General features: G+C 38.2%; 108 protein-coding genes, 1 tRNA gene and 1 pseudogene (1 of these 110 running past the window's edge). 64 read left to right on the top strand and 46 right to left on the bottom strand.

The window, feature by feature from the left end; genetic code table 11:
* The 4 genes from LC419_RS18665 to LC419_RS18650 all read left to right on the top strand — a co-directional run.
* A protein-coding gene (locus LC419_RS18665; protein ID WP_223608775.1) for a carboxypeptidase-like regulatory domain-containing protein crosses the window boundary here: on the top strand, positions 1 to 27 show its final stretch. Its footprint begins 720 nt before the window's first position; only the last 27 of its 747 coding nucleotides appear in the window; the start codon falls outside the window, past its left edge; its stop codon occupies positions 25 to 27.
* 6 nt (positions 28 to 33) lie between these two features.
* A complete protein-coding gene (locus tag LC419_RS18660; protein ID WP_223608774.1) occupies positions 34 to 840 on the top strand; it encodes a hypothetical protein in 807 nt (268 codons plus the stop codon).
* Positions 841 to 849: 9 nt separating this feature from the next.
* Positions 850 to 1,671, top strand: a complete 822-nt coding sequence (locus tag LC419_RS18655; protein ID WP_223608773.1) for a carboxypeptidase-like regulatory domain-containing protein — start codon at positions 850 to 852, stop codon at positions 1,669 to 1,671.
* Positions 1,672 to 1,743: 72 nt separating this feature from the next.
* Positions 1,744 to 2,478 carry an SIMPL domain-containing protein gene (locus tag LC419_RS18650; RefSeq protein WP_223608772.1) on the top strand — a complete coding sequence of 245 codons (735 nt, stop codon included), beginning with the start codon at positions 1,744 to 1,746 and terminating at the stop codon, positions 2,476 to 2,478.
* A 99-nt stretch (positions 2,479 to 2,577) separates the two neighbouring features.
* Here LC419_RS18650 and LC419_RS18645 read toward each other — a convergent pair whose 3' ends face one another.
* The 5 genes from LC419_RS18645 to LC419_RS18625 all read right to left on the bottom strand — a co-directional run bounded on the left by LC419_RS18645 (position 2,578) and on the right by LC419_RS18625 (position 7,709).
* The gene (locus tag LC419_RS18645) at positions 2,578 to 3,090 is read right to left on the bottom strand and encodes a GNAT family N-acetyltransferase (protein WP_223608771.1); all 513 of its coding nucleotides are present in this window, start codon (positions 3,088 to 3,090) and stop codon (positions 2,578 to 2,580) included.
* A 2-nt stretch (positions 3,091 to 3,092) separates the two neighbouring features.
* Complete coding sequence (locus LC419_RS18640; protein WP_034725857.1) at positions 3,093 to 3,314, bottom strand: PspC family transcriptional regulator; 222 nt, start codon at positions 3,312 to 3,314, stop codon at positions 3,093 to 3,095.
* The gene (locus LC419_RS18635) at positions 3,307 to 4,578 is read right to left on the bottom strand and encodes a DUF2851 family protein (RefSeq protein WP_223608770.1); all 1,272 of its coding nucleotides are present in this window, start codon (positions 4,576 to 4,578) and stop codon (positions 3,307 to 3,309) included. Before LC419_RS18635 ends, LC419_RS18640 begins: the two co-directional genes overlap by 8 nt.
* A 244-nt stretch (positions 4,579 to 4,822) precedes the next feature.
* Entirely contained in the window at positions 4,823 to 5,971 is a 1,149-nt protein-coding gene (bshA, locus tag LC419_RS18630) for an N-acetyl-alpha-D-glucosaminyl L-malate synthase BshA (protein WP_223608769.1), read from the bottom strand.
* Positions 5,972 to 5,975: 4 nt separating this feature from the next.
* Positions 5,976 to 7,709 (bottom strand): glycoside hydrolase family 3 protein, encoded by a 1,734-nt coding sequence (locus tag LC419_RS18625; protein WP_223608768.1) that lies wholly within the window; start codon positions 7,707 to 7,709, stop codon positions 5,976 to 5,978.
* A gap of 115 nt (positions 7,710 to 7,824) precedes the next feature.
* Here LC419_RS18625 and LC419_RS18620 point away from each other — a divergent pair, with 115 nt between their 5' ends.
* Together LC419_RS18620 and LC419_RS18615 are read left to right on the top strand one after the other, a co-directional pair.
* Positions 7,825 to 8,346 carry a hypothetical protein gene (locus tag LC419_RS18620; RefSeq protein WP_223608767.1) on the top strand — a complete coding sequence of 174 codons (522 nt, stop codon included), beginning with the start codon at positions 7,825 to 7,827 and terminating at the stop codon, positions 8,344 to 8,346.
* Between the two features lie 141 nt (positions 8,347 to 8,487).
* Entirely contained in the window at positions 8,488 to 8,877 is a 390-nt protein-coding gene (locus tag LC419_RS18615; RefSeq protein ID WP_223608766.1) for a hypothetical protein, read from the top strand.
* A gap of 61 nt (positions 8,878 to 8,938) precedes the next feature.
* On the opposite strand, the gene ribA is transcribed toward LC419_RS18615, so the two are convergent.
* The 8 genes from ribA to LC419_RS18575 all read right to left on the bottom strand — a co-directional run bounded on the left by ribA (position 8,939) and on the right by LC419_RS18575 (position 16,025).
* Complete coding sequence (gene ribA, locus LC419_RS18610) at positions 8,939 to 9,535, bottom strand: GTP cyclohydrolase II (protein ID WP_223608765.1); 597 nt, start codon at positions 9,533 to 9,535, stop codon at positions 8,939 to 8,941.
* A 16-nt stretch (positions 9,536 to 9,551) separates the two neighbouring features.
* On the bottom strand, positions 9,552 to 10,010 hold the full coding sequence (locus tag LC419_RS18605) for a hypothetical protein (protein ID WP_223608764.1): 459 nt from the start codon (positions 10,008 to 10,010) through the stop codon (positions 9,552 to 9,554).
* Complete coding sequence (locus LC419_RS18600; protein ID WP_223608763.1) at positions 10,007 to 10,621, bottom strand: DUF4254 domain-containing protein; 615 nt, start codon at positions 10,619 to 10,621, stop codon at positions 10,007 to 10,009. The genes LC419_RS18605 and LC419_RS18600 overlap by 4 nt, the downstream gene beginning before the upstream one ends.
* Before the next feature lie 15 nt (positions 10,622 to 10,636).
* Positions 10,637 to 10,852 carry a twin-arginine translocase TatA/TatE family subunit gene (locus tag LC419_RS18595; protein ID WP_034725845.1) on the bottom strand — a complete coding sequence of 72 codons (216 nt, stop codon included), beginning with the start codon at positions 10,850 to 10,852 and terminating at the stop codon, positions 10,637 to 10,639.
* 32 nt (positions 10,853 to 10,884) lie between these two features.
* Positions 10,885 to 12,447, bottom strand: coding sequence for a peptidoglycan DD-metalloendopeptidase family protein (locus tag LC419_RS18590; RefSeq protein ID WP_223608762.1), 1,563 nt, complete (start codon positions 12,445 to 12,447; stop codon positions 10,885 to 10,887).
* The gene (locus tag LC419_RS18585) at positions 12,444 to 13,289 is read right to left on the bottom strand and encodes a DUF4292 domain-containing protein (RefSeq protein WP_223608761.1); all 846 of its coding nucleotides are present in this window, start codon (positions 13,287 to 13,289) and stop codon (positions 12,444 to 12,446) included. The genes LC419_RS18590 and LC419_RS18585 overlap by 4 nt, the downstream gene beginning before the upstream one ends.
* 108 nt (positions 13,290 to 13,397) lie before the next feature.
* Positions 13,398 to 14,414 (bottom strand): sugar phosphate nucleotidyltransferase, encoded by a 1,017-nt coding sequence (locus LC419_RS18580; RefSeq protein ID WP_223608760.1) that lies wholly within the window; start codon positions 14,412 to 14,414, stop codon positions 13,398 to 13,400.
* A gap of 156 nt (positions 14,415 to 14,570) precedes the next feature.
* The gene (locus LC419_RS18575) at positions 14,571 to 16,025 is read right to left on the bottom strand and encodes a lipopolysaccharide biosynthesis protein (RefSeq protein WP_223608759.1); all 1,455 of its coding nucleotides are present in this window, start codon (positions 16,023 to 16,025) and stop codon (positions 14,571 to 14,573) included.
* Positions 16,026 to 16,236: 211 nt separating this feature from the next.
* On the opposite strand from LC419_RS18575, the gene LC419_RS18570 reads away from it, so the two are divergent.
* The gene (locus tag LC419_RS18570; RefSeq protein WP_223608758.1) at positions 16,237 to 17,574 is read left to right on the top strand and encodes a dihydroorotase; all 1,338 of its coding nucleotides are present in this window, start codon (positions 16,237 to 16,239) and stop codon (positions 17,572 to 17,574) included.
* Positions 17,575 to 17,781: 207 nt separating this feature from the next.
* Here the strand turns inward: LC419_RS18570 and LC419_RS18565 are convergent, their stop codons facing one another.
* From LC419_RS18565 to LC419_RS18555, 3 genes are all read right to left on the bottom strand, one after another.
* Complete coding sequence (locus tag LC419_RS18565; RefSeq protein ID WP_223608757.1) at positions 17,782 to 20,079, bottom strand: GH92 family glycosyl hydrolase; 2,298 nt, start codon at positions 20,077 to 20,079, stop codon at positions 17,782 to 17,784.
* A 558-nt stretch (positions 20,080 to 20,637) separates the two neighbouring features.
* Complete coding sequence (locus LC419_RS18560) at positions 20,638 to 21,321, bottom strand: response regulator transcription factor (RefSeq protein WP_223608756.1); 684 nt, start codon at positions 21,319 to 21,321, stop codon at positions 20,638 to 20,640.
* Between the two features lie 18 nt (positions 21,322 to 21,339).
* Positions 21,340 to 22,587, bottom strand: a complete 1,248-nt coding sequence (locus LC419_RS18555; protein ID WP_223608755.1) for a sensor histidine kinase KdpD — start codon at positions 22,585 to 22,587, stop codon at positions 21,340 to 21,342.
* Positions 22,588 to 22,759: 172 nt separating this feature from the next.
* On the opposite strand from LC419_RS18555, the gene LC419_RS18550 reads away from it, so the two are divergent.
* The 4 genes from LC419_RS18550 to LC419_RS18535 all read left to right on the top strand — a co-directional run bounded on the left by LC419_RS18550 (position 22,760) and on the right by LC419_RS18535 (position 28,047).
* On the top strand, positions 22,760 to 23,170 hold the full coding sequence (locus tag LC419_RS18550; protein ID WP_223608754.1) for a DUF1573 domain-containing protein: 411 nt from the start codon (positions 22,760 to 22,762) through the stop codon (positions 23,168 to 23,170).
* Between the two features lie 420 nt (positions 23,171 to 23,590).
* Positions 23,591 to 24,472 carry an SDR family oxidoreductase gene (locus LC419_RS18545; RefSeq protein WP_223608753.1) on the top strand — a complete coding sequence of 294 codons (882 nt, stop codon included), beginning with the start codon at positions 23,591 to 23,593 and terminating at the stop codon, positions 24,470 to 24,472.
* 306 nt (positions 24,473 to 24,778) lie between these two features.
* Positions 24,779 to 26,977: a M1 family metallopeptidase gene (locus LC419_RS18540; protein WP_223608752.1), complete on the top strand. Its 2,199-nt coding sequence runs from the start codon at positions 24,779 to 24,781 to the stop codon at positions 26,975 to 26,977.
* 242 nt (positions 26,978 to 27,219) lie between these two features.
* Positions 27,220 to 28,047 (top strand): endonuclease/exonuclease/phosphatase family protein, encoded by an 828-nt coding sequence (locus tag LC419_RS18535; protein ID WP_223608751.1) that lies wholly within the window; start codon positions 27,220 to 27,222, stop codon positions 28,045 to 28,047.
* 197 nt (positions 28,048 to 28,244) lie between these two features.
* Here LC419_RS18535 and LC419_RS18530 read toward each other — a convergent pair whose 3' ends face one another.
* From LC419_RS18530 to LC419_RS18510, 5 genes are all read right to left on the bottom strand, one after another.
* Complete coding sequence (locus LC419_RS18530; protein WP_072924944.1) at positions 28,245 to 28,457, bottom strand: hypothetical protein; 213 nt, start codon at positions 28,455 to 28,457, stop codon at positions 28,245 to 28,247.
* Positions 28,458 to 28,767: 310 nt separating this feature from the next.
* Positions 28,768 to 28,905, bottom strand: a complete 138-nt coding sequence (locus LC419_RS18525; protein WP_072924947.1) for a multidrug transporter — start codon at positions 28,903 to 28,905, stop codon at positions 28,768 to 28,770.
* A gap of 283 nt (positions 28,906 to 29,188) precedes the next feature.
* Positions 29,189 to 29,533, bottom strand: a complete 345-nt coding sequence (locus LC419_RS18520; protein ID WP_090025283.1) for a hypothetical protein — start codon at positions 29,531 to 29,533, stop codon at positions 29,189 to 29,191.
* A gap of 112 nt (positions 29,534 to 29,645) precedes the next feature.
* Complete coding sequence (locus LC419_RS18515) at positions 29,646 to 30,329, bottom strand: response regulator transcription factor (RefSeq protein WP_223608750.1); 684 nt, start codon at positions 30,327 to 30,329, stop codon at positions 29,646 to 29,648.
* Positions 30,319 to 31,635 (bottom strand): sensor histidine kinase KdpD, encoded by a 1,317-nt coding sequence (locus LC419_RS18510; protein WP_223608749.1) that lies wholly within the window; start codon positions 31,633 to 31,635, stop codon positions 30,319 to 30,321. The genes LC419_RS18515 and LC419_RS18510 overlap by 11 nt, the downstream gene beginning before the upstream one ends.
* A gap of 138 nt (positions 31,636 to 31,773) precedes the next feature.
* Between LC419_RS18510 and LC419_RS18505 the strand changes: the two genes are divergently transcribed.
* Entirely contained in the window at positions 31,774 to 34,146 is a 2,373-nt protein-coding gene (locus LC419_RS18505; protein WP_223608748.1) for an outer membrane beta-barrel family protein, read from the top strand.
* A 292-nt stretch (positions 34,147 to 34,438) separates the two neighbouring features.
* A complete protein-coding gene (locus LC419_RS18500; RefSeq protein ID WP_223608747.1) occupies positions 34,439 to 36,304 on the top strand; it encodes a M1 family metallopeptidase in 1,866 nt (621 codons plus the stop codon).
* A 114-nt stretch (positions 36,305 to 36,418) separates the two neighbouring features.
* Here LC419_RS18500 and LC419_RS18495 read toward each other — a convergent pair whose 3' ends face one another.
* The 8 genes from LC419_RS18495 to clpB form a co-directional block, all read right to left on the bottom strand.
* Positions 36,419 to 37,435 carry a zinc metalloprotease gene (locus tag LC419_RS18495; protein WP_223608746.1) on the bottom strand — a complete coding sequence of 339 codons (1,017 nt, stop codon included), beginning with the start codon at positions 37,433 to 37,435 and terminating at the stop codon, positions 36,419 to 36,421.
* Positions 37,436 to 37,696: 261 nt separating this feature from the next.
* Positions 37,697 to 38,338: a response regulator transcription factor gene (locus LC419_RS18490; RefSeq protein ID WP_223608745.1), complete on the bottom strand. Its 642-nt coding sequence runs from the start codon at positions 38,336 to 38,338 to the stop codon at positions 37,697 to 37,699.
* A complete protein-coding gene (locus tag LC419_RS18485) occupies positions 38,335 to 39,120 on the bottom strand; it encodes a sensor histidine kinase (protein WP_223608744.1) in 786 nt (261 codons plus the stop codon). Before LC419_RS18485 ends, LC419_RS18490 begins: the two co-directional genes overlap by 4 nt.
* Positions 39,099 to 39,749 (bottom strand): hypothetical protein, encoded by a 651-nt coding sequence (locus LC419_RS18480; RefSeq protein WP_223608743.1) that lies wholly within the window; start codon positions 39,747 to 39,749, stop codon positions 39,099 to 39,101. The genes LC419_RS18485 and LC419_RS18480 overlap by 22 nt, the downstream gene beginning before the upstream one ends.
* 27 nt (positions 39,750 to 39,776) lie before the next feature.
* Positions 39,777 to 40,331, bottom strand: a complete 555-nt coding sequence (locus LC419_RS18475; RefSeq protein WP_223608742.1) for a hypothetical protein — start codon at positions 40,329 to 40,331, stop codon at positions 39,777 to 39,779.
* 178 nt (positions 40,332 to 40,509) lie between these two features.
* Positions 40,510 to 41,511, bottom strand: a complete 1,002-nt coding sequence (locus LC419_RS18470; RefSeq protein ID WP_223608741.1) for a zinc metalloprotease — start codon at positions 41,509 to 41,511, stop codon at positions 40,510 to 40,512.
* A 268-nt stretch (positions 41,512 to 41,779) separates the two neighbouring features.
* Positions 41,780 to 41,932 carry a hypothetical protein gene (locus tag LC419_RS18465; RefSeq protein WP_223608740.1) on the bottom strand — a complete coding sequence of 51 codons (153 nt, stop codon included), beginning with the start codon at positions 41,930 to 41,932 and terminating at the stop codon, positions 41,780 to 41,782.
* Positions 41,933 to 42,277: 345 nt separating this feature from the next.
* Positions 42,278 to 44,872, bottom strand: coding sequence for an ATP-dependent chaperone ClpB (clpB, locus tag LC419_RS18460; RefSeq protein WP_223608739.1), 2,595 nt, complete (start codon positions 44,870 to 44,872; stop codon positions 42,278 to 42,280).
* Between the two features lie 470 nt (positions 44,873 to 45,342).
* Here clpB and LC419_RS18455 point away from each other — a divergent pair, with 470 nt between their 5' ends.
* The 22 genes and pseudogenes from LC419_RS18455 (at position 45,343) to LC419_RS18350 (ending at position 65,400) form a co-directional block, all read left to right on the top strand.
* Positions 45,343 to 45,921, top strand: a complete 579-nt coding sequence (locus tag LC419_RS18455; RefSeq protein WP_223608738.1) for a TetR/AcrR family transcriptional regulator — start codon at positions 45,343 to 45,345, stop codon at positions 45,919 to 45,921.
* A gap of 373 nt (positions 45,922 to 46,294) precedes the next feature.
* Positions 46,295 to 47,611, top strand: coding sequence for a phenylacetate--CoA ligase family protein (locus LC419_RS18450; protein WP_223608737.1), 1,317 nt, complete (start codon positions 46,295 to 46,297; stop codon positions 47,609 to 47,611).
* Positions 47,611 to 48,696 (top strand): 2Fe-2S iron-sulfur cluster-binding protein, encoded by a 1,086-nt coding sequence (locus LC419_RS18445; protein ID WP_223608736.1) that lies wholly within the window; start codon positions 47,611 to 47,613, stop codon positions 48,694 to 48,696. Before LC419_RS18450 ends, LC419_RS18445 begins: the two co-directional genes overlap by 1 nt.
* An 83-nt stretch (positions 48,697 to 48,779) precedes the next feature.
* Positions 48,780 to 49,715: a 1,2-phenylacetyl-CoA epoxidase subunit PaaA gene (gene paaA / locus LC419_RS18440; RefSeq protein ID WP_223608735.1), complete on the top strand. Its 936-nt coding sequence runs from the start codon at positions 48,780 to 48,782 to the stop codon at positions 49,713 to 49,715.
* Positions 49,716 to 50,297: 582 nt separating this feature from the next.
* On the top strand, positions 50,298 to 50,579 hold the full coding sequence (paaB, locus tag LC419_RS18435; protein WP_034725794.1) for a 1,2-phenylacetyl-CoA epoxidase subunit PaaB: 282 nt from the start codon (positions 50,298 to 50,300) through the stop codon (positions 50,577 to 50,579).
* Between the two features lie 79 nt (positions 50,580 to 50,658).
* Positions 50,659 to 51,408, top strand: coding sequence for a 1,2-phenylacetyl-CoA epoxidase subunit PaaC (gene paaC / locus LC419_RS18430; protein WP_223608734.1), 750 nt, complete (start codon positions 50,659 to 50,661; stop codon positions 51,406 to 51,408).
* Between the two features lie 3 nt (positions 51,409 to 51,411).
* Complete coding sequence (locus LC419_RS18425; RefSeq protein ID WP_223608733.1) at positions 51,412 to 52,221, top strand: alpha/beta hydrolase; 810 nt, start codon at positions 51,412 to 51,414, stop codon at positions 52,219 to 52,221.
* A 3-nt stretch (positions 52,222 to 52,224) separates the two neighbouring features.
* On the top strand, positions 52,225 to 52,689 hold the full coding sequence (paaD, locus tag LC419_RS18420) for a 1,2-phenylacetyl-CoA epoxidase subunit PaaD (protein ID WP_223608732.1): 465 nt from the start codon (positions 52,225 to 52,227) through the stop codon (positions 52,687 to 52,689).
* A gap of 288 nt (positions 52,690 to 52,977) precedes the next feature.
* A complete protein-coding gene (locus LC419_RS18415) occupies positions 52,978 to 53,778 on the top strand; it encodes an enoyl-CoA hydratase/isomerase family protein (RefSeq protein WP_223608731.1) in 801 nt (266 codons plus the stop codon).
* Between the two features lie 35 nt (positions 53,779 to 53,813).
* Positions 53,814 to 54,168 (top strand): annotated as a pseudogene (locus LC419_RS18410) (four helix bundle protein).
* A 57-nt stretch (positions 54,169 to 54,225) separates the two neighbouring features.
* Positions 54,226 to 55,356: a 3-hydroxyacyl-CoA dehydrogenase NAD-binding domain-containing protein gene (locus LC419_RS18405; protein ID WP_223608730.1), complete on the top strand. Its 1,131-nt coding sequence runs from the start codon at positions 54,226 to 54,228 to the stop codon at positions 55,354 to 55,356.
* 122 nt (positions 55,357 to 55,478) lie between these two features.
* The gene (locus LC419_RS18400) at positions 55,479 to 55,892 is read left to right on the top strand and encodes a PaaI family thioesterase (RefSeq protein ID WP_223608729.1); all 414 of its coding nucleotides are present in this window, start codon (positions 55,479 to 55,481) and stop codon (positions 55,890 to 55,892) included.
* Positions 55,893 to 55,970: 78 nt separating this feature from the next.
* Positions 55,971 to 57,176, top strand: a complete 1,206-nt coding sequence (pcaF, locus tag LC419_RS18395) for a 3-oxoadipyl-CoA thiolase (RefSeq protein WP_223608728.1) — start codon at positions 55,971 to 55,973, stop codon at positions 57,174 to 57,176.
* A gap of 88 nt (positions 57,177 to 57,264) precedes the next feature.
* The gene (locus LC419_RS18390; protein WP_034725774.1) at positions 57,265 to 57,858 is read left to right on the top strand and encodes a transferase hexapeptide repeat family protein; all 594 of its coding nucleotides are present in this window, start codon (positions 57,265 to 57,267) and stop codon (positions 57,856 to 57,858) included.
* A gap of 47 nt (positions 57,859 to 57,905) precedes the next feature.
* Positions 57,906 to 58,742: an alpha/beta hydrolase gene (locus tag LC419_RS18385; RefSeq protein WP_223608727.1), complete on the top strand. Its 837-nt coding sequence runs from the start codon at positions 57,906 to 57,908 to the stop codon at positions 58,740 to 58,742.
* A gap of 18 nt (positions 58,743 to 58,760) precedes the next feature.
* Positions 58,761 to 60,086, top strand: a complete 1,326-nt coding sequence (locus tag LC419_RS18380; protein WP_223608726.1) for a DUF6624 domain-containing protein — start codon at positions 58,761 to 58,763, stop codon at positions 60,084 to 60,086.
* Positions 60,087 to 60,356: a hypothetical protein gene (locus LC419_RS18375; RefSeq protein ID WP_223608725.1), complete on the top strand. Its 270-nt coding sequence runs from the start codon at positions 60,087 to 60,089 to the stop codon at positions 60,354 to 60,356.
* Positions 60,357 to 60,382: 26 nt separating this feature from the next.
* Positions 60,383 to 62,878 carry a phenylacetic acid degradation bifunctional protein PaaZ gene (paaZ, locus tag LC419_RS18370; protein ID WP_223608724.1) on the top strand — a complete coding sequence of 832 codons (2,496 nt, stop codon included), beginning with the start codon at positions 60,383 to 60,385 and terminating at the stop codon, positions 62,876 to 62,878.
* 181 nt (positions 62,879 to 63,059) lie between these two features.
* The gene (locus tag LC419_RS18365) at positions 63,060 to 63,221 is read left to right on the top strand and encodes a hypothetical protein (RefSeq protein ID WP_223608723.1); all 162 of its coding nucleotides are present in this window, start codon (positions 63,060 to 63,062) and stop codon (positions 63,219 to 63,221) included.
* A 176-nt stretch (positions 63,222 to 63,397) separates the two neighbouring features.
* Positions 63,398 to 63,934, top strand: coding sequence for an SMI1/KNR4 family protein (locus LC419_RS18360; protein ID WP_223608722.1), 537 nt, complete (start codon positions 63,398 to 63,400; stop codon positions 63,932 to 63,934).
* A 49-nt stretch (positions 63,935 to 63,983) separates the two neighbouring features.
* Positions 63,984 to 64,721, top strand: a complete 738-nt coding sequence (locus LC419_RS18355) for a DUF4241 domain-containing protein (protein ID WP_223608721.1) — start codon at positions 63,984 to 63,986, stop codon at positions 64,719 to 64,721.
* Positions 64,714 to 65,400 (top strand): SMUG2 DNA glycosylase family protein, encoded by a 687-nt coding sequence (locus LC419_RS18350; protein WP_223608973.1) that lies wholly within the window; start codon positions 64,714 to 64,716, stop codon positions 65,398 to 65,400. Before LC419_RS18355 ends, LC419_RS18350 begins: the two co-directional genes overlap by 8 nt.
* A 114-nt stretch (positions 65,401 to 65,514) precedes the next feature.
* On the opposite strand, the gene LC419_RS18345 is transcribed toward LC419_RS18350, so the two are convergent.
* Positions 65,515 to 66,336: a T9SS type A sorting domain-containing protein gene (locus LC419_RS18345; RefSeq protein WP_223608720.1), complete on the bottom strand. Its 822-nt coding sequence runs from the start codon at positions 66,334 to 66,336 to the stop codon at positions 65,515 to 65,517.
* A 29-nt stretch (positions 66,337 to 66,365) separates the two neighbouring features.
* Complete coding sequence (locus tag LC419_RS18340; RefSeq protein WP_223608719.1) at positions 66,366 to 66,914, bottom strand: phage tail protein; 549 nt, start codon at positions 66,912 to 66,914, stop codon at positions 66,366 to 66,368.
* A gap of 306 nt (positions 66,915 to 67,220) precedes the next feature.
* Between LC419_RS18340 and LC419_RS18335 the strand changes: the two genes are divergently transcribed.
* Positions 67,221 to 67,985 (top strand): enoyl-CoA hydratase/isomerase family protein, encoded by a 765-nt coding sequence (locus tag LC419_RS18335; protein WP_223608718.1) that lies wholly within the window; start codon positions 67,221 to 67,223, stop codon positions 67,983 to 67,985.
* Between the two features lie 64 nt (positions 67,986 to 68,049).
* On the opposite strand, the gene LC419_RS18330 is transcribed toward LC419_RS18335, so the two are convergent.
* On the bottom strand, positions 68,050 to 68,568 hold the full coding sequence (locus LC419_RS18330) for a hypothetical protein (RefSeq protein ID WP_223608717.1): 519 nt from the start codon (positions 68,566 to 68,568) through the stop codon (positions 68,050 to 68,052).
* A gap of 139 nt (positions 68,569 to 68,707) precedes the next feature.
* On the opposite strand from LC419_RS18330, the gene LC419_RS18325 reads away from it, so the two are divergent.
* The 10 genes from LC419_RS18325 to LC419_RS18280 all read left to right on the top strand — a co-directional run bounded on the left by LC419_RS18325 (position 68,708) and on the right by LC419_RS18280 (position 74,666).
* Complete coding sequence (locus tag LC419_RS18325; protein WP_223608716.1) at positions 68,708 to 69,325, top strand: hypothetical protein; 618 nt, start codon at positions 68,708 to 68,710, stop codon at positions 69,323 to 69,325.
* 61 nt (positions 69,326 to 69,386) lie between these two features.
* Positions 69,387 to 69,677 carry a transcriptional regulator gene (locus LC419_RS18320; protein WP_034725742.1) on the top strand — a complete coding sequence of 97 codons (291 nt, stop codon included), beginning with the start codon at positions 69,387 to 69,389 and terminating at the stop codon, positions 69,675 to 69,677.
* Positions 69,678 to 69,733: 56 nt separating this feature from the next.
* On the top strand, positions 69,734 to 70,024 hold the full coding sequence (locus LC419_RS18315; protein ID WP_223608715.1) for a hypothetical protein: 291 nt from the start codon (positions 69,734 to 69,736) through the stop codon (positions 70,022 to 70,024).
* 14 nt (positions 70,025 to 70,038) lie between these two features.
* Positions 70,039 to 70,878, top strand: coding sequence for a metallophosphoesterase (locus LC419_RS18310; RefSeq protein ID WP_223608714.1), 840 nt, complete (start codon positions 70,039 to 70,041; stop codon positions 70,876 to 70,878).
* 12 nt (positions 70,879 to 70,890) lie between these two features.
* Positions 70,891 to 71,184: a hypothetical protein gene (locus LC419_RS18305; RefSeq protein WP_223608713.1), complete on the top strand. Its 294-nt coding sequence runs from the start codon at positions 70,891 to 70,893 to the stop codon at positions 71,182 to 71,184.
* Between the two features lie 13 nt (positions 71,185 to 71,197).
* Positions 71,198 to 71,683 (top strand): Coq4 family protein, encoded by a 486-nt coding sequence (locus LC419_RS18300; RefSeq protein ID WP_072924993.1) that lies wholly within the window; start codon positions 71,198 to 71,200, stop codon positions 71,681 to 71,683.
* A 9-nt stretch (positions 71,684 to 71,692) separates the two neighbouring features.
* Positions 71,693 to 71,989 carry a hypothetical protein gene (locus LC419_RS18295; RefSeq protein ID WP_223608712.1) on the top strand — a complete coding sequence of 99 codons (297 nt, stop codon included), beginning with the start codon at positions 71,693 to 71,695 and terminating at the stop codon, positions 71,987 to 71,989.
* Between the two features lie 192 nt (positions 71,990 to 72,181).
* The gene (locus LC419_RS18290; RefSeq protein WP_223608711.1) at positions 72,182 to 73,555 is read left to right on the top strand and encodes a DUF4153 domain-containing protein; all 1,374 of its coding nucleotides are present in this window, start codon (positions 72,182 to 72,184) and stop codon (positions 73,553 to 73,555) included.
* 5 nt (positions 73,556 to 73,560) lie between these two features.
* Positions 73,561 to 74,100, top strand: a complete 540-nt coding sequence (locus LC419_RS18285; protein ID WP_223608710.1) for a hypothetical protein — start codon at positions 73,561 to 73,563, stop codon at positions 74,098 to 74,100.
* Between the two features lie 53 nt (positions 74,101 to 74,153).
* Positions 74,154 to 74,666: a hypothetical protein gene (locus LC419_RS18280; protein WP_223608709.1), complete on the top strand. Its 513-nt coding sequence runs from the start codon at positions 74,154 to 74,156 to the stop codon at positions 74,664 to 74,666.
* A gap of 63 nt (positions 74,667 to 74,729) precedes the next feature.
* On the opposite strand, the gene LC419_RS18275 is transcribed toward LC419_RS18280, so the two are convergent.
* From LC419_RS18275 to LC419_RS18255, 5 genes are all read right to left on the bottom strand, one after another.
* On the bottom strand, positions 74,730 to 75,122 hold the full coding sequence (locus tag LC419_RS18275) for an ACT domain-containing protein (protein ID WP_223608708.1): 393 nt from the start codon (positions 75,120 to 75,122) through the stop codon (positions 74,730 to 74,732).
* Positions 75,123 to 75,307: 185 nt separating this feature from the next.
* On the bottom strand, positions 75,308 to 76,960 hold the full coding sequence (locus LC419_RS18270) for a S8 family peptidase (protein ID WP_223608707.1): 1,653 nt from the start codon (positions 76,958 to 76,960) through the stop codon (positions 75,308 to 75,310).
* Positions 76,961 to 77,182: 222 nt separating this feature from the next.
* Positions 77,183 to 78,310: a serine hydrolase gene (locus LC419_RS18265; RefSeq protein ID WP_223608706.1), complete on the bottom strand. Its 1,128-nt coding sequence runs from the start codon at positions 78,308 to 78,310 to the stop codon at positions 77,183 to 77,185.
* 59 nt (positions 78,311 to 78,369) lie between these two features.
* Positions 78,370 to 78,819, bottom strand: a complete 450-nt coding sequence (dtd, locus tag LC419_RS18260) for a D-aminoacyl-tRNA deacylase (RefSeq protein ID WP_223608705.1) — start codon at positions 78,817 to 78,819, stop codon at positions 78,370 to 78,372.
* Position 78,820: 1 nt separating this feature from the next.
* Complete coding sequence (locus LC419_RS18255; RefSeq protein WP_223608704.1) at positions 78,821 to 79,276, bottom strand: hypothetical protein; 456 nt, start codon at positions 79,274 to 79,276, stop codon at positions 78,821 to 78,823.
* Between the two features lie 109 nt (positions 79,277 to 79,385).
* On the opposite strand from LC419_RS18255, the gene greA reads away from it, so the two are divergent.
* From greA to LC419_RS18200, 11 genes are all read left to right on the top strand, one after another.
* A complete protein-coding gene (gene greA, locus LC419_RS18250) occupies positions 79,386 to 79,856 on the top strand; it encodes a transcription elongation factor GreA (RefSeq protein ID WP_223608703.1) in 471 nt (156 codons plus the stop codon).
* Between the two features lie 57 nt (positions 79,857 to 79,913).
* Complete coding sequence (locus tag LC419_RS18245) at positions 79,914 to 80,300, top strand: HIT family protein (protein WP_223608702.1); 387 nt, start codon at positions 79,914 to 79,916, stop codon at positions 80,298 to 80,300.
* A gap of 58 nt (positions 80,301 to 80,358) precedes the next feature.
* Positions 80,359 to 81,546: an ATP-dependent Clp protease ATP-binding subunit ClpX gene (clpX, locus tag LC419_RS18240; RefSeq protein WP_223608701.1), complete on the top strand. Its 1,188-nt coding sequence runs from the start codon at positions 80,359 to 80,361 to the stop codon at positions 81,544 to 81,546.
* Positions 81,547 to 81,621: 75 nt separating this feature from the next.
* The gene (locus tag LC419_RS18235) at positions 81,622 to 83,553 is read left to right on the top strand and encodes a T9SS type A sorting domain-containing protein (protein ID WP_223608700.1); all 1,932 of its coding nucleotides are present in this window, start codon (positions 81,622 to 81,624) and stop codon (positions 83,551 to 83,553) included.
* 5 nt (positions 83,554 to 83,558) lie between these two features.
* Positions 83,559 to 83,777 (top strand): signal peptidase, encoded by a 219-nt coding sequence (locus tag LC419_RS18230; protein WP_223608699.1) that lies wholly within the window; start codon positions 83,559 to 83,561, stop codon positions 83,775 to 83,777.
* A 61-nt stretch (positions 83,778 to 83,838) separates the two neighbouring features.
* The gene (locus LC419_RS18225) at positions 83,839 to 85,131 is read left to right on the top strand and encodes a peroxiredoxin (RefSeq protein ID WP_223608698.1); all 1,293 of its coding nucleotides are present in this window, start codon (positions 83,839 to 83,841) and stop codon (positions 85,129 to 85,131) included.
* A gap of 44 nt (positions 85,132 to 85,175) precedes the next feature.
* Positions 85,176 to 85,249: transfer RNA gene (locus LC419_RS18220), tRNA-Met, on the top strand.
* A gap of 342 nt (positions 85,250 to 85,591) precedes the next feature.
* The gene (locus LC419_RS18215) at positions 85,592 to 87,109 is read left to right on the top strand and encodes a tyrosinase family protein (protein WP_223608697.1); all 1,518 of its coding nucleotides are present in this window, start codon (positions 85,592 to 85,594) and stop codon (positions 87,107 to 87,109) included.
* A complete protein-coding gene (locus LC419_RS18210; protein WP_223608696.1) occupies positions 87,106 to 87,873 on the top strand; it encodes a DUF2182 domain-containing protein in 768 nt (255 codons plus the stop codon). The genes LC419_RS18215 and LC419_RS18210 overlap by 4 nt, the downstream gene beginning before the upstream one ends.
* A 401-nt stretch (positions 87,874 to 88,274) precedes the next feature.
* Entirely contained in the window at positions 88,275 to 90,008 is a 1,734-nt protein-coding gene (locus tag LC419_RS18205) for a hypothetical protein (protein ID WP_223608695.1), read from the top strand.
* A complete protein-coding gene (locus tag LC419_RS18200; RefSeq protein ID WP_223608694.1) occupies positions 90,005 to 91,384 on the top strand; it encodes a hypothetical protein in 1,380 nt (459 codons plus the stop codon). Before LC419_RS18205 ends, LC419_RS18200 begins: the two co-directional genes overlap by 4 nt.
* 91 nt (positions 91,385 to 91,475) lie before the next feature.
* Here the strand turns inward: LC419_RS18200 and LC419_RS18195 are convergent, their stop codons facing one another.
* The 9 genes from LC419_RS18195 to LC419_RS18155 all read right to left on the bottom strand — a co-directional run bounded on the left by LC419_RS18195 (position 91,476) and on the right by LC419_RS18155 (position 102,187).
* A complete protein-coding gene (locus LC419_RS18195; RefSeq protein WP_223608693.1) occupies positions 91,476 to 92,774 on the bottom strand; it encodes an HlyD family secretion protein in 1,299 nt (432 codons plus the stop codon).
* Positions 92,775 to 92,818: 44 nt separating this feature from the next.
* Complete coding sequence (locus LC419_RS18190) at positions 92,819 to 93,013, bottom strand: hypothetical protein (RefSeq protein WP_223608692.1); 195 nt, start codon at positions 93,011 to 93,013, stop codon at positions 92,819 to 92,821.
* Positions 93,014 to 93,079: 66 nt separating this feature from the next.
* Entirely contained in the window at positions 93,080 to 95,272 is a 2,193-nt protein-coding gene (locus LC419_RS18185; RefSeq protein ID WP_223608691.1) for a peptidase domain-containing ABC transporter, read from the bottom strand.
* A gap of 183 nt (positions 95,273 to 95,455) precedes the next feature.
* Complete coding sequence (locus LC419_RS18180; RefSeq protein ID WP_223608690.1) at positions 95,456 to 95,650, bottom strand: hypothetical protein; 195 nt, start codon at positions 95,648 to 95,650, stop codon at positions 95,456 to 95,458.
* 103 nt (positions 95,651 to 95,753) lie between these two features.
* Positions 95,754 to 97,262 carry a thioredoxin domain-containing protein gene (locus LC419_RS18175; RefSeq protein ID WP_223608689.1) on the bottom strand — a complete coding sequence of 503 codons (1,509 nt, stop codon included), beginning with the start codon at positions 97,260 to 97,262 and terminating at the stop codon, positions 95,754 to 95,756.
* Between the two features lie 877 nt (positions 97,263 to 98,139).
* The gene (locus LC419_RS18170; protein WP_223608688.1) at positions 98,140 to 99,096 is read right to left on the bottom strand and encodes a DUF3810 domain-containing protein; all 957 of its coding nucleotides are present in this window, start codon (positions 99,094 to 99,096) and stop codon (positions 98,140 to 98,142) included.
* A gap of 91 nt (positions 99,097 to 99,187) precedes the next feature.
* Positions 99,188 to 100,957, bottom strand: a complete 1,770-nt coding sequence (locus tag LC419_RS18165) for an MFS transporter (protein WP_223608687.1) — start codon at positions 100,955 to 100,957, stop codon at positions 99,188 to 99,190.
* A gap of 39 nt (positions 100,958 to 100,996) precedes the next feature.
* The gene (locus LC419_RS18160; protein ID WP_223608686.1) at positions 100,997 to 101,725 is read right to left on the bottom strand and encodes a lysophospholipid acyltransferase family protein; all 729 of its coding nucleotides are present in this window, start codon (positions 101,723 to 101,725) and stop codon (positions 100,997 to 100,999) included.
* A 3-nt stretch (positions 101,726 to 101,728) separates the two neighbouring features.
* Entirely contained in the window at positions 101,729 to 102,187 is a 459-nt protein-coding gene (locus LC419_RS18155; RefSeq protein WP_223608685.1) for a GtrA family protein, read from the bottom strand.
* Positions 102,188 to 102,704: 517 nt separating this feature from the next.
* Between LC419_RS18155 and LC419_RS18150 the strand changes: the two genes are divergently transcribed.
* From LC419_RS18150 to LC419_RS18120, 7 genes are all read left to right on the top strand, one after another.
* Positions 102,705 to 102,968, top strand: coding sequence for a hypothetical protein (locus LC419_RS18150; protein WP_073335575.1), 264 nt, complete (start codon positions 102,705 to 102,707; stop codon positions 102,966 to 102,968).
* A 75-nt stretch (positions 102,969 to 103,043) separates the two neighbouring features.
* On the top strand, positions 103,044 to 103,895 hold the full coding sequence (locus tag LC419_RS18145) for a BadF/BadG/BcrA/BcrD ATPase family protein (RefSeq protein WP_223608684.1): 852 nt from the start codon (positions 103,044 to 103,046) through the stop codon (positions 103,893 to 103,895).
* Between the two features lie 16 nt (positions 103,896 to 103,911).
* On the top strand, positions 103,912 to 106,218 hold the full coding sequence (locus tag LC419_RS18140) for an NADP-dependent malic enzyme (RefSeq protein WP_223608683.1): 2,307 nt from the start codon (positions 103,912 to 103,914) through the stop codon (positions 106,216 to 106,218).
* A 196-nt stretch (positions 106,219 to 106,414) separates the two neighbouring features.
* Positions 106,415 to 106,999, top strand: a complete 585-nt coding sequence (ruvA, locus tag LC419_RS18135) for a Holliday junction branch migration protein RuvA (RefSeq protein WP_034725702.1) — start codon at positions 106,415 to 106,417, stop codon at positions 106,997 to 106,999.
* A 57-nt stretch (positions 107,000 to 107,056) separates the two neighbouring features.
* A complete protein-coding gene (sprA, locus tag LC419_RS18130; RefSeq protein WP_223608972.1) occupies positions 107,057 to 114,025 on the top strand; it encodes a cell surface protein SprA in 6,969 nt (2,322 codons plus the stop codon).
* Positions 114,026 to 114,134: 109 nt separating this feature from the next.
* Positions 114,135 to 114,512 carry a glycine cleavage system protein GcvH gene (gene gcvH / locus LC419_RS18125; protein ID WP_202092545.1) on the top strand — a complete coding sequence of 126 codons (378 nt, stop codon included), beginning with the start codon at positions 114,135 to 114,137 and terminating at the stop codon, positions 114,510 to 114,512.
* 25 nt (positions 114,513 to 114,537) lie between these two features.
* Entirely contained in the window at positions 114,538 to 114,864 is a 327-nt protein-coding gene (locus tag LC419_RS18120) for a VanZ family protein (RefSeq protein ID WP_262901731.1), read from the top strand.
* Positions 114,865 to 115,343 lie beyond the last annotated feature (479 nt).

The following is a 115,343-nucleotide window of genomic DNA, read 5'->3' as shown; positions in this document are numbered from 1 at the left end:
TACCGTGCCCCACAGACTCAAAGATAAACACAGATGAGAACGTATATTAAACAAAGTCTTTACGCAGTTCCGCTTTTTGTGTCTGCTGAATTTTTTTCCCAACAGCAGGTAAACGGAGTTGTAACAGATAACAGCAAAACCAATATTAATCCGGTTTTAATTATTAATATTTCCAGCCAAAAAAGCACTCTGAGTGATACTTCAGGAAAATTTAGCATAGAAGTATCGGAAAATGATGAATTGCGTTTTGTGAAGGAAGGTTATTACCGTTTCGATAAAAAAATGGGTAAGGAAGATTTCAGTTCTCCTTTAATGATCAACCTTGAAAGAGCAGAAATAGAAATCCCGGAAGTGAAGATCACCTATAAGCCCACAGGTAATCTGGAAAGAGATAACAAGCATCTTAATGAATCGCGGAAAGTGGTTTCGTTAAGATCGGAACTGGATGAATATATGAAGAGTCCGATGAACGAAGCGGTACCGGATAATGCAATTTCGAAAACCTTCAAACCGGATTATAATGCCGGTCAGGTAAGTATTTTAGGGGTTCTGGATGCAGCTGTAGGTTTGTTCAAAAAAGCTACGGAACTTAAAATTACGAAAGCCAATTATAAGGAAACCCGGGATTTTATCCAAAGAATAAAAAATGAAATAGATTTACAGTTTCTGAAAAAATACGGCATGGATGAAGAACAGATCGATGAATTCCTGATTTATGCTAATGATACAAGAATGATGGCGAAAAAATTCAGAAAAAACTTTAAAGCAGATGTCGTGGAATATGAATTGAGAGCTGCGTTTGCTGAATACCGGAAAACCCGCAAGGTGAGTAATATTTAGTTTAAAAACATGAAGATGAATGTTGGATGCAGAAATACCACTATTGCCGGCTGGAAGAAAGCTTTCTTTCTTCTTATTTTTGTGTTTAATAGTTTCATAGCGCAGCAGACAGTCAGCGGACGGATCACAGATGATGACGGGGCATATTTAAGTTCAGTTCTTGTTATCAATATGTCTACCGATCAGAAAACCTCTTCCGATGCTACGGGAATATTCTCTATTGAAGCTTCTCCGAATGACGAACTGAGATTTGTAAAAGCAGATTTCAACAGAGTGTCCACAAGAGTTCTTATAAACGGTAACAATCCTCAGCTGCTGGTTACCATGATTCCGATACCGAGAGATGTCGGAGAAGTGAAAATCGTTAAAAAACCAACCGGTGATCTTGAGACCGATTCCCGGATGGTTGCAAAAGTAGATAAAGGAGAGATTGTACAACAGGCGGTAGGCTTACCACAACCTGTCGGGAAGATGCGTGAAAAACCTGCAGAAGTGAAACAGGTTCTTCTTCCGATCCTTTTAGGAAGTCTGGATGTACAGGGCGCCTACGATCTGATCAGTGGAAAAGCAAGACGTCAGAAACGACAGTACAGGTATGATGACCTGCAGGAACACATCATGTGGGTGAGAAACCGGGTAGATAATGAGTACTTTACCAATGCCGGAATTCCGGAAGAACGGATTTCAGAATTCATTCAGTATTCCTTTGAGGTCAAACCTCAGGTAAGAACCTATGTGAAGGCAAAGAACCTTTCAGGTGTGTTACTAAGAATGGAGGAAACCATGCCGGCTTATCTGGAAAGATTAACGCAAAGGAAAAACAAAGAATAATGTTAAAGAATTCTTAAAAAGCGGAATAGAAATTGATGTACTGCTACACAGAATCAATCAATCACAAGTTTTATGAATAAAAATATTATTGCGGTAGCAGTAGGAGCACTGGGATTTGTCCTTGGGCTCGGATTTTTAGGGAATGCTATTAAAAACAGAAATAAATCTGAAAATACCATTTCCGTAACCGGATTGGGAACTAAACAGTTTACGTCCGACCTGATCACCTGGTCCGGAAGTTTTTCTAAAAATAATTCCGATTTAAAAGCGGCTTATGATGAGCTGGCCATAGATAGAAAGGTCATCAATGATTATCTTGTTTCAAAAGGGATTAAGCAGAATGAAATTGTATTTTCTTCCGTAGATATTCAGAAGCAGTTCAGAAGTTACAATGACTCCAATGGAAATTACGTACAGGGTGAATTTTCCGGATACAACCTTACCCAAAAAGTTTCTATTGAAAGTAAGGAGGTCGTTAAAATTGAAAACCTTTCAAGAAATATTACAGAGATCATCAATCGTGGTATTGAATTCACTTCATCATCGCCATCCTATTTTTACACCAAATTAGCCACGGTAAAGCAGGAAATGATTGCCAGTGCAACGAAAGATGCTAAAGAAAGGGCAGAGAAGATAGCTGAAAATTCAGGAAGCAGTCTGGGAAATCTTAAAAAAGCGACCATGGGTGTAATCCAGATTACAGAGCCCAATTCCAATGAAGATTATTCCTACGGCGGAACATTCAATACTTCCTCCAAAGAAAAAGAAGCGAACATCACCATAAAGCTGGAATATCAAGTCAACTAATACACATCATCTCTGAAATCAGTGGTTATGAAAAGATTAAAGATTTTACAAGATGCTATAAAAACAAACCGCCGGAAATCTTCCGGCGGTTTTTATATTTTAATGATATACAACATCATAAATTTCGTCTTTCACACTTTTCAGATGTTCAGGCGTATAATTGGCCAGCAGCCAAAGGTCCAGGGGCTTTTTCCCTTCGCCATAACTAGGCTGTACATACATTTCGTCAATCAGGGTAAATCCGTTTTTCTGATAGAAAGAATAGCGTCTTTTCGCATCTTCTCCCAAGTGATCAGGCTCTATTTCCAAAATAATTCTAGGATAATTTTTAAACAGATATCCTGTAATATGCGATCCCAGTTTCTGACTTCTGAAGGCTTCAAAAACTTCAAAATGCTCGACGAAAACATAAGAACTCAGCTCCCAGATGATCAGATATCCTATTGCCTGAGATTCATGAAGCACAGATATTACCTTCACATTAGGGTTTGAAAATAAAGCGGTAAATTGGTTCCAGTCCCTTTGCTCGTCTGCGGGGAATGTGCTGGAATAAGACGCATAGATGTCCTGAACTCTATAGTCTTCTGCAGAATTAATCGGTAAAAATTCCATAATTATAAATCAAAAACGCTCGGCCTTCTTGTGATAAATATATCTTTGATCCAAAGCGTAAATGCCAGTCCCAGATAAATCAGAAAGAAAAAGCCGGCAGTGGCAAAAGTAGAATAGATAAAGAAGATCCTTAATTTAGATACAGGGATCCCCAGTTTGGCTCCCGTTCTCGTAAGAACACCGAACCATTCTCTTTCCATTTTGTGGCGGATATTATCAAACATTTGAAGATTCTTTTAAAAGTTTAAATCCAATACCGCAATTTAAGCAATTTTTTTCTTCGCACGAGGTTTTATAGTGATAAATCAGACTCTGGCTTTCCAATGCATTATTCATCTTTAACCCAAGTTTTTTCCAACCTGCAGTTACTGAATTCTTTTCTGCAGCACTGCTTTTGTACAGTTCTACGAGTTCATCTGCAATTTCTTCACGATGGTATTTATGATAGGCATATTTTAATGGAAGTACCGTATTGAGGATAATTAATTCAATGAAATCCCGGCTTAAAGTTTTAGGCTGAAACTTTGATAGGGTTCCGAAGTTAAAATGGAAATCCCAGTATTCTGATGCTTTTACAGGCTCAAAAACTTCGTACAGCTGATCGGTATTGCTCATCCGTATAATTTTTGAAAATAAATTCTGATGCCTGTGATAAAGATCTGCCAGTTGAGAAAGGCGGATCGTGGGGAAATTAGGTGGGCGTAATCTCAGAAACTTGGGATGAAAGGTCAGATTGGGAATACTGAATTTTTTTCGGATGAATTCAAATTCTCTTTTCCAGATCATCATTTGTCCATCCTTCGGATGATCCAGCCATCCCGAAATGCCGAACAGGAGGGCTTCCAACTGTAATTCATTCTGCCGGAGTTTATTGATAACACTGAAATCTATAGATTCTGCGATCTGTTTGAAAATATGAGCATTTACTTTTAATCCGAAAGAGTAGGCGAGGCTGTGAAAAAGTACGGCTTCAAAATTATTTTTATACTGTTCCAGGTTTTTCTCCAGCTCCATAGATTTTTCATCCAGCTTTTTAAGGACATTGCCTTCGTGAAAATGAATGGGAATTTTATTGGGATCAAAAATATTTTCGCAGGGAATAAATTGAGTTCCGTTGATCAGTTTTTCATATTTCCACAGCATATCCGGGTCGATATGATCCTTAAGCTCCAGAGTCGGAACATTTTTCCGGATGAGGTCATCGATCTCGGTATCGTTTTGATAGACTACATGAAGAATGATATTCTGGTAATTGGGATCCTGGGAATGATTGTGGAAAATCCAGTCAGAGGTGCGGATGTGGAGTTCTATATGTCCGGCGATGGTCAGTCCTTTGGTTTTAATTTTTGCATTAAGAAAATCTGGTCCCGCATCGGTATTCCATTTTCCAAAATGGATGATTTCAACGGGATTCCCTTCAAGATCCTTGAAGTCATAATTTTTGAAAACTTTATAGTTCCAGAGATATTGAAGCAGTTTTTCCGTCATAAGTGTGAAGATAAATATAATGGAAATCCTGTATTTGTATTAACACCCTCTTTAAATTTTCTGTCTCTGTACTGAAAAAAATGCTAAAGATAGAAACACGGTTTTTAAAATAAAGATTTTTGTGCTGTTCATTCTTTTTTAGCGTTGTTCTCATTAAAAATATAATGCCTTCCATATAATTTTGGAAGGCATTGTGTTGGTATGGGTTTATTATAATAGTTTGAACCTTTTTCAATGAGTATGACTAAGCTTTTGTCAGTTCCTTCTTGAAATTTTCTATAGTCGTTCTGTACATTTCTTCGTAGATAGGAAGGATGTTTTTCAGGTCAAATTTGATAGCCTGGTCTTTAGCATTCTGCTTCATGGTAGCTAAAAGTTCATCATTGCTCAAAAGTTTGATTGTATAATTGCTCATCGCTTCTACATTTCCGATCTCGGCTAAGAATCCTGTTTCTCCCTGGATATTTACCTCAGGAATTCCTCCTGCATTGGAGCTGATTACCGGAGTGTAAGCCGCCATAGCTTCCAGGGCTGCCAGACCGAAACTTTCCTGTTCCGAAGGAAGCAGAAATACATCGGAAAGCTGTAAGATTTTATAAAGATCGTTTACTTTTCCTAACAGACGGATTTTTGAAATAAGCTCAGGATTTTCTTCCAGAAACTGGTTTACTTTTTCCATATCCGGCCCTTCACCGATGATGATCAGTTTGGACTTCACTTTTTTCTCAACGCTCTTGAAAATCTGCAGAACTTCATCTACACGTTTTACGGGACGAAGGTTAGAGACATGGATCAGAATTTTCTCATCCGGATTGGCAAACTGTGTTCTCTGGCATTCCGTTAAGTCGTCAAATTCAGAATTATCTATAAAATTGGTAATCACCTGTATCTGTTTCTTGATGTTGAAAAACTGCAGCGTATCTTTTTTCAGGCTTTCAGAAACCGATGTAATGGCATCTGACTGGTTGATTGAAAATTCCACCGCATGTTTATAGCTCGGATGCTGTCCCACAAGGGTAATATCTGTTCCGTGAAGCGTTGTTACCAATGGAATATCATTATTATCTTCCTTCAGCATCTGTTTTGCCGTAAATGCAGCATATGCGTATGGAATGGCATAATGGGCGTGTAACAGATCCAGTTTGTAAAGATTCACGACACGGTAAATCATCGAGCTTAATGCAATATCATAAGGCTGATACTGGAAAAGCGGATAAGTCTGCACATTCACTCTGTGAAAGAAAATGTTCGGGTTGGTAATGTCCAGTCTCGCAGGGAGCGCAGAACTTATAAAGTGAACCTCATAGCCTTTGTTGGCAAGAGACATTCCCAGTTCTGTTGCCACGATTCCGCTTCCTCCGTAGGTCGGATAGCAAAGTATGCCTATTTTCATTAGATTATTGTTGTTTTGGTGTTGTAAAAACTGTTGTATTCACATTCGAAGCAGAAGATGGAGCTTTTTCGATTCCCATTCCTGCTTTCAGCTGGTCATTCACCAGTACAGGCAGTTTGCCCCATATTTTTGTTGTTCCGTTCAGCGCAGCGGCTGCAGCGGTCATAGAGTCGTCATTGTTTTCGTAAGAGACCAATACAGTAGATACTTTTGAAATATCGATATCTTTTAAAGCGTATGCACTTCCGAATACATTTAAAATAACATTCTGATTTTTGGTGAGATCAGCAAGAACTTTCTTCGATTCTGCTGATATTTTATAAGGTTTATAAGCTGTTGAATTATCCTTGTGAAATCCTACGATTACGGTAGAACCTGCGGGAATACTACCAATTTCGTTGGCTTTCTTAGTGATCACATGAGATCCTAATCGATTGGCGAAAGTCTGATAAGGTGCTTCTTCCAAAGGAACATAATATGTCTGTTTCCCAGTGATCGGAAGCAGTTTCTGATCATCTTTTAACAGTGTCAAAGCGTTGGCGTATAGATTTTGCACCAACGTTTTGTGAGAGTCGTTATTCAGATCGCTATTGATATTTTCAGGATTTTTCGGGGTGTATTGAGTAAGGCCCAGGAAATATTTCGTCAGTAAAATCTTTTTTACACTTTCCTCGACTCTCGATTGAGAAATTTCACCTTTTTCAATTCCTTTCTGAATTAATTTTTTTCCTTCTGAAACGCCCTGAGAGAAAAGCATGATATCATTTCCGGCTTTAAATGCAAGGGCATCCAGTTCGCCCGGCTTATATTTATTGGCTACAGCGCCCATATTTAGGGCATCTGTGATAATTAAACCTTTATATCCCAACTGATCTTTTAATATCCCTGTAATGATGTTTTTAGAAACCGAAGCAGGAATACCTTTTCCGGATTCAAGGCTTGGTACATATAAGTGAGCCACCATCACACCACCGATTCCTTTATCCATCAAAGCTTTAAAAGGAGCCAGTTCCACCGTATTCAATCTTTCCAGACTATGTGAAACTACCGGCAGATCCAGGTGCGAGTCTGTACTCGTATCACCGTGTCCCGGAAAATGTTTGATCGCAGCAAGGATCGTATTATCCTGAAGTCCGTTGGAATAGGATAAAGCTGAACTGATCACATTATCCACTTCTGAACCGAAACTTCTGTTTCCGATAATAGGATTGTTAGGGTTGGTATTCACATCAACTACCGGTGCAAAATCCCAGTTGATTCCCATTCGGTGGCAGTCTTCCGCTATTTTGGCGGACATTTGGTAAATAAGGCTTTTATCCTGTATCGCGCCAAGGGTCATTGCCCATGGAAATTTGTGAGCCGTAGCAATTCTCTGGAAAATTCCCCATTCTGCATCCATCCCGATCATCATCGGAATTTTTGATTTCTGCTGGAATTCATTCACCAGATTGATTTCTCTGGCTGCATCGTCCTGCATCAGAATCAGTCCTCCGATTTTATCAGTAACCACAATGTTTCTGATCTGGTTAATATAGTCTTCCCCTTTGTTCGTATAAAGGGCTACAATAAACAGCTGACCTAGTTTTTCGTCCTGTGAAAGTGACCGGTAGGTTTTGTCTACCCAGTGATGAGCCTTTTTCAGGTCTTCTTTGGAAATGTTTTTAGGTTGGTATTGAGCTTTGGCTGTAAAGCTTATTAATGAAAAAATAAAGAGGGAAGTATATAACAATTTCTTCATGATCTTTTGAATAAGAACAAAAATACAATTAAAAAAATGATGAAAACAAAGTTTTTGCAACTTTTGGTATATGATTTGAATACGCTTTATAAATAATAACTAAACTTTTCTAAAAATGAAAAAAATTCTTCCTTTTCTATTCCTGGCATTTGTATCATTATTTATATTCAGCTGTGATAACAAAGATGATTCAGATAGCGACACATATTCAAGAATGAGAGATATCACAGGATCATTCACCAATGGAAACGGATATGCGTTTACACAGGGAATTGATATTAACCAGACAGATGTGGTTTTAGTGTATAGAGCGGCAGGTAATGCATGGCAGCAGATTCCAAAATCTGTTTATTTACCAAATTCAGGAACTTTACCAACAAACAGAGTATTTGATTATAATTTCGTTTTTGATTCTCAGAATGTACAGATCAGAATCGATGATCAGAATTTTGATCTTGGAACACAAATGACACCCGCTGAGACAGCAAGTTATTTAAACAATCAAAGATTCAGATTAGTACTTGTTCCTGCACAAGCAAGCAAAAATGCAAGTAGTGTAGATTACAGTGATTATAACGCTGTGGTAAAGTACTATAACCTTGATGAAACTAAGGTAAAGAATACCAAGGTTAACTAATTAAGAAATATCTTTTCAGTTTTTTATAATTATTATGAGCTTCGGGAGCAATTCCGGAGCTTTTTTTTATTCCATTCTTTACAATTTTCTTTGTGTAGAAATAAAAAAGATTAATTTTATCTTCAAACTATGAATCAAATTATGATTAAGAACTGTTATTTTAAATTTTTACTTATTGTTCCTTTACTCATGTTATCTTCATGCAGGGAGACTGAGGATCATAATGCAGATGAAAACTATGTTTCTCCTCATATGGGAAAATGGGTGGGAACCTATTCAGGAGATTTGAATGGAACTTTGATTATGAATGTCTCAAAAAGTGGAAGTATAGAGGTAACAAGAACTGTAAATAATAAGGTGGAAGAGGTCTATTCCACAAGCCTTCAGCCCAATGGAAGCGGTGCTATAAGCTCGTCTGTTTCTCCAAAAGGTTTTGTTCTGACCGGAAGTTTACAAACCAAATCCGGGATATGGAAACAGTATCATTTTAGGGGAAACTGGTCAGTGAAATATTTCCCTACTCCTTTATAACCGAATGTTGATAATCAAAATAAAAAGCTCCAGAATTTCTTCCGGAGCTTTTATGTTTTATCTAATTGTCATTATCATCTAATAAATGACCGAAGAAATCTTTTTTTGTCTGCAGATAGCCTTTGCTCATCTCATTGGCAGGAATCTGTAAAGGGATCCTTGAATTAAGATGAATGTTGCTTTCCACTACATATTTTACCTTTTCCGGATTATTGGTTAAAAGATTAATATCTTTTACATCCAACAGATTCAGGATATCGATAGCAACACCGAAGTTTCTGTCATCAGCCGGAAGTCCCAGTTCGAGATTGGCCTGTACAGTATCGCGCCCTTTTTCCTGGAGTGAATAAGCCTTTAGCTTGTTGATAATCCCGATATTCCTTCCTTCCTGACGAAGGTAAACAATAATGCCTCCGTGCTCATGGGTATATTTCATTGCGGCATCCAGTTGCTGCCCGCATTCACATTTTTTTGAATGGAAAACTTCTCCTGTAATGCATTCTGAGTGGAAACGTACGTTCACCGGTTTTGAAAAATCTGTATTTTCTGCTACGATGGCCATGTGTGGCATCCAGTCGTTTTCGTTTTCGGAGAAAGCGATCATTCGGAAAGAGCCGTGTTCTGTAGGAACATTAGCTTCTGCCTGAATTTTAATCATTAATAGTGGTTCGTTTTTAATTTCCTTTTAAAGAATCTTCTATGACAGAAATATTGGTTTTTAGACGTACGAGATATCTGTTGAGAACTTCATCATCATCTTTATCAAGCTGCTGTCTGAGTTTTTGAATTTTCTTGTATGATTTTTCGAAGCTTTTAACTGCTCTGTTTTTTCCGTTAGAGTTGTTGGCATCTATGGCATATAAATAATTCTGCAGGCTATATTTCAAGCTTGTAACTTCATCATTTAACCCGTTATTCTTGAACTTTGGAAAAGTAGAAATCAGATTTGAAATTTCAGAAGCATTTACATTTTCTTTGATATTGATATCAAAACCTTTCTTTACCCCTCTGTCGGAATCAGAACCTTTAGTTTCGCTGTAAAAATTATTAGACAACGGAGAAAGATTAAGCTTCTCCGTTGCGCAGGAAGTTATAATTAATAGTAGTACTCCAAAAAAAAATAGTTTTCTCATTTCTGTTGCCCCTTTTGATAAAGGATCGGATTAAGACTATCATCGTTATACATTTTCATTTGTTTGTATACTTTCATCTTAATATTACCGTATTCAATATCAGTAAGCAACTGATTTATAGAAGTTGATAGATCTTCTTTCTGAGTAAGCAGTACATCCAGTTTAGCCTGGCAGTTAGCACGGTGCTCTTCAGAAGCGGATTCTCTATTGGCCTCTAACGACATATGATAAACCTTTAACGCAAGAATTGATAGTCTGTCTACTGCCCAAGCGGGCGTTTCAGTATTGATTTTTGCATCAGGTCTAGGAGTTATATTTTCAAACTTTGTAAGGAACCAGCTGTCGATAAATTCTACCAGATCTGTTCTCTTCTGGTTAGAAGCATCTATCGTTCTCTTCAGTTGAAGAGCTTCAGCGGGATCAATATTTTCATCTCTAATAATATCTTCTAAATGCCATTGAACGGTATCAATCCAGTTCTTTGCATACAAAATCCGTTCCAAACTGTCTTTTTCGAACGGGTTATTAATTAGAGAGTTAACGTCATCGGACACGTGATAGTCTTCAATAGATTGATTGAAGACTTTCCATGCAGTCTCGGTAAAATTCATTAATTCTGAGGAATTTTAGTTGCTGGGAGTATTATTATTGTTGTTGGTAGAAGAGGTTTTATCAGAACCTGGTTTGTCCTCTTCCTTCACCGCATCTTTAAATTCTTTGATACCTGAACCAACTCCTCTCATTAATTCCGGAATTTTCTTTCCTCCAAAAAGCAATACCAAAAGTATCGCTACGATAAGGATGTGCTGCCAAGATAAGGCAAGTATTGTTAGTGTATTCATCTCTTAAGATTTTTGCAAAGTTAAAGCTTTTTTTAATACGAAATCCAACCTAATGGGTCAACTGGTGTATTTCCGTTCCATACTTGGAAATCAAGGGTATAAGAACCATCGAAATCCTGAGCTACCGTACCTACCGGAGTACCGGAAGAAACCTGCTGTCCTTTGGAGACACTTACGTTTCCTAGGTTAGAATAAATCGTGAAATAGCTTCCGTGCTTTACCATAACGGTTTTTGTTCCGTCGCTGTTTGCCAATACAGAAGAGACTGTTCCCGGATATACAGATTTTGCACGAGTTCCTGAAGGGACGGCGATTTTGATTCCTGTATTATCTTCAACAATATTTTTGAAAACCGGGTGCGGCTGTCTTCCAAATCGGTGGGTTACCTGTCCGGCTCTGTCCGCAGGATATCCTAATTTCCCTCTGCTGTCTGCAAAACTGCTGCCGGTAGAAGTAGTTACTCCGTAGCTGGTCATTGCTTTTGTTTCAGCGGCTTTTTTCTCTTCTTCTTTTTTCTTGTTCAGTGCAGCTTCTGCGGCTCTTGCAGCAACAAGTTTATCTGTAGCTTCTTTTGCTCTTGCATTCGCTTCATCAGATGCTTTTTTCGCGGCTACTCTTCTGGCTTCGTCTTTTGCACTGGATTCAGCTCTTGCAGCCTCTTCATTACGTTTTCTCTCCTCTTCAGCTCTTTTTGCAGCAAGATCAGCTGCTTTTTTAGCTTCAATTTCTGCCAGCTTTCTTTCTCTTTCCAGGGCTTCTGCTCTGGCTTTAGCTTCCGCTTCAATTCTGGCTTTTTCTCTTTCTGCAATCAGTTTAGCCATACGGATTTTTTCGGCTTCGGCTTTTCTTCTGGCTTCTTCTTCAGCTTTTGCTATTCTGATTTCCTCCGCGATGATAGCTCTGATCTGTCCTTCCAGAGTTTTAGACTGAACCTGCTTTTGCTTAAGTTCTACCGTAAGTTTGGCTTCATTTTTCTTGAAATCCGCCAACAGTTGCTCCTTCTGTGCTCTTTCTGCATTGATGGTAGCCAGATCTTTCTGCTGGTTCACCAGAAGATTATCTTTTTCTCTTGCGGAGCTCTGTTTCTGTGCGATTGATTTTTTGATCTGGGCAGCTGCGTTGCTGATCTCTGCAGCTTTTTTATCCTGATAGTCAGCGTACTGTTTAAGGTATTGAACCCTTCTTATGGCTTCACCCAGATTTTTGGATGAAAGAATGAAGGTTACTTTATTCTGTACTCCTTTGTTTTTGTAAGCATTGACCAAAACCTGAGCATAATTCTTTCTGAGAACTTCCAATTCTTTATTCTGGCGGTTGATTTCCAGCTGACGCAGATAGATTTCGTCCTCAATAAATCTTTTTTCTTTCTGAGTATTGGTATACACTTTTTCTCTCAAAGTCAGTTTCTTATTGACGTTGGTAAGATAGGCTACGGAAAGTTTAGATTCGTTTCTGGTTTTAGCCAGATCTGTATTTATCTGTACAATTTGTTTTTTAAGATCGGCATTCTGTTTCTGAAGCTGTTCCTTGTTCTGCTGTCCCTGATGCAGGCCGAACAGTAGAATACCTATTAAAAAGCTAAATTTTTTAATCATTTAATCTCAATTTTCTTATAACTGGATGGTACAGAATAAGGTGTTTCCATCCTCGAAAAGTCAAATTTCGTGTTTTCCAGTAAAATCTGACTAGATTTTGAACCTTTTATAATTATTTTAACATTTTTCGGAAGACGAATTCCATTGTATTCATTCCAGTTACTATAAGAGATTTCCAGTTCGTCGGTAGATAAAACATCTTTTAAATTTACGCTTAGCAGATCATAATTCGTATCATAGTTAAGCTCAATTTTATACTCTCTGGTTTTCTCATCCGTCGTAATTTTTTGATTAGCGTTGGAAACCATTTTAAAGCCCTGTGCGTTTTGGGTCAGGGTAAACTGAGAATCGCTGATCTTGACAAAAGTCCTGCCCATCAGTATTTTTTCAAGTGATTTGTAATCGATGAAATTGACATTAAGCAGTTTATTCAGGTAATCAAAATCGGAATCGATATAGGTTTTGCTAGTCTTATCCTGACCTTTAATTCCTTCAGGTGTCGCGATACCTTTGGCTACATTGAAAAACAGGGCCTGAAGGTTCATCCATACCTTTTTATCGTTTTCAATATAGATGACGGCATCAAGGGTTGGAATAAAGCTGCCGGTTTCCACATTCACTTTACTGTTGATCTTGATCTGATCAAATTTCAAAGGAACCACAACATGCTCGTAGAACGAAAATTTATCTCTTACCGGCTCGTTGGCATCTTTGGGATTACGGTTGTCGTCTGTGATAACAACAGTGCTGTCCTGCGCTTTGCCGTTGTTTTTGGCAGCATTTCTCGTTTTACAGGATGAAAGGGTAAGAAATAGTAAAAGTATCGGGATCCAGTTTTTCATGTATTTATCTTTCAATTAAAGAAAAAACGCTGCAATATTAAAGCCAAACCACACAAAAAATGTTGTGTGGTCTGGATGTATCTTATTTTATATTAATTATTTCTGATCTTATTTAGATAAAAAATCTAAAACAGAGTAGTCACCTAATGAGATTTCTCTGGCCACTCCGAAGTATTGTGCAGAGTTGCCAATCATAGAGTTGGAAAGATTTCCGTGGTTAATTCTTGTGTTTTCCTGGATCAGAGAGTTTTCGATATTGGAATTCACAATGATCGTATTATTTCCTAATGAAACACCCGGACCTACTTTTGAATTAGAGATCTTCACATTTTCTCCGATGAAGCACGGCTGGATAATCAATGAATTTTCGATCACTGCTGATGCCGGATAATTATTCATTTCTTCTATCTCGTAGGCAAGAATTTTACTGTTGGTTTCTACGGTAGCATTTTTATTTCCGCAGTCCATCCAGTCGTTTACTTTTCCCAGAGTGAATTTTGCTCCTTTTGCTCTAAGGTTCTCCAAGGCAGTTGTCAGCTGATATTCGCCACCGTTTTTTATATTATTGTCCATAATATAATTGATCTCTTCCATCAGTTTTTCAGCACTGTTGAAATAATAAATTCCGATGATGGCAAGGTCCGATACAAAGGTTTGTGGTTTTTCCACGAAGTCTGTAATGAAACCGTAGTTGTCTAATTTTACCACTCCGAAAGCAGACGGATCTTCTACACTTTTCACCCAGATTACTCCATCCGAATTTTTATCCAGCTGGAAATCTGCACGGAAAAGGGTATCTGCAAAAGCAATCACCACATCTCCCTGCATGGAGTCTTCAGCACATTTGATAGCGTGTGCGGTACCCAGCGGATCGTTCTGGTAATATATACTGCCTTTTGCTCCCAGTTTCTCGGCTATCTGAAGAAGAGACTTTTCAATCTCCGGTCCGAAATCCCCAATGATAAATGCTACTTCTTCAATTTTTTCACCTGCTACTTTAGCAATATCTTCTACCAGTCTCTGTACGATAGGTTTTCCTGCAATCGGAATAAGAGGTTTTGGAACGGTCAGAGTATGTGGACGTAATCTGGAACCGCGTCCAGCCATAGGAACAATTATTTTCATAGACTATATGACAATGTTTTTATTTGTTAGTTTTTATTTTGGTACGGCTAAAGGTAATAATTTAAATCATTGCTGATCGTAATATTTATCATCTTTGCCAACTGCTGTTTAATTTTTTTTAAAAGAACTCAATAGTATCAAATTAGAGGCCATATCCTAAGACTTTTTTAGTATTTTGGATACGATAGCCTTCTCTTTATAGGCTACGAGGCCAATAAAAAGGAGTAAAAATAAATTTCCTACATAGTAATTGGTTCTGAAAAAATAGAAAGATACCAGAGAACATGTAATGGTAAAGACTAAATAGAGTGCAATCTTTCCGGTATTGTAATGAATCGGGTACTGTTTTTGTCCCCAGACATATGAAATAACCATCATAGACATAAAGGTGATCAGCGCAGCCATAGCACTTGCCCAGTACCCATATTCCGGGATAAAGAAGAAGTTAATGAAAACGGTAATACATGCCCCAATCACTGAAATATATAGACCGACTCTGGTTTGATCTGATAATTTATACCAGATGGAAAGATTAAGATAAATCCCCAGAAATAGGGCGCCCAACATCACAAACGGGATGATTTCAATCCCTTCATAATAAAGCGGGTTGCTCAGATATTTTTCCGAAATCCACTGAAGATTTACCATCAGACCCATATAAATAATACAGCTGCAGATGACAAAAACATCCATCAGTACTGCGTAGGTTTTATGTGAATCCTTATTTTTAAAACTTGAGAAGAAATACGGTTCTATACCCAGCTGATAGGCCTGTCGGAAAACTGTAATAAAAGTAGCGATTTTATAAACGGCTCCGTAGACTCCGATCTGATGGCGCGCTTCATCCGGAGGAAGGAGATATTTCAAAAACTGTCTGTCAAGCGTCTGGTTGACGATTCCTGCCAGTCCTGCAATCATTACCGGCCATGAATAATTCATGATTCTTTTCCATAATTTAAAATCAAATTTGGAAAGACTGAAGCTGAAGAATTCCTTTCCTACGATCAGTAATGTGATGATACTCTGCACTAAATTGGCAATGAATACATAACCTACTCCCAACTGAGGATCATATTTTAAACCGAAAATTCCTTCCGGATGTTTTGGAAGCCATCTGATGAAAAATATAACCAGTAAAAAGTAAACAACAGATCCGGCCACCTTGGAAAACATATACTTGAAAGCTTTCCCCTGCAGCCTTAATATAGCTGAAGGAATGGTAGAAAATGCATCCAGAGAAAGGATAAATAAAAAGATAACAAGGTAGTTGACCTGATCAGGGGTTTCAAATGCTATGGCAAGTTCGTTCCTGAAAACGTAGCCTAAGCCAAGGTAAATCAGAGCAATGCTGATAATACTTACGGAACATGTTGAAATCAATGTTTTCTTATCAATGCTTTCTTCCTGTGCAAAACGGAAAAAAGAGGTTTCCATACCGTGGGTAAGGAGAACCGTAATCACTCCTGCGATGGAATACCAGTCTACAAAGGGAGATGAAGCCGCGGGCCCGAAAGCCTTTGTCACAATAGGTGCAATGATGAACGGGAAAATACGGACTAATACTGAACTAAGCCCATATACGGCGGTCTGACCGAATAACTTCTTATACAAACTCGAAAATTTTATGCAAATGTAAATATTTAGAAATTGATTTATATTCGGCGACATTAAAATTCATTCATAAACCTTAATTTTGCTTTTTAACAGAAGTTAGAAACTAGATGTTAGAAGTTAGTGAGAGCATTCTTATGGATCACTCATGATTTTTGATACATAGCTATTCCTGGCTTCTGATTTCTAACATCTAATTTCTAAAGTAAAAATGAAGACTCTAATCAAAAATGTAAAAATCGTGAACGAAGGTAAGATCTTCGAAAGTGATGTCTTAATAGAAAATGACCTGATCTCGAAAATAGATTCCTCAATTTCAGAAGAGGCAGATCATATCATTGACGGTTCCGGAAAATATCTTCTGCCTGGTGTCATAGACGATCAGGTGCATTTCAGAGACCCGGGACTAACGCATAAAGGAGATATCGAAACAGAATCGAGAGCTGCCATCGCTGGTGGAATTACAAGTTTCATTGATCAGCCGAATACAGTTCCCAATGCGGTCACTCAAGAATTACTGGCGGATAAATACGAGATCGGTTCTCAAAAAGCATATGCCAACTATGGTTTTATGATGGGCGGAACCAATGATAATCTTGAAGAAGTTTTAAAGACCAATCCGAGAAATGTTCCGGGAATTAAATTATTCTTAGGCTCTTCTACGGGAAATATGCTTGTTGACAATCCTGAAACGCTGGAGAATATTTTCAGCAGCACAAAAATGCTGATTGCTGTTCACTGTGAAGATGAAGCTACGATCAGAGCCAATACGCAGACGTATCTGGATGAATACGGAGAGGATATTCCTGTGAAATTTCACCACCTGATCAGAAGTGAAGAAGCTTGCTATAAATCATCTTCGAAGGCAATTGAATTAGCAGAAAAAACAGGAGCAAGACTTCACGTTTTTCACCTTTCAACGGCTAAAGAAATGAAACTTTTCAGAAATGATATTCCATTAAAAGATAAAAAAATTACCGCTGAAGTATGTGTTCATCACTTGACATTTACCAATGAAGATTATGAGACCAAAGGTTCACTGATCAAATGGAATCCGGCTGTAAAAACTCAGAAAGACAAAGATGCGCTGTGGGAAGCCCTTCTGGATGACAGGATTGATGTCATAGCAACAGATCATGCGCCTCATACGGCTGAAGAAAAACAGAATGTATATACAAAATGTCCTTCCGGTGCTCCTTTGGTACAGCATTCATTACCTGTGATGCTTGAAAATTATCATCAAGGAAAAATTTCTTTGGAAAAAATCGTTGAAAAGATGTGTCACAATCCGGCTATACTTTTCAGAGTTGAGAAAAGAGGTTTTGTGAGAGAAGGCTACAAGGCAGATCTTGTTTTGGTTGATGTAAATGCAGACTGGACGGTAGCTAAAGATAATCTTCTGTACAAATGTGGCTGGAGTCCTCTGGAAGGAATGAATTTACATTCTAAAATAACCCAGACTTTTGTCAATGGACACCTTGTTTATAACAACGGAAATATTACTGAAGAAAAATTCGGGGAAAGACTTCTTTTTGAAGTAAGAGATTAGTGCTAAGACAAACATCAAAATAATAAAAGGGCAAATACAACTATTTGCTCTTTTATTTTCTATTAATTCCGGATGCGAAAGTAGAATCTTTATCTGAGAAAATTTTGAGTTATATTTTTTTTGACCACAAATTTCTCAGATGTACACAGATATTTGTGAACATTTGTGTCAATCATTTGTGGTATTTATGTTTGAACTATAAAAAAACTATTTCTTTGCCTTTGCACTCATATAAAAAGTAAGTTTTCCACCCGCTGTAATCTCAGAATGTTTTAGGGTGAAATTTTTAATCTCCTTTCCATTCAGAAGAATCTTTTCCACATATACATTCTTCGGATGTTGATTGATGGCTTCAATTTCAAAAGTCTTTCCGTTTTCAAGATTCAGAACCGCATGATCCACTGCCGGACTTCCAATCGAATAATCTTCAGAACCGGGAGCTACAGGATAAAATCCAAGCGAGCTTAAAATATACCATGCACTCATTTGTCCTACATCGTCATTTCCTCCGAGACCGTCCGGTGTCGCTTTGTACTGCATTTCTAAAATACGGCGAATCTGAGCCTGGGTTTTCCATGGCTGTCCTGCCCAATTGTAAAAATAGGCAACATGGTGAGCGGGTTCGTTTCCGTGAACATAGCCACCGATAATTCCTTCGCGGGTAATATCTTCTGTATCGGCGAAAAATTCATCGGGAAGATGCATGGTGAAAAGTTCATCCAATTTAGCTGCAAATTTTTTCTTTCCTCCCATCATCTGCATTAAACCATCAGGGTTTTGAGGAACAAAAAAGCTGTAGTTCCAGGAATTTCCTTCAATGAAACCCTGTCCGTGGGTGCTTAGAACATCAAAATCTTTTTTGAAACTTCCGTCTGCTAATCTGGGACGCATAAATCCGACTTTCAGGTCAAAATTATTTTTCCAGTTTTCAGAACGTTTGATAAACTGACTGTAGATTTCTGTTTCGCCTAAATGTTTGGCCAGTTGAGCAATCGCCCAGTCATCGTACGCATATTCCAAGGTATTGGAAACTGAAGTTCCGTTTTTCTCGGCTGGGATATACCCCATATCTATATAATATCCGATGCCTTCATAATCTCTTTTATTGGCGGTTGCGATGCAGGCTTTCAATACTTCTTTAGGATCACCGGTGTAATTTCCTTTGATCACGGCATCGGCAGCTACACTTACGCTGTGATACCCGCTCATGCACCAGTTGTCGTTGGCATAATGCGACCATATCGGAAGCATTTTCATGGAGAACTGATCATAATGGGCCATCATCGATTTGACCATATCATTGTTGCGTTTTGGCTGGATGATATTAAAGAAAGGGTGTAGGGCACGGTATGTATCCCATATGGAGAACGTGGTATAATTTGTAAAACCTTCTGCTTTGTGATTATTCTGATCCAAACCTTTGTATTCCCCGTTGATGTCCATATAAGTGGTAGGGCTGATGAAAGTATGATACATCGCAGTATAAAAGTTCGTCTTTTCTGTCTCGGAACCTTTAATAACGATTTTATTCAGTTCTTTATTCCAGTTTTCCTGGGCTTTTGCTTTGATCTGATCAAAAGATAAATTTCCGGTTTCTTTTTCAAGATTTTCCAAAGCATTGGCCTGACTTACCGGAGAAATGGCCAGTTTCACTTCAACCGCTTCATCTTCCCGGGTGTCAAAATCAAAATACATTTTCAGGTTTTTCCCGGCTATTTCCGGGAAATTTTTACTCTGGTCAAATTTTCTCCAGAATCCTTTGTATACCTGAGGGCCGTCAAAATTTTTCTGTCCGTATGATTTAAAAGGTTTTGAAAATTTCATCGCGAAATAAACCGTTCTGGTTCTGGCCCAGCCATTGGTCTGGCGATAACCGGTCACTGTACCGTCATTTTCTACGCGTACATAAGTCCATACATTTTTACCTTCATAATTATAAATTCCTGCGGTGAGATCTAAAATAATATGTGCCTGATCAGATTTTGGAAACGTATACCGGTGAACTCCGGTTCTTGTGGAGGCTGTCAGTTCTGCAAGAATATTGTGATCATCAAGCTTGACTTTATAATATCCGGCTTCTGCTTTTTCATTTTCATGGGAAAATCTGCTCCTGTAGCCGCTTTCAGGATTGGATGCAGTTCCTGGATTCAGCTGTAGTTTACCAACAGTGGGCATTATCAGAAAATCTCCCAGGTCAGAATGTCCTGTTCCGCTGAAATGGGTTGAGCTGAAGCCTACAATTGTTTTGTCTTCATAACGGTATCCTGCACAATATTTATATACCTCGCCGTTGTATTTGCCATTGAGTTCATATGAGATGGTATCTGTTTCCGGACTAAGCTGTACAGCTCCGAAAGGAACGGTGGCTCCGGGATATGTATGTCCCATTTTTTCGGTTCCGATGAATGGATTGACGTATTGTATTAATCTTTCAAATTTTTGAGCTTTAAGAGGTAAACCAAAAAATAAAAGGAATAGAAAAACAGTTGTTGCGTGATTTTTCATTAAGAATTCATTTTCAAAGTTTAAAATTAATTAAAAATCAAAGAATAATCTGTTATCGTTGTAATTTAAAAACAATTGGATCTGTATTTAACCTGAATTCGGGATAAGACATTTGTTTTAGATTTCAGACATCAGACTTTTTTATGAATCTTAGTACTTAACGTTTCGGAATGTGGGTTTCGTGGTTCAAACCAGAAACTACTTTTTATTTCCATATACTGGATCAATTTTAAAACCTGGGGAAGAGATAAGTTTTTTACGCAAAGTTCTATTCTAATACCGTACAGTAAAAGGAGAGCAAAGAGAGGAATCAATTTCATTGATTCGATTAAGCGGATGTTTTATACCGAGAGCTTAATCAGTGACGCAGTCACAGTCTTTGCTTTCCTCAAAACTCAACATTAACAAGATGAAACTTTGCGTAAAAAAAAACTTATCTCTTCCAAGTTTTGCAGGCGATCCCATACTTTCAAATCCTCAATTCCGTACCTTTTATCCTGAAACTCATTACTCATAATTCAAAACTCATAGCTTTCTAAAGACCTGTACCGCGTAACTTTATTTTTTTTCAGAAAAACGAAAGCCTATTCCGTGCAGATTTTCAATTAAAATATTCTGCTCATCCGCCAGAACTTTTCGCAGCCGGGAAATAAATACATCCAGGCTTCGTCCCATAAAATAGTCGTCATCTCCCCAGATCGCTTTCAGGATATCCTGTCTTTTAACAACAAGATTTTTGTGGCGGATAAAGTACAAAAGCAGTTCAGATTCTCTTTGGGTAAGACTGATGCTGTTTTCCGGATCCTGTAATGTATAATTCTTGGGATCAAAATCATACCTGCCGACTTTGTATTTTACCGGGGAAGTATCGGTTTTTTTAGTGCGTTTCAGGAAAACCTCAATTTTAAGGATCAGTTCTTCGATGCTGAAAGGTTTGACCAGATAATCATCGGCCCCGATTTTCAGGCCTTTGATTCTGTCTTCTTTTAAGGTTTTTGCAGAAATGAAAATAATGGGAATGTCTGAATTTTTATTACGAATATGCTCCGCGAGTTCAAACCCGTTGAGTCCCGGCATCATAATATCTAGCAGGCAGATGTCAAAACTCTGGCTGTTGAATGCATCAAGTGCGGATCTTCCATCCGGATAGCAGTTGATGTCATAATAGCTCTCCAGACTGTCCTGGATCAAAAAAGCTATGGTTTTGTCATCTTCTGCATATAAAATTTTAGATTTCTCCATACGTACACATGATTAAATTTAAGACGGGAAAAAGAGCGTCGTGGTAATTCCTTTATCGGCATTATTTTCAACTGAAATTTTCCAGTTGTGCTGCTGAACGATTTTTTTTACGTAAAACAATCCCAATCCAAATCCATTGACCTCCTCACTCTTTCTGGTGCTTACCCTGTAAAACTTGTCAAAAATATGAGGAATATTTTTAGCAGGAATACCCATTCCGTTGTCTTTAAACTTTAAATATAAACCTTTTGAATCTTTATACGTTGAAATAACAATCTGAGGCTCGGTTTCACAATATTTTATGGAATTATCCAAAATGTTGTAAATGATGTTTGTAAAGTGAAACTCATCTGCCATTACGGAAAAACTGTTTTCGATGTTGAGATCGATCGTCATATTTTCATTATTCTGCCGGATGGTGTCAGCGATTTCCTGAATAAACGGAAGCAGGATAATTTTCTGCGGTTTCAATGACAGTCCGGAAGTGTCATTTTTAGCGATATTCAGTATTTTTTCGATATGATTATTGAGCTTGTAGCTTTGATTGATAATGATGGATGTGTAAGTCTGTAGTTTGGGATTTTCCTGCACGATACTCTGCTTGTTGAGAGACTCTGATGCTAAAAGGATTGAAGATAAAGGAGTTTTAAACTCGTGGGTCATATTATTGATAAAGTCCCGTTGCAGTTCCGAGAATTTTTTTTGCTGGATAATCGTGTAGATAGAATAAACATAGACCAGAAGAATGATAATAAGGGCAAAGGTAAGTACATACCAAAACCGTAGTGAACTGATCAGGTAAGTGGTTTTGTCGGGAAAACGGATGGAAAAATAATAGATGAGATTTTTATGCTTTGGAAAATTAATCACCTTATCACTCGGGCTTTCCTGATTTTTCGACATGTATTTCCCATAGATCATTTTATCACTGTGACAGTTGTACAGGGCGTACACATAATCTGTATTCACCTGAAAACGGGTGAATTCTGTTTTCAGATAGTGTTCCAGCACTACAGGATGAAATTCATTATTGGTATTAACCACGTAATAATCATTGGCAATGATCTGTACCGGGTTTTCAGTAAAAGAAGTTTTTCCCCCGGATAATTTTTCCGCCACTTCCATTAACGCGATATTGACTTTCTGATTGAATTTTTTATCCTCAAGATTATAAGCCTGCCGGGCCCACAGAAGCTGAGCTATTAAAATCCCGATAATAGCAATGAACCCCAGCGTTATAATGATATTGAGTTTTTTTATTTTCATTTCCTGAAGCAATATTATCTAAAAATATCTATTTATCTTTGATCATTAACAACTCGTTAACAAATGTTTGATAGTGATTAACAAGTTGTATGAATCATCCGTTCTATATTTGCTATATCAAACGATAATAACCGGTTCCTTTGATTTTTATTAACTATTAAAATTTATACTCATGAAAAAATTACAAATCTCAGCTCTTTTAGCAGTGCTTGCTTTTTCACCGTTTTATGCCAACGTATTTCCTGGTGAAACAGTTTCTATCGTAAGAACAATTGCAGATGCCATTAAGTGGAAATCAGAATCTATAGACGTAGGAAACATTCCTCAGGGGAAAGCGAAAATTATCAGATTCGAATTTACGAATACCTCTTCAAAACCAATCGTTATTGAAAATGTAGCTCCATCTTGTGGATGTACAACAGCAGACTACACTAAAACTCCGATTCTTCCTGGAAAAAAAGGATTTGTAGAAGCGAGCTATAATGCAGCAGCGGCAGGTGCATTCATGAAAACAGTGAATGTAACGACCAGCGAAAGCAAAACACCTAAAACTCTTTCATTCAAAGGAGTGGTGGTTTCATAATCCGTTTTTTTTAGCAGACATTCATAACAAATACAGCAACCTTGTAATCCGTTACAGGGTTGTTTTTTTTATTTCCTTTAGAATTTGCTTTTGGAATCTGTATCAAGGTTTTAAATCTTGACACGGATTAAACGTTCGCTTAGTCGAATAGATCAGAGATCGATTCCCTCTTTTTAATCCTTAGAATATGGATAATTAATGTAAAACTTTTAGTTTAAAAAAATAGACATACTATTTTACCAGTCTTTGCACCTGTTCACTTTCCCCAGTCTGAAGTTCATTTTTATCTCAATTTTTATAAACCTGCTATTGTTCTTGTAGCTGGAAAAGAGAATCACTATTTATAACATTATGATTTATCCCATTATTTTAAAGGGCATGAATTCAATATTTAGTATTTTTAGGAAAAAATAAGATCATATGAATTTATATACACAGCCAATGTTGCGCGAAGGTGCATTACAGGATAAAGTTGCTATTGTAACAGGAGGCGGAAGCGGCCTGGGAAAAGCAATGACCAAATATTTTCTGGAACTGGGGGCAAAAGTGGTGATCACTTCCCGTAATCTGGAAAAACTGCAGGGTACTGCAAAAGAACTGGAAGAGGAAACCGGAGGAAAAGTTCTGTGTGTGGCATGTGACGTGAGAAACTGGGATGAGGTGGAAGCTATGAAAGAAGCTGCGTTAAAAGAATTCGGAAGAATTGATATTCTGTTAAACAATGCGGCCGGAAACTTCATTTCACCGACAGAGAGACTGACGCATTCAGCTTTTGATTCTATTTTGGATATTGTTTTAAAAGGAACAAAAAACTGTACCCTTTCCATCGGAAAACACTGGATCGATTCTAAAAGTCCGGGAACCGTTTTAAATATTGTAACCACTTACGCCTGGACAGGATCTGCTTATGTAGTTCCTTCAGCCTGTGCAAAAGCAGGGGTTCTGGCAATGACCAGATCTTTGGCGGTAGAGTGGGCAAAATATGGCATCCGTTTCAATGCGATCGCGCCGGGGCCTTTCCCTACAAAAGGAGCCTGGGACAGATTGCTTCCGGGAGATCTTCAGGAAAAATTTGACATGCGGAAAAAAGTTCCATTAAGAAGAGTGGGAGAGCATCAGGAGCTTGCGAATCTTGCGGCTTATCTGGTGTCAGATTATTCTGCTTATATGAATGGGGAAGTAGTGACTATAGACGGTGGCGAGTGGCTTCAGGGAGCAGGAGAATTCAATATGCTGGAAGATATTCCAACAGAAATGTGGGATGCGCTGGAGGCGATGATTAAAGCGAAAAAAACAAACTAAAACATTTTTAGTTGAAGAAGGTAGCAAGCCTGAAGCTGGAGGAGGGAAGATATTGAGACTTCAAAGAGAAACGTTAATAGTCATTTTGCTTCGTAAGTGATTGGTAAATGTGAGGTTGTAGACAAGAGACACGACTCAAATATGCATTTCGAAACTCTCAAACACTCAAATCCTCTGACTCTCAAACCCACATTGAGGTTGCTTATAGAACTTCAATTTATTAAAATTTTTATAAAAACACCCCGGAGTTGTAACGATTCCGGGTTTTTTTATAACTTATCACAGAAATAGTATAAATTACCCCCAATGAATTATAAACTTCCAGGCCTTGTGGCAGCAGCGGCCCTATTCCTTTTTTCAGGATCTGCTTTAGCACAGGAAACACCGAAATACAGTTATGTAGAGGCATTTAAGCCCTTCTTTTATCCTCAGACCGGAACAGAAACCCGTTCTGCAAGTGGGCAACCGGGACATGCGTATTGGCAGAATTCAGCAGATTATGATCTGAATGTAAGCCTTAACGAAGCGAAAAATGAGATCACCGGAACCGCTGATATTACTTACACGAATAACAGTCCTGACCAATTGGGCTTCCTGTGGCTGCAGCTTGATCAGAATTTATTTGCAAAAGATTCCCGCGGTAATGCGGTTGTTCCTCCATCAGGAAGTAGAAACGGAGCTCACGGTGAAGAACTGGAAGGCGGTTATAAAATTAAATCAGTAAAACTGGACGGTAAAGACGTAAAATATACCATTACCGATACCAGAATGCAGATCGATCTTCCGAAAGAATTGAAATCTAAAGGCGGTGTTGCCAAAATTAAAATCGAATACTCCTTTATTTCTCCTGAATATGGATCCGACAGAATGGGAGTTCATAAGACGAAAAACGGAAAGATATTTACGATAGCCCAATGGTATCCGAGAATGTGTGTATATGATGATGTGATGGGCTGGAATACCCTTCCTTACGTTGGAGCATCAGAGTTTTATCTGGAGTATGGGCATATTTCTGCTAATATTACAGTTCCTAGCAACCATTATGTGGTCGCATCCGGAGAACTTCTGAATTCTAAAGAAGTCTACAGCAAAGAAGAAAACAACCGTTGGGAGCAGGCTCGAAACAGTGATAAAACAGTGATGATCCGTCCGGAATCTGAAATCGGAAAAAACCAGGCTTCAGGGACCAAAACATGGAAATTTAAAATAGACCAGACGCGTGATTTTGCATGGGCTTCATCACCGGCATTTATTCTGGATGCTGCAAAAATAAACCTTCCAAGCGGTAAAAAATCTGTGGCCATATCAGCTTATCCGGCAGAAAGTGCTGGCGAAAAAGCGTGGGGAAGATCTACAGAATATACAAAGGCAGCTATCGAACATTATTCTCAAAAATGGTACGAATACACCTATCCGGCAGCCACCAATGTAGCCGGAAACGAAGGAGGAATGGAGTATCCCGGAATTGTATTCTGTCATATGGATTCTGCGGGGGAAGATCTTTGGGGAGTTACGGATCATGAGTTCGGGCACAACTGGTTCCCAATGATCGTAGGTTCCAATGAAAGACTTTTTGCATGGATGGATGAAGGCTTCAATACCTTTATCAACGAGTTATCCACAAAGGCTTTTAACAACGGAGAATACTACACCAAGAAAAATATTGCGAGAGCCGGAGGTTTTATGATGGGGGACAATCTTGAACCGATTATGGTAGGTCCTGATAATATGAAAGAAAGAAGCATCGGAGCTTTGGCTTACTTTAAGCCGGGAATGGGACTGCAGATTTTAAGAGAAACCATTTTAGGTCCTGAAAAATTCGACAAAGCTTTTAAAACGTATATCGACAGATGGGCTTTCAAACATCCTACACCATGGGATTTTTTCCATACGATGGAAAATGTTTCAGGAGAAGAACTGAACTGGTTCTGGAGAGGATGGTTTATCAATAAATGGAAAATCGATCAGTCTGTAAAAGATGTAAAATATGTGAATGGTGACTTTAAGAACGGAGCTCAGATCATTGTTGAAAACCTTGGTCAGCTGCCGATGCCAACGACGGTTCAGGTGAAATTCAAAGACGGGACCAAACAGATCATGAAAATCCCGGTTGAGGTTTGGAAACGTAACACGGAATGGTTGCTTAAAGTGAATTCAACTAAAGAAATTGATGAGGTGATGCTGGATCCGGATTCTATGATTCCTGATGTGAATGCAAAAAACAACGTATGGAGTTCAGCACAGGCAAAACCTGTTGAAAAGATCAATGTAAAAGATTTTACAGGAACTTATTCTATGAAAGGAACATCGGTTAAGTTGGTTTTGTCAGATAAAAACGGACAGATTTATACTAAAATTGGTGAACAGCAGGAATTTCCAATTGATTATACAGGAAATAATCAGTTTACTTTTGAAGAAGGTGAAATAACACTTGTTTTCAGTAAGGATAAAAAAGACGTTGCCTTTAAGCAGGGCGGAAGAGAATATAAATTTACTAAAGACTAAAAACATAGCTTATTCCTATTGAGAAGCCTGAACTTCATTTGAAGTTCAGGCTTTTTTATGAATAAGGAAGAGAAACAGACGTGAATGGTCAATTTTGCTTCGCATGTGAAATATGAAATTCTCCAACTCCGTGATCTGCCTCACAAAACTCAAAACTCATCACTTCCCAAAAATTAACACAAACCTCCATCAACTCTCAGAAAGATGTTATATTTTTGTTATTGTAATTTAAAAATAGGACTATGAATTTCAGATTTTCAATCTTATCCCTGTTGTTTTTTGCATTGGGATTTTCGCAGGATCTTAAAGTGATGAGTTTCAATATCAGGCTGCAGGTGACCTCAGATAAAGAAAATGCATGGACGGAAAGAAAACAGGATGCTGTAGATTTATTAAATTATTATCACCCGGATTATTTCGGTGTTCAGGAAGCACTTCCCGAGCAGATGAAAGATATTAAAGCAGGCCTTAAGAATTACGAATATGTAGGAGTAGGAAGAGATGATGGAAAAGAAAAAGGAGAATTCTCAGCCATTTTTTATGACACGAACAGACTTCAGGTCGTAAAGTCTGGAACATTCTGGCTTTCAGAAACACCGGAAACGCCTTCCAGAGGATGGGATGCTGCGCTTAACCGAATCTGTACCTATGCGTTTTTTAAAGATAAAAAATCAAAAAAAGAATTTCTGGCGATGAACCTTCATTTTGATCATATCGGAAATGTGGCAAGAGTGAAATCTTCCGAACTTATTCTGAAAAAAATCAAAGAGATGAATCCTAAAAATCTTCCGGTCACTTTAACCGGAGACTTTAATTTAACAGAAGATTCAGAGCCCATAAAAATCCTTTCGAAGAATCTGGATGACAGCTTTTATCATTCCGAAACTAAACCTTACGGACCCAAAGGAACGTTCACCGGTTTCAATGTCAATGAGGTTCCAAAAGACAGAATTGATTATATTTTCGTGAAAGGTTTTAAAATAAAGTCCCAGAGACATATCAATGACAGAAGAGAAAACCTGCTGTATCCATCGGATCATTTTCCGGTATTGGCAGAGCTTTCCTATTAATTAGCAGAGGTCGTTAGGAATAGATAATAAGGTTAAGTTTGGAAGAGGGAGGATGGAAAGTTGATATTGGAAAGTTATTTTTATCAGTTACCTTAAAAGATATGGCAAGTGTACCAACAATACACCAAACTAAATTAACAAAAATAAAAGAGAACTTGGATTGAGTTCTCTTTTTTATTAATTCATTAATTAGGAAATCACATTTTGTTCATTGATCTTAATATTTCAAGAACTTCTTCTGTGTTCATTTTGTTTTCTAATTTTTTTGTTATTTCAGCAATTTGTTCATTTATGCTATCTTGATAGATAACTTTTTGTTCATCTGTCAAACTGGCTATTAATGCATTTAGCTTAATAGCCATAATCATTGAACTCTGATAAGAATCCATAGCAATTGTTTGTAAATCCATAGTTAAAGAGTTTATAATTATACTTTAAAATATTTAAAAATTATATTATGATAATAAAAAAAATATTCACCTACATACATTGAGTGTGAAGATGTATATTCTATTCCTGATGAATTGCATACAGAAGAAATGAACGGAATATTTGCTGATGAAAGTTTTACAGTTTTACAAGCTGAATTTATTATAAAAGAAACAGATTCATTTATAGTATTAGCAAACCAATTGAATTAACTTAACTAACTTATCAACAGGTAAATATTTAGGACTCCATAGAATACCAATAGGTTGTGTTTACGTAAAAGAATTGAAATTACTTCTTTTTTGGAGTCTTAGGTGGAGATTTTTTAGGTGCCGACTTGTCAGTTTCCTTAACAGTTGTTTTAGGATGTTTCTTACCATATTCTTCTGTTACATACTTACCTGTTCCTGCGTCTCTGATCTTTGCCATAGTTTTATGATTTTAGTTTAGATAAAAATACAAATATTAATCATATAACTTAATAAAATAACAACAAAAATAAATAATTAAAGCTCTAATTAAGGAGCATTATTAATGCCCATATATTATCAATATTAAAGATTCATAATAAGATGATTTCTTAAAAGGAATCGTAAAGATAGTTGAAAGGTTAAACCTTGTAATAGGATGTAAGGGTTTAGGCAAATATTTACAATTTTATATACTTCATCAAATGAATATATTGAAGCCTTAACTAAATTAATAGAAAAGTCTAATAAATAAATTTCTTTGTCTCATTGTCAAACCATTCAAGTATTACTTTGTTTGTCGAATGAATAGACATAATTGTTAGTAAATCGATTAACTTAACTTGCAAATCTTTTATGAAAGGATGCGTGATTTCTATATCTAAATCAAAATTTATTTCTTCAGCAATTTTATAAAGATTAGAGTTAAAATCACCTTGTAGACTATACTTTGAATCAATTATAAGTTTTTCCAATTCTTCTTTAGTTAACTGTGATTTAGATTTTATCATCTCCATGTAATTATTAAAAGAAACCAAATTAGCTCGATGATACTTGGTTAAAAATTGAGATATTAATTCTACTGACATATTGTTAATATTATTTTTTAAATATAAAGATAAATAAAGCCGCGCGTAATTCTACCTTCTTACCTCGATAACTTCCAGCTTCAAACTTCAAACTTCCTGACTTGATTTCAGATCAATTTAACGGAAAATCAACTTCAAATCCAATTCCTCTCAGGGATTGGATTTTTATTTGAGGATCATTCATGAAATATTTCCGCAGACGGCTGATAAATACATCAAGGCTTCTTCCCGTGAAATAATCGTTCGTTTCCCAAAGGCTGTCCAGAATATCATCCCTTTTGATCATGGTACCGTTGTATTTCAGAAGGTACAGAAGAAGTTCCCGTTCCCTGATCGTAAGGCGTACATTGCCCTCAGGATGGGAGAGCAGCAGCTTTTCTGTATCGAAAGAATAATCTCCGACTTTGATCTGCACTGGGGTGGTTGGCTGAGTTCTTTTAAGGATATTTTTAATCCTCAACACCAGCTCTTCCGGATCGCAGGGTTTGGCAATATAATCGTCTGCTCCGATCTTCAGGCCCGTCAGACGGTCTATTTTCTGATTCTTGGCAGTAAGGAAAAGCAGCGGAAAATTATTTTTCTCCTTTAAGATTATTTTGGCTAATGAAAAACCGTCAATGGAAGGCATCATAATGTCCAGAATACCTATGTGAAAAGGAAAATCTGTACTTAAAAGGTTTACAATATCTTCCGGATTCTGAAACCAGGTAACTTCAAAATCCTCCAGCTCAAGATACTGTTTCAGGATCATCCCGAAATCCGGGTCATCTTCTGCTAAAAGAATCTTAGTTTTCATAAGGAAAAGATATTTTAAAGGTAGTTTCGGTTCTAGGAAGGCTTGAAACCTCTATGCTTCCACCGTATTTCGTGACAATCTTTTTGACAAAATAAAGGCCCAGTCCCAATCCTTTGGTGTTGTGGATATTATTAGACTGGATTCTGTAAAATTTTTCAAAAATGTGATCAAGTTCTTTTTTCTCAATGCCGCAGCCGTTGTCGGTGATCTCTATTTTGAGAGTTTGAGGAGAATTATTGATATTGATTTTCACATCGGAAGCTCCGTATTTTACACTGTTTTCACAAAGATTTTTGATGGCGGTTTCCATAAGATGCTGATCAAAAGGAAGCTCTTCTATGATTTTATTGGACAAATCAAAATTGATTTCAGGATAAGTGAAGGCCAGATCCTGCACAAAAAAACTCCAGTCTTCCGGTTGTATGGAAAGGGTTTCCTCAGAAGTTTCGTCTTTGTGAAGCTGAATCATCAGGTTTTCCAGACGGTTGATCTGCCGGTCGATGAGGGGCAGTGTTTGAGGATTCCATTCCTTTTTTAAAGTTTTTGAGGCTATTTTTAAAGTCGCGATCGGCGTTTTAAATTCATGGGAAATATTATCCACAACGGTGTGGAGAACTTCTACCTGTTTCTGCTGGCGGGCTAGATTTTTAACGGTGAAGATGTAAAGTAAGAGCACACTTGCAAGGATGGCAGCACAGCATATGGTGAGCAGGGCAAGCTCTTTAAATATGATGGTTTTGATATTTAAAATCTCGAAACCGGTATTACTTTTCAGAAGAAAAGAGTCGTTTCTGCCGGGAGTGTCATCGTTAGTCGTGGATCTTGATGTGGTTTCCCATTTTCCTGTATTGGAAATTTTAGGATTGGAAACTTTGTTTCGGGTTTCGTACAGGGTGATCGGCTGATCAATCAGGCGGGTACTGTCGGGGATATAAATGATGGAAATGTATTCTGTTTTGGTGGCAATTTTATAACCTTCTTTTTTAAAACTTGCATCTACGTAGTCGCTGAGATGCTTTTCATTTTGCTTTTTGTTCTTTTTAAAGTACTCCAAAAAATCTTTTTTACTGATCTTTTTATCATGATATCGGATTAAGATCTTCTGAATGGTGTCATCTGCTCTGCTTTTGATACCACCTAGATCTTCCAATCTGTCGGTAAAGTTGGTAAGTTTTGCATGAACATCTCTGTATATTTCGCGTTCTTTTACCTGATACGTCTTGTACATGAAATAGGCCTGTATCCCAAGCAGAAGCAGGAACAGGGCAGCGAAAAGAGCAATAAGGTTTTTGCTTTTGGTGATCATTGAAACAAAGATAAAACTTTAGGCTTTCCCTTGCTGGCATTAACCCATCATTAACCTTCCATTAACCGAAATTCTCTCTGTAAATACTGAATTTTGAACCCGGAAGCAGAGTCACATCCATGCTTTTCAGAATCAATTATGTATAAAATTCTTTTTTTCTTGCTGTTTCCAATGCTGATGTCTGCCCAAACGCAGGTCATTAAAGGTTCAGTAAACGATACCGAAGGTGGTAAAATAGCTTTTGCGGATATCACAGTTTATAATTTAAAAAATGAACGGATCAAAATCTTGACGACAGATGAAAGCGGTCATTTCATTTTAGAAGGAATTTCAGGGGATTCCATTAAAATAACTATCAAAAAAACGGATTATGTCCCGTTTGAAAAAATAGTGGATTTGCAAAATGAGAAAGAGCTTCTAAAAGTCATCCTTAAGAAAGAAGCCCATGAAATAGAAGCCGTTGTGATGACCAAGCAGAAACCTGTAGTCACCAGAAAAGTAGACCGTCTGGAATTCAATGTGGAAAACAGCAATGTTTCTTCGCTCAATGCGTGGGAGATCTTAAAGAAAACGCCCAATGTAACGATAAACAATGATGTTATTGCGATCAAAGGAGGTATGGGAATTCTGGTAACGATTAATGACAAAAAAGTAATGCTGACCGGGGATGAACTTAAAAACTTTCTTGAAAATACCCAGGGAGACGAAATTAAATCCGTTGAAGTGATCACCAATCCGCCTGCAAAATACGAAGCATCCGGCAGCGCAGTGCTGAATATTGTCATGAAGAAAAATAAAATTGAAGGCTATCGCGGAATTGTTTCATCAAAATATGTTCAGACCCAGTATGCAAAAGGAGTGGCAGGCATATCCCAATATTATAAAAAGGATAAACTTTCATTAATGGGAAGCTATTATAGAGGTTTCGGAACTTATTACCGTGAGGGAACTGATTTCGTTAATTATCAGGAAAGCCAGACCCGATGGGTGAGTACGATGAATAGGAAGGATAAGAACAAAGCACAGAATACCCTTAACTTCAATGCGGAATATGAAATTGACAGCCTAACGAATCTGAGTCTGAATTATTCAGGATATTTCAGTCCGAAATCTTTTGGAACCTACGTAGTGCCGACACTGATTTACAACAGCCAGAATATGGCTGAATCCAACTATACCACCATTAATGATCATCAGTCCAGAACGATCAATAATTCACTGAGCTTTCAGATAGACCGCAAACTGAACAAGAAGAGCAGCCTTTCATGGATCAGTTATTTTACAGGAAACAATGTGGATAAATATCAGAATGTGCTTACCCATCTAAATTTTGCCGGTGAAACCTCGAGGGATGATAACTTCCTTACCCAAAATAAAGCCGATGTCAAATTGTATTCTACACAGGCAGATTATCAGTGGAAAGATAAAAAACTGGAGGTGGAATCCGGAGTGAAATACAGTTTTGTGAAGACAATGAGCGGACTGGACTTTTCAGACAACGAAAACGGAATTCTGCAATTACGCCCGGAGAAAAGCAGTCTGTTTGATTACAAAGAACATAATTTCGCAGTCTATTCTTCACTGGCTTATAATCTTGGAAAGTGGAATTTTAAAGGTGGTCTTCGTGCTGAAATGACAGATCTGGAAGGTGTGGTTTCCGAACCTTATGAGCGGAATAAAAATAAGTACTGGAATATTTTTCCTACTTTTTATGCGCAGTATACTACCGAAAGTAAGCATGAATTCGGGTTTTCTTACGGGAAGAGGATCAGCAGACCGTCTTATTCATGGCTGAATCCGGCAAAGTCGTACTATAATTTATTTTCTTATTATCAGGGAGATCCGAAACTGAAAGCTACTATCATTCATAATTTGAATCTTACCTATTCGTGGAAAGGCTGGAATCTGGATCTGTACTACCGGAAAGAGATGTATCCGTCTATGGAAATTTCATATCAGGAACCAAGCACGAATAATCTCATCTATTATTTCACCAATATTGAAAAAGGACAGGCATTTGGAGCAAGTCTTTACAAAAGTTTCCAGATCAAACCATGGTGGACACTCATCCTTTCTGAAAATCTGGAACACAACGAAAATTATTTCAAAGGAATGGATGATCTCCTGTATAAAAATAAAGTGTGGAACTGGGTATCGAATGTTTCAACAGCTATTACTTTAGATAAAAGCAATGACTGGAAAATGGAAGTGGGGCACAAATACTATTCACCGGGGATACAGGGAACTTTCACGATTTCCAGCGCATGGTCTGCTTATTTCGTAATGAACCGTAAATTCTTTGATAAAAAACTGGAAGCCTCATTTATTGTCAATGATATTTTCAGAACCATGGGGCAGAAGGTGAGTACGAAATATGCCAATCAGGACAATTATTTCCTGGATTACGGGGATACGCAGGGATTTACTCTTTCCCTGAAATTCAATTTTGGAAACCAGGCGGTGAAGAATGCCAAAACAATTAAGAAGACTGATGAACAGGATAGATTGTAATCGGATTTCGTTTTACGGGGTGGGAGCGTCGGAGTGTTTTAGGGTTTGGGAGTGTTTTTGAGTTATAAATGATGAGTTATAAGTTTGTTTCACATTTCAATTGCGTAGCAAAATTGACGATTGATGTTTCTCAATCATTGAACCTAGCGACCAATAGTACATCCATCTTCCGGCACCCACCTTCCTTTCCAATAGATAAAAACTGATACTCATAAAACATTATTATAAAAGAAATGGCTGCCCGGTGTTACATTTTCGCTAATTTTGATACTTATTTTTAAAAATTAGAGATATGAAACGATTTCTTTATGCTCTGGCAGTTACTGTTTCGATGCAGCAGATTTCTGCACAGGAGCTTTATATGCCAAGGAATATTAAAAAAGCCTATGAAAAAGGAACCCGGGATCTTTCCGGTGCGCCGGGCAAAAACTATTGGCAGAATAAAGGAATTTATAATGTTGAGGTAAAAGTGGATGCCGGAACGAAGACCGTTTCAGGAAAAGAAACCATCACGTATACAAACAACAGTCCGGACGAGCTTCCTGAGCTGGCCATCAGATTTGTGAATAATCTTCACAAACCACAGTCACCGAGATCAGGAACGGTTTCCAAAGATTTCCTGTCTTCAGGTCTTCATATCAAATCTTTCATCGTAAACGGTGAAAAATATACGGTAAACAGCGATGACTGGGGAACCGTTGAAAAAGTAAAACTGAATAAATCCCTTAAAGCCGGATCTAAAACGGAAATCAAAATAGAATGGGAATACCCGCTTTCCATTCAGAGTGGAAGGGAAGGACAGATAGATCCTGAAACTTTTTATGTAGCTTATTCTTTCCCAAGAATTTCGGTGTACGATGATTACAATGGTTGGGATATGCTTCCTCATTCGGACAGACAGGAGTTTTATAACGACTTTAATGATTATAGTTTTACCATTTCTGCTCCGAAAAATTTTGTGGTTTGGGCCACCGGAGATTTTCTGAACCCGGATGCTGTACTTCAGCCGGAATATTTAAAAAGATACAAAGCTTCCCTTAAAAGCGATAAAGTGATCCATATTGCTTCCGAGCAGGAGATGAGGTCCGGAAAAGTAACCAAGCCTAATAAATGGAATGTCTGGAAATTCAAAGCGAATCATATCACAGATTTCTGTTTTGCATTAAGCAGTCACTATGTTTGGGATGCAGCAAGTGTTCAGTTAAAAACAAAAAGAGCAAGTGTTCAGTCAGCGTACAAAACAGGAGCAAAAGATTTTGAACAGTATGTGGAATGGATGCGCTATAATCTGGACTGGTTTTCAAAGAAATGGCCGGGTGTGGAATATCCTTATAATGTGATGACCGCTATTCAGGGATATGCTGATATGGAATATCCTATGATGATCAACGATACCAGTATTCCTGACGATCTTCGCGATGCAAGGCTTACCGCAGATCATGAGATTGCCCATACTTATTTCCCTTTTTATATGGGAATTAATGAAACCCGCTATGCTTTTATGGATGAAGGCTGGGCTACTACCTTTGAATACCTGATCGGAATTGATGAAAACGGAGAAGCTGCAGCGAAAGAATTCTATAAAAACTTCCGTGTCAAAAGATGGATCAAAGACCCTTCCGCTGAGCAGGATCAGCCTGTTATTACGATGAGTACCCAGGTGAGCGGTGCCGGATATGGAAACAATTCTTATGTAAAAGCATCGTTGTCTTATCTTGCCCTTAAAGATTATTTAGGAGACGAGCTGTTTAAAAAAGCGCTTCTGCATTATATGGACAATTGGAATGGGAAGCATCCTGTGCCGTGGGATTATTTTAATTCCATGAATACAGGTTCCGGGAAAAATCTGAACTGGTTCTTTCAAAACTGGTTCTACACAAACAATTATATTGATTTAAAAGTTGCCGGTGCTTCACAGCTTAACGACCTTCTTACTGTGAATGTAGATAATGTAGGAGGATTCGCCATTCCTTTTGATGCGGTTCTTAATTACGAAGACGGAACTGTAGAAAAGCTTCACTTCTCACCCGGAATCTGGGAGAAAAATCAGAAACAGACAGATCTTACCGTTCCTATTAAAAAGAAAGTGAAATCTGTGACTTTGGACGGAGATATCTTTATGGATTATACGCCCGATAATAACACAAGAGCATTATAAAAATAAAAAGATTACCTCGTTAAATATTTCTAACTATTTGATCTGTAAAATAAGAAAAGAGCCTGAATATAAAATTCAGGCTCTTTTTATGTAGAGTTAATTTGGTGTGTATTCTTATCTTAATCCTGCTCTTGGACCAGCCGCAGCTACTACAGCCTGCATTCTTGTTTTTTGGTTCGCAGAGAACATAAACATTGCTTTGTCATCTACATAATCCATATAATTCATAAACATCTGAGAACGGCTTACTCCTCCACAAGTTCTGTTTAAAGGATATGATGGCGTTCCGTAGTTAGGGCCAGGAGACGTTGGTGTGTCATTAGAATAATCTGTCTGGCAACCTGTATCAGATGATCCCCAAAGGTGAGGTAAGTTTAAATAGTGACCTACTTCGTGCGTAACTGTTCTTCCTAAGTTGAACGGAGCAGAAGCACCTGTTTTTCCTATGTATTGGTAACCTATTACAAGGCCGTCATACCACAATCCTGCAGATTCCGGATAGTAGGCGTATCCTAATATTCCAGGCTGATTGTTTTCATCAAGAATAGAATTCACTACCCAGATATTCATATTTTTTGTTGCGTCAGTTGGATTGATACCGCCGGTAGTTGATTTTTTCATTTCGTTCAAGTCAGATCTCCAGGCTGTTTTGGAACTTTGCTTACGGTTGGTAGCCACCAGCTTGAAACTGATTTTTACGTTGCCGGCAGCAGAAGGCTGGAATGCCGCAGGTATTTTATTGATGTCAGAATTGGTAGCACCGTAATCTGCATTCAGTACTGCGATTTGTTCTGCGATTCTGGCATCAGAAATATTTTGGGAAGAAGTATTGTAGATTACGTTGAAAACAACAGGGATTTCAACGGTTCCGTCTGCAAGTACTTTACCCATAGAAAGGTCTCTTAAAAAGTTTTCAGATTGTAATTCGTTAGCTTCGAATCTGGCTCTTAATGCAGGATCGCTTTTAAGGGCTTTTTCTCTTATAAGGTCGGAAGGGCAGGCTCTTTTTGAGGCAGCCATACCGGAAGAAGTAGAAACATCCTGTGATGCTTCGTCCTGATTGGAGAGATTATCACTGTTACAGGCTGACATGAAGCTCAGGATAAGAGCTCCAAATAATAGCTTTTTCATATATAAATTGTTAATGGTTTGGTATCCAAATTTATATTATAAAAAATTAATAAACAAGATAATTTGAAAAATATTTAAATATTTTTCATTTAATATGGTGTGTTGTTGAATATTATGTATGTTTTTGGTGATTTAGTTGAATTTTAATCATATCACCTATGTGTGTCTAATTATTTTATCCCTTAATTTGTTTTTACTGAAAATAATCCTTCAAATCGTTTAAAATGATTTATATTTTTAAGTATAAATTTCGCTTTTTAATCAACCTGCAAAACCGTTTTTAATCGCAAATACAGCCAGTCCTACACGCGTTTTCAGGTCCAGTTTATCACAAAGCTGGTCACGGTAGCTTTCCACGGTTCTCGGGCTGCAGCACATCCTGTCTGCAATTTCCTTATAGCTCAGTTCAGTTACGGTATATTTCAGGAATTCTCTTTCACGATCTGAGATTCGTATGGCGTTTTCCGTTTCTTTGTCCTTGTTCAGGTTGGAGAAGATGATTTTTGAAGCCCATTCAGGATAGAAAAACCCATCTGAATTCAATTTTGTTAAGGCTGTTTCCAGATCTTTGGGATGGGTGTTTTTCAGCAGGTATCCTTTTGCTCCGTTTTTGATCATCTTGATTACACTGTTGTCGTCACCCTGCATGCTCAGTGCCATTACTTTGATATCCGGATGATTTTGGGTAAGCCATGCAGCCGTTTCAAAACCGTCCATGATAGGCATACTGATATCCAGCAGAATGATGTCCGGAATTTTACCGTTATCTTCAAACTTCTGGATCAGATCCTTCCCGTTTTCACATACATAGATTACTTCGAAATCACTGAAATTTCCAATGATTCCTTCTAATGCTTTAGCGATAAGAACGTGGTCGTCTACAATCACTATTGTTTTTTTCATGGTTGTTTTTTTAAAATAATATTGAGGGTAGTTCCGGTGTTTTCCTTGCTTTCCAGGCTGAAGTCGGCACCTATGATCGCCGCTCTGTTTTTCATATTGGTCAGGCCGATGCCGTTGGATTTTATTTTTGTACTGTCGAATCCTGTGCCATCATCCCGGAGATTTAGTTCCCAAAGTATGTTGTCAGAAGTATTCAGTTTAATAAAGATATTTTTACAGTGTGCATGTTTGATACTGTTCTGAATAAACTCCTGGGTGATCCTGAGCAGGACATTTTTATGGACAAATCCAAGGTCAAGCTGCTTGAAATTATGTTCAAAGGTGACATGGCATCTTTTAAAAGTATTTGTATTGTCTACCTCTTCCTGGATCAAAGTTACGATTTCCTTTTGATTGATGTTGTCATCTGTCAGTGTTTTTGAAAGGCTTCTGAGGTCCTGCAGAGACTGGTTGATGATTTGGGAAACCTGATCAATTCTTTCGCTTACCTCGGGAACCCTGTTTTCGTACAGGAGCTGTTGGGTATAGAGGCTTACCAGCGTCAGTTTCTGGCCGATATTATCATGAAGTTCACGCCCGATCTGCTGCATCGTTGCCTGCTGAATTTCAAGCTGGGTAGCCAGAAGTTCACGCTTGTGAATTTCGTTTTTTACTTCAATTTCATTCATATATTCTCTCTTCCTCTGCTTGTACTTTCTGATGTATACCATGACGGCAGCTACAAACAGCACAAAGAAGATGTTGAATAGAATAATGGTGATTATGAGCTCCGTTTTCCCCATATGAATGAAATTGAGAATAAAAGATACATTGTAATTCCGGATACCAGAAAATAATTAAAATACATATCCCACAGTTCTTTATACTTGGCCAGAAGACTGAAAAATGTCCAGAATGGCAAAGTTCCAATGTAAAATAAAGTTACCCCTAAATTAATATAAAACATTTTATTCTTGCTGAAGTTTAAAATTTCAGTAGAATTAATCTGTTTGTAGTATTCCATGATCACTAATATCATTAACATAAGACATCCAAATGTATAGTTGAAGGAGAAAATGATTTTCTTAGTGGTAAAGAATATTTCGCTGGGTAGAAATGACAACAAATACAGTCCTGATAAGGTGTAGAAAAGTTTAGGCCTTTCCAATGATTTTGCGGCATACAGCCAATAAAAGAAAAGGAATTCAACCGGAATGACAAAATAATTAAAGAATTTTGGTTTGTCATATTCTATCACGAGATGTCCCCATTTTCCCATTACCTCACATAAAAACATAAGAATAAGATAAAAAGAAAAATACTTCCAATATCTGTCCGTATTACCACGGTTATAGTAAATAATGGATATTAGGGCAGCAAGTCCTTCTACCCAGATTAGGGATTCCTGAAGTATCTTCTGAAAATCAGTCATGTTTCGTATCGGGTGAAAAATATATTATTAATTAGGAAACTGTTCAACTTTTGTATTGTGTGGCGGAGATAATGTGCCGTGATTTTCTGCAAGAGTTTCAGGCGGAAATGTCTCGCCGTCACCATCACCGTCACCTTTTGAAGCCATGGCTAAAGTTGATCCCCCAATTAAAGGACAGAAATCATAGTCCAGCATTTCACCGTTTTCATCTGCTTTCTTTAAAGTAGGAACCATCACCAGGGTGTGTCTCTCTGCATATTCTCTTTCTACCGGATGGTTTTCCATAATGCCCCAGTCTTCTGCTTTAGGATAGGCAGCATAATAGAATCTGATACCCAGATCAGCTTCAGAAACTTCAGGGTTCACTTTTGCCGCTTCATTTTCTATACACGCAATAAAATTTTTCAACTTAGGAAGGTCAAACCATATGGCATGGGAGTCGGTAATTCCCAATTCTTTATTTACGGCCTGCATCTGGTTGTCCCTGTAGTTGGAAATCAACTTCTGAACAAGCTCTGAGGCAATGGTGTTTATCCCGGAAACGGCTTCAAGGGTTCCGTCTAAAGTAGGTTTTGTTTTCATAACGTTAGTTTTATAAAAGAATGTTAGTTAGTAGTGCAAATTTCGGAATTTTTTATGTTAAGTGGCATGTGTTTTTTCCCCTTAATTTTCCGTGTTTTTACGGATTGCAAATTAGGCTATAAAACAATAAAGTCCCCAAATAATTTGAGGACCCTATGGTTTGTTTGGGTGGTTATCTTTATAGTAATCTCAATCCGGCTCTTGGACCATTAGCCGAGATGGCAGCCTGCATTCTGTCGTTCTGTTTTTTTGTAAACATGAATAAGGTCGTTTCATCAGAATAATCCATATAATTCATGAACATAGTAGAACGGGATACGCCGCCGCATGTTTCCATTTTCGGATAGGAAGGAACACCTCTGTGGTTAGTGATCTGCTGTGGAGTATCATCTACGAAGTCATTTCCGCAGTTAGCATCACCCCAGATGTGTCTTAGGTTAAGATAATGCCCTACTTCGTGTACCGTTACTCTTCCTTTATTGTGAGTGGCTACTGGTCCTCCTTCACCTACATATTCATCCATCATGACAACGCCGTCATTCCAAAGACCTGCAGATTCAGGGAAAGTAGCATATCCAAGTACGTATCCGGTTTGGTATGGCATATAGTTGACTACCCATATGTTCAGGTATTTGGTAGGGTCTGTAGCGTTAATTCCTCCTGTTGAGGTTTTTTTCATATTATCATTAGGAGCCCAGTTGGAGGTTGTCGTAGATTTTCTGTTGATCTGAGCCAGTCTGAATTTAATCTTCGTATCTCCGGCATTCACAGGTTGAAATGCAGAAGGAATGTTGGATACATTAGCATGAGTGGAAGCGAAAGCTTTGTTCAGTACATCGATCTGTGAGTTAATTCTTGTATCAGATACATTATTCGTTGAATTGGTGTAAAGGACATTGAAAATAACCGGGATTTCTACACTGCCGTCAGGAAGCACTTTGCCCATTTTCTTTTGCTCAATGTAATCTGCGGTGTTGTTTTCGATCTGAAGCATACGTTGTGCTGCGTCAGGATTCTCTGAAAGGAATTTTTGTCTCACTAAATCCGAGCCGCAGATGGCTGTTGATTTATCTGCCATGGCAGACTGATCCTGAGCCTTGTTTTCATTGGTGAGATTTTCGGATTCGTTGTTACACGACACGAAAAGAGTAATCAATACTCCTAATACTGCTTTTTTCATAATATAAATGGTTTGTGGTTTGAATGTGTCACAAATGTATGAAAAATATGTATTGATTGATTATTATGTGGTGTTTTAACATTATTTATTGTTAAATCGATATTTTAATGAAGTTTAAATTATTCGTTAAATTATTTATTTTATTGAAATATTTTAACCATTCTATTAATATATAAAATTGATAGACTATATCTTTTAAATTCCTCGAAAAATAATAATTTACGTTAAAAGCAAAAAAAAACCGGAGAAAAAATCTCCGGCCTGTGTTTTATATGCAAGGATATTTTTTACGGTCCCTGCAGATATTTCCTGTTGAGCAGCAAAGCCCGGTCGGGCAGTTCATGTCAATGTCACATTCTGTAATGACAGCTGTTCCGCTACCGCTGATTTGCTTTAAATCATTTCTTTTTAACTTTTTCATACGATGATTTTATGGGTTAATCAATAAGGCCGGGACGACATTCAAGTTGTCCGCAATTAATGTTGATCTGTGAGCAGTGTTCCGTTGCACAAGTTCCGCTGGTGGAGCCATCAGGGTAAATAAATATGTTGCATCGGCAGTCAATTTTTCCTCCTAAAATGGTTTTTAGTGAGCTTCTTTTTAGCTTTTTCATGTTGATTTTGTTTTAGTTATAATTTGTTTGGTTGTCTAAATGTACAAATATTTCACCATATTTAGATAAATGCAGATTGAATAAAAAATAAGTGATGCAGATTGGGGCTGCACCACTTACTTACAAAAATAATATATATGAAAAAAACTACTTTATTGATCTGCCGGTCTGAATACCAAACCGGTTTCTTCGAAATAATCTAAAGTGATTCTGTCACCTTCATTCACCGTTCCTGCAAGAATCTCTCTGGATAATTTATTTAAAACTTCCTGCTGGATCACTCTTTTCAGTGGTCTCGCTCCGAAAGAAGGATCATATCCTTTATTCATCAGATAATCTACCGCGTCCTGAGTGGCTGTCATGATAATGTTTCGTTTCGCAAGCATATCATTATAACCTCTCAACTGATACTGAACAATTTTTCCGATCTCTTTTTTGTTTAAAGGCTGGAATAATACCACTTCATCAATTCTGTTCAGGAATTCCGGACGTAGCGTCTGTTTCAGAAGATCAAAAACTTCATCCTTGGTTTTGCTGACAATCTGATCTTGATTCTCCTCAGTGATCTCTTCAAAATTCTCCTGGATCAGATGTGAACCTAAATTGGACGTCATAATAATGATTGAATTCTTAAAATTCACCACACGTCCTTTATTATCCGTCAGACGTCCGTCATCCAATACCTGAAGTAAGGTGTTGAAAACATCCGGATGCGCTTTTTCAATTTCATCCAGAAGAACCACAGAATATGGCCTTCTTCTTACTGCTTCCGTCAGCTGTCCGCCTTCATCATAACCTACATATCCCGGAGGAGCCCCTACCAGTCTGGAAACGCTGTGTCTTTCCTGGTATTCACTCATATCGATTCGGGTCATATTATTCTCATCATCGAATAGATATTCAGCCAAAGCTTTAGCAAGCTCAGTTTTACCGACACCCGTTGTTCCTAAGAATAAGAAAGATCCGATGGGTTTTTTATCATCACTTAATCCGGCTCTGTTTCTTCTGATGGCATCCGCAACCGCTCCAATGGCTTCATTCTGTCCTACAACACGGTGGTGAAGTTCAGCTTCAAGATTCAACAACTTCTCTCTTTCGGACTGGATAAGCTTGGTAACAGGGATTCCCGTCCATTTTGCAATCACTTCAGAGATATTTTCAGAAGTTACTTCCTCTTTAATTAATTCATTCTGATGGTTCTGCATCTCAAGTTCCAGTTTCTGCAGAGCATCTTCTTTTTCTTTTATTTTTCCGTACTGAATTTCTGCAACTTTCGCATAGTCACCTGCTCTTGAGGCTTTTTCTGCTTCCAGTTTTAAAGATTCAATATCTTTCTTAATCTGTGTTAAATCCTCAGATTTTTGTTTTTCCTTCAGCCACTTGGCATTGATCTCATTTCTTTCCTCAGAAATTTTTGAGATATCTTCTTTCAGGTGATCGATTTTGGTCTGGTTGCCTTCTCTTGAAATAGCGGCCAGCTCAATTTCCAGTTGCATCAGTTTTCTGTCCAGTACATCCAGTTCCTCCGGTTTTGAATTGATCTCCATTCTCAACTTCGCTGAAGCTTCATCAATAAGATCAATCGCTTTATCCGGTAAAAACCGGTCTGAAATATATCGTTGAGACATTTCCACCGCAGCAATGATCGCTTCGTCTTTAATCCTTACTTTGTGGTGAGCCTCATATTTATCTTTAATTCCACGAAGAATCGAAATCGCAGACTCTGTATCCGGTTCTTCCACCATTACTTTTTGGAAACGTCTTTCCAGTGCCTTATCTTTTTCAAAATACTTTTGATATTCATTTAAAGTCGTAGCACCGATCGCTCTTAATTCTCCTCTTGCTAAAGCAGGTTTCAGAATATTGGCCGCATCCATCGCTCCTTCACCGCCTCCGGCTCCTACCAGAGTATGGATCTCATCGATAAAAAGAATAATTTGTCCTTCAGACTTGATGACCTCATTCACCACAGATTTCAAACGCTCCTCAAATTCACCTTTGTATTTGGCTCCGGCAATCAATGCACCCATGTCAAGTGAGTACAACGTTTTGTCCATCAGGTTTTCAGGAATATCTCCCGAAATAATTCGGTGGGCGATACCTTCGGCAATGGCTGTTTTACCTACACCCGGTTCCCCGATAAGGATCGGATTGTTTTTTGTTCTTCTCGAAAGGATCTGAAGCACTCTTCTGATTTCTTCATCACGCCCGATTACAGGGTCCAGTTTTCCTTCCGCGGCTAATTCATTGAAGTTTTTAGCATATTTATTTAAGGACTGGTAAGTCTCTTCCGAACTCGCAGAAGTAGCTTTGCTTCCTTTTCTTAATTCTTTAATAGCACCTTCCAAAAGACTTTTGGTGACACCCATATCCTTAAGCATTTTAGATACTTCAGAACTGGTTTCCAGTAACGTAAGCCATAAATGCTCAATCGTTACATATTCGTCGCCCATTTTCTTGGCAATGTTCGGGGCATCCAGCAATACTTTGTTCGCTGACTGGGAAAGATAAATATTTCCTCCCTGAACTTTTGGAAGCTTTTCAATATTCTCACGGTTGCGCTCTCTTACCAAAGCAGCATCTGCTTCAGATTTTTTTAATAAGAAAGGCGATATATTTTCATCTACCTGAAAGATCCCTTCAAGTATATGTTGTGGCTCTATACTCTGATTGCCAAATTCCAGAGCAGTTTGCTGTGCCGCCTGGATGGCTTCCTGTGATTTTACAGTATATTGGTTTAAGTTCATATTTTTTATGTTTTTTGTAATAATTTGTTGTTGGTTGTGCGTTAAAAAGACATCAAGAAACTGAATTTTGAGGCCCGGTTTCTTAATGCCATCAGTTATTTAATCATTTAATCGATTACCTTACCGCAAAAACTGTTCAATTATTAAATTTACAAAAAAAATGGACAAAATTTCCGGATTGTTTATTTTTAACGTTAAATTAACTTGACAAAATTTCCGATTCTTTTACATTTGCTTTGAAATAATGGAAAAACCGTCATAACCAGAGAAAACATAAAATGGAAAGAAGTAGAAACTTCTGGATTTAACGGCTACTGTATATAAAATTAACCTGAAATTCCTCTCCGCCGGAGGGGTGACAAATTGAAGACTTGACGTGGTGGTTTAGCAAAACTCCCGCTTCAGTGTTTAAAATCATAGTGTTAAATTAATTTTTTTAACCTTAGAATAATTACTTTTGCATTTTACAGATGGAACTTAAAGAAAAACAAAGGAAAATTTTAGACGTAGCCGTAGAACTTTTCAAAGAGAAAGGGTATATGGGCAGCTCGGTAAGAGATCTTGCCACAAAACTTAATATCAAAGCTGCGTCGCTGTATGCCCATATCCGCTCAAAGGAAGAAATTTTGGAATGGATCTGCTTTGGTATTGCACAGGATTTTTTTGATGAACTCCAGGAAGTGAAAAATACCGACATTGCTCCAAAAGATAAACTCAATTTATTTTTAGACAAACATTTATCGGTCGTTCTCCAAAACCGGGATGTTACCCATATTTATTCCAATGAATGGAGACACCTTGAAGAAAGACTTCCCGAATTCATAGCACTGAGAAAGAACTATCAGGATGAGGTAGAACAGTTGATTTCTGAGATCTACGAAGCTGAAAAATGGGAATTGAAATCACCGACTTTTACGACAAGATTTATTCTTCATACCCTTAATAATTCCTATTTCTGGTTCAAAAGAAATACAGAATCCACTTCTGAAATTACCGATGAAATAAGGGCTAAGCTTCTATACGGGCTGTTGGGCAATCAGAAACAATAATTTTTTTACCGCAAAGGGCACAAAAGTTTTTAAAATGTTTTAATTATTTTTAAAACTGAATACATTACGCGTATAAAGTATATTTAAGCTTTTATTGAAATCTTTGATATGGCACAAAATTACGGGATTGACAATTAAAAAATATCTTTGATAGTTACTTAATTTTCGTTCACTCCTTAAAAAATCTTAATGGTTCAGATAAAGAAATCATTCCATGTGACCTAAATATTTGATACTGTTTACGGGCGAAATAACTCATCGCCTCACTATTCAATTATTTAGAATCATTCAAAATATGACGAAAATCATAAAAATTTTGTCAGCATTGAAATTCTTTTTAAATTTACACCTAACAAATGTTAGTTAGTAGGATATGGATTTTGCAGTTGAATATTTAAAACTCGACCAGTTGAGACAGCTTCAGTCTGACCGGTTGACAGATTTGATCGGCTATCTTGGAGAGAGATCAGAATTTTATAGAGGGAAATTGAATGAATCAGGAATATCTCCACAGGATATAAGGACCATTGAAGATATCACGAAACTTCCGATTACTTACAAACAGGACCTGAGGGATCATTATCCATTCGGACTTTTTACCGTTCCGAAGAATGAGCTGCAGAGAATTCACTGTTCCAGCGGAACTACAGGAAAGCCTACAGTAGTGGGCTACACAAAAGAAGATGTGGATCTTTTCAGTGAAGTCGTTGCCAGATCATTATATGCAGCAGGAGCAAGACCGGGAATGCAGCTGCACAATGCTTACGGATACGGAATTTTTACCGGAGGATTAGGACTTCATTACGGCGCTGAAAAATTAGGAATGAGCGTTCTTCCGATTTCTGGAGGAATGACTGCCAGACAGGTTGATCTGATTTTAGATTTTAAACCTGAAGTAATTTGCTGCTCGCCGTCTTATGCATTAACGATTGCTGATGAATTTACGAAAAGAGGTGTTTCTGCAGACGAAATCAGTCTGAAATATGCTGTTTTAGGCTCGGAGCCATGGACGGAAATTATCAGAAGCCACATTGAAGAAAGACTGGGTCTCCATGCCACCAATATTTATGGATTAAGCGAGATCATCGGTCCCGGAGTATCCATGGAGGATTTTGAAGAGAAAGGAGGCTCTTATATTTGGGAAGACCATTTTTATCCTGAAATATTAGATCCGGTGACGAAACAACCGGTTCCGTTCGGAGAAGAAGGAGTATTGGTGATTACCACTTTAACGAAAAAAGCAATGCCGCTTTTGCGTTACTGGACGAATGATATCACAAGTCTTTACTACGATGAGAATGCAAAGAGAACGATGGTGAAAATGAGACCCATCAAAGGTAGAGCAGACGATATGCTGATCGTAAGAGGGGTTAATGTATATCCAAGCCAGATCGAAGAAGCATTTTCACATGTAAAAGGAGTGGTTCCGAACTATTATCTTACACCAGTTGAGAAAGAACAAATGTGTGTAGCACTGGATATCGACGTAGAAATTGATGATGAATTGGTGAAAGCTCAAAAAATAGATGCTGATACCGATGATTATTTTAATTTTGTCGGCAACTTTGGAAAAAACATAGAAAACGAAATAAAAAAGCGGGTAGGAATTACCACGAAAGTAAAAATTCATGCCCAGGACAGCCTGCCGAAGTGCGAAGGCGGAAAAATTAATAGAATACTTAAAAAATAATGAATTCATTTTATAAACTTAAAACGGTAAGGGTTCAGAAAGATACTCCTGATGCGGTCAACGTGGCAGTAGAAGTTCCTGAGGAGCTGAAGGATAAATTCAGGTTCAAGCAGGGACAGTATCTTAATTTCCGTATGATGATCAACGGGAACGAAGAAAGACGTTCTTATTCTATCTGCAACGCCCCGAGCGAGAAAAGCAATACACTGGAAGTTCTGGTAAAGCTTTTGGAAGGCGGAAAGGTTTCAGGATATTTCAATGAGCATCTTCATATGGATGAGCTGCTGGAAGTAATGCCTCCGATGGGTGGTTTCAATACGTCTTATCACCCTACCAATGTGAAAACCTATGTAGGTTTGGCTGCGGGAAGCGGGATCAGCCCGGTTTTATCGAATATTAAGGAAAGTCTTTACCAGGAGCCGAACAGCTGCGCTTATCTTTTCTACAGCAACAGAAGCATGAATCATGTGATGAAAAGAGCTGAGATTGATAAATTGGTAGAGCACTTCAACGGAAGACTGAAAGTCATTTATCTGGTAAGCCGTGAAAAACATGAAGATCCGGTATTTGAAGGAAGAATTTCTGCTGAAAAACTGGAGCAGCTGTTTGAAAGATATGCAGATATTGATGTAAAAGAAGCGACTTATTTTATCTGTGGACCTGCAGAAATGATCAAGGGGATCGCAGATTATTTAAAGAAAGAAAAGAAAGTGCCTGCTATTCAGGTTTTATTTGAATATTTCACAGCTCCGGACGAAGAGAATTCTGAGGAAATGAGTGACGAATTCAAGGCTATTGCTAATTTGGAAAGTATGGTAACAGTAATCATTGATGATGATGAATATTCTTTCCACCTGAATTCTAAAAAAGAGAGTATCTTAGATAAAGCATTAAAAGACAATCTTCCGGTGCCTTTCGCATGTAAAGGAGGAGTTTGCTGTACGTGTAAAGCGCAGGTTTTGGAAGGAGAAGTTTTCATGGAGAAAAATTTCGCGCTTACCGAAGATGAAGTAGCCAGAGGCTATGTTCTGACGTGTCAATGTCACCCGACAACGAATGTGGTGATGCTTAATTATGATGTGTAAAAATTAATGTAACAATCTAATAGTTTACCAATGTAACAATCATTGGTATATTGTTAAACTGATACATTGCTAAATTGAAAATTATGGATTTAGAAAAATTTGTTCAATACGTTCACGACGAGAATAAAGTAGAGCCAAAAGATGTAATGCCCGATGATTACAGAAAATTATTGGTTCGTCAGATTTCACAGCACGCCCATTCTGAGATTGTGGGAATGCTGCCGGAAGCCAACTGGGTTTCAAGAGCGCCTTCACTGAGAAGAAAAATGGCTCTTTTAGCTAAAGTTCAGGATGAAGCGGGCCACGGTTTATACCTGTATTCTGCAACCGAAACTTTAGGAAACGGAACCATCAGAGCGGACAGAGATGCCACTTACGAAGATATGTTGGAAGGGAAAGCGAAATACTCAAGTATTTTCAACTATCCTACGCTGAGCTGGGCAGATATCGGTGCTATTGGCTGGTTGGTAGATGGTGCAGCTATTATGAATCAGGTAATGCTAATGGGGAATTCTTACGGTCCCTATTCAAGAGCGATGGTGAAAATCTGTAAAGAAGAATCTTTCCACCAAAGGCAGGGCTACGAAATTTTGATGGCACTTTGCCGTGGAACGAAACAGCAGAAAGAAATGGCTCAGGCTTCGTTAAATCGTTTCTGGTGGCCGGCTTTAATGATGTTTGGTCCGAATGATGACAGCTCGCCTAACTCTAAAATCTCAATGAATTACAGAGTTAAAAGAGAAAGTAACGACAGTCTTCGTCAGAGATTTATCGACGTTACCGTTTCTCAGGCTGAATTTTTAGGATTAACCGTTCCGGATAAAGATCTGAAGTGGAATGAGGAGAGACAGCATTACGATTTCGGAGAACTTCCATGGGATGAATTCATGGAAATCCTAAAAGGAAACGGACCTTGTAATAAGAAAAGATTACAGACCAAAGTAAAAGCGCAACAGGAAAACCTTTGGGTAAAAGAAGCGGCAATAGCTTTTGCAGCTAAAACTGTAAACGTAGAATAAAATGTCAATATCAGATAAATGAGATTTCTCCTTCAACTATTTTTAGTTTTCATTTTAATTCATTGTCAATCAAATGAAAAAAATGATTTTAATGCTAAAATTTCAGGGAAATGGATTTTTGCTGATGAATATTTTATCACAACTTATTCTACCGACGGGACTGAAGAGCCGCCCAGCCCACCGAGAGAAAATTTTGGATTTAATTTTTTTTCAAAGGACAGTTGTGAATCCAATTATCAGTATTTTAAAAAAAAGGATTCTACAAAACTGAAGGGCAAAATTGGAGTAAGTCACGATAACATAAAGAACGTAGGACGTAAAACGATTTATAGAATAGACAAAGATTCTTTAAAAGTTTTTGATAGAGGACTAAACAAATGGCAGGCATTCAGGATTATGAAACTTGACAATAATAATTTTATAATAAATGAAAATGACGCCATCATTAAAAAGTTTGTCCGGGTTCTTAAAAAATGATAATTAATAATCGTCAAACCTATATTTTTTAACCTTATGGTGATCAATAAATGGTTTAACATCATTCAAAATCTAAAATTTAGAATTTAAAATTAAAATTTGACTATGGCAAATTTAGATATGTGGGAAGTGTTTATTCAGACTAAACCGGGATTATCTCACAAACACGCAGGAATAGTACAGGCGCCAACAGCAGAAATGGCTTTGCAGAACGCAAGAGACGTTTACACCAGAAGAAAAGAAGGAACTTCTGTTTGGGTAGTTCCAAGTAAATATATTGTGACTTCAGAAGGAGTAGACAAGGAAGCTTTCTTTGATCCGGCAGATGACAAACTATACCGTCATCCGACGTTCTACGATATTCCTAATGATGTAAAAAACATGTAAAACAGCTGATGGCTGTTAGCTGCTTGGAATTTGCTTTAAATTACAAAAGCTAGACGCCAAAAGCCAAAAGCTTAAAACAATGAATTCATTATATAATTATTTATTAAAGTTTGCTGATGACAGCTTCATCATGGGACAAAGACTGTCTGCATGGTGTGGGGAAGGTCCTTATTTAGAGGAAGATATTGCATTGACGAACATTGCATTGGACGAACTTGGCCAGGCCAATAACTTTTATGTGTATGCATCAAGAGTTGCGGATAACGGGAAAAGTGAAGACGATTTAGCTTTCTTAAGATATGAGCACGAATATGTCAACGCACATTGGGTTGAACTTCCTAATGAAGATTATGCGCAGACTATTCTTAAAGTCTATGTATTCTCCGTATATCAGAAACTGATGTATGAGGCATTGTCGAATTCTGTGGATGAAGAACTTTCTGCATTGGCTCAGAAATCTTTAAAAGAAGTGAAATATCACTATACTCACGCTTCTTCCTGGATGAAAATTTTCGCTCAGGGAACAGAAGAAAGCCGTGAACGTTTGGTAAAAGCTCTTGATAATATTTGGGAATATTCAAAAGGTTTATTCGCGAAAGTGGAAGGGGAGGACGATTTAATTGCTTTAAATATCGCCCCGGACGGAGATGAATTATACAAAGAATTCTTAGCCATCACACAAAAAGATTTTGCAGAATATGGATTGGAATATCCGGCAAATCCTTTCATGCAGCCTAAATCAAGAACAGGATACCATACAGAATATTTCGGATTTATTCTTTGTGAGCTTCAGTATATGCAGAGAGCTTATCCGGGCTGTACGTGGTAAGAAATGAGAAAAATGCTTCTTGGTATACTTGCTTTTTTTCTTGTTGCCTATGCGATGCTATGTACAGGAGTATATTTCTATCAGGAAAAAATAATTTTTTATCCTGAAAAGTTAGCTAAAAATTACGTGTTTAATTTTAATGATGACTTCGAAGAAATAACCATTAGGACAAAGGATGAGAAGAACTTAAACGCTGTTTTGTTTAAATCTCAAAATCCAAAAGGAATTATCTTTTACCTTCATGGAAACGCAGGATCAATAAAAGGATGGGGAGAAGTAGCCCAGTTTTATAATAGTATGAATTATGATGTATTTATACTTGATTACAGAGGGTATGGGAAAAGTGAAGGAGATATCGTTAGTAAAGAGCAGTTGTTTTCAGATATTGAACTAGCTTACGATGAAGTAATTAAAAGATATTCAGAAAATAGAATTATTATTTTAGGATACTCTGTAGGAACTGGTTTAGCAGCAAAATTAGCCTCGCAAAAAAATGCAAAGCTATTGATTTTGCAGGCACCTTATTACAGTATAGCAGATGAAATGAGTCAGAAATTCTCATTTCTTCCGAAGTTTTTACTGAAATATAGTTTTGAAACCCATGAATATTTAAAAACCGTTAAGTCACCTGTGATTATCTTTCATGGGGAGAAAGATGAAGTCATAAATTATAAGTCATCTTTAAAACTAAAAGAAAATTTTAAAAAAGGAGACAGTCTGATTATTTTGAAGAATCAGTCCCATAACGGAATAACAGATAATTTAGATTATCAAAACTCAATGAAGAAGATTCTGGAGTTTGATAAAAAATAAAGTATGAACAAGCTTTTAGATTTATTAAAAACAGTTCCGGACCCGGAAATTCCAGTTATTGATATTGTGGAATTAGGTATTGTGAGAGAAGCACATGTCACAGGTGATCACACTTGTGAAATTACCATTACACCTACCTATTCCGCGTGTCCAGCCATGTTTACCATTGAAGAGGATATTATTAAAATGATGAAGGAAAACGGCTGGGATGCGAAAGTGCTAACCAAAATGTTTCCGATATGGACGACAGACTGGTTAACGGATGAAGCGAGAGAAAAACTTCGTGTTTATGGAATTACACCTCCTGAAAAAGGAGCAGACGAACATCACATCGGGAAACCGAAAAAATGTCCGCGCTGTGGTTCTATGAACTCAAAACAGATCAGTAGGTTTGGATCTACCCTGTGTAAAGCCTCTTATCAATGCTTAGACTGTCTGGAGCCGTTTGATTATTTTAAATGTCATTAATTAATTAATTAATTAATGTAACAATGTATCAATGTACCAGTCTAGCAATAATTATTACACTGATACATTGTTAGATTTTTCAATTAATATACCAACGAATCAATGTACCAGTTTAACAATAGCAAAATAATTGCTACACTGTTAAACTGATACATTGCTAGATTTATTTGCAGCATTGTTAATCTGTTAGATTGTTACACTACAGGGATTGCCACATTATTTTATATTGTTAAATTAGAGCAGTGTAATTTTTTAATTCTTTAATCATTTAATTTTAAATTTAAAACCATGTATACACAACTTGATATTGAAACGCATTTTGACGGAAAACTGAAAATTGCTTACCTCAATCAGCCTGAAACGATGAATGCGCTTACAAAACCATCTTTATCAGATCTGAAAGATTTTGTTAAAGAATGTAGTGAAGACCCTACCGTAAGATGTGTGGCGATTTCGGGAAGAGGAAGAGCTTTCTGTTCCGGTCAGAATCTGGATGATGCTTTCGTACAGGGTAACGAACACCATGATAACGATATCATCAGAAAAATTGTAGTGGATTACTACAATCCTCTGGTAACAGAGATCACGCGTTGTAAAAAACCTGTTGTGGCATTGGTAAACGGGCCTGCAGTAGGAGCAGGCGCGATGTTAGCATTGATCTGTGACTTTGTTTTGGCAGTAGATAAATCTTATTTTTCTCAGGCTTTTTCAAATATCGGATTGATTCCTGATACGGGTGGAACTTATTTCCTTCCGAAATTATTGGGAAGACAGTTAGCTAATTATTTAGCATTTACAGGGAAAAGACTGTCAGCGGAAGAATCTAAATCTTACGGTTTAGTGGCTGAAGTGTTTACTGAGGAAGAATTTGCTCCTAAATCTATGGAGATCCTTGAGAAAATGTCAAATATGCCGACTGCAGCGATTAAATTAACTAAAAAAGCCTTTGCTCAATCTTATACCAACACATTAAAAGAGCAATTGGAACTGGAAGGCGATCTACAGCAGGAAGCTGCCGAAACAGAAGATTTCATCGAAGGTGTAAATGCCTTTTTACAGAAAAGAAAACCTAACTACAAAGGAAAATAATTAGTTTGAAAATGAATTAATTTGAAAATTTGAAAATGAGAAGTGACAAAGAAAATATTATTGTAAATAAGAACTTTTGGGTTTGCACTACACATTATTGAGTTTTCGGAAATATTATATAAGAATCATAGATTTTCACTTGCCAATCAAATTTTTAGATCGGGAACTTCAATTGGTGCGAATGTGAGGGAGGCTCAAAATGCCGAAAGTAAAGCAGATTTTATTCATAAAATAAAGATAGCAGCTAAAGAAGCAGATGAGACTGAATATTGGCTTTTATTATGCTCACAGTCTCCACATTTAGATTCTCCCGATGAAAAATTATTTTTTGAGATAAAAGAAATTTTATTAATTCTTTCAAAGATTCTTTCAACTTCAAAAATTAAATAATTGTCTTCATTAATAAATTTTCAAATTAGCTCATTTTCAAATTTTCAAATTTAAAGTATGAATATAGGAATTATTGGGGCAGGAACCATGGGCGTAGGAATTGCTCAGGTGGCTGCAACAGCGGGATGCAAAGTCGTTTTATTCGATGCAAATGCTCCGCAGATTGATAAAGCATTATCAGGCTTAGAGAAAACACTTCAGAAATTAGTGGATAAAGCTAAAATTTCTCAGGAAAAAGCCACAGAAATCAGAACAAATATCGTTAAAGGTGAAGCTTTACAGGATCTGAAAGACTCAGATCTTGTCATAGAGGCCATCATCGAAAACAAAGACATAAAAACCAAAGTATTTACAGAACTGGAAACCTATGTTTCAGAGGATTGTATCATCGGTTCCAACACATCATCCATTTCTATCACCTCTCTGGGTGCAGAATTAAAGAAGCCGGAACGCTTCATCGGAATTCACTTTTTCAACCCGGCGCCATTGATGCCTTTGGTTGAGGTGATTCCTTCTCTATTAACAGAAAAATCATTGCCGGAAAAAATCTATAAACTCATGAAAGAATGGGGTAAAATTTCTGTGATTGCTAAAGATATTCCCGGATTTATCGTCAACAGAATCGCCCGTCCTTACTATGGCGAAGGATTGAGAATTGTTGAAGAAAATATGGCAACTCCTGAACAGGTGGATGATGCAATGAGAACATTAGGAAACTTTAAAATGGGACCATTTGAATTAATGGATCTTATTGGTGTGGATGTCAATTTTGCCGTAACAACAACCGTTTACAAAGACTATTTCTACGATCCGAAATACAAACCGTCTCTGCTTCAGCAAAGAATGGCTGAGGCCAAACTTCACGGCAGAAAAACCGGAAAAGGTTTCTATGATTATGCAGAAGGTGCAGAAAAGCCGGTGGCTGAAAAAAATGATGCATTGTATCAGCAGATCTTTTTAAGGATTATTTCAATGTTGATCAACGAAGCCGTAGAAGCCAAAAGATTAGGAATTGCCAACGATGAAGATATTGAGCTGGCCATGCAGAAAGGAGTCAATTATCCAAAAGGCTTACTAGGCTGGGGAAAAGAAATCGGGTATTCAAAAATCTCCGAAACCCTGCAAAATCTTTACGGAGAATACCAGGAAGAAAGATACAGACAGAGCCCATTACTTCGCAAAATGTAACAATATAAAATGTACCTGTTATCAATATCTAAATAATGAGTCCCAAAGGGACGATTGACCATAGAATCGGATAAAATCCGATTTATATAAAAAAACAGGGTTACGTTGATAAATTAAAAATTATGACGCCGAGACAAGTTGCAGATTATATGTTCGGTCAGGATTATTTTTCCCAGTGGATGAATATCAAAATGATCGAAGTCAAAGAAAATTATTGTTTAATAGAAATGCCCATCAAGAAAGAGATGATTAATGGGCTGAAAACGGTTCACGGAGGCGTTACGTTTGCTTTTGCAGATTCTGCACTGGCATTTTCGTCCAACAATTCCGGAGATGCGGCCGTAGCCCTGAACTGTATCATCAATTTTACCAAAGCCGGGAAAGAAGGTGATGTTTTCAGAGCAGAAAGTATTCTGGTGAACGAGACCAGAAAAACAGCCGTTTATGACATAAAGATCACCAATCAAAACAATGAGCTGATCGCAAAATTTGTCGGAACCGTTTATAAAATTGGAAAAAAAGTAACAGAATTATAAGATGTGATGATGTGTCGATATGTTAATTCGACGATTAATCAACACATCACCATAGCAACTAATTATCAAATTAAGATCATGAACAACGTATACATTATAGACTACGTAAGAACACCCATTTCAAAACTACAGGGTGGATTATCAGAAGTAAGAGCCGATGATCTGGCGGCAGTGGTTATTAAAGAAGTTATGGCCAGAAATCCTCAAGTTCCTGCTGAGGAAATTGAGGACGTTATTTTCGGATGCGCTAATCAGGCAGGAGAAGATAACCGTAACGTAGCAAGAATGGCTCTTTTATTGGCTGGACTGCCTTACAAAATCGGAGGAGAAACGGTCAATAGACTTTGTGCTTCTGGAATGTCTGCAGTGGCTAATGCTTTCCGTTCCATTGCTTCCGGAGAAGGTGAAATTTATATCGCCGGTGGAGTGGAACATATGACCCGTTCACCTTACGTAATGTCTAAGCCGGGTGCTGCTTTCGGAAGAGACAGCCAGATGTTTGATACCACTTTCGGATGGCGTTTTGTTAACCCGAAGATGAAAGAAATGTACGGGGTTGACGGAATGGGAGACACCGCTGAAAACTTAGCGGATATGCACAGTATCAGCAGAGAAGATCAGGATAAATTTGCCCTTTGGTCTCAGCAGAAAGCCACAAAAGCTCAGCAAAGCGGAAGACTGGCGGAAGAAATTGTAAAAGTTGAAATTCCTCAGAAAAAAGGGGAGTCTAAAATTTTTGATCAGGATGAATTTATCAAACCTACATCTTCTATGGAAGGTTTAGGAAAACTTCGTCCGGCTTTCAGAAAAGAAGGAACGGTAACTGCCGGAAATGCTTCAGGAATGAATGACGGAGCAGCAGCGCTAATCCTGGCCAGTGAAGAAGCCGTGAAAAAATATGGTTTAAAACCAAAAGCTAAAATCTTAGGATCTGCAGTAGCTGGTGTAGAACCAAGAATTATGGGAATTGGACCAGTAGAGGCCACCCAGAAATTATTAAAAAGATTAAACCTTTCTCTGGACGATATGGATATCATTGAACTGAACGAAGCATTTGCAGCACAGGCATTAGCTGTGACCAGAAGCTTAGGTTTAAAAGATGATGATTCAAGAGTGAATCCAAACGGGGGAGCTATTGCTATCGGTCACCCGCTGGGAGTTTCGGGTGCAAGAATCATTGGTTCTGCAGCTATGGAACTTCAGAAACAGGATAAGAAATATGCATTGTGTACCCTTTGTATCGGTGTCGGACAGGGCTATGCAATGGTCATTGAAAAAGTATAATTAATGTGATGATGCGGTGATATGTTGATGCGGTGACCAATCGTCAAATCAGCATATCTTCACATTATCAAATCATCCCATCAATATTATGAACATCTACTCATACCACGGTATCCGCCCCATCATAAAACCCTCTGCCTATATTCATCCGCAGGCGGTGATCATCGGGAATGTGGAAATCGGTGAAGAAGTATATATCGGACCCAATGCTGTGATCCGCGGCGACTGGGGGAAAATTATCATTAAAGACGGAGCCAATGTACAGGAAAACTGTACCCTTCATGTGTTCCCGAATATTGAAACCATTCTTGAGGAATCAGCACATATCGGACATGGAGCGATTATCCATTCCGGACATATCGGTAAAAACTGCCTGGTAGGTATGAACTCAGTAGTAATGGATAAAGCTGTTATCGGTGATGAATGCATCATCGGAGCATTGGCTTTTGTTCCTGCTAATTTCACATGCGGACCGAGAAAACTGATTGTGGGAAGCCCTGCAAAAATCATTCGCGATGTTTCGGATGAAATGATCCACTGGAAAACAGAAGGAACCAAACTGTACCAACAGCTGGCAAGAGAAGGAAAAGAAGCTATTCTGCCATGTGAACCGTTCTCAGAATATGTAGAACAGACCGCTACCAAAACTGTGGATTACAGTATCTGGGCGGATTTAAAATAAACTTTTAAACCTTATTCAAAATTATAAGGTTTTATGATATAATGAAAATGAAAATGATCAAAAAGATGCTCATTGCCTGTAGTATGCTGTTTGCTTTTCAATTCATGGTTTTAGCCCAGAATGAAAAAGTAAAACCGTTGACTATCGGAGAGGTCAGAACATTTAAATCTAAGATCTTAAATGAAGACAGAACTTTAAATATTTATCTGCCGCAAGGTTTTGATAAAACAAAATCATACCCGGTGATCTATCTGCTGGATGGCTCAATGAATGAAGACTTTATCCACGTTTCAGGACTGGTACAGTTCTTTAATCAAATGTATGCCATGCCGGAAACCATTGTGGTAGGAATTGCCAATATCGACAGAAAGAGAGATTTTACCTTTCATACAGATCTGAAAGATTTACAGAAGGATTATCCTACGACAGGACATTCTGATAAGTTTATTGATTTTCTGGATAAAGAACTACTTCCTTACATAGGAAAGCAGTATAAAACAACAGAGAAATATGTATTCGGACAGTCACTCGGTGGGCTTCTTGCTACAGAAATCCTATTCAAAAAGCCGGAAATGTTCAATAATTATTTTATCATCAGCCCAAGTTTGTGGTGGGATGATCAGAGCTTATTGAAACAGGCTCCGCAATTGCTTTCCAAAAGCCCGGATACGAAGAAATTTATTTACGTTTCTGTAGGAAAAGACGAACATCCTGTAATGGTAAAAGATGCAGGATCTCTTTATGATGTACTGAAACAAGCCGGTAAAAAGAACTGGACGGTGGAATATAAAGTAATGGAAACAGACAATCATGCTACCATTCTTCACAGAAGTTTGTATGAAGGTTTGGTAAAATTATTCCCGTATAAAGAGCCCAAAAAGTAAACCATCAAAACACGAATCATGAGATATTTATTTTTCGCCATTTTCTTTTCAGTTTTGATAAATGCTCAGAAAAAGCAGGATAAGAAAATTAATGTAAAGCTTAAAAATGAATTGGCCACGATTCAAAAAGATGATCAAATTTACCGTGAGCTGATGGAGTCTGACCTTTCCCAGGAGCAAAAGGAAAAGGTCATGAAAGAAAAAAATCTTACTAAGGAAGATATTACGGATAGATTATGGTCACTGATGGACGAGCAGGATAAGATCAATCTTGAAAAAGTTGAAAAAATCATTGCTGAATATGGATATCCGGGGAAATCTCTGGTAGGGGAACCGGAAAATGAAACCGCATGGTTTGTTATTCAGCACTCCCCTAAAATCAATCAATATATGCCCCTCATTAAAGCGGCAGCTGATCATCAAGAAATTCCGTTCAGATTGTATGCCATGATGCTGGACAGACAATTGATGAATGATGGGAAAGAGCAGATCTACGGAACTCAGGGGTTTTCTTCTCACGATGGAGAAAAAGAAAGCGAGCCTATTATCTGGCCGATTAAAGATGTCAAAAATGTAAACAAGCTCAGAAAAGAAGCCGGTTTTTATGATACGGTGGAAAGTTATGCCAAGCGTCTTTACGGAAAGAGTTTTGTTTTTAAAAATTATACTTTGGATGAAGTATTAAAGTTCGGAGATAGCCAGAAAACGGAAGAAAAACCACTCAACCTTGAACTTAAGAAAGAGCTTGCTCAGATTTATAAAGACGACCAGATCTACCGTGAGTTGATGCAACCCAATATTACCCCCGAAAGAAAGGCAGAGATCATAAAAGAGAAAAACCTATCTACGGAAGATGTGAGTACAGGGCTTATCAAATTGATGGATGATCAGGATCAGAAGAATTTGGTTAAAGTTGAAAAGATCATTGAAAAATATGGCTATCCCGGAAAATCTATGGTGGGCGAACCTGAGAATTATGCCGTATGGTACGTTATCCAGCATTCTCCTAAAATTGAACAATATTATCCCCTGATCAAAAAAGCAGCCGATGAAAAAGAACTGCCGTTCAGATTGTATGCTATGATGATGGACAGAAAACTGATGTACGAAAACAAAGAGCAGATCTATGGAACACAGATACGTTCCGTTTTTTCAACAAAAAACGGAAAAACGGAAACCCTTTCATTTGTATGGCCGGTAAAAGATCCGGAGCATGTCAACGAACTGAGAAAGAATTCCGGATTTGGTAAGACCATCGAAGATTACGCTAAAGATGCAGGAGGCATCGAATACAAAAAATATACATTGAAAGAAGCCTTGGAGCTTCTTCAGAAAAAGAAATAAATGATAGACCGCGTAAAGAAATATTGGATTTTCCTGTTGATTGCCGTAGTTGGGATCAATTATGCGGGGTTCTATCTATTGTGGGAATCAATGGGTATTTCCGATGCACTGGAACACGTAGAATCAGAACATGTGATCAGAAAATTGAAACAGAAGGATTTTTTATATACCCTGTTTTTAGATGCAGTCCTGATCCTGGATTTTTCCCTTATTCTGCTGTTGCTGTTTATGGGAGGAAGGAAAATAGTACAACTCATTATTAAAAAATAAAAGTCAGGTAAAAAGTTAAAAATAATATGGAAAAACTGAAAAATTACATCTACGGAGAATGGGTAGAAGGTACCGGAAACGGAGTTCCTTTATACAATGCCGTTACAGGCGAGCAGGTTGCTGTTTCAGATACAGAAGGGCTTAATTTTGAGCAGGCTCTTGACTACGGAAGAACAGTAGGCTACAAAAACCTTTCTTCCATGACGTTTTATGACAGAGGAGAGATGCTGAAAAAAGTGGCTCTTTATCTTTTGGAAAGAAAGAAAAAATATTACGAATTATCATATAAAACCGGAGCTACCCACGCAGATTCATGGGTAGATATAGAAGGAGGTTTCGGTACTTTCTTTACCTATTCCGGATTGGCAAAAAGAATGCTTCCCAACACTCCGTTCTGGGTGGATGGCGAAACTCAGAAAATCTCCGCGAATGGGACTTTTCTGGGAACCCACATTCTGACACCAAGTGAAGGAGTTTCTATACAGATCAATGCTTATAACTTTCCGGTTTGGGGAATGTTGGAAAAATTATCAACATCCCTGTTGGCAGGTGTTCCTTCTATTGTAAAGCCATCTCCTTACGGTTCTTATCTGACGAACGCTGTGTTCCAGGATATGATCGAAAGTGGAGTGCTTCCGGAAGGCGCGCTTCAATTGGTATGCGGTGAGCCGGGAAATATCCTGGATTATGTTCAGGATGGTGATTCCGTATTGTTCACCGGTTCTGCTCATACAGGAAGGAAACTGAAATCAATGCCTTCTATCGCAGGAAATGCAGTGCGTTTCAATATGGAAGCAGATTCTCTGAACTGCTCAATTTTAGGTCTGGATGTAAAACCGGGAACTCCTGAATTTGATCTCTTCATTAAAGAAGTACGTAATGAGATGACCACAAAAGCAGGTCAGAAATGTACGGCAATCAGAAGGATTATTGTTCCTGAGCACCTGATCGGAGATGTTCAGAATGCTTTGTCTAAAGCTTTAGATCAAACCAAAATCGGAAACCCGTTAAGCAGAGAAACCAGAATGGGATCACTGGTAGGAAAACAGCAGTACGATGAGGTGGTTAGAAAAGTAAATATTTTAAAATCAGAAACAGAATTAGTTTACGACGGAAAACACGAACTTGTAGATGCAGATTATGATAATGGTGCATTCATGAGTCCGAAGCTGTTCTTAAACGATAAACCTTTCGAAAAAAACATCTCTCATGATGTAGAAGCGTTCGGACCGGTTTCCACGTTAATGCCTTATAAAGATGCTGAAGAAGCAGCGGCTCTTGCTAAGAGAGGAAAAGGAAGTTTGGTGGGATCTATTATTTCCCACGACGAAACTTTTATCGCAGAAACTTCATGGAAAATGGCTTCCCAACACGGTAGAATTTTTGTACTGAACAGAGATAACGCCAAGGAAAGCACAGGTCACGGTTCTCCACTGCCTACTTTGATGCATGGTGGTCCCGGAAGAGCTGGTGGAGGCGAGGAAATGGGCGGACTGAACGGTCTTCATTTCTTCCTTCAGAAAACAGCAATTCAGGGTTCTCCGGATGTATTGAAAGCGATTACAAAAGTATATCAGCAGGGTGCAGAGAAAAAATTCTCAGACAAGCATCCTTTCCAGAAATATTTCGAAGAAGTTGAGGTAGGAGATTCATTAGAGACGGCAGGAAGAACGGTTACCGATGCGGATATCGTTAATTTCTCCAATGTTTCCTGGGATCATTTCTATGCCCATACCGATGCTACAAGCTTAACCGGAACTATCTTTGATAAAACAGTAGCCCACGGATATTTCATCCTCTCAGCAGCAGCAGGACTGTTCGTTTCAGGGAAAAAAGGACCTGTTATTGCCAACTACGGTTTGGAAAACTGCTCATTCTTTAAGCCGGTTTATGCAGGAGATACCATCACCGTCTATTTAACCGCAAAAGAAAAAATAAACAGAGGCGTAAAAGGAAGAAACATTCCTTCAGGTGTTGTAAAATGGCTGGTGGAAGTGGTGAACCAAAGAGATGAAATCGTTTGTGTAGCGACAATCTTAACATTGGTGGCAAAACATTCTCCTTTCATCGATCTGAATGTGAAAAATGTTCAGAAAATATTGGGTGGTTTAACAGAAAGTACACCGATAAACTGGGGTAAAATGTCTCCTCAGCAAATGATCGAACATCTGGAACATGGAGTTCTGGTAAGTTTAGGCGAACCGGAAGCTGACAAATGTTTCACACCGGAAGAGCAATTGGAAAAATGGCAGGATTCCCTTTATAACCACAGAAAAATGCCGAAAGATTTCCCCGCTCCATTCCTGGCTGAAGATGAAACCTTATTGGAATTAAAGCATAAAAACCTGGATGCTGCGAAACAGTCATTCCTGGATAACTTGCAGAGATTTGTAGTCTATTACAGAGAAAATCCACAGGCTGAGCACATGAACTATGTATTCGGAAAGCTGAATAAAGAAATGTGGGAGCTGATGCACAAGAAGCATTTTACGCACCACTTTGAACAGTTTGGATTGATTTAATTCAAAATAAATATAAATTTATGATCCCTTTTGGTTTTTACTGAAAGGGATTTTTTAGTACACCTTGTCAAGGTTTAAGAAGTATGCCGTTAAAATAAAAGTTTATATTAAAATGAGTAACTTTAATAGGCGAAATCCGAAAAGCATATAGAGTAGGAAAAAAGATTAAAAACTATTTACTATGGAAAACTTAAAAAAACTTTCAAGAAATGAATTGAGATCTGTTAAAGGTGCCGGTCCAAACTGGGCTTGTTTCCCTAATTCCTGCCCTCCGGGAAGTTGTTGCCGTCCTGGAAGATGGCCGGATATTGCAAGATCGTGCTATATATGTGCTGATTCTTAAAATAAAATATAAATTGATACTCCCTTTTGGTCTTTACTGAAAGGGATTTTTTTATGCGCGGTGTCTGGGTTTAAAATCTGGATAAAGATGAAAAATCTTAGTCGAAGAAACTTTTTTATTAAAAATGATAATTACTTTTACAGTACAATCAAAATCTTACTTATTTAAGACAGAATATGGAACTACAATTTTTCAAAGACTTTGACTTTACGGATTTCTGGAACGAAAGCAGCTATTCTGTAAGAGATTATATAGAACCGTTTCCGGATGATGAGCTTATTGCTTCCGTAGAAGAAGAGCTTGGCTACAAACTTCCGGCTTCTTATATCGAATTGATGAGACTGCAGAACGGTGGGTTGGTTGATAAATCCTGTTTTCCTACATCAGAAGAAAATTCATGGGCAGATGATCATATTGCGATTACCGGAATTATGGGTATCGGAAGAGAGAAAACCTATTCCATCTGTGGAGAACTCGGAAGTCAGTTTATGATTGAGGAATGGGGATATCCTGCAATCGGTATTTACATCTGTGATTGTCCTTCGGCGGGGCATGATATGGTTTTGCTTGATTATTCCAATTGTGGAAAAGACGGTGAGCCGGAATTGGTTCACATTGATCAGGAAGATGATTATAAAAAAATATTTCTGGCCAAAGACTTTGAAACTTTTATAAAAGGACTGAAAGATGAAGATGAATTTGACGGTGAATAAATAAACAGGTACTTTTAAACTTTAAATCAGATCAAAAAAATTAAAAACAATGAACGAAAGCTGGATGAAAAAATGGGAAGAGGTAAAAGATATTCTTACCTGTCCCGTAGATTTGGAAACTTATTTTACCTCGGACGAAATTCTGGATCAGAAAATGGAAGTAATGGAGATCGGGAATGTTTCCCTGCCGTCCGGAAAAGTAATTGTAAGAGATCCGTTGGTCTTTTTAAATGCAGGAGAAAAACCCTATTTCGATCAGGCTCCGAAAGGAGATTTTCCTGTGAAAATTGCGGTGGTAAAGTCAGAGGAATGGGGCAATCGTTATGCTGCTGTGAAAGTGGAATTCACCAAAGAAAAGCCGGTTCTTTACAGAGAAGCGTTGATCGGGATAGAAAATCTTGACGATTTAAATGAAGGCGACTACTTCGGATTCATGGTAGATGCGGGATTGGGATGTATTACCGATGCAGAAGTGCTTCCTCATTTTGATAAGTTTCTTACCGAGGTGAATGTAGAAAATGTTTACGATGATTATTTTGCCGGACTGTTTGCACAGAGTTACAAAGAGCATCCGCAAAACCAGAGAGAATCGGGAGATTGGATCAACTGGAAAATTCCCAATACAGAGTATCATATTCCGATGTTTGCAAGCGGTTTCGGAGACGGAGGTTATCCCGTTTATTTTGCATACGATGAAAAAGGGGAAATCTGCGGACTGTATATTCAGTTTATTGATATAGAACTGGCACTGTCTGATGATGAAGATGAAGACGAAGATGATGAATAAAACATTTGCAGATAAAGTCATAGAATTCAATAAAAACCTTCAGTTTTCAGGAGATCTTCCTGAGGGCTTTGAGGCCATGAATCCATATCTGGATAATCTGGAAACGATGACCGTCATGGAGGAATTTTATCACAAATACTACAATGATATCAGCACAAGGAAATTCATGATCGGGATCAATCCCAGCCGGAATGGAGCAGGAGTGACGGGCGTTCCGTTTACCGATACCAAAAGGCTGGAAGCTGTCTGTGGAATTACAATGGAATCGGCCCGTACTCATGAAGTTTCTTCGGTTTTCATGTATGATATGATCGCGGAATATGGAGGAGCAGGGGAATTTTATAAAGATGTTTATATCAATTCACCCTTTCCGCTGGCTATTGTACGAAAAACAAAAACCGGTTGGCTGAACGCCAATTATTATGATGATAAAAAACTCTTTGAGGCAGTAAAAGATTTTATGATCGATTCTCTGAAGAAACATATCAGTCTGGGTGTGGATACTTCCGAAGTTTTTGTTCTCGGTAAAAAGAATTCAGAATTTATTTCTGCACTGAATAAAGAAGCTCAGCTGTTTGATACCATGACGGTTCTAGAACATCCAAGATATATCCAGCAATATAAAACAAAAGAAAAACAGCTGTACATTGACAAATATATTTTGGCATTGAAAAAATAGCGGTTAATTGTCTCCATAAATGGACCCGTAAAAAAAAATTCCCTGAAAATTCAGGGAATTTATCATTTATGCATTAGAATCTTTTCGAGGGCACAAATCACTTATGAAAAATTTTTATTTTTTGATGATCTTGGAAGATCCTGATGGTGTTTTGAGAATGTAAACGCCATTCGGAAGTTCCGAGATGTCTGCCTGATTGGTTCCTTTCTTCATTTCCAGTTTTTTAAGCAATTTTCCATCCTGACTGTAAATTTCAGCCGGCGCATTATCTTCTGTCTGAATAGAAAGAGATCCGCTGGTAGGATTAGGATAAATGCTCATCACTTTTTGTGAAGAAGTAGTTTCGTTTGTTGCCAATACAAGACCTGGATCTTTTACCCATGTAAAAGCATCGAGTCCTCCATACCTGTAGCCACCTCCCATGGTAATTCTAAGCTCGTCAATAATGATATTTGAGTAATTCTGACCGTTTAAATTGGTGAGATCTATCAGGGTATATCCGTTTGCCGTAGCCATAGAAGTGTTGAAGCCTGTAGATTTAGTCTGTGTAAATTTAGTAACACCGCTTAGCCTTCCAGTAACTGTTAGAGTTCCCGCTACAGTCAGATCTAAATTAAGAGCAGAAAGGTACATCCAGAAACGGTTTACTTTAAACAGGTTCGATGTGGTTTTAATACTGAAAGACGGTGGTGAAGCCGTATCATTGGAGTTATCAATATATCTGTTGTCGTTAGCTGTTCCGTTCCATCCTGTACTAGGAAAATTCGCCTGGATGTCAAAAACTCCTACATGTGAAATGATGCTGAAGATCACTCCGTTATCAGTAAAACTCGGACTTCCGTTCGATTCAGTTTCAAATTGTTCTGTACTCGTCTGTCCAAAAGAAAATAAGGAAATGAACAGACTACAGATGGTTAAAAAAATAGTTCTTTTCATGATTTAGGTTTTAAAATAAGTTGTTTTTTTTAGCTGCGTGGAGGATAGATTCCCTCTATACAGATGATGTAGTTAAGCCCTAAGTAAGGTGGCATATTGTTCATCGGAAGATTTTGTCCGACGTATGATAGAGATCTTGCGTTAATAGCGGTATCAGGATCAACGGCAGCAAAACTAGGTACCGCATTAAAATCTCTTCCTACCTGTGTTCCTGATTTGGCTATAGAAGTAGTCGCTGTAGGAGTAGAAACGGTAGCATTTGTATTGGCCACTTTCAGTTGAAATCCTGAACCTATACTTGGAAGGTTCTGTGCCATAATGGTATTCTGTGTAGTTCCGGCAGCAACTCCCAGAGGATAATATTCGTTTGAATTTACATTTCCGGCTCCAATGGCCATACGTCCTTTTAGATTAGGCAGTGCAAAAGTATCCACGCCGTTTCCTCCGTAGGTTGTTCCTAAGATGGAAAATAAAGCAGAATTATTTGAGATTCTCAGTAAGCTTCCGTCACAAAACATCCAGCCTCTAGGGGCAAAGTTTCCGGCAAATAGTTTTACAATTCCAATGTATTCGTCCATGATAATAGTTTTTCAGTTGTTAAGTTTCCTACTCTGTTATGGGCTTTTCGGATTCCGCCGTTGGTTGTTAGTTTTTTTGATAAGCCAAAGGAACAACATATAAAAAGGCAGTACTAGAGTAGAAAATACCAAATTGGAGAGTCCGTATTTCTACGTAATGGATATTCTATTTCGCGTCTGGGAAAGGTTTTATGGCGCAAAAAACATGGAGATTTGATAGGCTGTGTTTAATCTGTAATTTGTTTCTTATAATTTTTCCGGGACAGCGGTATTTAGTATTTTTGTAAGAATCCAATTAAATTAAAAATGAACGAATTCGTAGCATCAGAAATTAAAAACAATATCGCCGAAATCACATTCGGAACCCCGAAAAGCAATTCCCTTCCGGGTGCCATTTTAGAAAAACTGGCTCAGACTATTCTGGATGAAGGAGCTAAAGAAGAAGTAAAAGCTATTTTAGTAAAAAGTGAAGGAGAGAAAGCATTTTGTGCTGGAGCAAGTTTCGATGAGCTTTTGGCTATTGAGGAGCTGGAAGCATCTACGAAATTTTTTGGTGGTTTTGCAAAAGTTTTGAATGCTATGAGAAACTGTGGAAAAATAGTTGTCGTAAGAGTTCAGGGGAAAACTACCGGTGGAGGTGTGGGAATCGCGTGTGGTGCAGATTATTGCTTCGCTACAAAAGATGCAGCGTTGGCCCTTACAGAAATTAATCTCGGAATCGGACCCTTTGTGATCGGACCATACGTAGAAAGAAAGATCGGAAAATCTCAGTTCTCCGCAATGGCTATTGATGCAGACTTCAGATCGGCAGAGTGGGCAGAGCAGCATAATGTGTATCATTCCGTATCTGAAAATATTCAGGAAATGGATGTCAAACTGGAGAAGTTTATGCAGACATTGGCTTCCAGAAGCAGTGATGCATTAGCTTTGATCAAAAAAGTATCATGGGAAGGAACAGATCATTTCAATGAACTGATGCCGGCAAGAATTCACATGAGTGCAAGCTTAATTCTCGAAGATTCTGCCAAGAAAAACATTGAATCCATTAAAGAAAGATTGAGAGCAAAATAGTATTTTGTACATCATTATCATATAACCGCTGAACATTTCAGCGGTTTTTTTGTGGAAAGCCACATTATAGTGCCTTAAGAGAAATAACCGTTTTACTGTACTTTAAATAAATCATGACTACCTTGGTTCCAACGTGATAATTCAAGTAGTCAGCTTTAGAAACCGGAAGCCTTATTTTTTCTTTTCTGTTTCGGCCGGAGAAGGTGATGATGTATTCGTCATTTTCAGTTTCATGGCGGCTGATAATAATGCTTGTTAATATGTTTTTACCATGCTGAATATCCTTCTCCCAGTTTTTTACAGAGCGGGCGTGGACCAGATGCATGATGCCATAGAAGAAAGCATAAAGCACTAATGCAATCCCGAAAAACAGGAGATAATGATAGTATTTGAAATGATGAAACTCATCTTTCAAAAGATAACAGGCTATGAGTACCATCAAAAGTAGGACGGACAATAGAATACAGGGAACATGTTTGAAAAAATCCTGTTTTTGGATCGCTATAGTATTTTGTTCCCCTTCCGTTAAAGGAATATTTTCGTGCAGTTCAATCTGAGAATAATCTATCGAAGTTTCCGCCATGACATATTCATTTATAGGTACAGAATTACTTTCGATTTAAAGTTAAGAATTGTATGGTAAAAAGTTGTTATTAAAATTTTTAAAAAAATAATTGGCAGATTCAAAATAAATTATAACTTTGTAATTCAAAGTTCTTTTTATGGATTCGAAAAACTATCACGAAGACTTATCACATATCCGTTCCATGATGGAGCGGTCTTCCAGATTTATTTCATTGAGCGGACTGTCCGGAGTTTTTGCCGGTTTGGCTGCGCTGATCGGTGCAGGATATGTATATTGTATCTTCCAGAGGGAAGGAATTAGCTATTTAGACGGTGACAGAAATTTTTTCGGTCCGGCATTGGTCAGAGAACTTGTACTGGTGGGAACGGTAATTTTGCTGACTGCTGTTTTAAGCGGTTATATTTTCACCGCCAATAAAAGCAAAAAGAAAGGACAAAAGATTTGGGATAGCACAACGAAGCGTTTGTTATTTACGTTTGCCGTTCCTTTGGTAACAGGTGGAGTGTTTTGCCTGGCGCTTCTTTTTCACCACCTGTTTGTATGGGTAGCGCCCGCCACGCTTATATTTTACGGAATCGCCTTAGTAAGTGCAGAAAGATATACACTCACGGATATTAAATATTTAGGATACTGTCAAATTATACTGGGACTCATTTCTCTCTTCTTTTTAGGATGGGGACTTGTATTCTGGACCATCGGTTTTGGAATTTTACATATTGTGTATGGGCTGATCATGCATAAAAAATATAAATAAAGATTAAATTTGCAGACCTTTTAAGAACAGCTTCTTAGAAACCTGCAGCTATTGCCTTACTATGATAAAGATAAATCAACTCAACAAAGAATTCGAAAGCCGAGTAAGACTGGGGATTATGTCCGTTCTTATGGTCAACGACTGGGTTGATTTTTCTGAAATGAAGGGGCTTCTGGAAATTACAGACGGTAACCTCGCCAGCCACAGTAATGCGTTAGAAAAAGCAGGATACATTGAAGTGAAGAAAGAATTTGTAGGCAAAAAACCGAAAACATCTTACCGTGTGACCCAAAGTGGGAGACAGGCTTTCAATGAACATCTGGATGCTCTTGAAAAATTGCTGGGAAGATAGGGCTATATTTTTTTGAAAATTTACTTTGAAATACAAAGTACTTTATATGAATTAAAATGATAACACAAAAACAAAAAACAATCACGATTTACGCGCTTCCATTGGTTTTACTGTGTATTCCTTTGGTAGGAAATTTAACATCAAATGAGGTCAATTGGTCAGCTTCAGATTTTCTGATCGCCGGAGTTTTACTTTTTAGCACGGCTTTTCTGATCAATGTAGTAAGAAGCAAAATTAAAAAACAAAGCCAGAGAATTTTAATCTGTGTTTTCGTTTTGATCGTCTTTACATTGATATGGGTCGAATTGGCGGTAGGAATCTTCGGGAGTCCCGTCGCTGGAAACTAAGAAAGATTTCAGTGATGACAAGAAAAACTTTCATTAAAAGAGTAGCACAGCTTTCATTGATAGGAGCGTTCCCTGCATTATATTCCTGGCAGGTGGAACCTTTCTGGGTAGAATTTGTCCAAAGAAAGTTACCGGTTAAAAATCTTCCGGAAACATTAGAAGGGAAAACGCTGATGCAGATATCAGACCTGCACGTCGGAGACCGTTTCGACTGGAATTTTCTGATCGATTCCTTTGAGAAAGCAAAACAGTTTAATCCTGATTTTGTAGCATACACAGGAGATTTCGTCAATCACGGAACGGTAGAAGAGCGCGAAGACTTGAAGAAAGTAATGAACCAAGCAGTCCATGGAAAGCTGGCAACATTCGGGATTCTTGGAAACCACGACTACGGAAAGAACTGGGACGATGTAGAATGCTCAGAAAACATCTGTGATATTCTTGAAGATTTAGGAATCAATATGCTTAAAAACAATGCTGAAGAAAGTCACGGTCTGAACTTTATCGGGTTTGAAGATCTGTGGTCACCTAATTTCTATCCTGCGGAAGTGATGAAAAATTATGATCCTTCAAAAGCCAATATAGTGCTCTGTCACAATCCGGATGCCTGCGACAGAGATATATGGAATGGCTATCAGAGCTGGATTCTGAGCGGTCATACCCATGGAGGACAATGTAGAATTCCCGGAGTCATCACACCGGTTCTTCCTGTAGAGAATAAAAAATATGTCTCAGGGGAAATAGATCTTCAGGACGGAAGAATGCTCTACATAAACAGAGCCATCGGCCATTCCTTCCAGATAAGATTTATGGTCCGTCCGGAAATTACCGTCTTTACTCTAACACAAGCTTAAAATACTTTATCGATGAAAGATCATCACATAATAAAACTTGGAAAATACATTTTCGGATTGTGCTTTGCGCTCGGGAACATCTGCCTTTTCGGTTATCTGATCACTGACATTGATGACTTTGCTTACTATGGCTTTCTTTTGCTCATTTTCGGAACAGCTTTAAATCTACCTGTTGCATTAGTACTGTTGATTTATGGAATTACTCATGAACCCAAGTCTGATGCCTGTCTCAAATCTATCGGTATAATGATGATCAATATTCCCATTGCCATAATTTACGCTGTAATAGGACTTCATATAATCTAAAAAAATAAACATTATGAAAAAAGTACGTGTTCAATTTCTGCTTTTTGTCTACGATAAAACCCAGAAACTTTACAGAAAATATTTTAAAAAGAAAAAAAGACAGTGGCAGTTCAATGAAGAACAGCTGCTGCAGTTCCAGGAAGATTCTTTAGGACGAAAACTGGGCGAGTTCTATAAAAAGCACGGATTTTCCATGATCCCGAAAATGGAAGACCATGACGTCCATCACCTGATCACCGGATGCGGAACTCATTTCGAAGATGAGGTTGCGATGCAGTATCTGCTTCTTGGAAATGGTAAGCTCAATGCCCATTTGCTGGCTGCTGTTGTATTGGGAACGCTCATCCTTCCAGAGTACCTGAAACTGTATATGAAAGCATATCGAAAAGGGCAAAGCATGCGACCATTTTACCACTGGGATTTTGAAAGCCTGTTATGGCAGAATTTCGATCATCTGAAAGACTATATCCAGCAGAAAGAAACCGCACCGCTCTATTAATGATAAGCCATGAAGAAAATAAAATACACTGCGCTGGGCAGAAATACTTTTTTGACCTCGTTTGTATCAGGGACTTTAATCTTAATCTGTTACCTGATCACAAAAGCAGACCTTCTCATGGTATTCGGGTTCTATTTTGTGATCCTTGCAGCGGTGGTCAATTTGCTGATTCTGCTGTATGAGCTGATGGAATTCCTGATCCATATTCCTGATAAGAAATCCTCCGGAAACTCCGTATTGCTCCTTCTTGTCAATATTCCCATCACCATCCTTTATATGGGTATCCTCATTGATTTTAAACTGTAAACCATCAGTTTTTAAATCAAAAAAGACATGAAGAACCTTTAAGAATATAAGATTAATTAAGAAAATCAATTTGATTTTTAAGTTTAAAGCGGAGCTATCTCTTAATATTCTTAAAATCTTACCTATTCTTAATGGTTTAACTCATTAACTCATTAAATGTTTCAATCTTTCAATTTTTAAATCTTTAAAATCATGAAAACACATCACTATATATTCTTTACAGCCGCCTTGTTTGTCATCGTATTCTACGATCAGGACATCGGATTGAATCTTGGTATTCTTGCCATTGTTTATGCATTGCTTACTTTGTTCAAAACTCCTGAGAGAAACAGGACCAGAACTTTCCTGATACTTTTTGTTACAAGTATCATGTCAAGCTTTGCTTTTATCTGGTACAGGGACTTTTCTTCCTTGCTGGCGGTTGTAAGTTCCATTCTTTTGCTGGGCTACCGATCAAGAAACAGAACACTTAAAATACTGTTCCTGATCCCGGTTTTTATCATCAACAGTTTTACCTCCATTTTCCGGTTTTTCAGCTTTGATGCATGGCTGCCGAAAAAGAATATTTCCGGTGTGTGGCAGAAAACATTGGCTTTCATTGTGATTCCGCTTGTATTTATCTCTATATTTTTCGGAATCTATTCTGCGGGAAGTGATCATTTTGCGGCACTTTTCACAGATTATGAGCTGGATATTGATGTATGGCAGCTGTTATGTCTTTCGGTTCTGGGCTTTTTTATTGCGTTCAATTACTGGAACTATGCAGTGGAAAGATTTATTTACAAGAAAAATTATCTGCTGGATGATAACTTTTATAATCAGGCTAAAGTTCAAAAAGCCACTTATTCTTTTCTTGATCTCGATGCAGAAAGAACCAGCGGAGTTATTTCATTCTTTTGCCTGAATATTTTATTGGTATTTTTCATCATCACTTACAATTACGAACAGTTTTATGAAGTTTCAAAAACTCCCGTTCAGCTTTCCGAGGAAACCCATGAGAGAGTGAATGCGGTGATCATGTCGATTGTGATGGCGGTGATGGTAATCATGTTCTATTTTAAATCCGGATTCAATTTTGATCCTAAAGCAAAGCTGATGAAAACGCTCGCAAGAATCTGGATCATTCTGAATGCAATTCTGGTATTTTCCGCAGCACTGAAAAACTACGAGTACATCATCACCTACGGATATACTTACAAAAGGTTGGGGGTGTTTGCTTTTCTTCTGCTGGCACTGATGGGTCTTGCTCTTACCTTTATTAAGATTCAAAAGCAAAAAAGAAATGCATTCCTGTTCAATGTGATGACCTGGTATTTTTATGGAACAATTTTGGCTTGCAGTTATGTCAACTGGGGCGGAATCATTACCTCCCAGAATATGAAACGTAAAGATTTTGCGGTGAATTATCACTTTGAGCAGATCAGTTTCAGCGAAAGAAGGCTGCTGAAGTATGCGGATGAAAAGAATGATCTGCAGCTTAAAAAGAAAATACTTGACAAAGTTAAAGGAGAAAAAGGCAAGCCTTTCCTTTCAAAAATCCTTTACTACGAAACATTAAAAGATTAGTTATTATGAAAAAATCCTTATTGTTAATTCCATTGATTATTATTTCATGTAAAAAAGAAGCGAACATAACAGAAACTCCGAACAAAGATTCTGCTGTGATCACAGAAATGCCTGATGTTGCCGCTAAAGCAGATTCAGCGGCCATCAGAAAGCAAGATTCAATCATTAACAATGCTCCCGTTACCAAAGAAGTACTCCGCAAAGGTGTGATGAGAAGTGAAAAAGAAGGCCAGATTATAAGAACGGCAGATGCATCTCAGCTTCCTTTCACACTGGGAGAAGAATTCACGAAAGACGGTCAGGAACTTGTTTTAAAACTAACCCATTATGATAAACCGACTATTAAAGCTAAAATTTCAACGAATGAAAAAGACTTTAATATCAGATTTAACCAGATTAAACTTCCCAACGGAGACTATGACGGACCTTTCAGCAGAGAAATCACTTACGAAACCAAAGGTACCGGCGAAGTCTGGCTGATCATCGGTAAAAGCAATATGGCTTCCGGAAATACAAAAGGAAGTTTTAATGTAAGTGTAGAGTAAGTTTTATCCCTTTGGTATAATTTCTGCAAACTCATTACTAAAGTTTAAAAGTTATGAAAAATATATGGTTAATGACGGCAGCGGTTTCAGCAGTAGTAGTAAGCTGTGGAACGGTGCAGTCACTGGTTCAGAACACATTCCCTTATACCGCCAGTGTTTTGGTGTCTACGGGAGTTCCGGCCGATAAAGAAGTTTCCTCAACATCGACGGCTACCAATGTGCAGACGTGGTTTGGAGGAAACAATAATGCGAAAATTAAGGATGTTAGAATTTCTGATGCCAAAATCTCTGTAGTATCTCCTTCAGGTGGAAACTTAAGCGCAGTGAAATCTGTGAAAGTATATGTTTCATCCAGCGGAACAGGAGAGAAATTGGTAGCATCTCGTTCCAATATCACAACAGACTCTTCCAGTTTAAATCTTGACCTGAATGATACGGGATATCTGGATGAGGTGGTAAAAAGTTCAGGACTTACCGTAAGAACAGTCTATGAGTTGAAAAACCAGACGACTTCGGATATGAATCTTAAAATAGCCCTTAATTTCAACAGTGTTCCAGCGAAATAATTTTTGTACCGTTTAAGATAGAGTAGGTTGTCCTGAAAAGGCAGCCTATTTTTTTGTAAGTTTTTATTCAGATAATTGTGTCAGAACTTCAAGCGCTTTTTCAGTATCTTTTGTATTCACAAAAATGTGGTCATGGTAATAGGCTGCTACGACATTACAGCTGATATCATTTTCAGAAAGTGCTTTTGAAAAAGCAGCCGTTAATCCCACGGCTTCCAGAGAAGAATGTACTGTGAGAGTGATCCAGGACATCACGACGGAATAGTCCAGTTGTAATCTGTCTGCAGTTTCCTTTTTTACAATAAGGGTAAATCCTTCGTCTTCTCTGAAGAGCATTTCAATTTCATTCAGATTAAAACTGTTTGTACTTTTAGTCGTACAGAAAACATAGTCACCCGGATGGTGTTTGGGTTTCATACTTTTTAAAAGCTTTTCTAAGTCTTTTTCTCCGTTCATTTTTATTTAAGTTAAAAAAGAAAACAAGATACATCTATTTTTTAAAAGCAAAATGAGGTGACCCAAATCCGGATCACCTCATTATAAATTTTAGTAACTGGTAGTGTTTCAGGATGCGGGTTTCGTGGTTCAGACCGGCAACTCTAAAAACCCAATTCAGTTAAATATATCTGAAAGATTTGATATTACAGTTTAGTGAATTTTTCAACTACTCTTCTTTGGCCTTCAGTGATATTGATGATGTACTGACCTGTAGGAAGATTCGAAGTATTGATTTTTTCATCCGGTGAAACTGAACCTTTTGTAACGGTTCTTCCATGCATATTGATGATCTCGAAATCAAGTTTTTTATCATCATTGCTGTGAATCGCAACAGAGTTGGTCACAGGATTCGGATAAATCTTAATTTCTAAAGGAGCCTGAACTTTGACATTAGCTTTAAGACTTCCTTCCAGTTGTAATATGGCATTTTTTACATTCGGGAAAGGACCGATTTTTTGATTAACCACAGTACCGCCCTGAGGAATTCCTGTAGAGATTAACAGGTTTTTCATAGCAGCCGGAGTAAGATACTGACCTGTATTCTGGTAATAATAAGACTGGATCAATGTAGCTGCAGAAGCTACCACAGGAGTTGCAGAGCTCGTTCCGCTGAAATAATTATAAGTTCTGTTATTGTCGTTATCATACTTTTGGTAAGACCCGTATCCTGCCGCAAGAACGCTGCTTCCCCAGCCCTGTACATCCACACGGTTTCCGAAGGTACTGAAGCTTAGTTTTGAATGGGTTGTGTTTGGAGAACCTGCCCCCACAATGATGGCACCGCTGTTTCCTCTTGCTCTGTACGCTGCATAAAAGGGATCATCAAGATTCTGATTTCCGTTTCCTGCTGCTGCGATGATGATAATTCCGGAGTCTGTAGCTGCTTTCGTTAGATCCCAGATCACGCTATCATATTCTGCAGGGCAATACTGGCCGTCTTTCCCGCCGGTCTGCATTTCATATAAAATAATATCTCCGGCCTGCGATGCATTGATGGATCTGCTTACCGCGGAAGCTCTATTGTATCCCACAGTAGTCCATTCCATATAGCCTTTGATTTGGGAAGCACTGTAGGCCGCCCCTGAAAGACCGATATTATCCTTTACAGAACCCAAAATACTTACCACAGCCGTTCCGTGATCGCGGTAGTTATTATTGGCTAATCCTGCATTCGGGCTATATCCTGGTTCCAGCTGGATAGAATTTTGATTGGAAAGCATCTCGTGAGTCTTGTAAAAACCATATTCTACATCACGGATTCTGATATTCTGTCCTGTGATTCCTCTGGACCACGCATATTTTGCATTGATCCCGGGGTTGTCATTAAGGTACGTCTGAAGGCTTTCCAGATCAGGAGTTGCTACAAATGCTTTAACGAAAGGAGGTTCAATAGGTGTGCTGCTCATCACGGAAACATATTCCACTTCAGGGAATCTTTCAAGCGTGTGCGCCAGCTTTTCAGCATCTTCATTGTTTTGTAAAGGAATATTTACTTTGAATATCCTTCTCAGTTTTTCAACAGATTCACCGGAATTACCGTTGGCTCTGCTGTCTTTGACCATTTCTTCAATTTTCTGGTTACTAAAACCAAGATCGTTCACGAACGAAATTCCATTGGTTTTGACAAATTCTGCCAGTTCCGGATTTCCGAGTGCTGCTTTTTCAGAAGTTATGTTTTTTGAAAAACATACATAAATGTTCGGGTTGGGCTTATCATTTTTCTCCGATGGATTCTGGCCGTAAGAAAGGATAAAGCCGAAAATAAATAATGTGAAAAGTCTAATTTCTGTTCTCATAATATCTTATTAAATGGTTGTTAATCAAATATATAATTTATATCACAAGAAATGGAAAAATAGAATGAAATAAATTAATTTTATTGCACAGTTGTTAATTGTAATCGATAATTGATGCAAATGTTGATAAAATTAATCTAAATCACGTTTTTGTGAAATTAAATTAATGACGAAAAATTTAATATCTGCTTTCGGTTGATGTTAAAATATTGATGAGGGAATTTAGTTGATATACTTCATCTTAAGAAGTATTCTGCGAATATGACCGGTAATGAATTTATTATTATTGGTCAGCCAGATAATAGAAATCTTTTTTTCAGGAATCATGATGAGGTGGGATTTGAAACCTCCCTGATCACCGGAGTGCTCTATGACGTTTACATTTTCTTCTGTTGAAGTGTCGGCGTAAAAACCTTTGTGAACAAACCATGTTCCCGTGTGGTAAACAGGTTTTTGGCCATTCCAGTGTTCAGGTTTATAGAGGGTATTTGCTGCTTCAATAACAGAGCAGTTGGTAAATTTACATTGATTAATTGCGGTAATGTATTTTTTCAGATCTTCAATAGAACTCCAGACACCGCCGTTTCCGGCAGCAGCAAAAGTGGGGCATTCGCCATAGTCGTATTCCGTGTATACTTTATCTTTCAGAATATAGCCGTGTGCCACATTTTTTTCAGGATAGCTTCCATTTGTGATACGGCTGTTCTTCATTCCGGAAGGTTTGAAAATATGTTCTCCGATGAAGCGCTGCCATTTCATACCGGCTGTTTTTTCAATGACCAGCGCCAGTCCGTTGTAGGCGGGATTGGAATAACTGAATTTTGTTCCCGGTTCAAATTTCAGCGAATCGGCAGATTGTAAAGGCCTGAAATTTTCCTCATCCTTTGCTGTCAGGTAAAAGATGCTGTCTTTCTCCACATGTCTGAGATCCGGCAGTCCGGAACTATGGGTAAGAACATGACGGAGCTTGATGTTAGAGGCAATATTCTTATTCTTAAAATCCGGAAAAAATTTCAGCAGGCTGTCGTCGGTTGAAAGCTTATGTTGATCCTGAAGTATCAGAATACCGTAAGACACAAAAGTTTTGGAAATAGAACCAAGATTCGAAACCGTTTTGGTGGTAAATTTTTCCTTGGTCTTCAGATCAGCCAATCCAAAAGAATTTTCATACAAAACCTTATTTCCCTGCTGAATCAGAATAGCCCCGCCCGGTTCGTCTGCCTTAAATAATTCTGAAAATGCAGAATCAAGTTTTGATTTTAAAAGATCCTCGCGCGTTTGGGCAAAGCTTGTCAATGGGATGCTGAAAGTGACTAAAAGTCCAAATAGTAATTTAAAATTAAAGGGCATGAATAAGGTGTTTGATTTCAAATCTTAAGTTGTAGCTGTCAATAGTATTTTCTGACGGATCAGTTTTTTGTGATGGAATCCATGACGATCGTCACGGGGCCGTCGTTAACAAGGGAAACCTTCATGTCTGCCCCGAAAATTCCACTTTCGGTTTTTAATCCGGACTTAGCGATTTCTTCTTTGAAATAATCAAAAAGAGGAATGGCTTTATCGGGTTTTGCAGCTTTGATGAAGGAAGGGCGGTTGCCTTTTTTATAGTCAGCGATCAGGGTAAATTGACTGATGCAAAGAATTTCTCCTGAAATGTCCTTTACGGAAAGATTAAGTTTGTCATCTGCATCACCGAATATTCTCAGATTTAGGATCTTCTGAACCAGCCAGTCTGCATCTGCTTTTTCATCATTTTCATCAATTCCGGTCAGCAGCATCAGTCCTTTCCTGATTTCCCCTACAATTTTTCCGTCTACTTTTACACTGGCTTCAGAAACTCTCTGGATAACGATCTTCATTTTAATAATAAATATTTAAAGTTTTGGTGGCAGGATCATAATTGTTAAGATAGGTTTTAGGTGGAAGAGAAGTGGGTGATCCTGACTGTGGCTCACCTGTTCTCAGGATCCATTTGGTGTTATCCTTAGGACACAGAATGCTGATATTATCCTTTACTTCAAGAGTGGTATTGCTGTCCGGGCAAAGGTGAGGGGCATTTCTGTCATAAGCTTTAAAGTTATCCCCCACACGCACTACAATCAGTCCTCTTGTACCGGCCTGTTGCTCGTTTACATAAATCCAACCTCCATCATAAGTCAGATTGTAATAAGCAGGGAGGTTCAGATTTAAAGTTACATTGATAGGGTTGCTGGGAAAACAGCTTACGGTGTCTTCTCTGCTTCCGCATGAGTTTATAGTTAAAATACTGAAAATCAGTATCGTTAAAATAGAAAGGATTGAAAAAGTTTTTTTCATTTCAATTTAAATTTTTATATATTTGTAAAAGTTAAACGATATAACACGTAATACATTGTCCGGCAAATGTCGGATTATTTTTTTATACCAAACCTAAATTTTGAAAATTATGGCAAGCTATGTAACAAAGGAGGGACAAGAGAAAATGAAAGCTGAGCTGGAACAGTTAGAAACTGTGGAAAGACCAAAAATTACCATGCAGATCGCAGAAGCAAGAGATAAAGGAGATTTATCTGAAAATGCTGAATATGATGCGGCTAAAGAGGCTCAGGGGATGCTTGAAATGAGAATTTCCAAGCTGAAAGATATTATCGCAACTTCCAAGATCATAGATGAAAGTCAATTAGATACTTCAAAGGTTTCCATCCTTACTACTGTAAAACTTAAAAACAATGTGACCAATCAGGAGCAGGTGTTTACATTGGTACCGGATAATGAAAGCGACCTTAAGACAGGAAGGATTTCTGTAAATACGCCTATTGCAAAAGGATTGCTTGGAAAAGTAATCGGTGAAACAGCTGATATTACATTACCCAACGGAAACAAACTTTCTTTCGAAGTATTAGAAATCACTCTATAATCTAAAGTACGATATCCGCAATCTTATTTCAAAAATCTAACCTCTAATTTCTACCCTATGAGCAGTATATTCACAAAGATCATTAATGGCGACATTCCCTCTTATACCATTGCAGAAGATGATCACTTTATCGCGTTCCTGGACGCAATGCCTTTAGTGAAAGGACATACCCTTGTAGTTCCCAAGAAAGAAGTCGATCTGATTTTTGATCTGGACAGTGAAGAATATAAAAACCTTTGGGGATTTGCCCAGCAGGTCGCCAAAAAGATTAAAAATGCAGTGCCCTGCGTAAGAGTGGGCGTAGCTGTAGTAGGACTTGAAGTTCCTCATGCCCATATTCACCTCATTCCCTTAAACAAGGTGGAAGACATGAACTTCAAAAATGAAAGACTGAAACTAACAGACGAAGAATATAAAGAGATTCAAAACTCAATTATTTCTTAAAAGCATAAAATCGTAAAAAAGAAATTTTTTACGATTTTCTTTAACATTATTATATAGTATGAATTCAAACCAATGTTCTTTCTGCGGCAGAAAAAGAAATGAAGTACAAATGCTCATTTCAGGGCAGACCGGCTTTATTTGCGAAAACTGCATCGAACAGGCGCATGTTATCGTAAAAGACAGCGTTTCTAAAACGGGAACTTCTCCGGCAGAAAGTATAGACGAACTTAAAAAACCGAAAGAGATCAAAGAATTCCTTAACCAATATGTTATTGGACAGGATCAGGCGAAAAAACAGCTTTCGATCGCGGTATACAATCATTATAAAAGACTGCTTCACGCTCAGGATGAGAACAGGGAAGTAGAACTGGAAAAATCAAATATCATCATGATAGGCGAAACCGGTACAGGAAAAACGCTTCTGGCAAAAACCATTGCTAGAGAGCTTAACGTTCCTTTCTGTATCGTAGATGCTACTATTCTTACGGAAGCCGGCTATGTAGGGGAAGATGTGGAAAGTATCCTTTCAAGACTTCTGATGGTGGCTGACTATGATGTGGAAAAAGCAGAAAGAGGAATTGTATTTATCGATGAGATTGATAAAATCGCAAGAAAATCTGACAATCCGAGCATTACAAGAGACGTTTCCGGAGAAGGGGTACAGCAGGGATTGCTGAAACTTCTGGAAGGAAGTATCGTAAACGTCCCGCCTCAAGGAGGAAGAAAACACCCGGATCAGAAATATATCCAGGTGAATACGCAGAATATCTTGTTTATTGCCGGTGGAGCTTTTGACGGAATCAAAGATATCATCGAAAGAAGAATGAACAAGCAGGCCATTGGCTTCAGTTCTGAAAAAATCAACAATACGGACGAAGAAAAATATGTATTGACAAATATTAATGCCATTGACCTTCGTACTTTCGGATTAATTCCTGAACTTTTAGGAAGATTCCCGATCATTACTTACCTGGATAAACTGGATAAAGAGACCATGGTAAGAATTATGAAAGAGCCTAAAAATTCGATCATCAATCAGTTTATTGAACTGTTCAAAATGGATGGCACGAATTTGGTATTTACAGACGGCGCTGTCGAAAAGATAGTAGAAGAAACCATTGAAAAAGGATTGGGAGCCAGAGGTTTAAGAGGGACCACTGAAAAAGTTCTGGAGGACTATATGTTTTCAATAGGAGAGGAGAAAGAAATCATATTAACGGAGGATAATATTTTTGTTAATAAATAAAATATTTTTTTTTCTTTAAAAAAAAATCTTACCTTTGCGGGTGAAGATTGTATTAACACACAAATAATTTATACAATGAGAAAAAGTTTATTTGCTATAGGTCTTTTAGCAATTAGTTACTCTGTTCAGGCGCAGGTACTATGTCACGTTGACACTAATGCTAATATGTATGTGAGCGAAGGCACCCTTGTTTATAGTGGTGGAGGTGTGCAGACGAAAGGTAATGGCCTTTTGGATGTGCACGGAAACGTTATGGTTGTAGGTACAACCGGAGATGCTTTTAAAACAATAGACGCCGCCGGGGGAGATAAAACCGACGGTGGAAATATCGTTTTAAGACTTAATACTCCAGGGAATACCGACGACGCATCTACTTATGGACAGTTATATGTCGATGGTTTAAACCAGGCACAGATTACTGGAATCGTAAGTAAAGAATTCAGAACCAAGAAACATGGTAATGGAGATTTTTATCAGCAGGTGGCAATGCCTTTCTCTGGTAAAGTTCTGAACACATTATCCACTGAACTTGGTAAAACATTTGGAACTGTAAGAAGAAGTAAAAACGAAATCCTAAAATGGAACAACACAGCAGCTGTTGCCGATTTTACAGATTTATCCGTTCCTACAACTGATGCTACCACCTATTATATGTTGGGATCTGCCAATAATAATCTGGATACCAGTAGCTCGCTTCATACCGTTAATGGTCGCCCTTATACTTCACTGGCAGCAAACACAACTCTTCAAAACGGAGGAAATGTGAGTTTCGGTGTTGGAGGAACGACGATCAATGGATACAATGAAAGATATAACACGTATCTTCAGGATCAGTTTGAAGTTTCAATTACTCCTTGGGGGAATACATACGGTAAAAATATTTACCAGTTTGGAAATCCTTTCTTAACTAATCTTGACTTATCAAGAATAGGGTATATCGAAAACGGAGGAACTACGGACGGAAATAATATCTCTAATATTTGGGGAGTAAGATACGACCCGGGAACAGTAGTAGTAGGAGCTCAGGGAAATGCATCCAGTACAGGAGCATTGATCCAGACCTATGCTGCTAACGGAGTACCAGTTGGTGATATCGGTATGATTATCAAGCCAATGCAGACTTTCGTTCTGAAATTGAGAGATAATACAGTTCAAACCTTAAATTTTAATACCCTTAGAAGATTTAACCAAACGGTTAGATTAGCCGGTACTGATTATAGTGTGACTGCTGCCAAAAACGGTAGTAAGAGCATTGACGGAACGGTAAAACAGCTTGGGGTAATTGGTTTAGATGCTAACGGAAACGAAGTGGCAAGAACCTATTATGTAGTTTCACCTAATGCGACTACAGGTCACCAGACTTCTATAGCAACTACAGTTCAGGCTACGGCTACAACTGAGAACATGATCGGTACATTTGAAGAAGCTTTAAATGGTGGTTATGATTCAAACTATACAGCACAATATTGGTTATATATCAATGAAGCCAATGAAAATAACTTTAAAGGAAAAAATGTTAAACTTGTAAACTATAAGACTGATAAAGTTAAATCTTACAAGTTCGAAATAAGAGAAAACGGAGAGTTGGTTCCGACAGGAACACATTTACTGTCTGCTGGTATAGGTTTCTACTATAAAGCATCAAACGGGACTGTACAGCAGGCAACACAGGGAGGTATTGCACCTAACGCTGTTGCATCTTACGATTTATATTATGGTGATCCAAATAATGTGGTGTTAGGTACAAAAGATACAAGTAGCGTACCTTCAAGAACAATGGTGGTATATAATCCAGAAATTACCAACTACATTGTTAGATTTGATCCAAACTGGAAAAAAGCAGATATTGAAGTTTATGATATGAGCGGTAAACTGGTTATCTCTAAAAAGGCAGTTGATGCATCTAGGGATTTTGTAATTGAGCTTAACGGCGCTGTTAAAAATTCTTATGTTGTAAAAATTGTTTCTGATAAAGGAGAAACCGTTAACACTAAAATCTTAAAATAAATATTATGAAAACTATTAATAAACTAGTACTCGCTCTTTTCTTATTCGGAACATTTCTGGTCAAGGCGGACGAAGTTCCACCAGTACCTGGAGGAGGTGGTACCGGAGGTGTAGGCCCCGGAGCTGCTGCATCACCTATTGACATGTATGTTTATCTGCTGTCTGTAGTGGCCATTGCACTTATTCTATTCTATACAAAGAAATTAAAAAGCGTAAAAGCCTAAAATTTTATTAAAATAACATTAAACTCTCTGATTAATCAGAGAGTTTTTTTATTTTTACTCTATGAAAAAGATATATATATTATCTGCAGTATTAGCTGCATTTTCTCTGCAGGCTCAGTTTACGGTTACCGTTCAGGCTCCTGCCGAATTTAAAGATCAGGATGCCATTCTATATACATTAAACGGCTCAAAAGACATAATCGTTACAAAACAACAGAACAAGAACAATACCTGGACCTTTAAGTATCCCACTCATTATATGGGAATGATGAAGGTGTATTTTCCGGCTTCAAATAATGCAGTGAGCTTTGTCTCGGAAAATAAAAATGTGAGCATCAAATTAGATGTTCAGAATAATAAGATCAAAGAAGTAGCTTATCTTGATGAAGTCAATGATCTCATGAGCAAGCAGCAGGAAGGTTCGCAGAAAAAAGAACTTATTCTCCCGGCACTGGCACAGATCAAAGAATACTACAAAGATAATACGGACTTCGGAAAAGCCCTGAAAATTGAAATAGACAGACTATCCGGTACTAGCAATGGAGTTGATGCTGCCAAGCATCCGTTTATTGCTTATTATAATAGCAATTACGCTAAGTTCTTATCCAATTCTGCAGACCCTGCGAAAAAAGTTACCCAGGATGATATCGTTAACTTCCTGGATAAATCCAATGATATGCTGGAGTCTTCTTCTCTTCTGAGACCTGTTTTGGTTTCCTACCTTAATTCCGGAGGGAATACCAATGTTGCAGGTTCGGTAGATACGCTTTTAGACCGTTTAAAAGTAGAAACACCGAGAGGGCAGACTGTTTTATCGGAACTTATTGATATTTTTGATGCCTATGACATGGAAGAGTTTAAAACCAAGTATCTGACGCTTGCTAAAAACCTTAAATGTACCATTACCGACAGATTGGCAACCACTTTAAAGTCGAATGCGAATGTGGAAATGGGAGCAGCGTTCCCTAATGTCAAGTTCCAGTCTGCAACCAACACCTCTGCAAAGTCACTGTATGACGTGAAAGCAGACAAGAAAGTGATCATTTTCTGGTCTTCTACTTGTTCCCACTGTGAAAGTGAGCTGCCACAGCTTTTAGCGAAATACAATGATTTAAAAGCGAAAAATATTCAGGTTGTCGGACTGTCTTTAGATACAGATAAAAATTCATATACTCAGAAGATCGCTGCATTTCCTTGGATCAATGACTCCGAATTGAGAGGATGGAACAGTACTTACGTAGATACATACAATGTTCATGCAACTCCGACGTATTTTATTTTAGATGCTAACAATAAGATAATCAATAAACCAGATCACGTAGGTGATGTTTTGGAATATTTTAAGTTAAAATAATTTTGGTGGTAAACAAATATTTTCTATATTTGCACCACCAAAACGGCGAGGTAGCTCAGTTGGTTAGAGCGCAGGATTCATAACCCTGAGGTCACGGGTTCAATTCCCGTCTTCGCTACAATAAGAGGGAAAGTAATAGATTTACTTTCCCTTTTTTATTTTAATGATTCGTCGTTACTTATTTTAAAAAGATGAATTAAAAATTTCGCTCGATAAGTTTTACGTGACTTATCTATTCTTTTTCTCATAGACTTTTTCATCATTAAATTTCCAATAAGCTGTTTTAACTTCTCGCAAAAGTTTTTGGTAAATTTCACCACTTGGTGATAAATTACGTATTTATACGTAATCCTTTTTCCTGCCATGTGCGTAGATTTGTGATTAACATGAGATCTGCTTGTAAAGAGCAGTACTTTTTGATAAAAACTTTTAATAACCAGAAAAACTAAAAATTAATTCTATGGCTAAGTTTACAAGAAAAAATGCGTGGGAGTATAACGGTACTTTTGATAATCAGGATCTTTTGTGGTACGCAAAGGCAGTTGGGGTGATGCAGTCCCGTACTTTAAATGACGAAAACAGCTGGTGGTTTTTTGCAGCCATGCATGGTGAGCAGATGGGTGGAAGTAAATTTCCCAATTGGAATGTTCTTCCCGGACCACCAAACGTTCCGACAAGTCCGCTTCCAGACCCCGATACAATGAAAAAATACTGGAACCAGTGTCAGCACCAGAGCTGGTATTTTGCGCCATGGCATCGCGGGTATCTTATTGCTCTTGAAGAACAGATCCGTCAGGCAGTAATCAGTTTAGGGGGACCGGCAGACTGGGCGCTTCCTTATTGGAATTATCTGGGATCAGGTGACCAGTACAAAATACCTCCGGCTTTTACCCAAAAAACTCTTCCGGACGGAAAGACCCCGAATCCTTTATATGTAACCGCAAGATACGGCCCTAAAAGTGATGGAAACGTTTATGTACAAATTCCACCGCTTTCAGAAGCTTGTCAGGGAAATACCATCTATACGGGAAGTAATTCTGCTACCTCAAAACCAGGATATGGCGGACCGGAAACCAGATTCTCACATGACGGTGCCACCAGTGGTAACCTTGAGAGTAATCCTCACAATTTGGTGCACGTACAGGTAGGAGGGAATGACGGAATAATGTCTGATCCGGATTCCGCAGGACTTGACCCTATTTTCTATCTTCACCACTGTAATATCGACAGAATGTGGGCTGCATGGAATGTAAAGAACAGTAATCCCATTAATCCGCTGTGGTTGGGAGGGCCGGCACTTTACGGTGAAAGAGAATTCATCATGCCTTTACCTGACAATAAGGCCTGGGTGTATACTCCTGAAGAAATGACCAGTTTGGCTAAGCTTGATTATACCTATGATGATCTTGAACCAACAACGGCTCCTCTGGTAGAGAAAACGCTTTCCCAAAGATTGACTAAATTAGGAGCACAATCTGTAGAAACAGAAAATTTACAAGAACAAGATATGGACTTAGGAGACAACTCAGAACTTGTAGGGGCCAATACCGGACAGGTTCAGATAGACGGATCAGGAGCGAAAACTACCGTTAAGTTAGAAAGCAGTTCCTGGAAGAATGTACCCAACAGCCTGATGAAGGCCTCTGTTTCCAATTTACCGGATCAGGTTTATCTTCAGCTGGAAAATGTGAAAGGAACCAGAGATGCCAATATTCTGAGCGTTTCTGTCAATCATCAGCTTGCCGGACATGTTTCTCTTTTCGGATTGCGTAATGCTTCTGATAAAGACGGGCACAATGGTGGGACAGGACTTACATTTATTCTTAATATTACAGACATTATCGATAACCTGTTTATCAATAATCAACTTGATATTAATTCTCTGGATGTAACGATTCTGCCGGATAATGTAGTTCCTTCCGATGAAAAAATTACGGTAGGCCGTGTAAGCATCTATCGTGAAGAGCAGAAGCTATGAAAACCTCGAAAAGGATCCGTTATTCAATAAGTGTAGTGATTCTGTCGGTAAGTGCTTTATTTTGGGTGATCCTGCTGTTTAATCCGGGTGGTATCATGACGGTGAAGCACTGTCATGTGACGCTTGAAGGACCATCAAAAGCTTCACTTCAAATGATGCTTCAGATGAATCCCGTTTCTGACCTGATGATCGGCTGGACGCTCATGGTACTGGCGATGATGTTGCCTAAACTGATTGTGCCGGTTCAGTATATTTATGACCGTAGTTTTAAAAACCGTAGATTCTGGTCTGCATTACTTTTCATATTGGGCTATACCGCAGTATGGATCGTTATGGGGTTTTTCATGAATATGATCATTATAGGACTGAATCTGCTCTTACCAAATTCTTACATTCCTGCTTTGGGAGTGGGAATCATTGCAGTGATATGGCAGTTTTCTCCCATCAAGCAAAAGTGTCTGAACCGGGGACATGATCACGCTCCACTTGCCGCTTTCGGTTCCGAGGCGGATCGTGATGCATTTATGTTTGGAATTATGCACGGAGTTTGGTGTGTGGGAGCGGGATGGGCACTGATGCTTTTCCCGATGTTGCTGCCTTCCGGACATAATCTGGCCATGATTGTGGTTACTTTCATCATGATCAGTGAGCATATGGAGCATCCAAGATTTCCGGGGTGGCATTTCAGTTTTCGCCTTAAGCTACTGCGTGTTATCATTGCACAGACTAAGCTTAATCTGAAAAATGTCTTGAAATTTAATTGAATACTTTTGTTTTCTACTATATTCTAATTCACCGGACTTATTTAAAATCAGGTGAAAAACCGCACTTCAGGGTGTGGTTTTTTTGTGACTTAAAATGAAGTTTCCATTGGTGGGATTTTCATATTTTATATTCTATCTGTGTTCAAGGGCTTTTGACAATAGGTAAAAACTTTGAAAAATAAATTTGCGTAGAAATACGTAAAGAATATCAAAGGAGAATTTCTAGCTTTGAGTATCATAATTTACTTTTCAAGTGAGCATCAGTAGAAAATTACTTTCTGGTGGTGCTTTTTTTGAAATCAGACTTTCACTGCACTTTCGTTGCTGATGTATTGGAGAAGGACATGCTTACTACAGTTACTTCAAATTCTTAAAACTACATACCATTAAAAATTAAAACCATGAAAAAATTTGACACGCCGGCCTATCAGGCTGACAAAGATTTTAAAGACCAGCCGGATCTGAAAAATCAGATTGAAAATGCCTGGAGCAATTATGTAAAATACTGTACGATTAATTCACAGATGGGAAATCCATGGTCAAGCAGTTATGACCATCCCAGAAGCTGGTACTATAATCCTCTTGTAACATCGGTTACTCCTGATAAAAATAATACAGTCCCAATACAGTGGGGTGCTTTCCCAAACAGAATCAAGCATTATTTTACCAGTTTGTTTACTAAGGAGTTTCCTAATGAAGTCCAGGACAAGCTGCATGAGCTTGCTGATATAGGTCCGAAGGCATTCACTGCCAAATATGGCACTCAACTGGTGGTTCCTAAAAATCCATGCGATCTCACTAATACGGATACAAAAGCATTTGGTCCTTCCGGTCCAAGAGGCTGGCAGGATGAATACTGTGAATGGAGCGTGACAAGAGATACCAACGGAGATATTATCGCTGTAAATTTTACCCACGAAAATCCGGAATACTGGTTCCATATGTGGAAGGTTTCTCAGGATATGGTGGTTTCACTTTATCAGGAAATTCTTAATAATCCCAATGTGCAGAAGGAAGATCTCTATCTTTTGGATGCAAACGGGAATCCTGTTATAGTAAGGGAAACAGGTCTCCCTGCCTATAATCCGATTAACAAATGGAACAGCGGTTCTTCAGCTACAGCAGATGGAGGAGGAGCGGTACACCTTACCAGTCCGCCCAATTCTTTAGGAGCAGAGATCTATCTTGGAGCAGCAGCTACTATTTTAAGAGTAGTGGGAGGAAAAGTGATTACCGATGCCAACACACTGATCTGTGCTGCACAGTACGGACAGATCTACAGAAACAGTGATCCCCGTATCGGTCAGAATGTGAATGCACTGGTGCATAATAAAAAACTGAAAATATCATTGACTAACCCGATCGCACTGTACGGTCAGGTACCTGATTTCACTCAGTTTACAATGCCTGATTCAGCGAATGGATATACCATTAAAGACTGTTATAAAGTTATCAGAGGATCGGCTACCAATCCGGGAACTGATTTCTATCCTTTTAATATGATCCTTCATTCAAGATTTGAGGTTCCTGCCGGGGCAAAATTTAAACTCAGTGAGATTAAAGTACAGGGGCAGCCTTTAAAATGGGGCTCACAGATTGCAGATGTTTTTAAAGTACAGCTTGCAGGAACAGGAATCCAAGGAGGAAGCGACAAACCTCAGGAATATCCACCGGTAGGAGATCCCGATGTTACCCTGCCAAGTGTACAGTATCTTCTGGATAATAATCTGCTTCAGGCGAGTCTTTACAACAAACTTAATACTTTTTCTAATTTAACCTCATGCATTACCCAGATCGAAGCGGGAGCAACCACAAGCGGAATTGCTGTGCTAGCCAGTGATGCCAACAGGGAAACAGGTTTTGATTTTGGAGCAGGAATCAGCGTATCTGTGACAGATTTTCAGGATCTTGGAAATGATAACCAGCTGTTCATGATCGATATTACCGTTCATGCTGCAGCCAAGTTGGGAGAGAAACCGCTTGCGCTGTACAATAATGCTTCAGATCCAAAATATACGATTTCGGGAGTTCTTGAAGTTGTGGCCCCGGGCTCACTTCCAAAACTGAATATTGAGCCAAATCATGCCTTACTTTCCGATCAGCAAATCAAACAGGTACAAAAAATAATGAAATGAGAACACTATTATTTTCCTTTTTTCTATTGAGTTTAATTTCAATTTCATGTGAATCCGGAAAAAAGGACAAAAAATTAAACTCCAGAGTCGGTTTTTCTCAAAAGATGGCAGATTTCGACTGCGGTGCCTTTTGTGATCCTCCTTCGGTAACGTATCAGCTGCCTGCAGATTCCAGTTGTGTGAACAGTTCTCAAAATGTAATGAACTGTTTTGCATGGAAAAATTTTCTTGCATTGAACTGGTTGGCCTCTGATGAGAGGGGAGTTCCTGATACCACTGCCGTTGCCTCTGACTATGGTATGCCCGGAGATTACAAACCCACAGTATGGGAAAGCTACCTGAGCAGTGATGATGTATTTACCAACAAACCAGCTGCGCAATGGAACCTTAAAAGCAAAAACGGGTACATGAAGTACATCAATGAAATCAATAAGTTCACCGATATCAATGCGAGTCTTCCGAAACCTAAGCTGAGAGCAATGCTTGGAGGAAATGTAGATGAAATCATGCAGGCTAAAGGGGCATGGCTTACTGACCAAAGCGGAAATATCGTTTGGTATGAGATCCGGATGAATACGATTGAAAGTGATTTTGTACGTGATAATAAACTTTATAATTATGGAAGCTTAAGTGCCTTTGCAGCCCAAAATCAAGGGGTTTGGTTTCCGATGGAATCTATTGAGATCAAAGCCGCATGGCGAATCATCCCGGAAAATCAATTGGAATCGCTGAAGAATTTTTACAAAATATCCGTGGCGATGGTTCCGGATATCAAAGGTTTTGATAAAAATAATAAACCGATCTATGGAAAGTATTCACAGAAATATTTAGGATTGGTAGGCCTGCATATCATCAGAAAAACCAATCAGTCTCCACAGTTTACCTGGATGACTTTTGAGCATGTGAACAATGCACCGACAGATGGACAGGTTGATCCATCCGTTAAGTACTGTTTTTATGATCCTAAAAGCCAGGACAAACCTAACCAGTCTCCGGTACCCGGAAAGGACAGTTTAAACAAACCGGTTCAGGTAGTTCGTATTGCAGACAATGCCATTACGCCGGAAATACAACAGTTGAATAAGCAGATTCAAGAGATGATTAAGGCCAGCAATCCTAAATCTGTGTGGCAGTATTATCAGCTGGTGAATGTACAGTGGCCGGAAAACCCGGTGAAGGATAAAGACAACAATAAGAAAGCGCCTCTGATGACTGGCGGAATTACTCCGAAAAATATAGCCAATGTTACCATGGAGACTTATATCCAGGAAAAGCAATGCATGGATTGCCATAAAAATGCATCGGTTGGAGATCAAAAATACCCTACAGATTACAGTTTTATATTTTTAAAGGTTAAACCTAAACTGGAAAAGTAAAACGTGAACTTTAATCATTGTACTCATCATAACAATAAAACCGCAGTCTTTGTAAGCTGCGGTTTTTATTATTTATATTTTTAAAGGAGCATTAAGTCTGGTACCCCAATAATTTTCTGATCTGGTAGAAGAATCTTTCGATAAGTCGAAGATCCTGGGTTACGATTTCCGCGTTCCCTCTGAGTTCTTTGTCAAAAGTAAGGGTTTTATTATAGCTGGTTCTTAATCCTTTTGGAAGGGTAATATCTACATAATAGTTTCCTTTATCATCGGGAATAAGAGAAATATTCTGCACTTTTCCTTCCACAATACCATATTCCTGGAAACGGTAGTTGTCCAGTTTGATCAATACTTTCTGACCCGTCATCACCTTTCCTGAGTTAACGGTAGGAACGGACATTCTTCCAACGAGCTTTTCCTTATTGGTAGGAAGGATGGAAACAATGGGCTCTGACATTTTTACAAACTGATTTTCTCCAAAAAACTGCTGAAAGCTGGCCATTCCATCTGTAGAAGAGATCACAAGATAATTCTGTTCCCATTGTTTTAAAGATTTACGAAGCTGTTCAAAAAGCTGTAAAGTCTGAGAAGAATAGGTAATCTTGTCTTTTTCTGTGTTAATGGCTGTTCCGCTTTTCGTTTTATTCAGATTGGAAATCCCTTCATCCATCTGAGAGATGGAAATATTGAGGTTTTCAAGGTTCTGCTGAGCCTGAAGAAACTTTATTTTTTCATTTTCAAGTTCTACGGAAGCAATGACTCCCTGATTGAAAAGTTCCTGAGATCTCTGATAGCTCTTTCTTGATAACTCATATTTTGCTAATTCCAGGCTTTTCTGCTGTCTTAAAGTCGCAATTCTTACCCTGTATTCTGAGATGCTCTGGTTGGCCGCTATATTTTCCGGTGCATAGGGTTGAAGTCTTGTGAAAAGTTCCTCATCCTGAAAAGCTTTCGCAAAACTGTTGTAATCTCCCTGCAGTTCACCAAGTTTGAATCTTGAAGTCACTGCGATCGGGAAACTCTGCAGCTGTTGAGGCGAAATAGAATCCACCAGTTTTTTCAGTTCTAAAACATCTTTATAATTGGCCGTGGACTGCATAACCATTAGCACGTCATTTTTCTTTACCTGTTGATGATCTTTGATGAAAATCTTTTCAATTTTCGCGTTCATCCTGGCCTCTATTTTTTCAGGAGGATTTTGTGATGTTACCATAACCGGAGCAGCAACAAATTCCGGATATTTGATGATGTAGCTCATCACAAGGATAAGCAGGAGTATAATTAATATGACGCTGTTTCCCCAGCGTATCATCCAATGCGGAGGCTGGGTGAGAATGTCCTGAACACTCTCTGAGCGGAGTTCAATATTGTCTAAAATATCTTCTTTCATGTTTCTGAGATAAAATTTCCCCCATGTTTCAGAGGGAATATAATTTAAGCAAATGGACAGTTTCCGTCATACCATGATGGAGCATTGGTATCTGAATCCGGTGGGCAGTCAAAATGTTTGATTCTGCATGGTATCCAGCTTCCGTTACACCATGATCCGCAGCAATTAGTACCGGGAATTATTACTCCTCCGTCAATAGAAATTAATTCCTTTCTCGACAGTTTTTTCAGATTTTTCATAATTAAAAGTTGCTTAGTTTTTTTTCCTACTCTATGAGCTTTTCGGACTCCGCTTTATGATTTGTATTAGTTTCCTAATTCAAGCTGATTTTTTACCAGTCTGTAGTATTCTCCTTTTAAAGCAACCAGGTCGGCATGGTTACCTTCCTCTACGACCACACCTTTATCCAGAACGATGATTTTGTCAGCATGTTTTACGGTGGATAGTCTGTGAGCAATTACGATGGCTGTTTTGCCTTTAAAAAACTGTTCCAGATTTTCCATGATCACTTTTTCATTGTTGGCATCCAAAGCGGAAGTCGCTTCATCGAAAAAGATAAATTCAGGAGATTTGTAAACGGCTCTGGCAATGAAAAGCCTTTGCTTCTGACCACCACTTACGCCTACACCTTCATTTCCGATCTTTGTGTTATAGCTTAACGGAAGACTTTCAATGAAATCTTTGATGTTGGCAATTTCTACAGCACGTCTTAATTTTTGTTTGTCCACGTGATCTTCTCCTACCGCAATATTATTGGCTATGGTATCATTAAATACATATCCTTCCTGCATAACCACTCCGCAATGATCTCTCCAGAATCTCGGAGAAATGCTTTTCAACTGCGTACTTCCAAGCCTGATATCTCCTGCCGTAGGTTCGTAAAATTTCATCAGAAGTTTTAAAAGCGTGGTTTTCCCACTTCCGCTGGCCCCTACAATAGCTGTAGTTTTCTGATAAGGTATCGTAAGGCTGAGATCTTCAAATACAGGAACATCTGATCCTATGTATCTGAATGATATATTACTGACTTCAATGTCTTTCTGAGGAATTTCTCCTGCATACTGCTCATTTTTGTCTTCTTCATCTTCTTTATCGTGGATTTCACCTAATCTTTCAAGGGAAATCTTAGCATCCTGAGTCTGCTTGATAAAATCGATAAGCTGTAACAATGGACTGTTCAACTGTCCGATGATATACTGTACCGAAAGCATCATCCCTAAAGTAAGATTTCCTTCTAATACAAGTTTGGCTGAAAGGAAACTTACCAGAATGTCTTTCATCTGATTAATGAAATTTCCTCCTACCGACTGCCATTGCTCCAGGGATAGAGACTTTATCCTGATTTTAAATAATTTAACCTGCAAGAATTCCCAGTCCCAACGTTTCTGCTTCTCAGCGTTATGCATTTTAATCTCCTGCATCCCGTTGATCAACTCGATCACTTTACTCTGTTCCTGTGAAACCTGAGAGAATCTTTTATAATCCAGCTCCTTTCTTTTACTAAGGAAAAAGCTGATCCATCCGATATAAAGACCTGCTCCTATCAGATAAACGACAAACAGCCTGTAATCGTAAAACAGAAGAACAATACTGAAGATAATAAGATTCACCAAAGAGAAAAGGGTGTTTAACGAAGAACTCGTCAATAACTGCTCAATTCTGTGGTGGTCATTAATCCTTTGCATGATATCTCCCGTCATTCTCGTGTCGAAAAAGCTTATCGGAAGCTTCATCAGCTTGATAAAGAAATCCGAGATGATAGAAATATTGATCCTTGCAGAGAGGTGGAGAAGAATCCAGCTTCGGATCACCTCAATACCCATTCTTCCCAGAAACAACATAATCTGAGCAAGAAGGACCACATAAATGAAGTTAAGATCCTGATTCTGTATCCCGACGTCTACAATACTCTGGGTAAGGAAAGGGAAAATAAGCGAAAGTAAACTTCCCGCCAAAAGACCCACCGCAAGTTGTATGACAAGAGACTTGTACTTAAGCAGGTATTTGGATAAGAAAGAGAAACTCGCCTTGCTTTCCTCTGTATCAAATTCGGTCTGAAAAAATGCAGGAGTCGTTTCAAGAATAAGGGCGATTCCTTCTTCCGTATTTTCGTTGGCATTTTCCCCGATCCATAATTTGATGAATTCATCGCGGGAATAAGTGATCAGTCCATAGCTGGGATCTGAGATATAGACTTTGTTATTTTTATCAATTTTGTATACAACAACGAAGTGGTTCTTGTTCCAGTGCACGATGCAGGGGAATGGTACTTCTTCTGCAAGGGTATTAAAATCGATCTGGACTCCAAGGGAACGGAATCCTAAATTTTCTGATGCATCGCTCAGTCCTAAAAGGCTGCTTCCTTCACGTGTAGTTTCAGAAAGGGTACGGATCTGCTGCAGGGAAATACTTCTGCCGTAATATTTACTTACTATTCTAAGGCAGGTAGGGCCGCAGTCTTTAGCATCCGGCTGTTTATAAAAGGGAAATTTCTTCAAAATTGATATTCATTATAAAATGTCGCCAAAATATGACGACATTTTTACTTATTCAAATTAATATTCAAATGTATATCGTTCAATTATATGATGCACCGTTTTTATGCCAGGCACCGATACAAATTAAAGGATCATTAACAGTATATTTTTCGTGCTGTTAAATTAGTTTAATATTGCAGACTATTAACCAAGTGGCGTAAAATCAATCATGGGAGGTGGTGTGCAATAGTAAGTGTTGGGTCCTGCTCCTGCTATAGGTCTGCATACCCCGTTGGCACAGCATTGGTCTCCACCGCATTCTCCATTATCCGGACATCTTCTAAGCCCTCCTTTAATAGATTTTAAATTTTCTCTTGAGATTTTCTTTAAGTTTTTCATAGTGTTATTTAGTTTGCTGTTTTTTCCTACTTTTTCAAAGCTTTTCGGACTGTGCTTATATTTTTTCCTAAGATAGTGAATTTTTCAATTCATGAATGATTTCTTAGTGCAAGTCCTCATCTTCCATTAATTCATCAACGAAAAACCAGATATCATCACGGTCATATTTGTCCGGAAACTGGTGTCCGTTAAGAATGAAGATAGGCGTAAAGTTCAAGCCTGAAGCGCTGTTATCTTTTGTCATTTCAATAAATGGTGTCAGGTCTTCTGTTTCAGATGAGCCTGAAAGGGCTGCGATCTTGTTTTCGTCTCTGGTTTCAAACCATTCTTCAACAGCGTTCAGGAATTCTTTCTGAGGTTTATTGTGGTAGATATGGTTGAACGCTGAAAGCAGCTTGGTATACTTTTCATCAGCTCTTTCCTGTGAATAGTTGAAACGGATCTGTACGGAAATATCATCAGGATATTTTTCAAGAAGTCCTTCCATGATTTTATGGCCGTCTTTACAGAATCCGCAGTAAGGATTGGATACAATGGAAAGACGGAGTTTAGCATCTTTATTCCCCAATGAGAAAGTTTGCGTATCTTGGAATTCTATCTTTTCATTTTCCAGAAGCTGGCTTTTGAAAAGCTCATAATTTCTTTTAAATCTTAGGTTTTTGGCATTGGATTTCTGAAGGCTTTCTTTCTGGGAAAGGATATTGCTGAAATAGAGAACAGTAGAGAAGACCAAAATCCATAAAACAGCAGTTAATAACAAAGCTCCGATGCTGAATGATGTATTCTGGAAAAAGATAATGCTCAACGCCAGCTGTCCGACAAGAATGGAAATAATTAAAAGACAGACTCTACAGAACGTTTTTTCTACAAAAGCCTGAATATATAATGAATATCCAATGGCCAGGATAGAAACGAATGTAAATCCTTTTACAATATATGATGTAGCTGGAAGGAAAAGTCCCAATATGGCAAGTCCTGCAAAATAAATCAGAGAAAAATCTGAGAACTTTAAGCCTAAGATACTCGTCTTGTCCTGTTTGATAATTTTATCACATGAGTTGGTGGCCTGCTTGGCGGAAGTATCTCCACAAATACTACCGATCACGGTAGAGGTATTCCCGAATTTTTGGTTGAAAATCTCCATAGAAATATAAACACCTGCCAGGGAAAGGAGATTAAAAAGAGCTTCGTATATGTTTTGGGTAAAAAAAGAATAGACCAGAATGATCGCAAAAACAAGATATAAAAGTGGTGTAAAATTAAAAGCCTGTTTGCTTTCTGCATTCTCACTCTTTTCAAACAACAGGACGAAATCTGTAGATTTTTGATGAAGTTCTTCTTTATTAAGTGTTTTTGCTTTTTCTGAATAAACTGAATAACTGGCTCCCGATTTCTTTACCAGAGAAAAGGAGTTATCTACAATCGCGATAAATTCTTCCGGCAGTTCATCCCAATATTCCTTATCAAGTTCATAAGCATCATTTTTTACGCCCATAAAGTTAAGCGTATCACTAAAAGCCAATGCTGAAGGGTAGTTGGGGTGTGAGTTGAACTGGAAAGAAAATTCCTGTTTATCGAGTTTTAGATAGTTAATTAGTTTGTCGAAAATCATAGTAATATTTTTAACTAAAATACGCAGATGTTTTAAAAAAACAAATTTTTTTTCTTTTGTTAGTGATATACTTTTGTTAAATGCTTGATTATGTGTAAATATTACTGTATTTTTTACATTATTTAGTATAAAATAAAGCTGATTCCATAATAAAATAGAGGTGAGAAGTTGTCTGATTAGAGGTGTCACACGGTATCAGGAAGGATGTAGTTTAAAAATTTTATAACAGTAGAATCTTGAATGATTACGATCGATGTAGTGATCCGTTTATGGCTGAATACTCTAGAATATGTCTGAGTTTATAATAGAAATAAAAGTTCTGTTTTGAAATGAAATATTATTAGTTTTGGAAAGACAAAAAAGGTAGATGGTTTTTGTTGTTTTAAAGAAAAATATAAAACAAGAATTGGCATTTTTTAAGCTTGAAAATTCTAAAATATAAAAAATCTTCCGATCCCGGAATAGAGATATATTTTGATGAATATATTTTTACTTTTTTTTCTTCATTTTTACCCACTTACAGATAATAACTCTAATTTTTAGTAGTGGAAAAATACCGAAAAATTCAAATATTTAATTCTTAAACAAATGTTTAAATTTATGCACTTTTAATACTGGATCTAAAATTTATATAATGATTTATTATTAGATTATTTGTTTTGGTAAAATTCTAATTTCCAGTGATGAACTCAAAAAAACTTAAAAAATCATAAAGTTTTCTTAAAGTTTTAAAAAAGGATGGAAATGTTTTTGTATTTATAAAATATGTTGTACTTTTACATCGCCTTGAATGAGGGAACAAGTCAAGGTAATAAATTTTTTTTCATCATTTGTGTTTTTAGAATCGTATCGCCTGATACGATTCTTTTTTTGTGGGCTACTTTTCATAGTTCAGAAGGAGATCAATAAAGTAAGAGTACGTAACCGCTCCTTCCTGTTGGTTGCTCTTCAAAAACAGGTTATTCGTAAACCCGAAGAAGTCATCCAGCCAGCCTTGGTGTCTGAAAATAAAACTTCTTTCATAAAGCCTATCTCTTTTCATAGCAGGAGAATATTGGGCAAGAACAGACTTTACAAATGCAGGATCTTCCCCTACTATAAATCTTAAAAGACTTTTTAACGTAAAATATTCAGTGCTGTATCTCAGGTCTTTATTTTTTGCATTAATACCAATTAGATAGCCTATGAAATTGGCTTCCTGCTCTCTGGCAAAACCTAGCTGGTGCGAACTCTCATGTGCTGATGTAAATGGAATGAAAGTGTGGGGAAGTTCACTATTGTATTGTGCTTCTGCCGTAAAAGGATTGTAATACCCCAATATACCTGTGAAATTCATGACAGTCTTAAAAAGGCTGGGTTTAAAAGCATTGATTTCCGGTGCGTATTTATCTGAGATAGACTTAGGAAGCAGAGTCTGTTGTTGAAGAATTTCAGTTTGTACCGCCTTCAGATCAGTGATAATGAATACTCCGTTTTTATCTTCCATTACAGATTGTCTGGTCGTTTTGCATTTTTCCAGATAACGCAGGGCTAAGGTCTTTGCCTTGTTGATTTCCGGTTCTTTCTGACTGGAAAGTTTTTTGATAACCGGAGTCTGGAAATACAGCATTCCCCAACAGATCTGATAGATGAAGTAAAAGATATTAATGCCTGCCAGAAGCCTCAAAAGAGCTTGGTTTCTGCTTTTCTTTTTAAAACAGAGTATAAGGCCATATAAAAGAAAAATTCCCAAAAGAATATAGATAAGATCGCCGAAAGAAAATGGGATCCAGCTGAAAAGCAATTGATGAATGTTTTTCTGAAGTTCAAAGAACCATTCGAAAAACGAGATCATTGTTTTTGACTTGGAGAACGCATAGAACAAAAGAAATTGGGCAAGTAATCCACCTGCCCAAAATCTTTTCTTATATATTTTTTTTGTTGTATTAGTGACCTCCATCAGATTCTAAAATATCAACATTGATTCCTTGTTTAGACAAAGCCTTTTTGGTTATGTATGCGAATAATGCAATATACGCAAAACAAAGCACCGGAATAAAATATGAATTGTGAATTCCGATAATATCAGACAGTTTCCCCTGTAGTGGCGGGATAATACCACCACCTAAGATCATCATTACTAAGAATGCAGATCCCTGAGCGGTATACTTTCCTAAACCTGTAATGGCTAACGTAAAGATAGACGGCCACATGATACTACAGGCAAGACCTCCGGAAAGGAATGCATAAATAGCGATGTTTCCTGTGGTAAGAAGTCCTACGATCATTGCAATCACTCCAAACAGACCAAAAATCGTCAATGTAGTAGCAGGTTTGTTTTTACTAATCAGGAATAAGATTACCTGAATAGCAATACAGATCGCATAGAAATAAAGATGTGACATATCTTTTTGTGCAATGGTATTGATACCGATAATGACAAGGAATGCCACAAAAGGAACCACAATGGTAGCAATGGTTTGTTGTTGTTTATTAAGATTGAATACGGCAATAGCACCAGTCCATCTTCCGATCATCAAACTTCCCCAATACATCGAAATGTACGGAGCAAGATCCGAGGATTGATGACCGCCGAACGCAGGGGTACTTAGAAGCTCACCCAGATTACTTCCTATCGCCACTTCCACTCCCACGTAGCACAGAATGGCAATCATTCCCAACACAAGCTGTGGATATTTCATTGCGCCCCAACCGTCCGGATTCTTTTTCGAACTGGTGTTGGCGAAAATAAGACATACAATAACGGAAAGTAATGCTCCTCCGAGATAGATCATTCTCTCTTTCTCAAGAGGATGTTTTATGGTTTCAAGTTCTGTTTTCTTGGTAGCGATCTGTGTCGTGTATTCAGCTGTTTTTGCAGCGTCTGTTTCTTTCTTCAGATTTGTGTCAAGGACTGAAATTTCATTACCCAATGCTTCAATTTTCTTGGCTTCATCAGAGTTGTAGCTGCTGAATACCGGAATAAAGAATAAGATCACCAGGATGGTCATCGCTATAAGGGTTTTTCTTGCTTTTCCAGCTTTTTCCATAGGCTCAGTTGAGATCCCGTCCGGAAGTTTTTTAGAAAAATAGAAGACTCCGGCAGCAATTAGAAACAGGGCTCCTACGGCAGTGTAAAGTAAAATTACTTTATCCAGCGCCAGGTGTTTGATCTGATCGTCATCTACCGTCGCAGTCGTTCCGAAAAGCGCAAGACCTACAATGATGGGCCCGATGGATGTTCCAAAAGAGTTGATTCCCCCGGCTAAATTCTGCCTGCTCGCTCCTGTTTTCGGGTCTCCCAAAAGGACGGCAAAAGGGTTGGCAGCCGTCTGTTGGATAGAAAAACCTAAGGCTACAACGAAAAGCCCGATAAGCATTCCGTAATACACATTGGCTTTAACAGCTAAGATCATAATGGCAGCTCCAATGGCTGACAGCAGCAGTCCGTATACGATACTCCTCTTGTAGCCCCATTTTCCTATGATATCAATACCTTTGATGGTACTGGATATGAACAGCAACAGTGCTCCTAAGAAATAGGCCGTATAAAACGCAAAGTCTATTAATTGGGACTGAAACTGGTCAAGGGAAAAATAGTTTTTACAGAAAGGGATAAAAATACTATTGCCGGCTGCAATAAAACCCCAGAAAAAAAATACAAGCACCAGCGTGTATAGTGCAGGGTAATTAGTCGGTTGATTTGTTTTAGACATGTTTGTTAAAAATTTCGCAAACAAATATAACTATTTCTTTTATATAGAGTGTTCCAGCAGCGTTTTTTTTATTTCTTTGTAAGCCTCTGTTTTTAGGTCTTTTGGAGAATCGGAAGGCTCCATGATTCCGTTGAAATAGACTTTTACACGGCCTGGATAGCCTTTGGTACTGTCGAAAGGGAAAATTTCCTTCAGTCCTACAAAAGTATAAACGGTGATCGGAGAGTTGTGTTTGGAAGATAAAGTAAATGCTCCATCTTTGAATTCATCCAGAACAATAGAAGTGTCATCCGGTACACCGCCTTCTGGAAATATGGCGATGCTGTTGCCTTCTTCCATTTTCTCTGCACATCTTCTGTAGACATCTGCCCGGCTTCTTGCGCTGCCTCGATCTACCATCACACATATCCTTTTATATATGGTACCGAAAATCGGGATCTTTACCAGTTCTTTTTTGCCCACAAAACAGATCGGATGGTCAGGCATCAGGATACAGGTAAGCATGATATCCATAATCGAAGTATGGTTCGAAATGAAAACGTAAGGTTTGCTTTTGTCTTTTTTATGGTCGGAAAGATGGGTGAGATCATACCTCAGACCCATACCGTAGAACATCCCGAAACACCAGATGCGGATGAATTTGTACGCGTATTTGTAATGCTTTTTACTAAAGGATAAAATATAGACAGGGATTCCCAGTGTGACTGTTAAGACAAACGCCAAGAGCAGCAGCCAGAATCTCCAAAGATAATTTAAAATTTTTGTCACCGCTTAACCGTTAAAAATTACTTTCTTTTTCACTGAATAATTCAGAATGGATACCAGTAGAATCGCAGCGATCTTACTGATCATTTCAGGGCTTAAGGTATAAAAAATTAAATTGATATTGTCCTTAAATATAAAGCTGTAGAAAATCTGAAAAAAGCCTAAGCTCAGTAAGGTTGATACAAAAGAAACACCCATGAAGTAGGCGAATTCTTTGCTTTTGGAATGTTTTCCCCTTTCAAAGACAAACCAGATGCTTAGAAAATAATTGGTAATGATTCCGCAGCTGGTAGAGAAAATGTTACTCAAAGGATAGTGGATGCCGTGAAAATTGGTTTCTCCAGCGAAAAAATGCGGCAGGTAGGTACTGAAAGCTTTGAAGCTTCCAATTTCTACAATAGCGCTGAGCCCTCCGGCTATAATGAAGAACAAAACCTGTTTCTGGCGTATTAGTAATTCTCTCATTCAATATATATGAAAGTGCAAATTTATAATTATATGTCAATAATGTAAGAATAAAAGATTATTTTAAAATAGAAAAGGAATGTATTCTGTTGATTTTTAACTCAATACAGGTGTGTTTTGTACGGAGGATAAAGGGGAATCTGTATACCCATATGATATAACGTACTTTTTTGAACGGTTTCTGATAATGATCGGAATAAGGCGGAAAATTACTTTATGATTATTTCACAGATAGCAGATAAAAAGGATAATCGTTGTAAGCAAAAGGGATTGAAGATGATCCGGAATTTTAGGGTCGCAAATATTGTGATAAGCATATGTTAAACAATGAAAAAAGTTGTTAAATAATTTTTTTGAATCAAAATAATTTCTAAATTTATTCTTCTGAATGATGTAATTATAACCTGATAATAAATTCATTTTCAACTTCTTGTGTTGATGGTTTTTTCTATCTTGGAATGTGCGCCCTAACGCATAATACCTTAATTTTCACGACCCAAACTATAACAATATTTGTATGAAAAGTCAAAACAAATACAGAAAATTCCAGCTTCAGCAAAAAAATATTGAGGCTCTTGAGAGAGAGAATTCCCGCTTCAAAAGAGTGTATTCAGAGTATGAAAATATGGCAGATGAATTGTGGAACCTTGAAAACTCCACAGACCAACCTGTGCCGGATGATTTTATTAACGCCATCATGCTTCAGAGTTCTTATCTGGAGGATGAAATCGAAGACTGGCTCATCAAGTTTAACAATCAAAAAGCTGATATAAAACATTAGAAGCTTCCAGTCTGTTTTTAAACGCTATTTAAAGATAAATTCATAATTTAGCATCCTTAAACTAAAATGTAATATATGGTTGCTATTGTTGATAGTGGTTCTACCAAATCAGATTGGGTGATACTTGATGACTTTAAAAAAGTGTTTTTAAAAACAGAAACTATCGGCTTTAATCCTAATTTTATCAACAGAGAACTGATCGTTCCTGAAATAGAAAAGAACAGCAGCCTTATATTGGTCAAAAACTCCATCACGAAAATTTTCTTCTACGGTTCCGGATGTGGTGTGAAAAAAAACTGCGAAACCATTGAAGAGGAATTGAAAAAAGTATTCACAAAAGCTGAAATCGTTGTGAGGGAGGATCTTGTGGCTGCTGCCTATGCTGCCTACAGTGGAAAACCTGCTGTTGTGTGTATTCTGGGAACCGGATCCAATTCATGTTATTTCGACGGTAAAAACATTAAAATAGAATTGCCTTCCCTTGGTTTCCTGATGGGAGATGAAGGAAGCGGAAGCGCCATTGGAAAACAGCTGGTGCGAAGATATTTTATGAAAAAACTGCCGGAAGATCTTCATACTGAATTTGAACAGAGTTACGGGTTGAAGATAGAAGAGGCTTTGAAAAATATGTATCACAGTTCAAGACCAAACGCATGGCTGGCGGATTTCAATAAATTTGTCATCGAAAGAAAGAATCATCCTTACTTTAAAGATATGGTATACGAGGAAATGAAAAACTTCTTCGAATACCAGGTCATTCCTTATAAAGAATCAAAAGATGCCGAGATTAATTTCATCGGCTCTATTGCGTATTATTATGAAGATACTCTCCGTTCTGTAGCGGAAGAGTTTCAGTTAAATGTAGGACATGTTGTCCAGAAACCCATCGAAAGTTTAGTAGACTACCATATTAAGTATATACTTTAATAAAAAACAAAATTCTATGTCAAGTAAAACCCACCGCGACGAAAAGAACTTTAATCAGGCCGCGTTAGATTATCATAAAGCCGAACCTAAAGGAAAGATCGAAGTTATCCCTTCGAAGCCTCACTCTTCTCAAAGAGATTTATCATTGGCATACTCACCAGGGGTGGCAGTTCCTTGTATGGAGATCCACGAGAAGCCGGAAACCGTTTATGACTACACAGGAAAAGGAAACCTGGTAGCTGTAATTTCCAACGGAACGGCTGTATTAGGTCTTGGTGATATCGGAGCTGAAGCTTCAAAACCGGTAATGGAAGGAAAAGGTCTTTTGTTTAAGATCTTTGCAGACATCAATGTCTTTGATATTGAGATCGATGAAAAAGATCCGGACAAATTTATCCAGATTGTAAAAGGAATTGCTCCTACATTCGGAGGAATCAACCTTGAAGATATCAAAGCACCTGAGGCTTTCTATATTGAGCAGAAACTGAAAGAAGAGCTTGATATTCCTTTGATGCACGATGACCAGCACGGAACAGCTATTATTTCAGCTGCCGCACTGATCAACTCCCTTCAGATCGCCGGTAAAAATATCGGTGAAGTAAAAATGGTTGTGAACGGAGCCGGAGCGGCTGCCATTGCATGTACCAACTTATACATTTCTTTAGGTTTGAAGAGAGAAAATGTTTTAATGTGCGACAGTAAAGGAGTAATCAATCATAAAAGAGAAAATCTTACCCCTGAAAAAATAGATTTCATTGCCAATACCGATATCGAGACACTGGAAGATGCCGTAAAAGGTTCAGATGTTTTCATCGGATTGTCAAAAGGAAACGTAATGACTCCGGAAATGCTTTCCAGCATGAATGAGAATCCTATCGTTTTTGCTTTGGCGAACCCGGATCCTGAGATCGCTTACGATCTTGCTCTTGAAACCCGTAAAGACGTGATCATGGCAACCGGAAGAAGCGACTATCCTAACCAGGTGAACAATGTATTGGGATTCCCTTACATTTTCCGTGGTGCATTGGATGTTCAGGCGAAAGGAATCAATGAAGAAATGAAGCTGGCTGCGGTACACGCCATCGCAGATCTTGCGAAAGAACCAGTACCTGAAGCAGTGATTCTTGCGTATAATGTTCAGAATTTACAGTTTGGAAGAGAATATTTTATTCCAAAACCGTTTGATAACAGACTGATCACCAAAGTATCAAGTGCTGTGGCAAAGGCAGCGATTGAAAGCGGTATCGCCAGAAAAACGATTGAAGACTTCGAAGAGTACGAAAACCAGCTGCTTGACAGAATGGGAAGAGACGAGAAGTTGGTAAGAATGATGCAGAGTCGTGCCAAATCCAATCCTAAGAGAATCACTTTAGGAAATGCTGAAGAATACAATGTACTGAAAGCAGCGCAGATCCTTTACGAAGAAGGAATTGCCTTCCCAAGTCTTTTAGGAGATAAAAAATACATCAAAGAACAGATGGAGCGTTTCGGTATCAGTCTGGATATTCCGATTATTGATCCAAGCGATGATGATCAGAAGGAAAACAGAAAGAGATACAGAGAAACCCTTTGGAAACTTCGTCAGAGAAAAGGAATGAACGAATACAAGGCGAAAAGATATGTACGCCAGAGAGATTATTTTGGTCCTTTGATGTTGAGACACGGAGATACAGACGGTCTTATCGTTGGTTTTTCTAAAAACTATACGTCAGTGCTTCGTCCTGTTTTGGAAGTGATAGAAAAAGACAAAGGGGTAGATAAGATAGCGGCGATGATGATGATCCTTTCAGAAAAAAAACCTATTTTCTTTGCTGATACATCTATCAATCAGAATCCTACTGCAGAAGACCTTGTGAATATTGCAAAAATGGCAGAAATTACAGTAAAATCTTTCGCAATAGAGCCTAGAATTGCCATGCTTGGTTTCGAAAACTTTGCAGCGATTTCCGAGACTTCCAAAAAAGTAGCGAAAGCAGTAAGCATCCTTCACGAGAAATATCCTAAAATGGTTGTTGATGGTGAAATCCAGCCTGATTTTGCTATGAATGCAGATCATTTGAGTGACTATCCATTCTCCAAATTAGGAACTACGCCTGCCAATACATTCGTTTTCCCGAATCTTGAAAGTGCTAATCTTTCTTACAAGATCATCAGAGGAATGAAAGTAGCTCAGGTAATCGGGCCAATCCTTATGGGATTAAAGCAGCCGGTACATGTTTTACAGATGCGTTCAAGTGTAGATGAAATCGTAAACTTAGCGACGGTAGCAGTACTTGATGCTCAGAGAAGAGAAAAGAAAAATTCTGAAAAGAACAACGGTTAGAAATAGTAAAATGGTCCCTTAAAAGACCGTTTTTAATTATCATAAAAATAGCAGAAGACTCCAGATTTTGGAGTCTTTTGTTTTTCTATTAAATCATTGAATTTACATTCAAAATTTAAGTTAAAAATCATTCGTACATGAAATGAAAATATTAATTAGTTTAAATTGCTATATTTGGGAGTTTTAAAAATTAATAATGATATTTTCCTTACAAGGCAGCGTTCAAGAACTTACGCCCACTTACGCAGTGATCAACGTACAAGGAGTTGGTTACTATGTAGGTATCAGTTTGATGACCTCCCAGGCACTGGCCCTGAATAAGCCAGCATTCTTATTTATTCAGCAGATCATTCGGGAAGATGCACATCTTCTCTTTGGTTTTAACACTCGTTCAGAAAAAGAAATGTTCAATCTGTTAATAAGCGTTAACGGAGTAGGAGCTGTTTCTGCCCTTATACTTCTTTCCACTTTAAGCCTTGAAGAGATCGCTACGGCCATTCTTTCCAAGAACAGCGCCCTCATTCAAAAAGCCAAAGGAATAGGGGCTAAAACCGCAGAGAGAATCATAGTGGATTTAAAGGATAAAGTCCAGAAATTCGGCATTGAGGCGGAAAATATTTCTGCTTTTGTAGATAATAAAGTCAAGGAAGAATCGTTATCTGCATTAGAAGTTTTAGGGATCCCGAAACGTATGAGCGAGAAGATAGCAGACAGAATGATGAAGCAGAATCCGGAGATCTCGGTAGAAGAATTGGTAAAACAAATTTTAAAAAACATTTAACATTTGGTGGCGAATATTAAGCATCTCAAAATATTTTTGTTCCTGTCGTTCCTGTGCATGTCGGTAAGTGCCTTTGCGCAACAGGTACGTGATACTGCGATCATAAAGAAAGAATATCAACTGGCTGACCCCACACGGTATGAAGCCTTTTACGACATAAAAACCGGAATGTACTACGTATATCCTAAGATTGGAAATACCTATACCGGTCCTCCTACAGCGATGTCTCCGGAAGAGTATAAAGAATTTATGCTCGCTACCCAGACAAAAGCTTACTACAAGGAGAAATCCGATAAATACAGTCTCCTTTTCAGAAGAGACAGAACAGATGCCCGAAAACAGGGGCTTATTCCATCTTTAACGATCAACAACAGACTGTTTGAAACCATTTTCGGAAGTAATAAAATCGAGATCATTCCGTCAGGATATGCCTCTTTAGACTTCGCCGGACTTTACCAGAAAATAGACAACCCGCTGATCCTGCCCCAAAACAGGACCAGTTTTACATTTGATATCGACCAGAGAATACAGCTGGGACTTTTAGGAAAAGTAGGGGAAAACCTTCAGTTGAAAGCCAATTACGATACCCAAAGCGGTTTTGCATTTGAAAACAGAATGAACCTCGTATGGCAGGCAAAAGGAAGCTGGAAAGACCTTCAGACCAAAGGCCTCGGTGATGTAGACAAACCAAGTGCCGGAGGAGAAGATAAAATCATAAAAAGAGTAGAATTCGGTAACGTGAATATGCCGCTTTCTACAAGTCTTATCCGTGGTTCACAGTCCCTTTTTGGGGTGAAATCGGAATTCCAGCTTGGAAAGACCTTCGGAACAGTAGTTCTTTCCCAACAGCAGGGTGAAGCCAGAAATATTGTAGTGCAGGGTGGTGGTGTGATGAATAATTTTAAGGTCAATGCCATCGACTATGAAGATAACCAACACTTTTTCCTGGGGCATTATTTCTTAGACCGATATGACCAGGCATTGCTCAACTATCCGCAAATCAATTCCACGGTAAACGTGACCAGATTAGAGGTTTGGGTACTGGATCAAGGGAACAGTAATCTGGCTTACCAGAAAAGTATTATTGGGATCAGGGACCTTGGAGAAGGAGCCGGAGGATTACCGGATAACTCGCAGAATGGATTGTACCAGTCTATTAATGCTGCCATAGGGCCGAGAGAAGCCGGTAAAAACTATGCGACTACATTCCAGGGACAGAGTTTCCCGGGAAGTGCACAGCCCTATGATAATGGTGAGCAGTTTATTTTCAACACAAAAGCAAGAAGGCTGAATGCCAATGAATATACATTACAGCCTCAGTTAGGATATGTTTCATTAAACCAGAAGCTGAACGAAAATCAGCTTTTAGCCGTTTCTTACTCTTTTACAGACGGAACCAATAAAGTATACAAAGTAGGGGAATTCTCCGAAGAAAGCCCTGTATTGGTAACCAAGGTTCTAAGAGTAAACAACAAAGTGAATACGGAATCTCCGATGTGGGACCTGATGATGAAAAACATCTATTCTCTGGATGCTGGACAGGTAGCGCAGGACGGGTTTATCCTGAATGTTTTCTACAGAGATCAGAAGACAGGAGGTAAGGTAAACTATCTTCCGGGGACGCCTGTTCAGGATAAGAATTTACTGAAGTTATTCAACTGGGACCGTCTGAATATGAACGGTGATATCCAGGCCAGCAGCGGTATATTGGGAGACGGGATTTTTGACTTTGTCAACGGGATCACCATACGGCCGGAAACAGGAAGGATTATCTTCACCAAAGTACAGCCTTTCGGTAGTTTTATGGCCAGCCAGGTGGGTAACGATCCACAGTTTGTCTTCACCGATCTTTATAAACAACAGAAGCAGGTAGCGACTTCCAGTAATCTTGCTCAGCGTTATACCATAGAAGGACGTTACAAAGGAACACAGGGACAGGGAATTTCTCTTGGAGCGGTAAACGTTCCGCAGGGATCTGTAAAAGTTTCTGCTAACGGGGTTCAGCTGACGGAAGGCGTAGACTATACCGTAGACTATATGCTTGGAACGGTAACTGTGATCAATGAGAACGTTAAACAGTCCGGACAGGCGATCAATATCTCACTGGAAAACCAGCTTACATTCAACACACAACGAAAAAGATTCTTAGGGTTAAACCTTGAAAGAAGATTCAATGAGAACTTTATCATAGGTGGAACGGTTGTCAATTATTCTGAATCTCCGCTTACCCAGAAAGTAAACTATGGGCAGGAGGCTGTTAATAACACCATGGCAGGGGTGAATATGATGTACAACAATCAGATGCCTTTCCTGACCAGACTGACCGATAAAATTCCGTTGGTCAATACCGAGGCTCCATCCAACCTTAACTTTAAAATGGAAGCGGCTTATTTGCTTCCGGGATTGAATAAAGGGACCAATGATCAGTCTTATGTAGATGACTTTGAACAAACGACTTCTAAAATATCACTAAAAGAACCTGCTGCATGGAGTCTTGCGTCAAGGCCGGAGAAAAATACATTAGCACCATTCAACGGAGCACCGGGTAATGATGTTTTGACAAGCGGCTATGGAAGAGGACTTCTTTCATGGTATAATATTGACCCGAGATTCTGGGGTGTAGGAGGGAGAGCTCCTGCGGGAATTACTGCACAGTCCGTTTCCAATCACGCGTCCAGAAGAGTTCAGTATTCCGAGATTTACAATAACAGAGATTTTGTTGCGGGCGAACAGACCTTCACCAATACTTTAGATATTTCTTACTATCCTAATGAAAAAGGTCCTTACAACGTGAATCCGGGCTCTGAAACAGCAGCTTCAAGATGGGCGGGGATCATGAGGCCAATCAGTGTTTCCAACTTCGTGAATTCAAACATTGAATATGTGGAATTTTGGATGATGGATCCGTATGCCGACGGAAACACTTTAGGAGACAAAGCAAGACTTTTACTTCAATTAGGAAACGTTTCAGAAGATATTCTGAAAGATGGTAAAATGCAGTATGAAAATGGTCTTCCTACTCCGGGAGCCCCTTCTACTACAACCACTTCCAACTGGGGAGTGCAGCCGAAACAGCCACCTATCCTTTATGCATTCTCCAGCGAAGGAGACGACAGAAGATCTCAGGATTTAGGATACGATGGATTAAGCTCTGATCAGGAAGCCATGAAATTTGGAAATACATTCGTAAACCCGGTGACCAATCTGGCTGACCCCGCGGTAGATGATTTCGTATTTTTTATGTCTAGTAAATTTACAGGCGGACAGGCGGCATCTCTTGTTCAGAGATACAAATACTTCAGAAATCCGGAAGGAAATTCTCAGGCCAACTCTCTGGAAGTAGCTTCACAGACTCCGGATGCAGAAGATATCAATAAAGATTACAACCTTGACCAGACAGAAAGCTACAATGAATATATTGTAAAACTGGACAAGCCGAGCCTTTCATTGGGTAGTAACAATATCGTAGATGTAAAAACGGTAAAAGCCACTTTCCAGAACGGACAGACGTCAGATGTAAAATGGTACTTATTCAGAATTCCGGTTTCAAAATATGCAGAGCCTGAAGCGGAAGGAGAAAGAAATCAATCGGTACTGAACAACGTAAGATTTGCAAGATTAATGCTTGCAGGATTTGAGCAGACGTCTACTTTAAGATTCGGGACAATGGACCTTGTAAGATCTGACTGGAGAAGATATCCAAACCAGATTGCCAGCCCAACGGTGAGTTCACAACAGGAAGGTGTGGGAATAGCACAAAATAATAACTTCGAAGTAGGAAGTGTAAATATTGAAGAAAATGCATTGAACCAGCCACCATATGTACTTCCTCCGGGAATCGACAGACAGGTGCTAAGCGGGAATGCAGGAGCACAGAGACAGAATGAGGCATCTCTTTACATGAAAGTGGAAGGTCTTGCCGGAGAAGCCAGAGGAGTATTCAAGAATACAACACTGGATATGAGAAGATATAAAAAGCTTAAACTTTTTGTACACGCTCAGGATCCAACTGAAAGAACTCAAGGCCTGGATCCGGAATCCAAATTCTTCATCCGTTTCGGAAGTGATGCTACAGATAACTACTACGAGTACGAGTCTTCAGTAATGCTTACTCCGAGAACAGCCACTACTCCTTTTGAGATTTGGCCTATTGAAAATAATGTTGACCTTGAAATTCAAAATTTTGTAGACGCAAAGATTCGAAGAGACAAGGCTACATCAAATATCGTGGACAGGATTCACGATCCGGTATTTGGAGATGACTTTAAGAAGATCTATATCAAAGGACGTCCAAGTCTTGGAAATGTTACAACGATTATGATCGGGGTAAGAAATACCAGCCGATTTAACAATATCACAAGGATTCTCTGGGTAAACGAAATCCGTCTTTCTGAAATTGAAAACGATGGCGGATATGCAGGGAATGCAAGCTTGAACTTTAACCTTGGGGATTTTGCAACCGTTAATACAAGTGCATCTTATACTTCTGTAGGTTTCGGTAATATAGATTCAAAACCGGCAGAAAGAAATCAGTCTACACAATCAGCGTTCAGTATCAATACCGCGGTGAACGTAGATAAATTCCTTCCTGAAAAAAGCGGAATGAAAATTCCATTAAACTATTCTTACGCGCAAACAATTGAAGATCCGAAATACAATCCTCTTGATACCGATGTGGAATTCAGTAAGGCAGCGAATAAAGAACAACTGAAAAAAGTAGCAAGAACATACACACAGCAAAGAAGTATCGGCGTTGTGAATATGCACAAGGAAAGAGTAAATCCAAATAAAAAACCTAAATTCTATGATATTGAAAACGTTTCCGTAACTGCGGTTTATAACGATGACTATTTCAGAGATATTTATACTTCTAAAAATTACAGACAGTATCTGAGAGGGTATGTGGATTACAATTATACCTTTAAGCCGTGGGTGATTAAGCCTTTCAACAAAATGATCAGTGATACGGCAAAATCTACAAAATATCTGAGATGGGTTAAAGAATTCAATTTCAATCCGATTCCTACAAGATTATCTTTCAGAACGGAAATAGACAGAAATTACAACGAACTTGAATTTAGAAATGTAGAAGCGATCTTAAGTGGAAATATGGGCGACAGTTTCGCGGCGATCAAGAACAGAAACTTCTTCTTCGGATGGCAGTATGGTTTAGGATTCAATTTCACAAAATCATTAAAACTGGAGATCAATTCTGCGACAAGAACATTGAACGATAATATTGATGTGAATGGAATGGACGGTAAATCCATCTTTGGAAATATCTTCAGAGCGGGTAGGCCGGTATTGTACAATCACAGAGCACAGTTGAGTTACAAACTGCCGTTCCAGTACCTTCCGTATCTAGACTTTATTGATGCAGAAGTAAGCTACGGACTTACCTATAACTGGAATGCCAGATCTACAGCACTGCTTTCAAGCCCTGAAGGAAGCTTAGGTTCAGTAGGACAGAATACAAACATGATCCAGGCTACGGCTACAGCAGATATTCCTAAGTTCTTTGGACAGTTTAAATATTTCAAGAATATTTCCGGAAAACTGCAGAAACGTAAGCAGGAAATCGATTCCCTTAATAACGCATACACCCAACAGTGGGAAAAGAAAAGGTACAGATTTAAAAGCTATAAATTTAAAAATAAGCTGACGATACTTCAGAGCGCAGCTTTTGTACTGACCTCATTCAAGCAGTTGGATTTTAGCTATACCGAAAATAACGGAACAGTGCTTCCTGGTTTACTTTCTGCACCGAATATGTATGGTTACGGCCAGACATTGGGAGGTCCTACCATCGGATTCCTTTTCGGGTCTCAGGCGGATATCAGAAGAACCGTGCTGGAAAACGGATGGGTAAGTGATTCCCCATATATGACGGATCCTTATATCAAGATGTCGACCCGGGAATTAAGGGCCAATCTACAGATCGTTCCGATGAATGATTTCAGGATTGATCTGAGCGCACTTCATAACTATAACAGGAACTTCTCCCAATCTGGATTTAACAACCGGAATAACCTTGGAACAGTCAATCATGATTATGCATTCGCAAATGATCAGATAACGTACTCCAACTCTGTGGTGCTTCTTAAAACCTCATTCAAAGAAACACAGGTTGTTTACCAGGCGATCAGGGAGAATGCAAGAATATTGTCACAACAGCTGGGCTTAGGGGAAGTATTGAACCCTGACGGTTTTGCAGAGCATTACAGTATTGCCAATGCTTATGTACTGATTCCTGCATTCAGAGCGGCAATGGAAGGAAAATCTGTCAAACAGATCGGAAATGCCAAGAAAGCCGGAATCCCGATTCCAAACTGGAAGGTGACCTACTCAGGTTTAAGAAATGTTCCGATTATTAACGGCCAGTTCTCTAAATTTGATTTACTGCATGGATATACTGCAACGTATACAGCCACAGGAATCCAGTCAAGTATTGATTATTTTAACAGGATTTCAGGTGGAAATGCATTCGATGTTAATAATGATTACATCAATCCGTTTACATTCTCTCAGGTGGGTTATGTAGAATCTTTCTCACCACTTATCGGAATCGATGTTACCATGAGAAACAATATGCAGTTCGGACTTCAGTACAACAGAAACAGAATGATGATTCTGGGATTGGTCAATCACACCCTTACGGAAGATTCCAATAGTGAGTATGTAGTGAGGTTAGGATACATTGTGAAGAACTTCAGATTAGGAATGGCTAATACGAGAGGATCCAGAGGAAAAGGAAGTGATCTTAATATCAGAGGAGATATCTCGTTAAGAGACAGCAAAACCTCTATTATGAATATCCTGTTGGATGATTCACAGATCACAGGAGGCCAGAAGCTGATGAATATCAAGATTTCTGCAGACTACAATGTTTCGGAGAATCTGAACTTAAGAGTCTTCTACGAGCAGATGACTTCCAAGTATAAAATATCGACGGCATTCCCGCTGTCTACCATCAGAGCCGGTCTGTCTGCGACGTTCACATTTGGTGACTCAGGCGGTGGTTTCTAAAATAAAATCAACAAACCTTAAATGTCCTTCAATTTTGAAGGACATTTTTTATATCCGATATTTGAAGCTACTATTATTTTGAATACATTTGTACAAAATAAAAATTAAAATGAATACACCATCAGAATTAAAGTACACGAAAGATCACGAATGGATCAAGATTGAAGGTAATGTAGCTACAATTGGTATTACAGACTTCGCACAAGGAGAACTTGGCGATATCGTATACGTAGATGTGGATACTGTAGATGATGATCTTGAAGGTGGAGCGGTTTTCGGAAGTGTAGAAGCGGTGAAAACGGTTTCAGATTTATTCTTACCTATTGCAGGAAAAGTTATTGAATTTAATTCAGAATTGGAAGATCAGCCTGAGCTGTTAAATACAGACCCTTATGGAAACGGTTGGATCATTAAATTAGAACTTGCTGATGGTGCAGATCATTCAGAACTGCTTACTGCAGAAGAATACCAGGCAATCATTGGATAAGATTTCAAAAATATTTAGTAAGATTTTGCCCATTTATTGGGCATTTCTTACTTATATGCTCCTTAAGCCAGGTGAAGAGAACCAGGAATACTGGTTTATGTTCAGCGGCATAGACAAGGTTTTGCATGTGAGCATATTTGCAATGTTAGGGTTCTCCTTCGTTGCAGCCTTTCCCAAAATCAAATTTTCATACTTCTTTCAGATCATCCTTATATATGCATTCCTTACTGAGATCCTTCAGGATGAAATGGGATTGGGCAGATCTATGGAATCTTTAGATATCGTAGCAGATACCGTAGGGTGTTTAATAGGATACTATATATATAAGGTATTAGTCAAGCGTTTTTTTTAAGCCAGGCACTATTATTTATATGGTATCATAAGTTCATATGTATTTTTTCTTCTCTGTAGTAAACATCTTCAATAGAAGTAGGCTTTGGTCCGCTTACAACAGAAGCAAAATAGAAAGGCTTTAGCTAAAATCTAGACTCTAGGCCTTTTCCTTCATCTTTTTATTGAACTTTTAACTCCTATTAACCATAACCCCTCATTGTGGATAACTGTATTTTTGGTGTAATATATTGTAAATTAAAATCTTATAATGATACTTATCCCCAATATGAATGGAGTGTAAACTTTATGTTAAATAAATTTGTTTTGCGTTTGAATAAGTTGTTATCTTTGCCCCACTGAAAAACGAGAGAGTTTCGGTAGCACAGAAGAGCTTTTAGATAAGCATAATGATTTAAATGAGCTTTAGGATGGAGACGAAAAGCTTCTTAAAATTTTTAGAAATAAAAGTTGCGAGAGTTAAAAAAGTTTGTATCTTTG

The organism is Chryseobacterium sp. OSA05B, assembly GCF_019970065.1.
Lineage (GTDB): Bacteria > Bacteroidota > Bacteroidia > Flavobacteriales > Weeksellaceae > Chryseobacterium.
Note: the sequence above shows the minus strand (reverse complement) of the source record. Positions and strands in the feature narration are given on the sequence as shown.

Bases quoted from the DNA above. Each gene is read 5' to 3' on its own strand.
- LC419_RS18660 (WP_223608774.1), top strand. From the start codon at position 34: ATGAGAACGTATATTAAACAAAGTCTTTACGCAGTTCCGCTTTTTGTG.
- LC419_RS18655 (WP_223608773.1), top strand. From the start codon at position 850: ATGAAGATGAATGTTGGATGCAGAAATACCACTATTGCCGGCTGGAAG.
- LC419_RS18650 (WP_223608772.1), top strand. From the start codon at position 1,744: ATGAATAAAAATATTATTGCGGTAGCAGTAGGAGCACTGGGATTTGTC.
- LC419_RS18645 (WP_223608771.1), bottom strand. From the start codon at position 3,090: ATGGAATTTTTACCGATTAATTCTGCAGAAGACTATAGAGTTCAGGAC.
- LC419_RS18640 (WP_034725857.1), bottom strand. From the start codon at position 3,314: ATGTTTGATAATATCCGCCACAAAATGGAAAGAGAATGGTTCGGTGTT.
- LC419_RS18635 (WP_223608770.1), bottom strand. From the start codon at position 4,578: ATGACGGAAAAACTGCTTCAATATCTCTGGAACTATAAAGTTTTCAAA.
- bshA (WP_223608769.1), bottom strand. From the start codon at position 5,971: ATGAAAATAGGCATACTTTGCTATCCGACCTACGGAGGAAGCGGAATC.
- LC419_RS18625 (WP_223608768.1), bottom strand. From the start codon at position 7,709: ATGAAGAAATTGTTATATACTTCCCTCTTTATTTTTTCATTAATAAGC.
- LC419_RS18620 (WP_223608767.1), top strand. From the start codon at position 7,825: ATGAAAAAAATTCTTCCTTTTCTATTCCTGGCATTTGTATCATTATTT.
- LC419_RS18615 (WP_223608766.1), top strand. From the start codon at position 8,488: ATGATTAAGAACTGTTATTTTAAATTTTTACTTATTGTTCCTTTACTC.
- ribA (WP_223608765.1), bottom strand. From the start codon at position 9,535: ATGATTAAAATTCAGGCAGAAGCTAATGTTCCTACAGAACACGGCTCT.
- LC419_RS18605 (WP_223608764.1), bottom strand. From the start codon at position 10,010: ATGAGAAAACTATTTTTTTTTGGAGTACTACTATTAATTATAACTTCC.
- LC419_RS18600 (WP_223608763.1), bottom strand. From the start codon at position 10,621: ATGAATTTTACCGAGACTGCATGGAAAGTCTTCAATCAATCTATTGAA.
- LC419_RS18595 (WP_034725845.1), bottom strand. From the start codon at position 10,852: ATGAATACACTAACAATACTTGCCTTATCTTGGCAGCACATCCTTATC.
- LC419_RS18590 (WP_223608762.1), bottom strand. From the start codon at position 12,447: ATGATTAAAAAATTTAGCTTTTTAATAGGTATTCTACTGTTCGGCCTG.
- LC419_RS18585 (WP_223608761.1), bottom strand. From the start codon at position 13,289: ATGAAAAACTGGATCCCGATACTTTTACTATTTCTTACCCTTTCATCC.
- LC419_RS18580 (WP_223608760.1), bottom strand. From the start codon at position 14,414: ATGAAAATAATTGTTCCTATGGCTGGACGCGGTTCCAGATTACGTCCA.
- LC419_RS18570 (WP_223608758.1), top strand. From the start codon at position 16,237: ATGAAGACTCTAATCAAAAATGTAAAAATCGTGAACGAAGGTAAGATC.
- LC419_RS18565 (WP_223608757.1), bottom strand. From the start codon at position 20,079: ATGAAAAATCACGCAACAACTGTTTTTCTATTCCTTTTATTTTTTGGT.
- LC419_RS18560 (WP_223608756.1), bottom strand. From the start codon at position 21,321: ATGGAGAAATCTAAAATTTTATATGCAGAAGATGACAAAACCATAGCT.
- LC419_RS18555 (WP_223608755.1), bottom strand. From the start codon at position 22,587: ATGAAAATAAAAAAACTCAATATCATTATAACGCTGGGGTTCATTGCT.
- LC419_RS18550 (WP_223608754.1), top strand. From the start codon at position 22,760: ATGAAAAAATTACAAATCTCAGCTCTTTTAGCAGTGCTTGCTTTTTCA.
- LC419_RS18545 (WP_223608753.1), top strand. From the start codon at position 23,591: ATGAATTTATATACACAGCCAATGTTGCGCGAAGGTGCATTACAGGAT.
- LC419_RS18540 (WP_223608752.1), top strand. From the start codon at position 24,779: ATGAATTATAAACTTCCAGGCCTTGTGGCAGCAGCGGCCCTATTCCTT.
- LC419_RS18535 (WP_223608751.1), top strand. From the start codon at position 27,220: ATGAATTTCAGATTTTCAATCTTATCCCTGTTGTTTTTTGCATTGGGA.
- LC419_RS18530 (WP_072924944.1), bottom strand. From the start codon at position 28,457: ATGGATTTACAAACAATTGCTATGGATTCTTATCAGAGTTCAATGATT.
- LC419_RS18525 (WP_072924947.1), bottom strand. From the start codon at position 28,905: ATGGCAAAGATCAGAGACGCAGGAACAGGTAAGTATGTAACAGAAGAA.
- LC419_RS18520 (WP_090025283.1), bottom strand. From the start codon at position 29,533: ATGTCAGTAGAATTAATATCTCAATTTTTAACCAAGTATCATCGAGCT.
- LC419_RS18515 (WP_223608750.1), bottom strand. From the start codon at position 30,329: ATGAAAACTAAGATTCTTTTAGCAGAAGATGACCCGGATTTCGGGATG.
- LC419_RS18510 (WP_223608749.1), bottom strand. From the start codon at position 31,635: ATGATCACCAAAAGCAAAAACCTTATTGCTCTTTTCGCTGCCCTGTTC.
- LC419_RS18505 (WP_223608748.1), top strand. From the start codon at position 31,774: ATGTATAAAATTCTTTTTTTCTTGCTGTTTCCAATGCTGATGTCTGCC.
- LC419_RS18500 (WP_223608747.1), top strand. From the start codon at position 34,439: ATGAAACGATTTCTTTATGCTCTGGCAGTTACTGTTTCGATGCAGCAG.
- LC419_RS18495 (WP_223608746.1), bottom strand. From the start codon at position 37,435: ATGAAAAAGCTATTATTTGGAGCTCTTATCCTGAGCTTCATGTCAGCC.
- LC419_RS18490 (WP_223608745.1), bottom strand. From the start codon at position 38,338: ATGAAAAAAACAATAGTGATTGTAGACGACCACGTTCTTATCGCTAAA.
- LC419_RS18485 (WP_223608744.1), bottom strand. From the start codon at position 39,120: ATGGGGAAAACGGAGCTCATAATCACCATTATTCTATTCAACATCTTC.
- LC419_RS18480 (WP_223608743.1), bottom strand. From the start codon at position 39,749: ATGACTGATTTTCAGAAGATACTTCAGGAATCCCTAATCTGGGTAGAA.
- LC419_RS18475 (WP_223608742.1), bottom strand. From the start codon at position 40,331: ATGAAAACAAAACCTACTTTAGACGGAACCCTTGAAGCCGTTTCCGGG.
- LC419_RS18470 (WP_223608741.1), bottom strand. From the start codon at position 41,511: ATGAAAAAAGCAGTATTAGGAGTATTGATTACTCTTTTCGTGTCGTGT.
- LC419_RS18465 (WP_223608740.1), bottom strand. From the start codon at position 41,932: ATGAAAAAGTTAAAAAGAAATGATTTAAAGCAAATCAGCGGTAGCGGA.
- clpB (WP_223608739.1), bottom strand. From the start codon at position 44,872: ATGAACTTAAACCAATATACTGTAAAATCACAGGAAGCCATCCAGGCG.
- LC419_RS18455 (WP_223608738.1), top strand. From the start codon at position 45,343: ATGGAACTTAAAGAAAAACAAAGGAAAATTTTAGACGTAGCCGTAGAA.
- LC419_RS18450 (WP_223608737.1), top strand. From the start codon at position 46,295: ATGGATTTTGCAGTTGAATATTTAAAACTCGACCAGTTGAGACAGCTT.
- LC419_RS18445 (WP_223608736.1), top strand. From the start codon at position 47,611: ATGAATTCATTTTATAAACTTAAAACGGTAAGGGTTCAGAAAGATACT.
- paaA (WP_223608735.1), top strand. From the start codon at position 48,780: ATGGATTTAGAAAAATTTGTTCAATACGTTCACGACGAGAATAAAGTA.
- paaB (WP_034725794.1), top strand. From the start codon at position 50,298: ATGGCAAATTTAGATATGTGGGAAGTGTTTATTCAGACTAAACCGGGA.
- paaC (WP_223608734.1), top strand. From the start codon at position 50,659: ATGAATTCATTATATAATTATTTATTAAAGTTTGCTGATGACAGCTTC.
- LC419_RS18425 (WP_223608733.1), top strand. From the start codon at position 51,412: ATGAGAAAAATGCTTCTTGGTATACTTGCTTTTTTTCTTGTTGCCTAT.
- paaD (WP_223608732.1), top strand. From the start codon at position 52,225: ATGAACAAGCTTTTAGATTTATTAAAAACAGTTCCGGACCCGGAAATT.
- LC419_RS18415 (WP_223608731.1), top strand. From the start codon at position 52,978: ATGTATACACAACTTGATATTGAAACGCATTTTGACGGAAAACTGAAA.
- LC419_RS18405 (WP_223608730.1), top strand. From the start codon at position 54,226: ATGAATATAGGAATTATTGGGGCAGGAACCATGGGCGTAGGAATTGCT.
- LC419_RS18400 (WP_223608729.1), top strand. From the start codon at position 55,479: ATGACGCCGAGACAAGTTGCAGATTATATGTTCGGTCAGGATTATTTT.
- pcaF (WP_223608728.1), top strand. From the start codon at position 55,971: ATGAACAACGTATACATTATAGACTACGTAAGAACACCCATTTCAAAA.
- LC419_RS18390 (WP_034725774.1), top strand. From the start codon at position 57,265: ATGAACATCTACTCATACCACGGTATCCGCCCCATCATAAAACCCTCT.
- LC419_RS18385 (WP_223608727.1), top strand. From the start codon at position 57,906: ATGAAAATGATCAAAAAGATGCTCATTGCCTGTAGTATGCTGTTTGCT.
- LC419_RS18380 (WP_223608726.1), top strand. From the start codon at position 58,761: ATGAGATATTTATTTTTCGCCATTTTCTTTTCAGTTTTGATAAATGCT.
- LC419_RS18375 (WP_223608725.1), top strand. From the start codon at position 60,087: ATGATAGACCGCGTAAAGAAATATTGGATTTTCCTGTTGATTGCCGTA.
- paaZ (WP_223608724.1), top strand. From the start codon at position 60,383: ATGGAAAAACTGAAAAATTACATCTACGGAGAATGGGTAGAAGGTACC.
- LC419_RS18365 (WP_223608723.1), top strand. From the start codon at position 63,060: ATGGAAAACTTAAAAAAACTTTCAAGAAATGAATTGAGATCTGTTAAA.
- LC419_RS18360 (WP_223608722.1), top strand. From the start codon at position 63,398: ATGGAACTACAATTTTTCAAAGACTTTGACTTTACGGATTTCTGGAAC.
- LC419_RS18355 (WP_223608721.1), top strand. From the start codon at position 63,984: ATGAACGAAAGCTGGATGAAAAAATGGGAAGAGGTAAAAGATATTCTT.
- LC419_RS18350 (WP_223608973.1), top strand. From the start codon at position 64,714: ATGAATAAAACATTTGCAGATAAAGTCATAGAATTCAATAAAAACCTT.
- LC419_RS18345 (WP_223608720.1), bottom strand. From the start codon at position 66,336: ATGAAAAGAACTATTTTTTTAACCATCTGTAGTCTGTTCATTTCCTTA.
- LC419_RS18340 (WP_223608719.1), bottom strand. From the start codon at position 66,914: ATGGACGAATACATTGGAATTGTAAAACTATTTGCCGGAAACTTTGCC.
- LC419_RS18335 (WP_223608718.1), top strand. From the start codon at position 67,221: ATGAACGAATTCGTAGCATCAGAAATTAAAAACAATATCGCCGAAATC.
- LC419_RS18330 (WP_223608717.1), bottom strand. From the start codon at position 68,568: ATGGCGGAAACTTCGATAGATTATTCTCAGATTGAACTGCACGAAAAT.
- LC419_RS18325 (WP_223608716.1), top strand. From the start codon at position 68,708: ATGGATTCGAAAAACTATCACGAAGACTTATCACATATCCGTTCCATG.
- LC419_RS18320 (WP_034725742.1), top strand. From the start codon at position 69,387: ATGATAAAGATAAATCAACTCAACAAAGAATTCGAAAGCCGAGTAAGA.
- LC419_RS18315 (WP_223608715.1), top strand. From the start codon at position 69,734: ATGATAACACAAAAACAAAAAACAATCACGATTTACGCGCTTCCATTG.
- LC419_RS18310 (WP_223608714.1), top strand. From the start codon at position 70,039: ATGACAAGAAAAACTTTCATTAAAAGAGTAGCACAGCTTTCATTGATA.
- LC419_RS18305 (WP_223608713.1), top strand. From the start codon at position 70,891: ATGAAAGATCATCACATAATAAAACTTGGAAAATACATTTTCGGATTG.
- LC419_RS18300 (WP_072924993.1), top strand. From the start codon at position 71,198: ATGAAAAAAGTACGTGTTCAATTTCTGCTTTTTGTCTACGATAAAACC.
- LC419_RS18295 (WP_223608712.1), top strand. From the start codon at position 71,693: ATGAAGAAAATAAAATACACTGCGCTGGGCAGAAATACTTTTTTGACC.
- LC419_RS18290 (WP_223608711.1), top strand. From the start codon at position 72,182: ATGAAAACACATCACTATATATTCTTTACAGCCGCCTTGTTTGTCATC.
- LC419_RS18285 (WP_223608710.1), top strand. From the start codon at position 73,561: ATGAAAAAATCCTTATTGTTAATTCCATTGATTATTATTTCATGTAAA.
- LC419_RS18280 (WP_223608709.1), top strand. From the start codon at position 74,154: ATGAAAAATATATGGTTAATGACGGCAGCGGTTTCAGCAGTAGTAGTA.
- LC419_RS18275 (WP_223608708.1), bottom strand. From the start codon at position 75,122: ATGAACGGAGAAAAAGACTTAGAAAAGCTTTTAAAAAGTATGAAACCC.
- LC419_RS18270 (WP_223608707.1), bottom strand. From the start codon at position 76,960: ATGAGAACAGAAATTAGACTTTTCACATTATTTATTTTCGGCTTTATC.
- LC419_RS18265 (WP_223608706.1), bottom strand. From the start codon at position 78,310: ATGCCCTTTAATTTTAAATTACTATTTGGACTTTTAGTCACTTTCAGC.
- dtd (WP_223608705.1), bottom strand. From the start codon at position 78,819: ATGAAGATCGTTATCCAGAGAGTTTCTGAAGCCAGTGTAAAAGTAGAC.
- LC419_RS18255 (WP_223608704.1), bottom strand. From the start codon at position 79,276: ATGAAAAAAACTTTTTCAATCCTTTCTATTTTAACGATACTGATTTTC.
- greA (WP_223608703.1), top strand. From the start codon at position 79,386: ATGGCAAGCTATGTAACAAAGGAGGGACAAGAGAAAATGAAAGCTGAG.
- LC419_RS18245 (WP_223608702.1), top strand. From the start codon at position 79,914: ATGAGCAGTATATTCACAAAGATCATTAATGGCGACATTCCCTCTTAT.
- clpX (WP_223608701.1), top strand. From the start codon at position 80,359: ATGAATTCAAACCAATGTTCTTTCTGCGGCAGAAAAAGAAATGAAGTA.
- LC419_RS18235 (WP_223608700.1), top strand. From the start codon at position 81,622: ATGAGAAAAAGTTTATTTGCTATAGGTCTTTTAGCAATTAGTTACTCT.
- LC419_RS18230 (WP_223608699.1), top strand. From the start codon at position 83,559: ATGAAAACTATTAATAAACTAGTACTCGCTCTTTTCTTATTCGGAACA.
- LC419_RS18225 (WP_223608698.1), top strand. From the start codon at position 83,839: ATGAAAAAGATATATATATTATCTGCAGTATTAGCTGCATTTTCTCTG.
- LC419_RS18215 (WP_223608697.1), top strand. From the start codon at position 85,592: ATGGCTAAGTTTACAAGAAAAAATGCGTGGGAGTATAACGGTACTTTT.
- LC419_RS18210 (WP_223608696.1), top strand. From the start codon at position 87,106: ATGAAAACCTCGAAAAGGATCCGTTATTCAATAAGTGTAGTGATTCTG.
- LC419_RS18205 (WP_223608695.1), top strand. From the start codon at position 88,275: ATGAAAAAATTTGACACGCCGGCCTATCAGGCTGACAAAGATTTTAAA.
- LC419_RS18200 (WP_223608694.1), top strand. From the start codon at position 90,005: ATGAGAACACTATTATTTTCCTTTTTTCTATTGAGTTTAATTTCAATT.
- LC419_RS18195 (WP_223608693.1), bottom strand. From the start codon at position 92,774: ATGAAAGAAGATATTTTAGACAATATTGAACTCCGCTCAGAGAGTGTT.
- LC419_RS18190 (WP_223608692.1), bottom strand. From the start codon at position 93,013: ATGAAAAATCTGAAAAAACTGTCGAGAAAGGAATTAATTTCTATTGAC.
- LC419_RS18180 (WP_223608690.1), bottom strand. From the start codon at position 95,650: ATGAAAAACTTAAAGAAAATCTCAAGAGAAAATTTAAAATCTATTAAA.
- LC419_RS18175 (WP_223608689.1), bottom strand. From the start codon at position 97,262: ATGATTTTCGACAAACTAATTAACTATCTAAAACTCGATAAACAGGAA.
- LC419_RS18170 (WP_223608688.1), bottom strand. From the start codon at position 99,096: ATGATCTCGTTTTTCGAATGGTTCTTTGAACTTCAGAAAAACATTCAT.
- LC419_RS18165 (WP_223608687.1), bottom strand. From the start codon at position 100,957: ATGTCTAAAACAAATCAACCGACTAATTACCCTGCACTATACACGCTG.
- LC419_RS18155 (WP_223608685.1), bottom strand. From the start codon at position 102,187: ATGAGAGAATTACTAATACGCCAGAAACAGGTTTTGTTCTTCATTATA.
- LC419_RS18150 (WP_073335575.1), top strand. From the start codon at position 102,705: ATGAAAAGTCAAAACAAATACAGAAAATTCCAGCTTCAGCAAAAAAAT.
- LC419_RS18145 (WP_223608684.1), top strand. From the start codon at position 103,044: ATGGTTGCTATTGTTGATAGTGGTTCTACCAAATCAGATTGGGTGATA.
- LC419_RS18140 (WP_223608683.1), top strand. From the start codon at position 103,912: ATGTCAAGTAAAACCCACCGCGACGAAAAGAACTTTAATCAGGCCGCG.
- ruvA (WP_034725702.1), top strand. From the start codon at position 106,415: ATGATATTTTCCTTACAAGGCAGCGTTCAAGAACTTACGCCCACTTAC.
- sprA (WP_223608972.1), top strand. From the start codon at position 107,057: ATGTCGGTAAGTGCCTTTGCGCAACAGGTACGTGATACTGCGATCATA.
- gcvH (WP_202092545.1), top strand. From the start codon at position 114,135: ATGAATACACCATCAGAATTAAAGTACACGAAAGATCACGAATGGATC.